This is a genomic window from Bradyrhizobium sp. Y36, from assembly GCF_002531575.1.
Classification (GTDB): Bacteria; Pseudomonadota; Alphaproteobacteria; order Rhizobiales; family Xanthobacteraceae; genus Bradyrhizobium.
In genome coordinates, this window is record NZ_NWTI01000007.1 from 223,069 (window position 1) to 324,571 (window position 101,503).

Annotated in this window: 96 protein-coding genes and 1 tRNA gene (1 of these 97 cut by a window edge); 40 read left to right on the top strand and 57 right to left on the bottom strand. The window is 64.4% G+C overall.

Annotated features, from left to right (window positions below; translation table 11 throughout):
* From leuC to CO669_RS15345, 4 genes are all read right to left on the bottom strand, one after another.
* A protein-coding gene (leuC, locus tag CO669_RS15330) for a 3-isopropylmalate dehydratase large subunit (protein WP_028139250.1) crosses the window boundary here: on the bottom strand, positions 1-176 show its beginning. Its footprint begins 1,231 nt before the window's first position; 176 of the gene's 1,407 nt are visible here — the first part of the coding sequence; its start codon is at positions 174-176; its stop codon lies beyond the left edge, outside the window.
* A gap of 410 nt (positions 177-586) precedes the next feature.
* The gene (gene rplS, locus CO669_RS15335; RefSeq protein ID WP_097660627.1) at positions 587-967 is read right to left on the bottom strand and encodes a 50S ribosomal protein L19; all 381 of its coding nucleotides are present in this window, start codon (positions 965-967) and stop codon (positions 587-589) included.
* Positions 968-1,075: 108 nt separating this feature from the next.
* Positions 1,076-1,831, bottom strand: a complete 756-nt coding sequence (gene trmD, locus CO669_RS15340) for a tRNA (guanosine(37)-N1)-methyltransferase TrmD (protein WP_097660628.1) — start codon at positions 1,829-1,831, stop codon at positions 1,076-1,078.
* Between the two features lie 53 nt (positions 1,832-1,884).
* On the bottom strand, positions 1,885-3,105 hold the full coding sequence (locus CO669_RS15345) for an MFS transporter (protein WP_097660629.1): 1,221 nt from the start codon (positions 3,103-3,105) through the stop codon (positions 1,885-1,887).
* 127 nt (positions 3,106-3,232) lie between these two features.
* Between CO669_RS15345 and gcvA the strand changes: the two genes are divergently transcribed.
* The gene (gcvA, locus tag CO669_RS15350) at positions 3,233-4,153 is read left to right on the top strand and encodes a transcriptional regulator GcvA (RefSeq protein WP_198964030.1); all 921 of its coding nucleotides are present in this window, start codon (positions 3,233-3,235) and stop codon (positions 4,151-4,153) included.
* Here the strand turns inward: gcvA and rimM are convergent.
* The 4 genes from rimM to CO669_RS35965 all read right to left on the bottom strand — a co-directional run bounded on the left by rimM (position 4,150) and on the right by CO669_RS35965 (position 7,096).
* Positions 4,150-4,662: a ribosome maturation factor RimM gene (rimM, locus tag CO669_RS15355; protein ID WP_097660631.1), complete on the bottom strand. Its 513-nt coding sequence runs from the start codon at positions 4,660-4,662 to the stop codon at positions 4,150-4,152. The genes gcvA and rimM overlap by 4 nt on opposite strands.
* Positions 4,663-4,671: 9 nt before the next feature.
* Positions 4,672-5,004 (bottom strand): 30S ribosomal protein S16, encoded by a 333-nt coding sequence (gene rpsP / locus CO669_RS15360; RefSeq protein ID WP_014438992.1) that lies wholly within the window; start codon positions 5,002-5,004, stop codon positions 4,672-4,674.
* 86 nt (positions 5,005-5,090) lie between these two features.
* On the bottom strand, positions 5,091-6,635 hold the full coding sequence (gene ffh / locus CO669_RS15365) for a signal recognition particle protein (RefSeq protein ID WP_097660632.1): 1,545 nt from the start codon (positions 6,633-6,635) through the stop codon (positions 5,091-5,093).
* Positions 6,587-7,096 carry a hypothetical protein gene (locus CO669_RS35965; protein WP_198964045.1) on the bottom strand — a complete coding sequence of 170 codons (510 nt, stop codon included), beginning with the start codon at positions 7,094-7,096 and terminating at the stop codon, positions 6,587-6,589. Before CO669_RS35965 ends, ffh begins: the two co-directional genes overlap by 49 nt.
* Here CO669_RS35965 and CO669_RS15370 point away from each other — a divergent pair.
* Both CO669_RS15370 and CO669_RS15375 read left to right on the top strand, forming a co-directional pair.
* Complete coding sequence (locus CO669_RS15370) at positions 7,011-8,075, top strand: MBL fold metallo-hydrolase (RefSeq protein ID WP_198964031.1); 1,065 nt, start codon at positions 7,011-7,013, stop codon at positions 8,073-8,075. The two genes, CO669_RS35965 and CO669_RS15370, sit on opposite strands and share 86 nt — an antisense overlap.
* Before the next feature lie 173 nt (positions 8,076-8,248).
* The gene (locus CO669_RS15375; protein ID WP_245444317.1) at positions 8,249-8,659 is read left to right on the top strand and encodes a hypothetical protein; all 411 of its coding nucleotides are present in this window, start codon (positions 8,249-8,251) and stop codon (positions 8,657-8,659) included.
* 184 nt (positions 8,660-8,843) lie between these two features.
* Here the strand turns inward: CO669_RS15375 and CO669_RS15380 are convergent, their stop codons facing one another.
* Both CO669_RS15380 and CO669_RS15385 read right to left on the bottom strand, forming a co-directional pair.
* Positions 8,844-9,560, bottom strand: coding sequence for an SIMPL domain-containing protein (locus CO669_RS15380; protein ID WP_198964032.1), 717 nt, complete (start codon positions 9,558-9,560; stop codon positions 8,844-8,846).
* Between the two features lie 5 nt (positions 9,561-9,565).
* A complete protein-coding gene (locus CO669_RS15385; RefSeq protein WP_097660634.1) occupies positions 9,566-10,345 on the bottom strand; it encodes a GyrI-like domain-containing protein in 780 nt (259 codons plus the stop codon).
* 259 nt (positions 10,346-10,604) lie between these two features.
* On the opposite strand from CO669_RS15385, the gene dapF reads away from it, so the two are divergent.
* Both dapF and mtaB read left to right on the top strand, forming a co-directional pair.
* Positions 10,605-11,480 carry a diaminopimelate epimerase gene (gene dapF, locus CO669_RS15390; RefSeq protein WP_097660635.1) on the top strand — a complete coding sequence of 292 codons (876 nt, stop codon included), beginning with the start codon at positions 10,605-10,607 and terminating at the stop codon, positions 11,478-11,480.
* Complete coding sequence (gene mtaB / locus CO669_RS15395; protein WP_097660636.1) at positions 11,480-12,733, top strand: tRNA (N(6)-L-threonylcarbamoyladenosine(37)-C(2))-methylthiotransferase MtaB; 1,254 nt, start codon at positions 11,480-11,482, stop codon at positions 12,731-12,733. The genes dapF and mtaB overlap by 1 nt, the downstream gene beginning before the upstream one ends.
* Positions 12,734-12,880: 147 nt before the next feature.
* Here mtaB and CO669_RS15400 read toward each other — a convergent pair whose 3' ends face one another.
* Complete coding sequence (locus CO669_RS15400) at positions 12,881-13,990, bottom strand: DUF2336 domain-containing protein (RefSeq protein WP_097660637.1); 1,110 nt, start codon at positions 13,988-13,990, stop codon at positions 12,881-12,883.
* Between the two features lie 151 nt (positions 13,991-14,141).
* Positions 14,142-14,843: an RluA family pseudouridine synthase gene (locus CO669_RS15405; RefSeq protein ID WP_198964044.1), complete on the bottom strand. Its 702-nt coding sequence runs from the start codon at positions 14,841-14,843 to the stop codon at positions 14,142-14,144.
* Positions 14,844-14,903: 60 nt separating this feature from the next.
* Here CO669_RS15405 and ftsY point away from each other — a divergent pair, with 60 nt between their 5' ends.
* Together ftsY and CO669_RS15415 are read left to right on the top strand one after the other, a co-directional pair.
* Positions 14,904-15,851: a signal recognition particle-docking protein FtsY gene (ftsY, locus tag CO669_RS15410; RefSeq protein WP_097660638.1), complete on the top strand. Its 948-nt coding sequence runs from the start codon at positions 14,904-14,906 to the stop codon at positions 15,849-15,851.
* A 126-nt stretch (positions 15,852-15,977) separates the two neighbouring features.
* On the top strand, positions 15,978-16,580 hold the full coding sequence (locus CO669_RS15415; protein ID WP_097660639.1) for a septation protein A: 603 nt from the start codon (positions 15,978-15,980) through the stop codon (positions 16,578-16,580).
* 189 nt (positions 16,581-16,769) lie between these two features.
* Here the strand turns inward: CO669_RS15415 and CO669_RS15420 are convergent, their stop codons facing one another.
* The 5 genes from CO669_RS15420 to ccmA all read right to left on the bottom strand — a co-directional run bounded on the left by CO669_RS15420 (position 16,770) and on the right by ccmA (position 19,958).
* Entirely contained in the window at positions 16,770-17,354 is a 585-nt protein-coding gene (locus CO669_RS15420) for a DsbE family thiol:disulfide interchange protein (RefSeq protein WP_097660640.1), read from the bottom strand.
* Complete coding sequence (ccmD, locus tag CO669_RS15425) at positions 17,351-17,536, bottom strand: heme exporter protein CcmD (protein WP_097660641.1); 186 nt, start codon at positions 17,534-17,536, stop codon at positions 17,351-17,353. The genes CO669_RS15420 and ccmD overlap by 4 nt, the downstream gene beginning before the upstream one ends.
* Positions 17,533-18,324 (bottom strand): heme ABC transporter permease, encoded by a 792-nt coding sequence (locus CO669_RS15430; protein WP_097660642.1) that lies wholly within the window; start codon positions 18,322-18,324, stop codon positions 17,533-17,535. Before CO669_RS15430 ends, ccmD begins: the two co-directional genes overlap by 4 nt.
* 91 nt (positions 18,325-18,415) lie before the next feature.
* Positions 18,416-19,084 carry a heme exporter protein CcmB gene (gene ccmB / locus CO669_RS15435; protein ID WP_028150494.1) on the bottom strand — a complete coding sequence of 223 codons (669 nt, stop codon included), beginning with the start codon at positions 19,082-19,084 and terminating at the stop codon, positions 18,416-18,418.
* Positions 19,085-19,355: 271 nt separating this feature from the next.
* Complete coding sequence (gene ccmA / locus CO669_RS15440; protein ID WP_097660643.1) at positions 19,356-19,958, bottom strand: heme ABC exporter ATP-binding protein CcmA; 603 nt, start codon at positions 19,956-19,958, stop codon at positions 19,356-19,358.
* A 240-nt stretch (positions 19,959-20,198) separates the two neighbouring features.
* Here ccmA and acnA point away from each other — a divergent pair, with 240 nt between their 5' ends.
* From acnA to CO669_RS15455, 3 genes are all read left to right on the top strand, one after another.
* Complete coding sequence (gene acnA / locus CO669_RS15445) at positions 20,199-22,919, top strand: aconitate hydratase AcnA (RefSeq protein ID WP_097660644.1); 2,721 nt, start codon at positions 20,199-20,201, stop codon at positions 22,917-22,919.
* A 230-nt stretch (positions 22,920-23,149) separates the two neighbouring features.
* On the top strand, positions 23,150-23,926 hold the full coding sequence (locus CO669_RS15450; RefSeq protein WP_097660645.1) for a DUF1223 domain-containing protein: 777 nt from the start codon (positions 23,150-23,152) through the stop codon (positions 23,924-23,926).
* 596 nt (positions 23,927-24,522) lie between these two features.
* Complete coding sequence (locus CO669_RS15455) at positions 24,523-24,894, top strand: DUF2794 domain-containing protein (protein WP_097660646.1); 372 nt, start codon at positions 24,523-24,525, stop codon at positions 24,892-24,894.
* 154 nt (positions 24,895-25,048) lie between these two features.
* Here CO669_RS15455 and CO669_RS15460 read toward each other — a convergent pair whose 3' ends face one another.
* The 4 genes from CO669_RS15460 to CO669_RS15480 all read right to left on the bottom strand — a co-directional run bounded on the left by CO669_RS15460 (position 25,049) and on the right by CO669_RS15480 (position 30,214).
* Complete coding sequence (locus tag CO669_RS15460; RefSeq protein WP_097660647.1) at positions 25,049-25,579, bottom strand: GNAT family N-acetyltransferase; 531 nt, start codon at positions 25,577-25,579, stop codon at positions 25,049-25,051.
* Positions 25,580-25,854: 275 nt separating this feature from the next.
* The gene (locus tag CO669_RS15470) at positions 25,855-26,646 is read right to left on the bottom strand and encodes a Bax inhibitor-1/YccA family protein (RefSeq protein ID WP_097660648.1); all 792 of its coding nucleotides are present in this window, start codon (positions 26,644-26,646) and stop codon (positions 25,855-25,857) included.
* A gap of 281 nt (positions 26,647-26,927) precedes the next feature.
* The gene (locus tag CO669_RS15475) at positions 26,928-29,498 is read right to left on the bottom strand and encodes an ABC transporter permease (RefSeq protein ID WP_097660649.1); all 2,571 of its coding nucleotides are present in this window, start codon (positions 29,496-29,498) and stop codon (positions 26,928-26,930) included.
* On the bottom strand, positions 29,495-30,214 hold the full coding sequence (locus tag CO669_RS15480) for an ABC transporter ATP-binding protein (protein WP_097660650.1): 720 nt from the start codon (positions 30,212-30,214) through the stop codon (positions 29,495-29,497). The genes CO669_RS15475 and CO669_RS15480 overlap by 4 nt, the downstream gene beginning before the upstream one ends.
* Positions 30,215-30,269: 55 nt before the next feature.
* Between CO669_RS15480 and CO669_RS15485 the strand changes: the two genes are divergently transcribed.
* Complete coding sequence (locus CO669_RS15485; protein WP_198964033.1) at positions 30,270-30,905, top strand: arylesterase; 636 nt, start codon at positions 30,270-30,272, stop codon at positions 30,903-30,905.
* Positions 30,906-31,079: 174 nt separating this feature from the next.
* Positions 31,080-31,616, top strand: a complete 537-nt coding sequence (gene thpR, locus CO669_RS15490) for an RNA 2',3'-cyclic phosphodiesterase (protein ID WP_097660732.1) — start codon at positions 31,080-31,082, stop codon at positions 31,614-31,616.
* A gap of 17 nt (positions 31,617-31,633) precedes the next feature.
* Here thpR and CO669_RS15495 read toward each other — a convergent pair whose 3' ends face one another.
* Both CO669_RS15495 and CO669_RS15500 read right to left on the bottom strand, forming a co-directional pair.
* Complete coding sequence (locus CO669_RS15495; protein WP_097660651.1) at positions 31,634-32,038, bottom strand: type II toxin-antitoxin system VapC family toxin; 405 nt, start codon at positions 32,036-32,038, stop codon at positions 31,634-31,636.
* Positions 32,038-32,292 carry a type II toxin-antitoxin system VapB family antitoxin gene (locus tag CO669_RS15500; RefSeq protein ID WP_097660652.1) on the bottom strand — a complete coding sequence of 85 codons (255 nt, stop codon included), beginning with the start codon at positions 32,290-32,292 and terminating at the stop codon, positions 32,038-32,040. The genes CO669_RS15495 and CO669_RS15500 overlap by 1 nt, the downstream gene beginning before the upstream one ends.
* A 182-nt stretch (positions 32,293-32,474) precedes the next feature.
* Here CO669_RS15500 and zapE point away from each other — a divergent pair, with 182 nt between their 5' ends.
* From zapE to CO669_RS15555, 11 genes are all read left to right on the top strand, one after another.
* Positions 32,475-33,662 carry a cell division protein ZapE gene (gene zapE / locus CO669_RS15505; protein WP_097660653.1) on the top strand — a complete coding sequence of 396 codons (1,188 nt, stop codon included), beginning with the start codon at positions 32,475-32,477 and terminating at the stop codon, positions 33,660-33,662.
* Between the two features lie 261 nt (positions 33,663-33,923).
* Complete coding sequence (gene mdh, locus CO669_RS15510) at positions 33,924-34,892, top strand: malate dehydrogenase (RefSeq protein WP_008145224.1); 969 nt, start codon at positions 33,924-33,926, stop codon at positions 34,890-34,892.
* 204 nt (positions 34,893-35,096) lie between these two features.
* Positions 35,097-36,293, top strand: coding sequence for an ADP-forming succinate--CoA ligase subunit beta (gene sucC, locus CO669_RS15515; RefSeq protein ID WP_097660654.1), 1,197 nt, complete (start codon positions 35,097-35,099; stop codon positions 36,291-36,293).
* Between the two features lie 4 nt (positions 36,294-36,297).
* Complete coding sequence (locus CO669_RS15520; protein WP_097660655.1) at positions 36,298-36,777, top strand: DUF1579 family protein; 480 nt, start codon at positions 36,298-36,300, stop codon at positions 36,775-36,777.
* A 10-nt stretch (positions 36,778-36,787) separates the two neighbouring features.
* Positions 36,788-37,249, top strand: a complete 462-nt coding sequence (locus CO669_RS15525; protein ID WP_097660656.1) for a hypothetical protein — start codon at positions 36,788-36,790, stop codon at positions 37,247-37,249.
* Between the two features lie 64 nt (positions 37,250-37,313).
* On the top strand, positions 37,314-38,198 hold the full coding sequence (sucD, locus tag CO669_RS15530; RefSeq protein ID WP_097660657.1) for a succinate--CoA ligase subunit alpha: 885 nt from the start codon (positions 37,314-37,316) through the stop codon (positions 38,196-38,198).
* A gap of 137 nt (positions 38,199-38,335) precedes the next feature.
* Positions 38,336-41,293 carry a 2-oxoglutarate dehydrogenase E1 component gene (locus tag CO669_RS15535; protein WP_097660658.1) on the top strand — a complete coding sequence of 986 codons (2,958 nt, stop codon included), beginning with the start codon at positions 38,336-38,338 and terminating at the stop codon, positions 41,291-41,293.
* Positions 41,294-41,471: 178 nt separating this feature from the next.
* A complete protein-coding gene (gene odhB, locus CO669_RS15540) occupies positions 41,472-42,707 on the top strand; it encodes a 2-oxoglutarate dehydrogenase complex dihydrolipoyllysine-residue succinyltransferase (RefSeq protein ID WP_097660659.1) in 1,236 nt (411 codons plus the stop codon).
* 55 nt (positions 42,708-42,762) lie between these two features.
* On the top strand, positions 42,763-43,524 hold the full coding sequence (locus tag CO669_RS15545) for an SDR family oxidoreductase (RefSeq protein WP_097660660.1): 762 nt from the start codon (positions 42,763-42,765) through the stop codon (positions 43,522-43,524).
* A 56-nt stretch (positions 43,525-43,580) separates the two neighbouring features.
* The gene (gene lpdA, locus CO669_RS15550) at positions 43,581-44,981 is read left to right on the top strand and encodes a dihydrolipoyl dehydrogenase (RefSeq protein WP_097660661.1); all 1,401 of its coding nucleotides are present in this window, start codon (positions 43,581-43,583) and stop codon (positions 44,979-44,981) included.
* A 34-nt stretch (positions 44,982-45,015) separates the two neighbouring features.
* Entirely contained in the window at positions 45,016-45,546 is a 531-nt protein-coding gene (locus CO669_RS15555) for a hypothetical protein (RefSeq protein WP_097660662.1), read from the top strand.
* A gap of 164 nt (positions 45,547-45,710) precedes the next feature.
* On the opposite strand, the gene CO669_RS15560 is transcribed toward CO669_RS15555, so the two are convergent.
* The gene (locus CO669_RS15560) at positions 45,711-46,298 is read right to left on the bottom strand and encodes a DUF4337 domain-containing protein (protein ID WP_097660663.1); all 588 of its coding nucleotides are present in this window, start codon (positions 46,296-46,298) and stop codon (positions 45,711-45,713) included.
* Between the two features lie 100 nt (positions 46,299-46,398).
* Entirely contained in the window at positions 46,399-47,364 is a 966-nt protein-coding gene (locus CO669_RS15565) for a tyrosine recombinase XerC (protein ID WP_097660664.1), read from the bottom strand.
* Between the two features lie 113 nt (positions 47,365-47,477).
* Here CO669_RS15565 and CO669_RS15570 point away from each other — a divergent pair, with 113 nt between their 5' ends.
* On the top strand, positions 47,478-49,688 hold the full coding sequence (locus tag CO669_RS15570; protein WP_097660665.1) for a primosomal protein N': 2,211 nt from the start codon (positions 47,478-47,480) through the stop codon (positions 49,686-49,688).
* Between the two features lie 165 nt (positions 49,689-49,853).
* Here the strand turns inward: CO669_RS15570 and CO669_RS15575 are convergent, their stop codons facing one another.
* Positions 49,854-50,348 carry a septal ring lytic transglycosylase RlpA family protein gene (locus CO669_RS15575; RefSeq protein WP_097660666.1) on the bottom strand — a complete coding sequence of 165 codons (495 nt, stop codon included), beginning with the start codon at positions 50,346-50,348 and terminating at the stop codon, positions 49,854-49,856.
* Between the two features lie 651 nt (positions 50,349-50,999).
* Here CO669_RS15575 and CO669_RS15580 point away from each other — a divergent pair.
* From CO669_RS15580 to CO669_RS15605, 6 genes are all read left to right on the top strand, one after another.
* The gene (locus CO669_RS15580) at positions 51,000-51,560 is read left to right on the top strand and encodes a F0F1 ATP synthase subunit delta (protein ID WP_097660667.1); all 561 of its coding nucleotides are present in this window, start codon (positions 51,000-51,002) and stop codon (positions 51,558-51,560) included.
* Entirely contained in the window at positions 51,560-53,089 is a 1,530-nt protein-coding gene (gene atpA / locus CO669_RS15585; protein WP_097660668.1) for a F0F1 ATP synthase subunit alpha, read from the top strand. Before CO669_RS15580 ends, atpA begins: the two co-directional genes overlap by 1 nt.
* A 178-nt stretch (positions 53,090-53,267) precedes the next feature.
* On the top strand, positions 53,268-54,140 hold the full coding sequence (locus CO669_RS15590) for a F0F1 ATP synthase subunit gamma (protein ID WP_097660669.1): 873 nt from the start codon (positions 53,268-53,270) through the stop codon (positions 54,138-54,140).
* A 78-nt stretch (positions 54,141-54,218) separates the two neighbouring features.
* On the top strand, positions 54,219-55,652 hold the full coding sequence (gene atpD / locus CO669_RS15595; protein ID WP_097660670.1) for a F0F1 ATP synthase subunit beta: 1,434 nt from the start codon (positions 54,219-54,221) through the stop codon (positions 55,650-55,652).
* A 110-nt stretch (positions 55,653-55,762) separates the two neighbouring features.
* Positions 55,763-56,170 carry a F0F1 ATP synthase subunit epsilon gene (locus CO669_RS15600; protein WP_097660671.1) on the top strand — a complete coding sequence of 136 codons (408 nt, stop codon included), beginning with the start codon at positions 55,763-55,765 and terminating at the stop codon, positions 56,168-56,170.
* Positions 56,171-56,320: 150 nt separating this feature from the next.
* On the top strand, positions 56,321-57,976 hold the full coding sequence (locus CO669_RS15605) for an adenylate/guanylate cyclase domain-containing protein (protein WP_097660672.1): 1,656 nt from the start codon (positions 56,321-56,323) through the stop codon (positions 57,974-57,976).
* Positions 57,977-58,040: 64 nt separating this feature from the next.
* Here the strand turns inward: CO669_RS15605 and CO669_RS15610 are convergent, their stop codons facing one another.
* From CO669_RS15610 to proB, 10 genes are all read right to left on the bottom strand, one after another.
* Positions 58,041-58,541: an RNA pyrophosphohydrolase gene (locus CO669_RS15610; RefSeq protein WP_097660673.1), complete on the bottom strand. Its 501-nt coding sequence runs from the start codon at positions 58,539-58,541 to the stop codon at positions 58,041-58,043.
* A 63-nt stretch (positions 58,542-58,604) separates the two neighbouring features.
* Positions 58,605-59,111, bottom strand: coding sequence for an RNA pyrophosphohydrolase (locus tag CO669_RS15615; RefSeq protein ID WP_097660674.1), 507 nt, complete (start codon positions 59,109-59,111; stop codon positions 58,605-58,607).
* Positions 59,112-59,188: 77 nt separating this feature from the next.
* Entirely contained in the window at positions 59,189-60,406 is a 1,218-nt protein-coding gene (locus CO669_RS15620; RefSeq protein WP_097660675.1) for a divergent polysaccharide deacetylase family protein, read from the bottom strand.
* Between the two features lie 156 nt (positions 60,407-60,562).
* A complete protein-coding gene (locus tag CO669_RS15625; protein ID WP_097660676.1) occupies positions 60,563-61,921 on the bottom strand; it encodes a S41 family peptidase in 1,359 nt (452 codons plus the stop codon).
* Entirely contained in the window at positions 61,918-63,276 is a 1,359-nt protein-coding gene (locus CO669_RS15630) for a murein hydrolase activator EnvC family protein (protein ID WP_097660733.1), read from the bottom strand. Before CO669_RS15630 ends, CO669_RS15625 begins: the two co-directional genes overlap by 4 nt.
* Positions 63,277-63,308: 32 nt before the next feature.
* Complete coding sequence (rlmH, locus tag CO669_RS15635; protein ID WP_097660677.1) at positions 63,309-63,791, bottom strand: 23S rRNA (pseudouridine(1915)-N(3))-methyltransferase RlmH; 483 nt, start codon at positions 63,789-63,791, stop codon at positions 63,309-63,311.
* A 95-nt stretch (positions 63,792-63,886) separates the two neighbouring features.
* Positions 63,887-64,243 carry a ribosome silencing factor gene (gene rsfS, locus CO669_RS15640; RefSeq protein ID WP_097660678.1) on the bottom strand — a complete coding sequence of 119 codons (357 nt, stop codon included), beginning with the start codon at positions 64,241-64,243 and terminating at the stop codon, positions 63,887-63,889.
* A 218-nt stretch (positions 64,244-64,461) separates the two neighbouring features.
* Positions 64,462-65,106 (bottom strand): nicotinate-nucleotide adenylyltransferase, encoded by a 645-nt coding sequence (locus CO669_RS15645; RefSeq protein WP_198964034.1) that lies wholly within the window; start codon positions 65,104-65,106, stop codon positions 64,462-64,464.
* A 19-nt stretch (positions 65,107-65,125) separates the two neighbouring features.
* Positions 65,126-66,421, bottom strand: coding sequence for a glutamate-5-semialdehyde dehydrogenase (locus CO669_RS15650; RefSeq protein WP_097660679.1), 1,296 nt, complete (start codon positions 66,419-66,421; stop codon positions 65,126-65,128).
* 137 nt (positions 66,422-66,558) lie between these two features.
* Positions 66,559-67,680, bottom strand: a complete 1,122-nt coding sequence (proB, locus tag CO669_RS15655) for a glutamate 5-kinase (RefSeq protein WP_097660680.1) — start codon at positions 67,678-67,680, stop codon at positions 66,559-66,561.
* 191 nt (positions 67,681-67,871) lie between these two features.
* On the opposite strand from proB, the gene CO669_RS15660 reads away from it, so the two are divergent.
* The gene (locus tag CO669_RS15660; protein WP_198964035.1) at positions 67,872-68,837 is read left to right on the top strand and encodes a Bug family tripartite tricarboxylate transporter substrate binding protein; all 966 of its coding nucleotides are present in this window, start codon (positions 67,872-67,874) and stop codon (positions 68,835-68,837) included.
* Positions 68,838-68,975: 138 nt separating this feature from the next.
* Here CO669_RS15660 and CO669_RS15665 read toward each other — a convergent pair whose 3' ends face one another.
* Together CO669_RS15665 and obgE are read right to left on the bottom strand one after the other, a co-directional pair.
* Complete coding sequence (locus tag CO669_RS15665) at positions 68,976-70,610, bottom strand: alkaline phosphatase family protein (protein WP_097660682.1); 1,635 nt, start codon at positions 70,608-70,610, stop codon at positions 68,976-68,978.
* Positions 70,611-70,854: 244 nt separating this feature from the next.
* Positions 70,855-71,895 carry a GTPase ObgE gene (gene obgE, locus CO669_RS15670; protein ID WP_097660683.1) on the bottom strand — a complete coding sequence of 347 codons (1,041 nt, stop codon included), beginning with the start codon at positions 71,893-71,895 and terminating at the stop codon, positions 70,855-70,857.
* 156 nt (positions 71,896-72,051) lie between these two features.
* Between obgE and CO669_RS15675 the strand changes: the two genes are divergently transcribed.
* Positions 72,052-73,026 carry an ABC transporter substrate-binding protein gene (locus tag CO669_RS15675; protein WP_158228770.1) on the top strand — a complete coding sequence of 325 codons (975 nt, stop codon included), beginning with the start codon at positions 72,052-72,054 and terminating at the stop codon, positions 73,024-73,026.
* 18 nt (positions 73,027-73,044) lie between these two features.
* On the opposite strand, the gene CO669_RS15680 is transcribed toward CO669_RS15675, so the two are convergent.
* A complete protein-coding gene (locus CO669_RS15680) occupies positions 73,045-73,737 on the bottom strand; it encodes an ATP-dependent Clp protease adaptor ClpS (RefSeq protein ID WP_097660685.1) in 693 nt (230 codons plus the stop codon).
* Positions 73,738-73,840: 103 nt separating this feature from the next.
* The gene (locus tag CO669_RS15685; protein ID WP_097660686.1) at positions 73,841-74,320 is read right to left on the bottom strand and encodes a MaoC family dehydratase; all 480 of its coding nucleotides are present in this window, start codon (positions 74,318-74,320) and stop codon (positions 73,841-73,843) included.
* Between the two features lie 273 nt (positions 74,321-74,593).
* Between CO669_RS15685 and CO669_RS15690 the strand changes: the two genes are divergently transcribed.
* Positions 74,594-75,508: a DMT family transporter gene (locus CO669_RS15690; RefSeq protein WP_097660688.1), complete on the top strand. Its 915-nt coding sequence runs from the start codon at positions 74,594-74,596 to the stop codon at positions 75,506-75,508.
* Between the two features lie 178 nt (positions 75,509-75,686).
* Here CO669_RS15690 and CO669_RS15695 read toward each other — a convergent pair whose 3' ends face one another.
* The 3 genes from CO669_RS15695 to rplU all read right to left on the bottom strand — a co-directional run bounded on the left by CO669_RS15695 (position 75,687) and on the right by rplU (position 77,192).
* Entirely contained in the window at positions 75,687-76,280 is a 594-nt protein-coding gene (locus tag CO669_RS15695) for a GNAT family N-acetyltransferase (protein WP_198964036.1), read from the bottom strand.
* Between the two features lie 152 nt (positions 76,281-76,432).
* The gene (gene rpmA, locus CO669_RS15700) at positions 76,433-76,702 is read right to left on the bottom strand and encodes a 50S ribosomal protein L27 (protein WP_011083253.1); all 270 of its coding nucleotides are present in this window, start codon (positions 76,700-76,702) and stop codon (positions 76,433-76,435) included.
* Positions 76,703-76,805: 103 nt separating this feature from the next.
* Positions 76,806-77,192 (bottom strand): 50S ribosomal protein L21, encoded by a 387-nt coding sequence (gene rplU, locus CO669_RS15705; RefSeq protein ID WP_097660690.1) that lies wholly within the window; start codon positions 77,190-77,192, stop codon positions 76,806-76,808.
* Between the two features lie 332 nt (positions 77,193-77,524).
* Here rplU and CO669_RS15710 point away from each other — a divergent pair, with 332 nt between their 5' ends.
* A complete protein-coding gene (locus CO669_RS15710; protein ID WP_097660691.1) occupies positions 77,525-78,664 on the top strand; it encodes an ROK family protein in 1,140 nt (379 codons plus the stop codon).
* A 577-nt stretch (positions 78,665-79,241) separates the two neighbouring features.
* Positions 79,242-79,331: transfer RNA gene (locus CO669_RS15715), tRNA-Ser, on the top strand.
* A 296-nt stretch (positions 79,332-79,627) separates the two neighbouring features.
* On the opposite strand, the gene CO669_RS35035 is transcribed toward CO669_RS15715, so the two are convergent.
* The 5 genes from CO669_RS35035 to dcm all read right to left on the bottom strand — a co-directional run bounded on the left by CO669_RS35035 (position 79,628) and on the right by dcm (position 86,408).
* Positions 79,628-80,701 carry a DNA-binding transcriptional response regulator gene (locus tag CO669_RS35035; RefSeq protein ID WP_143278675.1) on the bottom strand — a complete coding sequence of 358 codons (1,074 nt, stop codon included), beginning with the start codon at positions 80,699-80,701 and terminating at the stop codon, positions 79,628-79,630.
* Between the two features lie 3 nt (positions 80,702-80,704).
* A complete protein-coding gene (locus CO669_RS36525; protein ID WP_097660692.1) occupies positions 80,705-82,906 on the bottom strand; it encodes an ATP-binding protein in 2,202 nt (733 codons plus the stop codon).
* 342 nt (positions 82,907-83,248) lie between these two features.
* Entirely contained in the window at positions 83,249-84,655 is a 1,407-nt protein-coding gene (locus tag CO669_RS15725; RefSeq protein ID WP_198964037.1) for an MvaI/BcnI family restriction endonuclease, read from the bottom strand.
* Positions 84,656-84,694: 39 nt separating this feature from the next.
* Positions 84,695-85,156 (bottom strand): very short patch repair endonuclease, encoded by a 462-nt coding sequence (locus tag CO669_RS15730; RefSeq protein ID WP_097660694.1) that lies wholly within the window; start codon positions 85,154-85,156, stop codon positions 84,695-84,697.
* Positions 85,149-86,408, bottom strand: coding sequence for a DNA (cytosine-5-)-methyltransferase (dcm, locus tag CO669_RS15735; RefSeq protein WP_097660695.1), 1,260 nt, complete (start codon positions 86,406-86,408; stop codon positions 85,149-85,151). Before dcm ends, CO669_RS15730 begins: the two co-directional genes overlap by 8 nt.
* 288 nt (positions 86,409-86,696) lie before the next feature.
* Between dcm and CO669_RS15740 the strand changes: the two genes are divergently transcribed.
* The gene (locus CO669_RS15740) at positions 86,697-87,968 is read left to right on the top strand and encodes a DUF2157 domain-containing protein (RefSeq protein WP_097660696.1); all 1,272 of its coding nucleotides are present in this window, start codon (positions 86,697-86,699) and stop codon (positions 87,966-87,968) included.
* Entirely contained in the window at positions 87,965-88,570 is a 606-nt protein-coding gene (locus CO669_RS15745; protein ID WP_097660697.1) for a GDYXXLXY domain-containing protein, read from the top strand. The genes CO669_RS15740 and CO669_RS15745 overlap by 4 nt, the downstream gene beginning before the upstream one ends.
* Positions 88,571-88,602: 32 nt before the next feature.
* Here CO669_RS15745 and CO669_RS15750 read toward each other — a convergent pair whose 3' ends face one another.
* The 3 genes from CO669_RS15750 to CO669_RS15760 all read right to left on the bottom strand — a co-directional run bounded on the left by CO669_RS15750 (position 88,603) and on the right by CO669_RS15760 (position 92,397).
* Positions 88,603-90,201: an SEC-C metal-binding domain-containing protein gene (locus tag CO669_RS15750; RefSeq protein WP_097660698.1), complete on the bottom strand. Its 1,599-nt coding sequence runs from the start codon at positions 90,199-90,201 to the stop codon at positions 88,603-88,605.
* 36 nt (positions 90,202-90,237) lie between these two features.
* Positions 90,238-90,900, bottom strand: a complete 663-nt coding sequence (locus CO669_RS15755) for a hypothetical protein (RefSeq protein ID WP_097660699.1) — start codon at positions 90,898-90,900, stop codon at positions 90,238-90,240.
* A 132-nt stretch (positions 90,901-91,032) separates the two neighbouring features.
* A complete protein-coding gene (locus CO669_RS15760) occupies positions 91,033-92,397 on the bottom strand; it encodes an aminotransferase-like domain-containing protein (protein WP_198964038.1) in 1,365 nt (454 codons plus the stop codon).
* Positions 92,398-92,561: 164 nt separating this feature from the next.
* Between CO669_RS15760 and CO669_RS15765 the strand changes: the two genes are divergently transcribed.
* Positions 92,562-93,422 carry a DMT family transporter gene (locus CO669_RS15765; RefSeq protein WP_097660701.1) on the top strand — a complete coding sequence of 287 codons (861 nt, stop codon included), beginning with the start codon at positions 92,562-92,564 and terminating at the stop codon, positions 93,420-93,422.
* 16 nt (positions 93,423-93,438) lie between these two features.
* Here the strand turns inward: CO669_RS15765 and CO669_RS15770 are convergent, their stop codons facing one another.
* Both CO669_RS15770 and CO669_RS15775 read right to left on the bottom strand, forming a co-directional pair.
* Positions 93,439-94,647 carry an EAL domain-containing response regulator gene (locus CO669_RS15770; protein WP_097660702.1) on the bottom strand — a complete coding sequence of 403 codons (1,209 nt, stop codon included), beginning with the start codon at positions 94,645-94,647 and terminating at the stop codon, positions 93,439-93,441.
* Positions 94,648-95,347: 700 nt separating this feature from the next.
* A complete protein-coding gene (locus CO669_RS15775; RefSeq protein ID WP_097660703.1) occupies positions 95,348-96,511 on the bottom strand; it encodes a hypothetical protein in 1,164 nt (387 codons plus the stop codon).
* Between the two features lie 325 nt (positions 96,512-96,836).
* On the opposite strand from CO669_RS15775, the gene CO669_RS15780 reads away from it, so the two are divergent.
* Positions 96,837-97,460 carry a helix-turn-helix domain-containing protein gene (locus tag CO669_RS15780; RefSeq protein WP_097660704.1) on the top strand — a complete coding sequence of 208 codons (624 nt, stop codon included), beginning with the start codon at positions 96,837-96,839 and terminating at the stop codon, positions 97,458-97,460.
* A 50-nt stretch (positions 97,461-97,510) separates the two neighbouring features.
* Here the strand turns inward: CO669_RS15780 and CO669_RS15785 are convergent, their stop codons facing one another.
* The 4 genes from CO669_RS15785 to CO669_RS15800 all read right to left on the bottom strand — a co-directional run bounded on the left by CO669_RS15785 (position 97,511) and on the right by CO669_RS15800 (position 100,087).
* Positions 97,511-97,759: a hypothetical protein gene (locus CO669_RS15785; RefSeq protein ID WP_097660705.1), complete on the bottom strand. Its 249-nt coding sequence runs from the start codon at positions 97,757-97,759 to the stop codon at positions 97,511-97,513.
* A gap of 191 nt (positions 97,760-97,950) precedes the next feature.
* A complete protein-coding gene (locus CO669_RS15790) occupies positions 97,951-98,328 on the bottom strand; it encodes an Hpt domain-containing protein (RefSeq protein WP_097660706.1) in 378 nt (125 codons plus the stop codon).
* Between the two features lie 157 nt (positions 98,329-98,485).
* Positions 98,486-99,184 (bottom strand): Crp/Fnr family transcriptional regulator, encoded by a 699-nt coding sequence (locus tag CO669_RS15795; RefSeq protein WP_198964039.1) that lies wholly within the window; start codon positions 99,182-99,184, stop codon positions 98,486-98,488.
* A gap of 192 nt (positions 99,185-99,376) precedes the next feature.
* A complete protein-coding gene (locus CO669_RS15800) occupies positions 99,377-100,087 on the bottom strand; it encodes a Crp/Fnr family transcriptional regulator (protein ID WP_097660708.1) in 711 nt (236 codons plus the stop codon).
* A gap of 438 nt (positions 100,088-100,525) precedes the next feature.
* Here CO669_RS15800 and CO669_RS15805 point away from each other — a divergent pair, with 438 nt between their 5' ends.
* Complete coding sequence (locus CO669_RS15805) at positions 100,526-101,008, top strand: response regulator (RefSeq protein ID WP_097660735.1); 483 nt, start codon at positions 100,526-100,528, stop codon at positions 101,006-101,008.
* Positions 101,009-101,503 lie beyond the last annotated feature (495 nt).

Consider the following 101,503-nt stretch of genomic DNA (forward strand, 5'->3'; position numbering starts at 1 on the left):
GTCTTCTCGGGCGCGTGGACCTTGCGCCCGGTGGCGCGCAGGCCTTCGAACGCCTGCGGCGAGGTCACCTCGTGCACCAGATGGCGATCGATGTAGAGCAGGCAGGTGCCGTCCTCGGCTTCGTGCACCAGATGGTCGTTCCAGATCTTGTCGTACAGGGTGGTGGGCTTGGACATGAGCGTCAGCTCCGAAGAATGTGAGAAAGCGATAAGCGCGACTGGCGCGCGGGCAACAAAATCGTCAGCGCAGCTTTTAGGCTGCGCGAATAAGCTCTGACGTTGCCGAGGTCGCGAAGCGTCCGAAGAACCGGCCAGGCAACCGCGAGCGATCGTCGATGACGATGCGCTGGGGGGATACGAAGCTGGTCAGATCTGGAAACATTCCAAGAATATATAGCAGGCCGATTTGGAAGCGCGAGGGGTTTCAAGTGCCCGCTACGCGCACCATTCATGACCCTCGTTCTGAGGAGCGCGCTTTTGCGCGCTCCTCAGGGTGAGGAACTGGCACTGTACGCAGGGCACGAAGGCAAACAAAAAAGCGCGGAGCCGAGCCCCGCGCTTCTCGAAAACTCGCCTGATGGCGGAGCTTACTCGTTGACGGCCTTGGCGTGCTCAGTCTTCTCGACGATGCGGGCCGACTTGCCGCGGAGGCTGCGGAGGTAATAGAGCTTGGCGCGACGCACCTTGCCGCGGCGCACCACCTTGATCGAGTCGATCATCGGCGACATCACCGGGAACACGCGCTCCACGCCTTCGCCGTAGGAGATCTTGCGGACGGTGAAGCTCTCGTTGAGGCCACCGCCGGAACGGCCGATGCAAACGCCTTCGTAGGCCTGCACGCGGGTGCGGTCGCCTTCGACGACCTTCACGTTGACGATCACGGTGTCGCCGGGACCGAATTCGGGAATGTCCTTGCCGGCCGAGAGCTTGTCGAACTGCTCTTGCTCGAGCTGCTTGATCAGGTTCATGGGTAAATCTCCATCGGCGCGCCCAGCCGCAGATCGGGGGCTGCGCGAAATTCGTCTATCCAGCTATTGCGGATTTGGCCGCTCCTATACGGCAAGCCGGAGCGTTTGTCACCCGTCTGTCTTGTTTTTTGGCGTTTTTTGGCGTCCGGCCCGATTCGCCGGCTTGGGCGGGATTTGCGCCCATAAATCGGGCCGCCGGGCCTCCGTGAGGGCCTCGGACTGCGCCCGCCGCCAGGCGGCGACCTTGGCGTGATCGCCGGAGGTCAGGATCTCCGGGATCGGAACGCCTTCGAACAGCTGCGGGCGGGTGTATTGGGGGTACTCCAGAAGGCCATCGGAGAAGCTTTCCTCGGTTCCCGAGGCTTCCTTGCCCATCACCCCCGGCAGCAGCCGCACACAGGCGTCAATCAGGGCCAAAGCCGCGATTTCGCCCCCGGAGAGCACGTAATCGCCGATCGAGACCTCCTCCAGCCCTCGTCCGTCGATGACGCGCTGGTCGATGCCCTCGAAGCGCCCGCACACGATCAGGGGGCCGGGGCCCTGGGCCAGCTCCGTCACCCGCGCCTGGGTCAATGGCCGACCCCGGGGGCTCATCAGCAGGCGCGGCCGGTCGGATGCGGTCTCCGCCGCGTCGATGGCTGCCGCCAGCACGTCCGCCCGCAGCACCATGCCCGGGCCGCCGCCGGCCGGGGTGTCGTCGACGCTGCGATGGCGGTCGGTGGCGGAGGCCCGGATGTCCCGCGCCTCGATCTGCCAGAGCCCCGATGCCAGCGCCCGCCCGGCGAGGCTCACGCCGAGCGGCCCCGGAAACATCTCCGGAAACAGCGTCAGCACAGTCGCGCGCCAGGGTGAGGGATTGGTCATGGCCGCTGGTTAGGGCATTGCGGCCGAGAGGTCGAGGCCCCGCGCGAGACGGATCAGGTCCGCTGCGCGCCCGACAGATGCGAGGACAGCGCCAGCGCCAGCGGACAGATCGCGAGCGCCGTTGCGGCGGTTGCCGCCGTGGCCAATGCCGGGCCGAGCGCGTCGCCGAGAAAGCCGTAGAGCACCGGCGCGATCGCGCCCGAGCCGATCGTGCCGGTGTAGAACAGCGCGAAGGCGCGTTCGGTCCGGTGCGACGAGGTGAGCTCGGGCACCGTCCCATAGAGCACCGAGGACGTGCCGTTGAGCATGACCCCGAGCAGCGGCAGCACGATGATGGCCGGCGTGAGCGGCAGCATCAGGACGGCTGCGATCAGCAGCGCGGTGCCGCCTTCGGTGAGAAGCACGGTGCGGATCGTGCCGACGCGCTCGCCGAGCCAACCGCAGGTGAACTTGCCGGCGGCGCCGCCGATGAACAGCATCGCGAGCGCAACGCCGCTGGTCGGCAGCGAGGCACCCTTGTCGCGCAGCAGGAACGGCAGGAAGGTGAGAAAACCCATTCGCACCGCGCTGTCGAGAATCCCGATCGCGAGCAGCCAGGAGAAACCGCCACGGCCTGTGTGTTCGACTTGTGAGGGCGTCGCTTTACGCGTGGTGCCGGTGCCGACGGCGGGCATCAGCAGCGCGATTGCGACGGCGACGAGCAGGCCCGCGATCGCGAGCAGCAGCAAGGCGTGCCGCCACGACATCGCCACCAGCAGCATCGCAGTCAGCGCGGGGAGCATTGCCTTGCCGAGATCGCCGCTGAAATTGTAGATGCCGAGCGGTCCGCGCGCCGCCTTGCCATAGGCGCGCGCCACCGCGGCCGAGGCGAGCGGATGCTGCGTGCTCGAACCCGCACCGGACAGCAGCAGCGAAAGCCCAAGTCCCACGACGCCGCCGGACAGTCCGGCGCAGACATAGCCGAGCGCCGCCAGCGCCGTGCCGAGGGCAAGAAGGATCTTCCCGTCGATCCGCTCGGCGAGACGACCGACCGGGATTTGCAGGCCGGCCATCGCGCCGGAATACAGCCCCCGCATCACCGCCAGCAGCCCATAGCTGAGCGCGAACTCGGCCTGCCAGACCGGCAGCAGCACGTAGATCAGGTCGGTATAGCCGTCGTGCAGGGCGTGGTTGACGCCAGTTGCCGCGAGCGTGCGGCGGGGCTTGCTCAGTGTGCTTCCATCGGGTGCTGTTGTTTGCGATTGCGATAGAAAATTTGAAGGAAGGATTGCCAAGGCGCGAACCGGGATTCGTCGAAAGATAAGGTTGTGTAAGTGCTTCGCGGCTCACTATGCGGCCTTCAAGGAACTGTCACAAACCAGTAATAATCGCACCATGTGCTAGAAATTCTATCGTGTGCCCATGTTCGTTCCTCGCCGCAGCCTGCCGCCGCTGAATGCCGTCCGTGCCTTCGAGGCGGCCGCCCGGCTCGGTAGCTTCAAGGAAGCCGCCGTCGAGCTCGGCGTGACCCATGGGGCGATCAGTCAGCAGATCCGCTTGCTCGAGAGCTGGCTCGGGCCGCCCGCGCTGTTCCGCCGATCGGTGCGGCGTGTGGTGCTGACGCCAGCCGGCGCTGCGCTGCTCCAGGAGTTCGCTCCCGCGCTCGATCGCGTCTCGGCCGCTGTGCAGCAGCATCGCAAGCGCCGCGGCGAGGCGCCGGCCGCGGTGCTGCGCGTCAACGCGCTCGCGACCTTCAGCCTGCGCTGGCTGCTGCCGCGCATGACGAAGTTTCGCACGGAGCATCCCGATATCGAGGTGCGGCTGTCGACGTCGAACGATCAGGTGGACGCGTTGCCCGAGCTGTTCGACGTGGTGATCCGCGGCGGGCCCGACACCTTTCACGGCTTTGCGTCGCGCTTCCTGCTGTCGGAGCAGCGGCTGCCGGTGTGCAGTCCCGCGCTACTTGAAAAGATGCCGCTGAAAGACGTCGCGGATCTCAGCCGGCATACGCTGCTGCACGTCACCTCGATGCCGCGGCTGTGGCGCGACTGGTTGACCGATGCCGGCGAGTCGGCGCTGGAGGGCGCGGCATCGCTGACCTTCGATCATTTCTACCTGACGCTTCAGGCGGCGCTCGATGGTCTCGGCGTCGCGATGGGGCCGACGGCGCTGATCGCGGACGATCTCGCGGCGGGGCGCCTGGTGACGCCGTTTCCGGACATCAGCCTGCCGGCGCGCAGTTACTTTGCGTATTTTCCCGAAGGCCGCGACGACGATCCGCATCGCGCGGTGTTTTGCGATTGGCTGGAGCAGCAGGGACGAAAGACGGCGGGGCGGAGTTAGCGCTCCTCGCCTTCAATTTCCTGCGGCAGCGCGATCACGACGCGGCCACCTTTGAGGTCGACCTCGGGCACCACCGCATTCGAGAACGGCAGCAGCATCGTCGGTCCCTTCAGGGGGGCGATCTCGATGATGTCGCCGGCGCCGAAATTATGGATCGCGAGCACGCGGCCGAGCGCACCGCCGTCAGTGGTGACGGCGTCCAGCCCGATCAGGTCGGTGTGGTAATATTCGTCCTCGTCCGTCGCGGGCAGTTTTTCGCGCGCGACGTAGAGCTCGATGCCGTTGAGGCGTTCGGCCTCATCGCGGGTCGTGACGCCCTTGAATGTCGCGACCAGATGGTCCTTGGCCTCGCGGGCCTGGGCGACCTCGAACTGGCGCTTGCCGTCCTTGGACAGCAGCGCACCGTAGCGGCGCACGGCAAGCGGATCTTCCGTGAAAGTCCACAGCTTGACTGCACCGCGCACACCATGCGCGGCGCCGATCCGCGCGACGCAGACCAGCGCCGACATGATCTGGCCTTAGCCCTTCGCAGCGGCTTCGGCCTGCGCCTTGCGCTCCTTGCGCGGCACGGCCTTCTCGGGGTTGTTGCGCGCTTCGCGCTTCTTGACGCCGGCGGCATCGAGGAAGCGCGACACGCGATCCGACGGCTGCGCGCCCTTGGCGAGCCAGGCCTTCACCTTGTCCATGTCGAGCTTCAGGCGGGTCTCGTTATCCTTCGGCAGCAGCGGATTGAAATAGCCGAGACGCTCGATGAAGCGGCCATCGCGGGGGAAACGCGAGTCGGCGACGACGACGTGATAGACGGGACGCTTCTTGGTGCCTGCGCGGGCGAGGCGGATGACGACGGACATCTAGTTCTCCTTCAAAGTACGTTTTGTTCGGTTGATTGGTATTCCGCGTCACGCGAGACCGGTGCGATCCCGTCGCGACGAATTCCTCATTTCTTCTTGCCCGGGAAACCGCCGAGACCCGGCAGTGTCGGCTTGCCGCTCATCCCGGTCAGTCCGGGAAGGTTCGGCAGGCCGGTGCGAAGACCGGGCGGCAGATCCTTTGGCAGGTTCGGAAGGCCACCGCCGCCGCTCTGCATCTTCTCCTGCATCGCCTTCATCTCTTCCGGCGAGGGCATCTTCATGCCGCCGCCAAAGCCCATGGCTTGCGCAATGCCGGCGAGCGGGCCGCGCTTGCCCGAGCCCATGGCCTTCATCACGTCGGCCATGTTCCGGTGCATCTTGAGCAGCTTGTTGACGTGCTCGACGCTCTGGCCGCTGCCTGCCGCGATACGCTTCTTGCGGCTTGCCTTCAGCACATCAGGATGACGGCGCTCGTCGCGCGTCATGGAATCGATGATGGCGACCTGGCGCTTCAGGATCTTGTCGTCGATGCCGGCCGCCGCGATCTGGTTCTTCATCTTGGAGATGCCGGGCATCATGCCCATCAGGCCGCTGATGCCGCCCATGTTGGCCATCTGCAGCAGCTGCTCGCGCATGTCGTTGAGGTCGAACTGACCCTTGCGCATGCGCTCGGCGGTGCGGGCGGCCTTCTCGGCGTCGATATTGGCGGCAGCGCGCTCGACCAGCGAAACCACGTCGCCCATGCCGAGGATGCGGCCGGCGATACGGTCGGGATGGAAATCTTCCAGCGCGTCGGTCTTCTCACCGGTGCCGATCAGCTTGATCGGCTTGCCGGTGACCGCGCGCATCGACAGTGCGGCACCGCCGCGGCCGTCGCCGTCCACGCGGGTCAGCACGATGCCGGTGAGGCCGACGCGCTGATCGAACGCGCGCGCGAGGTTCACGGCGTCCTGGCCGGTGAGGCTGTCGGCGACCAGCAGCACTTCATGCGGGTTCGCTGCGGCTTTGATTGCCGCTGCTTCCGCCATCATCTCTTCGTCGAGCGTGGTGCGGCCGGCGGTGTCGAGCAGCACGATGTCGTAGCCGCCGAGCTTGCCGGCTTCCAGCGCGCGTTTTGCGATTTGCGGCGGCTGCTGGCCGGCGACGATCGGAAGCGTGGGAATGTCGAGGTCGCGGCCGAGCACGGCAAGCTGCTCCATCGCCGCCGGGCGATAGACGTCGAGCGAGGCCATCAGCACCTTGCGCTTGTCGCGCTGGACCAGGCGGCGGGCGAGCTTTGCGGTGGTGGTCGTCTTGCCCGAGCCCTGCAGACCGACCATCATGATCGGCACCGGCGGCACGGAATTGACGTCGATGCTCTGGCTTTCGGCGCCGAGCGTGTTGATCAGCTCGTCATGGACGATCTTGACGACCATCTGGCCGGGGGTGACCGACTTGACGACGGTGGCGCCGATCGCCTGCTCGCGGACGCGCTCGGTGAAGCTGCGGACCACCTCGAGGGCGACGTCGGCCTCCAGCAGCGCGCGGCGTACCTCGCGCATTGCGGCATCGACGTCCTTTTCGGTCAGCGCACCGCGCCCCGTCAGACGATCGAGAATTCCGCCAAGCCGTTCCGACAGATTGTCGAACAATGCCGTTGTCCCTTGTCCTGCTCGCGCAGGGTTGCCGCGTTCACCACTGTCATGACCCGGCCTTCGCGGGGGATGACCACTTCCTCGGCAAACGATCTTCCAAACACCTTTACGCCCGAGGGCGCACAGCGCTGTCGGGCGTTGACCTCCGGTCTCAAGGGCCGGTCGGCGGGTCGAAAAGAAAGCCTTTCCGAGAAAGTGGCGGGGTTAAACGCCGCTCCCACCCAAAAGTCAAGGAAAGTTAGGGCGCCGGGGTTCCTCCACCAGGGCAACACCTTGAAAATGCGAACTTTCCGGCGACGGGTTCCTTTTTGGGCGGCCCCGCCCATATAGCGGTGATGCCTTACCGCCCCGACCGTTCCTAGAAGCCCGCCCGTGCCGATCACCCGCCGCCGCGTTTTCGGACTGCTTGCCGGTGCCGGCGCGCTGGTCGGTGTTCCCTCCCTCTGGATGTCCAGCATGAAAACCTATGATGGCCCGGTCTCCGACCATTTCGACGGCCTGACCTTCTTCGATCCGGACGGCACGCCGCCAAAGTCGCTGCGCGAGGTGCTGCGCTGGCAGTTCGGCGGCAAGCGGCAGCGGGCGCAATGGCCGGATTGGGCCCCCAGCCCCCACGCGGACACCCCGCCGGAGCGGGTCGACGGCGACAAGGTGCGGCTCTCCTTCGTCGGCCACGCCAGCTGGCTGATCCAGGCCGGCGGACTCAACATCCTCGTCGATCCCGTCTGGTCGGAGCGGGTCTCGCCGGTCAGCTTTGCCGGCCCGAAGCGGCACAACGATCCCGGCATCGCGTTTGACAAGCTGCCTGACATCGACGTCGTGCTGGTCTCGCACGGCCATTACGACCATCTCGACATCGCGACCTTGTCGCGGCTTACGAAGAATTTCGCACCGCGCGTGGTCACCCCGCTCGGCAACGACGTGACGATGCGCAGCTCCGATCCCACCATCAAGGTCGAAGCCTTCGATTGGCACGACCGCGTCGAGCTCGGCGGCGGCATCGTCGCGCATCTGGTGCCGACCCGGCACTGGACCGCGCGCGGCGTGTTCGATCGCAACAAGGCGCTGTGGGCGAGTTTCGTTCTGGAGACGCCGGCGGGGAAAATCTACGTCGTCTGCGATTCCGGCTATGGCGATGGCCGGCATTTCCGCCGCGTCGCCGAGAGGCACGGCAAGCTGCGCCTCGCCATCCTGCCCATCGGCGCCTACGAGCCGCGCTGGTTCATGCGCGACCAGCACATGAACCCGGAAGACGCGGTGAAGGCGCTCGGCGATTGCGGCGCAGAACAAGCGCTCGGGCATCATCACGGCACGTTCCAGCTGACGGATGAGGCGATCGATGCGCCGGCAAAAGCGCTGGTCGAAGCGCTCGATGCGGCAAAGATTCCGCAGGAGAAGTTTGTGGCGATGAAGCCGGGGCAGGTGGTGGAGATCTAAGATCGTGTACCCATAAACCCGGCGTGATGCGACGAAAGCGATGTCCGCTTTGCTCTCATGGCGACAAGTGCGTGCGGCGCTGCGCCGTTGAACCAGAAAGCCCGTGACGCAACAAACCACCATGGATTTCTTTGGTCGGAAGACCTTGATTGATCGATGGATGGAGCCGGCCTGTGGGATTTTTGCTGAGAATTGTGCTTGCGACCGCTCTCGTGAACCTTGCTCCGGCCGTCGCCCAGGCGAATGACGCCGTCGCTTCTCCTGTCCTGCAGAAGGAATTCGATGGCTTCATCGAGAAGTTTCGCGCGGCGCTGAAGGCAAACGATTCCGCCGCCGTCGCCGGTATGACGCAATTGCCGTTCATGAACGACAAGGAAATTCGCGACGCCGCGCAATTTGGCGCCAAGACCTATCGGACCTCGTTCACGCCGAAGAACCGCGCGTGCATCCAGCGCGGCAAGGCCCGCTACGAGCGGGAGGAAGGCAATACTGACACTTACTCCATCTTCTGCTATGAGGACATCTTCGTCTTTACCAAGACGAAGGCGGGCTTCCTTTTTACGGATATCAGCGTGAATGATTGATCGGGAGCTGATGGAGATTTAGGTCTCGCGGTGCATCTAGCCCGTGCTCCGGACGCAGCGCAGCGCTACTTCAGCGGTGCGCTGCAGAGCCGGGGCCCATGCAGCCGCGATGTGCCGTGTAGGATTCTGGGTCCCGGCTCTGCGCAGCAGCGTTTCACGCTGCAGCGCGTCCGGGACACGAGACTTACTGTTCCTTCGCCTTGATCGCCCAGCTCACATTGACCGTCACCGACAGCGTCTCCTCGCCCGGCGCAACCGCGGCCTGCGGTGCGACGGCCATCGGTGCGGCCATGCGGCCCTTGAACAGCGGCACAGGCGCGCCGCCCTCGGAGACGCTGAGCGGGGCGCCAAGCGTAACGCCGGTGGCCTTGGCGTAGATCTCGGCCTTGCGGCGCGCATCGGCCACCGCCTGCTCGCGCGCATCGTCGAGCAGTTTCGAGGCCTGCGTTACCTCGAAGGAGATGTTGCCGATGTCGTTGGCGCCGGCGCTGACCAGCGTGTCGATGATGCCGGCGACCTTGGTCACGTCGCGGATCTTCACGGTGACGCGGTTGCTGGCGCGGAAGCCGACCACCGGGGACGCGCCGGTGGATTTGTTCTGGCCGTATTGCGGCTGCAACGACAGGCGCGAGGTCTGGTAATCCTTTTCGGCGATGCCGGCGCCCTTCAGCGCCAGCAGCACCTTGCCCATCGCGGCGTTGTTGGCATCGGAGGCTTCCTTCGCCGACTTGGCGTCGTTGGCGACGCCGGCGTCGATCTGCGCCAGATCAGGCGCCGCGGAGATCGTGGCTTCGCCGCTCACCGAAATGGCGGAGACGACATCGTCGGCAAACGCGGTTGCCGGCAGCGTGGCGGCAAGAACGGCGGCAAGGGAGGCAACAAGTACGGCAGGCTTTTTCATCAGTCTCACTTCAGCGGTACGAAAACGTTGATCACGAGCTTGTCCTCGGCGGTCTTCAGAGGATCGGTGAGGTATTCCTCGATGAAGGTGTCCTTGGCCTCCAGCCTCTTGTCGTCGAGGTGATTGGTGATGGCCTCATAGGTGTTGTCCATGTTGTCGTAGGAGCCGCGATGGACGAATTTCAGCACCTTGCCCTCTGGCGACTTGCCGATGCTCATGTCCTTGGACAAGTTCTTGGGATCCTGCTCGACCGGGATCTCGGCAAGGAAGGTGAAGCCGGTGTCGTCCGTCGAGGTGTAGACGATCATGGCATTGCCGGCATGCTTGATGCCCTGCTTGTCCAGGAGCGTGTTCAGCGCCTTGAAGGCGTCGATCAGCGTGTCGAAGGCCGAGTCCCAGTTCGCGGTGCCCTTGACCATCACGACCTTCTTGGCCTCGAGCGTGGTCTCGAGGCCAAACGGATCGGCGGTCTGCACCGGGGCAGGGGTTGCGGCGGCGGCCGGTGGCGGCGCTGTCGGGCTCGGCGAGGCGCTGGCGGCGGGCGCAGGTGAATTTGTCGGGGCCGGCGACGCGCTGGCCGCGGGCGACGGAGCGGGTGAGGGTGTGGCTGCAGGTGCGGGCGAGGCACTCGCCGCCGGGGAGGGGGAGGCCGACGGGGCCGGCGAGGGACTTGCCGAGGCGGCCGGTGCGGGGCTCGGGGTCTGCGCCAGAACCTTGGGCAGGCTGAGCGACAAGGCCGCTGCGGGAATCAGCGCAGCCAGAGCGAGACGACGAAACCTGAACATTTTGTTTTATTCTCCCCAAGGCCTTGGTCGCCAAGGCCTTAACCACCAAGGCCTTAACCACCACGGCCAATCCGCGTTGCGCCCGGCCGCACATCCCGCTTCGCGCCAACTTTCGCCGTTCTAACACGCGAGCGCCAAATTCGTCCCATGACAGATGCGTCATGGCAGGCCTCTTGGCGGCTTGCCGGCGCCCGGCGGCAAAACACTGGCCAAGCCGGCAAGGATCGCCATATAAGACAGGCGAAATTCGGGAATTTTCATGAGCGCGCTGGCCAATCACGCATTTGCCAAGATGAACGGCATCGGCAACGAGATCGTCGTTGTCGACATGCGCGACTCCACGGCAAAGGTGACGCCGGACGACGCCCGCGCGGTGGCGTCCGCGAACGGCGGCGTGGCTTACGACCAGCTGATGGTGCTGCAGAAGCCACGGCTCGACGGCACCGAGGCCTTCATCCGGATCTACAACAATGACGGCTCGGAGGCCGGCGCCTGCGGCAACGGAATGCGCTGCGTCGTGCGGCGCATCTTCGAGAAGAACGGGCAGACCAATGCGACGTTCGAGACCGCTGCCGGCCTGCTCAATGCCTGGCAGGGCCCGGCGCCCGATCTCTACACGGTCGACATGGGCATGCCGAAGTTCGGCTGGCAGGACATTCCGCTGGCGGAGGAGTTCCGCGACACCCGCTACATCGAATTGCAGATCGGGCCGATCGACAATCCGATCCTGCATTCGCCCTCCGTGGTCAGCATGGGCAATCCGCATGCGATCTTCTGGGTCGATGACGTCAACGCCTATGATCTCGAGCGTTTCGGTCCCTTGCTCGAAAACCATCCGATCTTCCCGGAGCGCGCCAACATCACGCTCGCCCATATCGTCGATGACAAGCACATCACCATCCGCACCTGGGAGCGCGGTGCCGGCCTGACCAAGGCCTGCGGCTCGGCCGCCTGCGCCACGGCGGTCGCCGCGGCGCGGCTGAAGCGGGCCGAGCGCAGCGTGGAGATCACGCTGCCCGGCGGCAAGCTCGGCATCGAATGGCGCGAGCGCGACGACCACGTGCTGATGACGGGCACGGCGACCTTCGAATATGAGGGCAAGTTCGATCCGGCGCTGTTCGCGCCGGCCGCCTGATGGCCGTCGACATCGTCACCTTCGGCTGCCGCCTCAACGCTTTCGAGGCCGAGGTGATCCGCCGCGAGGCGGAAGCTGCGGGGCTCGAAGACACCATCGTCATCAACAGCTGTGCCGTCACCAACGAGGCGGTGGCGCAGGCGCGGCAATCGATCCGCAAATTGAAGCGCGAGCGCCCCGAGGCGCGCATCATCGTCACCGGCTGCGCGGCGCAGACGCAGAGCGGCATGTTCGCTGACATGGCCGAGGTCGACCGCGTCGTCGGCAATGACGACAAGATGCGCAGCCAGGCCTGGCGCGAGACGCGCGATGCGTTCGATCTCGGCGTCAGCGAGAAGATCGCCGTCAGCGACATCATGGCCGTGACGGAGATGGCGCCCCATCTCGTCGACGGCTATGCGCGCGGCCTGCCGCGCGTGTTCGTGCAGGTGCAGAACGGCTGCGACCATCGCTGCACCTTCTGCATCATTCCGTTCGGCCGCGGCAATTCGCGCTCGGTGCCGATGGGCGCGGTGGTCGAGCAGGTGCGGATGCTGGCCGAGCGCGGCCATGCCGAGATCGTGCTGACCGGCGTCGACCTCACCAGCTACGGCGCTGACCTGCCGGGCGCGCCAAAACTCGGCATGCTGACGAAGCAGATTTTGCGGCACGTGCCGGAGCTGAAGCGCCTGCGCATCTCTTCGATCGATTCGATCGAGGCGGATGACGATCTGCTCGATGCCGTCGCGGCTGATGCGCGGCTGATGCCGCATCTGCACCTGTCGCTGCAATCCGGCGACGACTTGATCCTGAAGCGCATGAAACGCCGGCATTCGCGGCAGGATGCGATCGCCTTCTGCGACCAGGTCCGCCGGCTGCGTCCCGACGTCGTCTTCGGTGCCGACATCATCGCGGGCTTCCCGACCGAGACGGACGAGATGTTCTCGCGCTCGCTCGATCTTGTCGCGGAATGCGGCCTGACATTCCTGCACGTCTTCCCTTATTCGCCGCGCCCCGGCACGCCGGCGGCAAAGATGCCGCAAGTCGCTGGCGGTGCGATCAAGGAGCGCGCGAAGCGGCTGCGCGCGGCAGGTGAAGCGGCCTTGCGCCAGCGGCTGCAAGCCGAGATCGGCGCCACGCGCGAGGTATTGATCGAGAGCGAAGGCCAGGGGCGGACCGAGCACTATCTGCCGGTAGCGATTGCGGGCGAGCGCGTGGGCAGCGTGGTGCGGCGGGTGATTGCCGGCAGCGATGGTGAGCGGCTCACAACGTAGGCAGTGTCGTCGCCCGGCTTGACCGGGCGACCCAGTACGCCGCGGCTTCTCGATTCAATCTCTGGCGACTCTGGAATACTGGATCACCCGCTTTCGCGGGTGATGACAGCGTCAATCGTGGCAATCGCCAACGCCTCAATCGCCCCGCTACAACGCCCTGACCTGCCAGAACCGCAGCGTGCGCTTGGCATTCTCCGCCGTCATGCGTGCGTAATGTCCTTGCGCTCTTTCAAGGTCTGCCGGCTTCATCGCGCCGGTCGCAAAGCGGCATTCGAGCACGGCGGCTGTCGTTTCCCAGCTGAGCTGCGCCGCCTTGCAGGGCACCAGGAGGCCGTCCTCGCGCAGGCTCTGCATCAGCGGCCGAATCACCTCGACGGTGGAGCCGGACAAGGCCGCGAGGGCCGCGGCAGTCTCTTCATAGCGCCGCTGCTTGGCAAAGCCTGACAGCGTCGCTTCGCTGAGCTGGCCGGTGGCCTTGAGACCGGCGATGGCGCGCTTGGCGCCCTCGAAATCGCGGACACCCGACATCTCGCGGTCGACACCGGCGGTGACGGCGGCGATCGCGCTCTGAATTTCCTCGAACAGATGCGGCGGCGCGCGCGACAACAGGCGGGTGCGCACGGCATCGCTCGCCGAGCGCAGCAACCGGCGGCGCAGCTCCGCGGGCAGGTCGACACGGACGCCGACGCTCACGGCCAGCTCGGGATCCGCCTCGGCCTGGGCGACCATGACGGAAAATCCGTTTCCGGAGACGCGCGCGCCGGGATTGGCGGCGAGCCTGCGGCTGACGCTGGGATAGCGGCGCGCCAGCAAAGCGTCGGTGACGATCTCCTTCAGCCACCAGCGGCCGGCGATCGCAAGCAGATGCGGCTCGCCCTTGGCTGAGGCGATTTTCACCAGTTCGCCGTCGTCGAGGCGGGCCGATTCCTGCAGCACGGGGCCGGCAATGCGGATCTCGTCATTGCTGGCAAGGCGGCGGATCACGGAGGGCGGCGCCTGCGCGACCGGCGCCAGTTGCGCGCTGATCTCGGCGAGCGCGATGCGTGCGCCCATGTCGGCCAGCGCACGCAGCTCGATGGTCCCGATCAGGCGATCGAGCACCTCGTCGAACAGCGCGATCTGCTCGTCGTCGAAACTGCCGGCGGAGGAGAGGAACAGATTGGTGACGCGCCGGGCCGTTGCCAGGCCCTTTTCCGGCGAGCCGGTGCGAATCGCGGATTCGACCTCGTCGATGATCGATAGCCCGGCCGTGGACATGACGCGTGCTCGTCCTGAGCGGTTACAGAAGCTTGTTCTAAGCAACCGCAATCATTACGGACGAGCACTGAACGTTTCGTAAACCATGGGACGGGGCGCGGTCGCTTCGGCGAGGTGCCGCTGCACCCGAGCTGCGCTTGCCCCGCAGCGGCTATTCACCATTCCACCCACAAGCCCTGAGCTTCTCGTGCATATGCGGTGGGGCGGGCGCCACGACGCGGACCGGCTCCTTGTTCCGGGAGATCGGCACCACGATCTCGCGGGAATGCAGATGCAGCTTCGGCTCGCCGAAGCGCGGGCCGTTGCCGTAAATGTTATCGCCGTAGATCGGCCAGCCCGTGGCCGACGAATGCACCCGCAATTGATGGGTCCGGCCGGTCACCGGTTCCATGGCAAGCCAGGTGAAGCCGTCGCCCCGGCCCATCACTTTCCAGTTGGTGATCGCCGTCTGGCCTTCCGGGTCCGGCTTCTGCCACCAGCCGCGCTCGGCATTGAGTCGTCCCAGCGGCATGTCGATGGTGCCTTCGTCCTCGGCGGGGCCGCCCTCGACCACGGTCCAGTAGGTCTTTCCGATCTTGCCATGCTTGAACAGCAGGCCGAGCGAGGCGGTCGCCTTGCGATGGCGGCCGAGCACGAGGCAACCGGAGGTGTCCTTGTCCAGCCGGTGGGCCAGCACCGGCGGCCGCGGCAGGCCGAAGCACAGCGCCTGGAAGGAATCTTCCAGATTGGGACCGCCTTTGGGACCGCGATGCACCGGCAGGCCGGCCGGCTTGTCGATGATCAGCATCAGGCCGTCGCGGTGGAGCACGCGTGCCTGGATCTCCTCGGCGGTCAATTGGGGAACATCGAGCAATTGCAAGACTTTCGGTCAAGACTTTCGTTTGGGGGCGGGAACGGCTAACACACCCCCGCCATGAACGATACCACGTCAGATCCCCCCAAGCTGAGCTGGTGGCGCCGCCTGTCCAACGGGCTGAAGCGCACCTCGTCCTCGCTCGGGACCGCGGTCGCCGACCTCGTCACCAAGCGCAAGCTCGACCGCGCCATGCTCGACGACATCGAGGATGTGCTGCTGCGCGCCGACCTCGGCACGTCAGTTGCGGTGCGGATCGCGGATGCGGTCGGCACCGGGCGCTATGACAAGGCGATCTCTGCGGACGAGGTCAAGGACGTCGTCGCCACCGAGGTCGAGAAGGTGCTGGCGCCGGTGGCCAAGCCGCTCGTGATCGACGCGGCGAAAAAGCCGTTCGTCATTCTCGTCGTCGGCGTCAACGGCTCCGGCAAGACCACCACCATCGGCAAGCTCTCGCAGAAATTCGCATCGGAAGGCCGCAAGGTGATGCTGGCCGCCGGCGACACGTTTCGCGCAGCAGCGATCGAGCAATTGAAGGTCTGGGGCGAGCGGACGAAGACGCCGGTGATCGCGGGCGCGCAGGGCTCGGATTCGGCGAGCCTCGCCTTCAACGCGCTGACCGCGGCGAAGGAGCAGAATGTCGACGTGCTGCTGATCGACACCGCCGGCAGGTTGCAGAACAAGGCCGAGCTGATGAACGAGCTCGAAAAGGTGGTGCGCGTCATCCGCAAGGTGGACGACACGGCGCCGCATGCCGTGCTGCTGGTGCTGGATGCGACCGTCGGCCAGAACGCCCTGTCGCAGGTCGAGGCTTTCCATCGCACGGCGGGGGTCACCGGCCTCGTGATGACCAAGCTCGACGGCACCGCGCGCGGCGGCATCCTGGTGGCGCTCGCTGAAAAATTCAAACTGCCGGTGCACTTCATCGGCGTCGGCGAAGGCGTCGACGATCTCGCGCCATTCACCGCGCGCGACTTCGCCCGCGCCATCGCCGGAATCGAATCGTAGGTTTCTTTTGTCATGCCCCGCGTAGGCGGGGCATCCAGTACGCCGCGCCGCCAGCTATCGATCGAGACGCCTCGGAATACTGGATCACCCGCCTTCGCGGGTGATGACAGCAACAAAGGTCAGGTAATGGACAAGACCCAGCCGCATCCGCTGTTCAAGCTCGCGACCGAACTCGGTCCGCTGCTCGTGTTCTTCTTCGTCAACGCGAAGTTCAATCTGTTCGCGGCGACCGGCGCCTTCATGGTCGCGATCGTCGTGGCGATGGTCGCTTCCTACGCGGTGACGCGCCACATCCCGATCATGGCGATCGTGACGGGCGTGATCGTGCTGGTGTTCGGCACGCTGACCCTGGTGCTGCACGACGAGACCTTCATCAAGGTCAAGCCCACCATCATCTACGGCCTCTTCGCCGCGATCCTCGGCGGCGGCCTCCTGTTCGGCCGCTCCTTCATCGCCGTGATGTTCGACCAGGTGTTCAATCTGACGCCGCAGGGCTGGCGCATTCTCACGCTGCGCTGGGCACTGTTCTTCGCCGGCATGGCGGTGCTGAACGAGATCATCTGGCGCACGCAAAGCACGGACTTCTGGGTGAATTTCAAGGTGTTCGGCGTGACCCCGCTGACCATGATCTTCGCCATTGCGCAGATGCCCCTGACCAAGCGATACCACATCGAGCCGGTCTCGCTGGAGACCAGCGAGGCCGAGGCGGGGGATGTGAGCAAGGGGTGAGGGCCTCTCCGCGCGATGTGGGCGGAGGCGGCACCACACATTCAACTGTCATCGCCCGGCTTGGCCGGGCGATCCAGTATTCCAGAGACAGTTGAGATGCAGAGAGGCCGCGGCGTACTGGATGCCCCGGTCAAGCCGGGGCATGACAGCGGTGCTTGTGGCTGGCTTGCTCACCCCCAATGACGGCGGCTACTTCAGCGCCTTCTCCATCTGCGGCAACAAGATCTTCTGCAGATTGTCCGGCGTGATCGGGCCGACCAGCTTGTAGACGATGGTGCCCTCGCGGCCGACGATGAAGGTTTCCGGCACGCCGTAGACGCCCCATTCGATCGAGGCGCGGCCGTTGGCATCCACGCCGACGCGGCCGAACGGATTGCCGTAACGGCCGAGGAAGCGCCGCGCATTGTCCGCGGCGTCCTTGTAATTGATGCCGACCAGCTGGAAGCGCGTGTCCTTGGCGAGCTCGGTCAGGAGCGGCGCCTCGTCGTGGCAGGGCACGCACCAGGAGGCCCAGACATTGACCAGGCTGACCTTGCCCTTGAACGCGGCGGGGTCGAGGCCCGGCACCTGCGCATTGTCTGCCTGCAATCCCTCCAGCGGCGGCAGCGCGGTCGGCGGCGCGGGACGACCGATCAGCGCGGAGGGAATCCGCGAGATATCGCCGCTGCCGAGCCGGAACCAGAACAGGAGCGCCAGTCCGATGAAGGCGATCAGCGGCAGCACCATCAGGAAGGTGCGGCGCTGCGGCGGTGCGGAGGTCGATTGATCGCTCATGACGCGTCCATGGCGCTGCGGCCGGAGCGGCGGGTGATGCCGCGCTCCTCCAGCTCGCGCAGGCGCTGCGTCTGGTTGCGATAGTCCAGCGCAATCCAGCCGATCAGGATCGCCACCACGAGGGCGGCTGCGGCATAGGACGTCACGATGAAGGATGCATAAGGACCGAGCGACATGATCATGCGGCCCCAACTTCCTTCGACGCGTTCTGTCCGCGCGAGGTGGCGCCCATCTCGCTCGAGAACGCCACGCGGCTCGCCTGCATCATCTGCAAGGAGCGGACACGGCGGCGCAGAATCTCGTTGCGCATCGCGGCCAGATGCAGCGTGACGAACAGCAGCGTGAAGGCGATCGCCATCACCAGCAGCGGAATCAGGAATGATTTGTCGAGCGCCGATCCGCCCATGCGCATCACCGAAGCCGGCTGGTGCAGCGTGTTCCACCAGTCGACCGAGAACTTGATGATCGGCAAATTGAGCGCACCGACCAGGGTCAGCACGGCGGCAGCGCGGGCGGCGCGCGAGGGATCGTCGACCGCGCGCCACAGCGCCATCAGGCCGAGATACATCAAGAACAGGATCAGCACCGAGGTCAGGCGGGCGTCCCATTCCCAATAGGTGCCCCACATCGGCCGGCCCCACAGCGAACCCGTGAGCAGTGCGAGGAAAGTGAAGGCGGCGCCGATCGGAGCTGCGGCCTTGGCGGCGACGTCGGCGAGCGGATGCCGCCACACCAGCGTGCCCAGCGAAGCGATGCTCATCACGCCCCAGACGAACATCGACAGCCAGGCATTGGGCACGTGGATGAACATGATCTTCACGGTCGCGCCCTGCTGGTAGTCGTCGGGCGCCAGCGCGGTTTGATAGAGACCGATCGCAAGCAGCAGGACGGTCGCGGCCGCAAGCCACGGCAGGACCCGCGCTGTCAGCGCGAGGAACCGCGTGGGGTTGGCGAGGTCGATCAGTGTCATGGTACCCTGATAATCATCGATGGCCGCTCAGGCAATCAGCACGAAAGCGAGGGACGAAAGTTGATCGGGGTCAACATCAATCGAGCCCAGTTCAGTCGAGACCATGCCGCAGGCTCGCTGCGGCTGCGAAGGGCCCGATCACGAGGCTGACCAGGGACAGCGCGCACAGGATCGAGAACGGCGCGCCGAACGTCATCGGGCCGACGATCACGGCCTGCGAGGCTGCAACCCCGAAAATCAGCACGGGAATCGACAGCGGCAGCACCAGCACTGCCATCAAAAGTCCGCCGCGGTGCAGCGTCACCGCCAGCGCCGCGCCGATCATGCCGGTGAAGGTCAGCGCCGGGGTGCCCGCCAGCAGCGTCAGCGCCACCGCCCCGGTCGCGACCATGTCGAGGTTGAGCAAGAGGCCAAGCACGGGGGTTGCGACAATCAGCGGCAGGCCGGCCGCCAGCCAATGCGCCAGCGCCTTGGCGGCGCAGGCGAGTTCCAGCGGCGTCCGGCTCATGGTGATCAGGTCGAGCGAGCCGTCCTCATGGTCGGCCATGAACAGCCGGTCGAGGGTGAGCAGGCTCGCCAGCAGCGCGCCGAGCCAGAGAATGGCCGGCCCCAGCCGCGACAGCAGGGCCAGATCCGGGCCGACCGCGAACGGCATCAGGACCACCACGGTCAGGAAGAACAGCACCCCGATCAGCGCCCCGCCGCCGACGCGGAGTGCGATCCGGATGTCCCGGCGGATCAGGGCGGAGAGGGCGGTCATGGGGGGCTTCCAGTGGTGATTGGAGCGTCGGCTATCAGCCCCGCACATACTGCGCTCCCTCCCCCCTTGTGGGGGAGGGTTGGGGAGGCGGGCAGCCCCGGGCGAGATGCTTTTGAGAGACGAGCTGCCAGCAGCCGAGTGCCTGCTTTCCGAACGCTAGGACCGATAAAGCGCGCCGTGTGGCACCCCCCTCCCTGTCCCTCCCCCACAAGGGGGGAGGGACCGGAAAGGCCGAGGGCCAGCCGCTCGGAAAGCTGAGGGTCGATGCGAATCATGCCACGCCCCCGATCCGCAGCTCTCGCGAATCGATCCCGAGCGGGGCGTGGGTCGCCGCGATGATCATGCCGCCGCGCGACAGGTGCTCGCACATCAGGCCGGCGAACATGTCCTGGCCGGCCACGTCAAGCGCATTGGTCGGCTCGTCCAGCAGCCAGACCGGGCGGCGGACGGTCAGCAGGCGCGCCAGCGACAGCCGGCGGCGCTGGCCGGCCGACAGGAAGCCCGCGGGCAGGTGGGTGGCGTGCTCCAGCCCCACCGTGGCGAGGCTCTCGGTGAAGTCCAAACGCTCGCCGCCGAGAAAATCGGCCCAGAATGTCAGGTTTTCGGCCACGCTGAGGGCCGGCTTCAGGGCATCGCGATGGCCGAGATAGTGGCACTGCTCGGGCAGCGTCAGCTCGGCATCGCCGCCTTCCAGCGCAATCTTGCCTCCCGCCGGCACCAGCAGGCCCGCGATCAGCCGCAGCAGCGAGGTTTTGCCCGATCCGTTGCGGCCGACGACCGCCACGGCCTCGCCGGAGACGGCCGCGAAATCGAGCCCGGCAAACACCTGGCGGCCGCCGCGCACGCAGATGAGGTCGTGTCCGGACAGCTGCATCTCGCCTCGTTTCAAGTCACTCAAAACCAGGCCTCAGGAAAACTTGGGGTAGCGCATGGGAATTTTTGGCTCGCGGTTGCTGCGGCACGATTGTGGCTGTGGCGGCGCGGTTAGAAAGCTTCTATAAGCCCGGAACTACTTGATGCAGCAACTCAACCTGCCCCTGCAAGCAGCCCAGCCTGATACGCTGACGGTGTTAAGATACCCCGCCGGGTATAACTAACAATTGGGATTTCCTACATGACCTCGCTCGACAGCTTCAAATGCAAAAAGACCCTCAAGGTCGGCGCCAAGACCTATGTCTATTACAGCCTGCCCACGGCCGAGAAGAATGGTCTGAAGGGAATTTCCAAACTTCCCTATTCGATGAAGGTCCTGCTCGAGAACCTGCTGCGCAACGAGGACGGCCGTTCGGTCAAGAAAGAGGACATCGTCGCCGTCTCCAAATGGCTGCGCAAGAAGTCGCTGGAGCATGAGATCGCCTTCCGCCCGGCGCGCGTGCTGATGCAGGACTTCACCGGCGTGCCCGCGGTGGTCGACCTCGCCGCGATGCGCAACGCGATGCAGAAGCTCGGCGGCGATGCCGAGAAGATCAATCCGCTGGTGCCGGTCGACCTCGTCATCGACCACTCCGTGATCGTGAACTTCTTCGGCGACAACAAGGCCTTCGGCAAGAACGTCGCCGAGGAGTACAAGCAGAACCAGGAGCGCTACGAGTTCCTGAAGTGGGGCCAGAAGGCGTTCTCGAACTTCTCCGTCGTGCCGCCCGGCACCGGCATCTGCCACCAGGTCAATCTCGAATATCTCTCCCAGACGGTCTGGACCAAGAAGGAGAAGATGACGGTCGGCAAGAAGACCGGCACCTTCGAGGTCGCCTATCCTGACTCGCTCGTCGGCACCGATTCCCACACCACCATGGTCAATGGTCTCGCCGTGCTCGGCTGGGGCGTCGGCGGCATCGAGGCGGAAGCCTGCATGCTCGGCCAGCCGCTGTCGATGCTGCTGCCCAACGTCGTCGGCTTCAAGCTGAAGGGCGCGATGAAGGAAGGCGTCACCGCGACCGACCTCGTGCTGACCGTGACGCAGATGCTGCGCAAGCTCGGCGTGGTCGGCAAGTTCGTCGAGTTCTTCGGCCCCGGCCTCGACCATCTCTCGGTCGCCGACAAGGCGACCATCGCCAACATGGCGCCGGAATATGGCGCGACCTGCGGCTTCTTCCCGGTCGACGCCGCCGCGATCGACTATCTCAAGACCTCCGGCCGTGCGGCGCCGCGCGTTGCGCTGGTGCAGGCCTATGCGAAGGCGCAGGGCCTGTTCCGCACCGCCAAGTCGGCCGATCCGGTGTTCACGGAAACGCTGACGCTCGACCTCGCCGACGTCGTGCCCTCGATGGCCGGTCCGAAGCGTCCCGAGGGCCGCATCGCGCTGCCGTCGGTCGCCGAAGGCTTCTCGCTCGCGCTCAGCAGCGAGTACAAGAAGTCCGAGGAGCCCAACAAGCGCTTCGCCGTCGAAGGCAAGAACTTCGAGATCGGCCATGGCGACGTCGTGATCGCCGCCATCACGTCCTGCACCAACACCTCGAATCCCAGCGTGCTGATCGGCGCCGGCCTCTTGGCCCGCAACGCCGCGGCGAAGGGCCTGAAGGCGAAGCCGTGGGTGAAGACCTCGCTCGCCCCGGGCAGCCAGGTCGTCGCCGGCTATCTCGCCGATTCCGGCCTGCAGAAGGATCTCGACAAGGTCGGCTTCAACCTGGTCGGCTTCGGCTGCACCACCTGCATCGGCAATTCCGGTCCGCTGCCGGAGGAGATCTCGAAGTCGATCAACGAGAACGGCATCGTCGCCGCCGCCGTGCTCTCGGGTAACCGCAACTTCGAAGGCCGCGTCTCGCCGGACGTGCAGGCGAACTATCTCGCCTCGCCGCCGCTGGTCGTCGCCCACGCGCTCGCCGGCAGCGTCACCAAGAACCTCGCCGTCGAGCCGATCGGCGAAGGCAAGGACGGCAAGCCGGTGTACCTGAAGGACATCTGGCCGACGACGAAGGAAATCAACGCCTTCATGAAGAAGTTCGTGACCTCGGCGATCTTCAAGAAGAAGTATGCCGACGTGTTCAAGGGCGACACCAACTGGCGCAAGATCAAGACGGTCGAGAGCGAGACCTATCGCTGGAACATGTCTTCGACCTACGTGCAGAACCCGCCTTATTTCGACGGCATGAAGAAGGAGCCGGAGCCGGTCACCGACATCGTCGAGGCGCGCATCCTCGCCATGTTCGGCGACAAGATCACCACCGACCACATCTCGCCGGCCGGTTCGATCAAGCTCACCTCGCCCGCGGGCAAGTATCTCAGCGAGCACCAGGTGCGTCCCGCCGACTTCAACCAGTACGGCACGCGCCGCGGCAACCATGAAGTGATGATGCGCGGCACCTTCGCCAACATCCGCATCAAGAACTTCATGCTCAAGGGCGCCGACGGCAACATCCCCGAGGGCGGTCTCACCAAGCACTGGCCCGACGGCGAGCAGATGTCGATCTACGACGCCGCGATGAAGTACCAGCAGGAGCAGGTGCCGCTGGTGGTGTTCGCCGGCGCCGAATACGGCAACGGCTCCTCGCGCGACTGGGCGGCCAAGGGCACCCGTCTGCTCGGCGTGCGCGCCGTGATCTGCCAGAGCTTCGAGCGCATCCATCGCTCCAACCTGGTCGGTATGGGCGTGCTGCCGCTGACCTTCGAGGACGGCACGTCCTGGTCGTCGCTCGGCCTGAAGGGAGACGAGAAGGTCACGCTGCGCGGCCTCCAAGGCGACCTCAAGCCCCGCCAGAAGCTGACCGCGGAAATCGTCTCGGGCGACGGTTCGTTGCAGCGCGTTTCGCTGCTCTGCCGCATCGATACGCTGGACGAGCTCGACTACTACCGCAACGGCGGTATCCTGCACTACGTGCTGCGCAAGCTCGCGGCCTAAGCGCGAATTTGTGAACGGTGGCTCACCGCGACGTGAGTAGAAGGTTAAACGAAGGCGGCCTATCACAAGGTCGCCTTCGTGCGTATGTGGCATGTTCTAGATGGGCCCGCCCGGCGGAAAACGTCCCTTTGGATGGCCTGGACGGTTGAGCATGCTGCGCCCCGTAAGACTACGGTGACCATCCGGCGATAAGATCCCCTTCCCACGAGCAATGGTGTGCGGCGTTCGACATGACAACAATGACGGCTTCCCATCCGGTTTCACGTTGGTCCAGTGCCCTCTGGTCGGGCGCTCTCGGCATCTGTGCGATCGTCGCTGTCATTCGTCCTGCCGAGGCTGATCCCCGCGCCGTGGTCGAACTGTTCACCTCGCAAGGCTGCTCCTCCTGCCCGCCCGCCGACAAGATCATCGGCGATCTCTCCAAGGATCCCTCGGTCATCGCCCTGAGCATGCCGATCGATTATTGGGACTATCTCGGCTGGAAGGACACGCTGGCGGATTCGCGTTTCTCTGCACGGCAGCGCGCCTATTCGCGCATGCGCGGCGACCGTGAGGTCTACACGCCGCAGGTCGTGGTCAACGGCTCCACCCATGTCATCGGCAGCGATCGCGCCGGCATCGAGAGCGCGATCGGCAAGACCGACCAGGGCGGGGGCGTGATGAGCGTGCCGGTGACGATGTCGCTCGCCGGCAAGCAGATCAACGTGTCGGTCGCCGCAAGCAAGGAGCCGGCCGTCTCGCATGGCGAGGTCTGGATCTGCTCGATCGCCAAGTCGGTCCCGATCGCAATCACCCGCGGCGAGAATCGCGGACAGCAGGTCACCTATCATAACGTGGTGCGCAATCTGCTGAAGGTCGGTGACTGGACGGGCCGTTCGGAAAGCTGGACGGTGCCGATCGAGAATCTCACGCGCGACGGCGTCGACGGCGCGGTGGTCTATGTCCAGGACGGCAGCCGCGAGCGACCGGGCCCGATGCTCGGTGCCGCCTACACGTCGCTGCACTGATTCGAATTGCTCCTGAGCGTCGCACGCTGCTCTCAAGCCTCAGGGTGAGGAGCGCGCTCTTGCGCGCGTCTCGAACCGTGAGGCCTCGCATCCTTCGAGACGCCGCGCGGAGAGCGCGGCCCTCAGGATGAGGGGAGAGAGCTTTCGCGGTGATGCTTTGAGAGAAGGCCGGCCGCGCCGGAAACATCTCGACACAAACAAAAAAGGACCAACTTGCGTTGGCCCTCCTTGTCGCGCGTACAGACCCGATCCTGTTCGACCCCGGGGGGCTGGGGGCTGAGGAATCCGGAACCGAAAGGACCGGGTCAACGCACACAAGTCTTTTCGCAATGCAGGGCGGCAGTCGCTAGGCGGAAAAGCGGCGATACTATGATTCCTTCTAACGATCCCGTGACGGTTTGCCGCGACAGAGTTCCACCTTTGCGTGTGGCGGGAGTCGCGCCTGATTCAATCGGTTGAGAACAGGTTGCATCGCCAAGTTCCATCAAGAGCCTTGCGGTGAGGAACGGTTGGCGCAATCATGCCATTGTCATGATCCCCTGGTTCCGGGGACGGTTCGCGGGCCGGGGTCATGCCATGCGATGAGGAGGCTCTCCATGAGTCTGATGTCGGAGGATGCCGATCCGAGCGAGCAGCGCGCGGCGGCGCGCACCGCCGCCGCGAATGCGCAACAGAGCAGGGTGACGTTCAACCGGCTCGAGCTGCATCGTATTCTCAATCTCTACGGCCGCATGGTCGCGGACGGCGAATGGCGCGACTACGCCATCGACTTCCTGAAGGACCGCGCCGTGTTCTCGGTCTATCGCCGCGCTTCGGAAGTGCCGATCTACCGCATCGAGAAGGACCCGCGCCTGGCGCGCAAGCAGGGCATGTACAGCGTGATCTCGGCGACGGGCCTGATCCTGCGCCGCGGCCACGAGCTCGAGCGCGTACTGCTGGTGATCGATCGCAAGCTGGCGGTGGTGTAGCGACGCGAACGGTGTCGTAAACCGGTAACCGGCATTGGTCTGACCGCACGAGCGGTGCTGTAGGGTGGGCAAAGGCGCATGGCGCCGTGCCCACGTCTTTATCTTCATAACGACAAGTGCGTGGGCACGCTACGCTTTGCCCACCCTACGAGACCTACTTTGTCGGTACGCTTCTCCCGCCCTCGCCGAGGTCGCGCTGCATCATCACCGTGTCCAGCCAGCGGCCGAATTTCAGCCCGACATTGGGATGCGTGCCGATCATCTTGAAGCCGCCCCTGGTGTGCACGCCGATCGAGCCGGCATTGGCGGAATCGCCGATCACCGCGATCATCTGGCGGAAGCCGCGCGCCTCGCATTCGGCGACCAGCCGCTCCAGCAGCCTTGAGCCGACGCCGCGGCGGTGGAACGCGGGATCGAGATAGATCGAGTTCTCGACCGTGAAGCGGTAGGCCGGCCGGGGCCGGTAGGCGCCGGCATAGGCATAGCCGGCCACGCGGCCGTCGAGGATGGCGACGAAATAGGGATAGCCACCGTCGATCAGCACGCGATAGCGGCGCGTCATCTCGGTGAGATCGGGCGGCTCCAGCTCGAACGTCGCAGTGCCCTCGCGGACGGCCTGCTGATAGATGGCGGTGATGGCGGGAAGGTCGGCCTCGGTGGTGGGCCTGATGTCTGGCGCGGTCATGGGAGGAAGGATAGAGCGTCCCGGCGGTGGCCGGAAGGGGCTAACGCTGCTTCCACATCGTCATCGCGATCGCAGCAGCCATCTTCTCCGCTGTCATGCCCCGCGAAGGCGGGGCATCCAGTACTCCGAGACAGCACGGCTAGAACCGAGCCGCTGCGGCGTACTGGATCGCCCGCCTTCGCGGGCGATGACAGCGGTGGGCGTCGCCATCCCGCCGCAAAACAAAAACCCCGGCCTCTCGGCCGGGGTTCGTGTCCGTCTCTCGTACCTGGCGCTTACTCGCGCTGGCCGAGGAGCTGCAGCAGCAGCGTGAACAGGTTGATGAAGTTCAGGTACAGCGACAGTGCGCCGGTGATGGCCGCACGCTCTGCGATGTCACCGCCGGCCGAAGCGTAGCCGTAGATGTAGTCGTTCTTCAGCCGCTGCGTATCCCAGGCGGTGAGGCCCGAGAACACCAGCACGCCGACCACCGACACGATGAACTGCAGCATCGAAGAGGCCAGGAACAGGTTCACCAGGCTGGCGAGGACGATGCCGATCAGGCCCATGAACAGGAACGAGCCCATACCGGTCAGGTCACGCTTGGTGGTGTAGCCGTACAGGCTGAGCGCACCGAAGGTCGCCGCGGTAATGAAGAACACCCGCACGATCGAGGTGTGCGTGAACACCAGGAAGATCGACGAGAGCGAGATGCCCATCAGCGCCGAGAACACCCAGAACAGGATCTGGGCGGTCGAGGGAGCCAGACGGTTGATGCCCGCCGAGATCACGAACACCATGGCGAGCGGCGCGAGCATGAACAGCCACTTCAGGGGGCTGACGAACATCGCGTAGCCGAACGGCGTCAGGAACATCTTGCCGACGCGGACGGCGTCCGCGGTCGGGACGTCAGTCACGGCAGCCATGTAGACGCCGAGCGCGGCAAGGCCGGTGATGGCCAGGCCAATGCTCATGTAGTTGTAGATGCGCAGCATGTAGGCGCGCAGGCCGGCATCGACCGTCGCGGCGTCAACACGCCCGGCGGCCCTGCCGAAAGGAGAAGCGTAGTTACGGTCTAGGTCCGACATGGTCGAATTCCCGTTGGTTGGTCCGGTCCGGCATGAGGGTCGCCATGCCGCCGGTTCGTCAAATTCTATCTCGGATACCAATGCCAGCCGACTAAATTTTGGCTAACAATCGGGGCTCCGAACCCATTCGATATGTGGGAAACTAACACATTCACTGCAACCTTCCACGCGCGGCTGAATGTCGCCCTTGGCGGCAATCCTGACGCGAACCTGACGAGCAGTCGTGGTTAATCGCGGGAATCGTGCGATTCCGCATCTGTGCGGCCATCCGCTACATTTTGTCACAAATTCCGCAACACCATGGCGGGCTTTTTGTTCAATGCCAGCAGCGTGCCCGCGAGCCCGAGTCCGACGGTGACGACGAGCGCGGCCGCGACCACTCCGGCCGCGCTGCCGGCCTGCCAGACGAAGCTCAGCGTCATCAGCCGCGTCACGATCATCCAGGCAGCCAGGCTGCCGGCGATCACGCCGAACACCGCGGTGGCGAGCCCGATCAGCAGATATTCGAGCGCATAGGCGCCGAGCAGCCGCAGCCGCGTCGCGCCCAGCGTCTTCAGGATCACCGCATCGTAGACCCGGTGGCGATGGCCGGCGGCAAGCGCCCCGCCGAGCACCAGGATCGCCGAGATCAGGGTCACGGCACTGGCGCCGCGAATCGCCAGCGCCAGATTGGTCACGACAGAGCCGACCGTCTCCATCACCTCGCGCACGCGCACGCTCGTCACCATCGGATAGGCATCGGCGACCTGCTTGATGATCTTGCCGTCGCCGGTCGCGGTTCCCCCGGTTTCCGTCAGGGTCGCGATGTGGGTGTGGGGGGCGCCCTTGAAGGCGTTGGGCGAGAACACGAGGACGAAGTTGATGCCGAGCCCCTGCCAGTCGATGGTGCGCAGATTGCCGATTCTGGCCGGAATGTCGCGGCCGAGCACGTTGACCACGATCTCGTCACCGAGCTTGAGGCCGAGCCCGTCGGCGATCTTCTTTTCCATCGAGACCAGGATCGGGCCGGAATAATCGGCGCTCCACCATTCGCCTTCGATCACCTTGGAGCCCTTCGGCAGCTCGCCGGTGTAGGTCAGGCCGCGGTCGCTCTGCAGCACCCATTCGGAATCGGTGGTGGGCTTGAGCTCCTCGGCGCGCACCCCGCGCGCCGCGACGATGCGTCCGCGCAGCATCGGCACGTCCTCGATCGTCGCGCCGGGCGCGATCTTGCGGAGATACTCGTCGAACGGTGCGGCCTGCGCGCTCGGAATGTCGATGAAGAAGAACGACGGCGCGCGATCCGGCAGCGCCGCCAGGAACTGCCGGCGGAGATTGCCGTCGATCTGGGTGATGGTGACGAGCACGGCGAGCCCGAGCCCTAGCGACAGCACGACGGAAGGCGTCAGCGCGCCGGGCCGGTGGATGTTGGCGATCGCAAGCCGCAGCATCGGCAGCTGTGTCCGCGGCAATCGCCGCGCGATGGCCATCAGCAGCGCGGCGATGCCGCGCAGCAGGGCGAACACGACGACGGACGAGGCCACGAACACGGCGGCGATGCGCTTGTCGAAGGAGAGCCCGATCACGACCGCGATCAGCAGCGCGATCACCACGCCCATGAACACGAGATAGCCCGCGCGGGGCCGGTGCCATTCCGAGCTGATGGTGTCGCGGAACAGCGCGGCCACCGGCACGTCGTGCACGCGGCCGAGCGGCCACAGGCCGAAGGCGAGCGCGGTCAGGAGGCCGTAGCCGAAGGACAGCGCGAGCTCGTCGGCGTGCACGGCCGGCACCACCGGCAGCGGCAGCAGCTTGCCGAACAGGCCGACGATCGCGAACGGCATGGCGGCGCCGAGCGCAAGGCCGATGATCGAGCCGATGCCCGCGAGCAGCAGAACCTGCGCGAGGTAGATGCCGAACACGTCGCGCCTGGTGGCGCCGACGGCCTTGAGGGCCGCGATCACTTCGAGCCGGCGGTCGATATGGCTCTTCACGGCGTTGGCGACGCCGACACCGCCGACCAGCAGCGCGGCGAGGCCGACCAGCGTCAGAAACTGCGTGAAGCGGTTGATGTTGCGTTCGAGCTGCGGCGAGGCATTGGAGCGGCTGCGGATCTCCCAGCCGGCCTGCGGCGCGGCGTTGCGCGCATCGGCGATGAAGGCTTCGGTGGCGCGCTCGCTGTTGGCGGTGTCGGGCAGCTTCACTCGATAGACCCAGCGCACCAGGCTGCCGGGCTGGATCAGGCCGGTGGCGCGCAGGCCCGCCTCGCTGATCAGGAAACGCGGGCCGAAGCCGATGCCGCCGGCGAGCTTGTCGGGCTCGGCCTCGACGGTGCTGCGGATCTGGAAGGTCGCGGAGCCGATGGTAACGCGGTCGCCGGTCTTGAGCGACAATCGCGCCAGCAGCGTCGGATCGGCCGCGGCGCCGAATGCGCCGTCGCGCTCCGCGAGCAGATCGGACATCGGAAGCTGCGGCGCCAGCGTGAGCTGGCCCAGCATCGGATAGGTGTCGTCGACCGCCTTCATCTCGACCAGCGCGAGCTGGCCGTCGGCCGCGCGCGCCATGCCGCGCAAGGTCGCGGCGGTCGAGACCGTGCCGCGCGAGCGCAGAAAGGCGACCTCCTCAGGTTTTGCTTCGCGCTGGAACAGCACGAAAGAGGCGTCGCCGCCGAGCAGCGTGCGGCCCTCGCGGGCAAGGCCGTCGGACAGGCTCGCCGACACCGAGCCGACGCCGGCAATCGCCATCACGCCGAGCGCGATGCAGGCGATGAAGACGTAGAAGCCGCGCAGGCCGCCGCGCAACTCGCGCAGCGCGTAGCGCAACGACAGCGCGATTCCGTTCGGCTTCGCGAACGATTCGACAGCGGTGCTCATGCCGGCGCGGTCTGCGTGTCGATGCGGCCCGAACGCAGGCGGATCACCCGATCGCAGCGATGCGCGAGCGAGGAATCGTGCGTGACCAGCACCAGGGTCATGCCGCGCTCGGCATGCTTGCTGAACAGGAGGTCGACGATCTGATGTCCGGTGGCCTCGTCCAGATTGCCGGTCGGCTCGTCCGCGACGAGGATGGCGGGATCGGGCGCCAGCGCGCGCGCCAGCGCCACGCGCTGCTGCTCGCCGCCGGAGAGCTGCGTCGGATAGTGGTGCAGGCGATCGCCGAGCCCGACCGATTGCAGCTCCTGCGCCGCGCGCCTGGCGGCATCGGGATAGCCCGCGAGCTCGAGCGGCACCGCGACGTTCTCCAGCGCCGTCATGGTCGGGATCAGATGGAAGGACTGGAAGACGATGCCGACCTGGCGGCCGCGGAAGCGCGCCAGCGCGTCCTCGTCGAGGGCATTGAAAGGCGTGCCTGATACCACCACCTCTCCGCTATCAGGACGCTCCAGCCCCGCCATCACCATCAGCAGCGTGGATTTGCCCGAGCCTGACGGGCCGATCAGGCCGATCGTCTCGCCCGAGGCGACGCGCAGGCTGATATCCTTGAGGATGTGTACGCGTGCCGCGCCCGTGCCCAAAGAGAGATTGACGTTGGAGATGGCGATGGTGTCCGCGGTAGCGGCGAGCGAAGAGGGTTCGATGCGAGTATCCATGGTCCGGTCATATGGCAACTCCGATAGCGCGGTCGAGAGGCGTTACGGATTGTTCATGCACATAGCCGTGTTGATGCTCGTCTTCATGACAATAGCGAACCCGGCTTGGGCGGAGGCGACAAAACCGGTCAAGCTCGTCGTTCTCGGCGATTCCTTGAGCGCAGGTCTTGGCCTTCCGGCCCAGGAGGCGTTTCCCCAGAAGCTCCAAAAATCCTTGCAGGCCAAAGGCATAGCGATCGACATGATCAATGCCGGCGTGTCCGGCGACACCACCTCCGGCGGGCGCGATCGGCTCGACTGGTCGGTGCCCGAAGGAACCGAGGGCGTCATTGTCGAGCTCGGCGCCAACGATGCGCTCCGCGGCATCGATCCCGATTTGACGCGCGCCGCGCTCACCGACATCATCCAGCGGCTCAAGGCGCGCAAGGTCGCCGTGATGCTGTGCGGCATGCTGGCGCCGCCGAATTACGGCGCCGACTATGCCGCGCGCTTCAATTCGATTTATCCGGAGCTGGCGAAGAAATTCGACGTGCCGCTCTATCCGTTCTTCCTCGAGGGCGTTGCCGCCGACGCCAAGCTCAATCAGGCCGACGGCATTCATCCGACCGCGGCGGGCGTCGACATCATCGTCGGCAACATCATGCCCAGCGTGGAGGCATTCCTGCGCAACATAAGCGAGCAGCGGCGATGAAAAGCAGGCAACGCTAACCCTAATTCCCAGGGTTTTCACGGGGTGGCCCGCGCGATGCTTCGCAGAGTCACACAACTGCGATAGGAATCAGGGTACCGGTGATTCGTCACCGGCTCTAAAATTTGGATGTGGTCTTTCCCTGGGACCATGCCCAAGCATCGGGAGTGCGAAACGATGCCGCGTTTGTTCACTGGTCTGGAAATTCCGGCCGAGATCGGCCAGTCGCTTTCCAATCTCAGAGGCGGCCTTCCCGGCGCCCGGTGGATCGATCCCGAAAATTATCACGTCACCCTCCGCTTCATCGGCAACATCGACGGCATCTCCGCCAACGAGATCGCCTCGATGCTGTTTCGTGTCGACCGCAAGCCGTTCGAGGTGAAAGTGCAGGGGCTCATGAGCTTCGGCGGCCGCAAGCCGAGGGCCGTCGTTGCGACGATCGCGCCGAGCAAGCCGCTGATGGAATTGCAGGCCGAGCTCGAACGGATGATGCAGCGGATCGGCCTCAACCCCGAGGGACGCAAATACATCCCGCATGTCACGCTCGCCCGGCTGCACGATGCCAGTGACCGCGACGTCGCCGATTATCTGTCGTTGCGCGGCTACTTCCCGAGCAAGGCGTTCATGGCCGAGCGCTTCGTGCTGTTCTCGTCGCGGGCATCGACCGGCGGCGGTCCCTATGTGGTCGAGGACGCCTACGAGCTGTGTGAGTAGCTCTGCACCTCGCCACGTTATCGCGGTTGCGATGCGCCCGATCGGCTGACGTCGGTCTTCGCAAAGTCCACCCCCTTGAAGAGGAGGGGTTCGCCGCGGCTCATCGCCAGCGCATAAGAAAAGCAATCACCGTAGTTGAGCGATGCGGCGTGTCGCCCCTTTCCGAAGCGCCGCCAGGCGCGCCGAGCTGCGTCGGCTTGCACGGCATCGACCGCGACGATCTCGGCGCCGATCTTGACGAGCCAGAGATCAAACTCGCGCCCGCCTGCATCGCCCAACCGGGTCTCGATCACCATCGTTGCTTCAAGCACTGTGGCTGCAGAGATCAGGCGGATCGGATCATCCACAATCAGTCGCTCGATATCGGCTGCATCGTCTTCGTTGAGCGCGATCGCCACGATCGCCGATGTGTCGATCACCATTAGCGTGGCAATCCATGCTCGTCGTATCCGAGAATTTCCTCCGGCGTGCGGTCGTCCACGACGCGCATTTCGCTCCAACGACGCCTGATCTCGGCCATGTCTTCAAGTAGTGCGTCTTTGCTGGTTTGATCGCCGAGCCGGAGCAAGCGCTCCTCGATGGCGCGCTTGGTTGCGGTTGTGATGCTTTCCCCGGTCAGGCGCGCCAGCTTCCGCGCCAATTGCTCCGTTTCAGGGTCCTTGATGCTCAGGGCCATTTCGAGGTTCCTTGGTTCCTAAATAGGTATATTCTACCCTAAGGCGCCGCAAGCCGGATTCTGATGGCCAGCCCGCTGCCATGCCTCGCGGGATCCGGCCGCTTCGCGCGAAACAGGTCGCGCATAAGCCGTTGCGCCAATACGCGGTTGCAATTTCCGTCCGTCTCTGGCGGTAAAGGGCGATGCTCTCGACCCCCAACTCCCCCTTCAGCGAAGCGTATCAGGCCCAGATCGCCGCCGGTGCGATCGAGCCGGATGCCGCGCAGGCCGAAGTTGCCGAAGCCTATGCGGCGCTGGACCTGCGGCTTGCGACCTACAAGCCCTCGCGCAAGCAGGGGCTGCTCGCCCGCCTGTTCAGCAGCAGCGACAAGGACGAGGCGCCGCGCGGGCTCTACATCCATGGCGAGGTCGGCCGCGGCAAGACCATGCTGATGGACCTGTTCTTCCAGCACTCCTCGGTCGAGCACAAGCGGCGCGCGCATTTCCACGAGTTCATGGCCGACGTGCATGAGCGCATCTACGACTACCGCCAGAGCATCGCGCGCGGCGAGATCGCCGACGGCGACGTCATCGCGCTGACCGCGAATGCGATCTTCGAGGAGAGCTGGCTGCTCTGCTTCGACGAATTCCACGTCACCGACATCGCGGATGCGATGATCCTCGGGCGCCTGTTCGCAAAACTGTTCGAGCTCGGCACCGTCGTGGTCGCGACCTCGAACGTCGCGCCCGACGATCTCTACAAGGGCGGGCTGAACCGCTCGCTGTTCCTGCCCTTCATCAAGCAGATCACCGACCACATGGACGTCGCGCGGCTCGACGCGCGTACCGACTTCCGCCTGGAGAAGCTCCAGGGGGTGCCGATGTGGCTGACGCCGGCAGACGCCGATGCGGATGCCGCGCTCGACCGCGCCTGGAAACGGATGTCGGGCGGCGCCAAGTGCCGCTCGCGCGACATTTCGATCAAGGGCCGCATCCTGCACGTGCCGTGCTCGGCCCACGGCGTGGCGCGGTTCTCCTTTGCCGATCTCTGCGAGAAGCCGCTGGGGGCATCGGACTACCTCAGGCTGGCGCACGACTATCACACCATTCTGGTCGACCATATTCCAGTGATGGACCTGTCCCAGCGCAACGCCGCCAAGCGCTTCATCACGCTGATCGATACGCTCTATGACAATGCGGTGAAGCTGATGGCCTCGGCCGACGCCAACCCGATCTCGCTGTACCTCGCCCATGAGGGCAATGAGGCCATGGAGTTCAAGCGGACGTCCTCGCGCCTGATCGAGATGAGCTCGGAATCCTATCTGGCGCTGGCTCACGGCCGCAAGGATTCCACCGCCAGCGGCTCCACCAAGGGCCTGGTGGAGACTTAAGTCCTATTCCTGTCGAAGGTACCGCTGTCATTCCGGGGCGCGACGAACGTCGCGAGCCCGGAATCCATCGCGCCACAAAGCTCTGCCGCCCGATGGATTCCGGGCCTGCGCCTGTCGGCGCATCCCGGAATGACGGGCCTGGATGGCTGCTATCGCGCCAAGCCCGACAATTGGGCATTGGGCGACTTGAACGGGGGAGGCGAAAGGGATAACCACCCGTCTCAGTTTTCCCCTCCTTACGTGTCTAAAGGACAGGTTCACATGGCGCGCGACAAGATTGCTTTGATTGGCTCCGGTCAGATCGGCGGAACGCTGGCTCACCTCATCGGCTTGAAGGAGCTGGGCGACGTCGTGATGTTCGACATCGCCGAGGGCGTGCCGCAGGGCAAGGCGCTCGACATCGCGCAGTCCTCGCCGGTCGACGGCTTCGACGCGCATTACACCGGCGCCAATTCCTACGAGGCGCTCGACAACGCCAAGGTCTGCATCGTCACCGCCGGCGTGCCGCGCAAGCCCGGCATGAGCCGCGACGACCTCCTCTCCATCAACCTCAAGGTCATGGAGCAGGTCGGTGCGGGCATCAAGAAGTACGCACCCGACGCTTTCGTCATCTGCATCACCAACCCGCTCGACGCCATGGTCTGGGCGCTGCAGAAGGCTTCCGGCCTGCCGCACAAGAAGGTCGTCGGCATGGCTGGCGTGCTGGATTCGGCGCGCTTCCGCTACTTCCTGGCCGACGAGTTCAACGTCTCCGTGGAAGACGTCACCGCCTTCGTGCTCGGCGGCCATGGCGACACCATGGTGCCGCTGGTGAAGTACTCCACCGTCGCCGGCATCCCGCTGCCCGACCTCGTCAAGATGGGCTGGACCTCGCAGGCGCGCCTCGACGAGATCGTCGACCGCACCCGCAACGGCGGCGCCGAGATCGTCAACCTGCTCAAGACCGGCTCGGCCTTCTATGCGCCGGCCGCGTCCGCGATCGCGATGGCCGAGAGCTATCTGCGTGACAAGAAGCGCGTGCTGCCGTCGGCCGCCTACCTGAACGGCGAATACGGCGTGAAGGACATGTATGTCGGCGTGCCCGTCGTGATCGGCTCCAAGGGCGTCGAGCGCGTCGTCGAGATCGAGCTCGCCGGCAAGGACCGCGAGGCCTTCGACAAGTCGGTCGGCGCCGTCCAGGGCCTGGTCGACGCCTGCAAGAAGATCGCCCCCGATCTTCTCGGCCGCTAAGCGTCAGGCACGTCCCGCCGAAGCCCGAAAACCGGTCTTCGGCGGTTTCATTTCCGGGGCCCGGTTGTCGGGACAGGCCCCGGGTCGGCAGTCCAGATCGATGTCAAAGAATCCGGGTTGCAGTTCCTGTGGTATATGGTATGCCAGCCACAAGACTGAGGTGGGCCCAAGAGGTCACCGCCCGCGGGTTCAGGGAGCGACCATATGAATATCCATGAATATCAGGCCAAGGCGCTGCTGGGTGAGTTCGGCGTGCCGATCTCCAAGGGCGTGCCGGTCCTCAAAGCCTCCGACGCGGAAGCCGCCGCCAAGGCGCTGCCGGGTCCGATCTACGTGGTGAAGAGCCAGATCCACGCCGGCGGCAGGGGCAAGGGCAAGTTCAAGGAAGCCTCGGCCGGCGACAAGGGCGGCGTCCGCATCGCCAAATCGGCCGCGGAGGTCACCGAATTCGCCAAGCAGATGCTGGGCGCGACGCTGGTGACCGTGCAGACCGGCCCCGCCGGCAAGCAGGTCAACCGCCTCTACATCGAGGACGGCTCGGACATCGACAAGGAATTCTACCTCTCGATCCTGGTCGACCGCGAGACCTCGCGCGTCTCCTTCGTCGTCTCGACCGAGGGCGGCGTCAACATCGAGGACGTCGCGCACAACACGCCCGAGAAGATCGTGACCTTCTCGGTCGATCCCGCCACCGGCATCATGGGCCATCACGGCCGCACCGTTGCGAACGCGCTAAAACTCTCCGGTGATCTCGCCAAGCAGGCCGAGAAGCTCACCGCGCAGCTCTACGCCGCGTTCGTCGCCAAGGACATGTCGATGCTGGAGATCAACCCGCTGGTCGTGACCAAGCAGGGCCAGCTCCGCGTGCTCGACGCCAAGGTGTCGTTCGACGACAACGCGCTGTTCCGTCATCCCGAGGTGCTCGCGCTGCGCGACGAGACCGAGGAAGACGCCAAGGAGATCGAGGCGTCCAAGTACGACCTCAACTACGTCACGCTCGACGGCAACATCGGCTGCATGGTCAACGGCGCCGGCCTCGCCATGGCGACGATGGACATCATCAAGCTCTACGGCATGGCACCGGCCAACTTCCTCGACGTCGGCGGCAGCGCCAGCAAGGAAAAGGTCGCGGCCGCGTTCAAGATCATCACCGCCGATCCCAACGTGAAGGGCATCCTGGTCAACATCTTCGGCGGCATCATGAAGTGCGACGTGATCGCCGAGGGCGTCACGGCTGCGGTTCGCGAAGTCGGCCTCAGCGTGCCGCTGGTGGTTCGCCTCGAAGGCACCAATGTCGAGCTCGGCAAGAAGATCATCCGTGAATCCGGACTGAACGTGGTGCCCGCCGACAATCTCGACGACGCCGCGCAGAAGATCGTGAAGGCCGTCAAGGGAGGCTAAGGCCATGGCCCAGGACCATCTCGCCGCATCATCTCCGCTGCCCGAGCACGCGCGCCTTGCCGCGTTCGCCGGCGAATGGGATGGCGAAGAGATGGTCTTCCCGTCGCGCTGGACGGCGGGCGGGCCGGCGACATCGCGCACCGTCGCGCGCATGGATCTCAATGGATTCTATCTGATCCAGGACAGTGTCCAGATGCGCGACGGCAAGCAGGTCTTCGCCACCCACGGCATCTTCACCTACGACCGCGACGACCGGACCTACAAGCTGTTCTGGTACGACTCGCTCGGCTACACGCCGCCCTCGCCCGCTTCCGGCGGGTGGGTCGGCAAGACCCTGACGCTGGTGCGCGGCTCGCTCCGCGGCAATGCGCGCCACGTCTACGAGATCATCGACGACAATTCCTACTCGTTGAAGATTCAGTTCTCGCCGGATGCGGAAGGCTGGGCCGACGTGCTCACCGGCGTCTACCGGCGTGTGCATTAGGGCGAGATCCATGGGTGCTCATCCATATTGGTATTTCGTTCCGTATGAGAACGATTTCGAGGCGGCGCTGCAGAAGTTGCGGCTGCGCGAGTTTCAAGCCGGGCGTTACAACCCCGTGACGCCGCGTCAGACCTTCCCGATCGATTTGTCCGCACCCACGCCGGGTGCCAAGCACGCCTCGATCGAGCAGGTCATGGAGCAGTGTGACGAAACCGGTACCCGATCCATCCTCGATATCGCGCAGGTCTCGCCCGCGCCTTTCGATGGGAGCGGAATGCCATTCATGACCGCCTTCCCATTGGCTCCGCCCGACGTGGAAGGTTTGTTCGGAACGTCGAAGCCGACACGCGAGCAGGTCGCGACCAACCAGCGAATGTGGGATCGCATCGAGCGCGGATCGGCGGTCTACACAGTCATTTTCGACAAGGGTGAGCCGCACGAAATCTTTTTCGGCGGTTACTCTTTCGATTGAACAGCCACGTTGAACAGCCCTCATCCGGCCAGGTAACAGTTATCCACGAAAGCAGGCTCGTCTCATGTCCATCCTGATCGACAAGAACACCAAGGTCATCTGCCAGGGCTTCACCGGCAAGAACGGCACCTTCCACTCGGAGGCCGCGATCGCCTACGGCACCAAGATGGTCGGCGGCACCTCGCCGGGCAAAGGCGGCTCGACGCATCTGGGCCTGCCGGTGTTCGACACCGTGCGCGATGCGCGTGAGAAGACCGGCGCCGATGCGTCGGTGATCTACGTGCCGCCGCCGGGCGCCGCGGACGCGATCTGCGAAGCCATCGACGCCGAGGTCCCGCTGATCGTCTGCATCACCGAGGGTATTCCGGTCGTCGACATGGTGCGCGTGAAGCGCTCGCTGATCGGCTCCAAGTCGCGCCTGATCGGGCCGAACTGCCCGGGCGTCATGACCGCCGGCGAGTGCAAGATCGGCATCATGCCCGCCAACATCTTCAAGACCGGCTCGGTCGGCATCGTCTCCCGCTCGGGCACGCTGACTTACGAAGCCGTGTTCCAGACCTCCCAGGAGGGCCTCGGCCAGACCACCGCGGTCGGCATCGGCGGCGACCCGGTCAAGGGAACCGAATTCATCGACGTGCTCGAAATGCTGCTGGCCGACCCCAAGACCGAGTCGATCATCATGATCGGCGAGATCGGCGGTTCCGCCGAGGAAGACGCCGCCCAGTTCCTCAAGGACGAAGCCAAGCGTGGTCGCAAGAAGCCGATGGTCGGCTTCATCGCGGGCGTCACCGCCCCTCCGGGCCGCCGCATGGGCCATGCCGGCGCGATCATTTCGGGCGGCAAGGGCGACGCCGGTTCCAAGACCGAGGCGATGAAATCGGCAGGGATTACAGTGTCCCCGTCTCCCGCCCGCCTCGGCCACACGCTTGCCGAAAAGTTGAAAGGCTAATTCACTTCTTCGTGCTTTTCCGGGCGAAGTTTCGCAGCAAATAGGGTAAAGGGTGCCTGTCGCGCCGAGCCTCTGCCGGGGAGCTCGGTGCCAGCGCCGTTTGTTATGCGCGAACCGAAATCGCCAGGAACTCAAGTATGTCTCGCCAGGACGCGAACGCAGCCTTTGCCCTGTCATCCTTTTTGCAGGGCACCAACGCCACCTACATCGACGAAATCTACGCCCGCTACCAGAAGGACCCGTCCTCGGTTGACGCCGAGTGGCAGGAGTTCTTCAAGAGCCTGAACGACGCGCCCGCCGACATCAGCAAGAACGCGGAAGGGCCGTCCTGGGAGCGCGACAACTGGCCGCTGACCCCGCAGGACGACCTCACCTCCGCCCTCGACGGCAATTGGGCCGAGGTCGAGAAGGCGGTCGGCAGCAAGATCGCCGCCAAGGCGCAGGCCAAGGGCGCCGACATCTCTTCCGCCGATCTGCTCCAGGCCACGCGCGACTCGGTCCGCGCCTTGATGCTGATCCGCTCCTACCGCATGCGCGGCCATTTCCACGCCAAGCTCGATCCGCTCGGCATCGAAGCCCAGCGCAACCGCGAAGAGCTCGACCCGCGCACCTACGGCTTCAGCGAAGCCGATTTCGACCGCAAGATCTTCCTCGATCACGTGCTCGGTCTCGAATACGGCAGCTTGCGCGAGATCACCGCGATCTGCGAGCGCACCTATTGCCAGACGCTCGGCGTCGAGTTCATGCACATCAGCAACGCCGCGCAGAAGGCGTGGATCCAGGAGCGCATCGAGGGACCCGACAAGGAGATCTCGTTCACCCGCGAGGGCCGCAGGGCCATCCTGATGAAGCTGGTCGAAGCCGAGGGCTTCGAGAAGTTCTGCGACACCAAGTTCACCGGCACCAAGCGCTTCGGCCTCGACGGCGGCGAATCCCTGATTCCCGCGCTCGAGCAGATCATCAAGCGTGGCGGCAATCTCGGCGTGAAGGAAATCGTGCTGGGCATGCCGCATCGCGGCCGCCTCAACGTCCTCACGCAGGTGATGGGCAAGGCGCACCGCGCCCTGTTCCACGAGTTCAAGGGCGGCTCGGCCAATCCCGACGCGGTCGAAGGCTCGGGCGACGTCAAGTATCACCTCGGCGCCTCCTCGGACCGCGAGTTCGACGGCAACCGCATCCATCTGTCGCTGACCGCCAACCCCTCCCATCTCGAGATCGTCGATCCCGTCGTGCTCGGCAAGGTGCGCGCCAAGCAGGACCAGCACGGCGATCCCCCGGACATGCGCATCTCCGTGATGCCGCTCCTGATGCACGGCGACGCTGCGTTCGCGGGTCAAGGCGTGGTCGCGGAGTGCTTCGGCCTGTCCGACCTGAAGGGCTACCGCACCGGCGGCTCCGTGCACTTCATCGTCAACAACCAGATCGGCTTCACCACCTATCCGCGTTACTCGCGCTCGTCGCCCTATCCGTCCGATGTGGCGAAGATGATCGACGCGCCGATCTTCCACGTGAACGGCGACGATCCGGAAGCCGTCGTGTTCGCGGCCAAGGTCGCGACCGAATTCCGGCAGAAGTTCCACAAGCCCGTCGTCATCGACATGTGGTGCTATCGCCGCTACGGCCACAATGAGGGCGACGAGCCGGCCTTCACCCAGCCGGTGATGTACAAGCGGATCGCGGCCCATCCCTCGACCCTGACGCTCTACTCCAAGCGCCTGATCGCCGAAGGCGTGGTCACCGAGGGCGAGGTCGACAAGCTGAAGGCCGACTGGCGCGCCCGGCTCGATGCCGAGTTCGAGGCCGGCACCTCCTACAAGCCGAACAAGGCCGACTGGCTCGACGGCAAGTGGGCGGGCTTCAAGATCGCCGACCAGGAAGAGGATGCGCGGCGCGGCGTCACCGGCGTCGATCTGCCCGTTCTCAAGGACCTCGGCCGCAAGATCACCAAGGTGCCGGACGGCTTCCGCGTCCACCGCACCATTCAGCGCTTCCTGGAGAACCGCTCCAAGGCGATCGAGAGCGGCAACGGCATCGACTGGGCGACCGGCGAGGCGCTGGCGTTCTGCACGCTGCTGAACGAGAATCACCATGTCCGCCTGTCCGGCCAGGACTGCGAGCGCGGCACCTTCTCGCAGCGCCATTCGGTCCTGATCGACCAGGAGGACGAGAGCCGCTACACGCCGTTCAACCATCTCGGCAACGAGCAGGGCCATTACGAGGTCATCAACTCGCTGCTGTCGGAAGAGGCCGTGCTCGGCTTCGAATACGGCTATTCGCTCGCCGAGCCGAACACGCTGACGCTGTGGGAAGCCCAGTTCGGCGACTTCGCCAACGGTGCGCAGGTCCTGTTCGACCAGTTCATCTCCTCGGGCGAGCGCAAATGGCTGCGCATGTCCGGTCTCGTCTGCCTCCTGCCGCACGGCTACGAGGGCCAGGGACCGGAGCACTCCTCGGCGCGCCTCGAGCGCTTCCTGCAGATGTGCGCGGAAGACAACATGCAGGTGGTCTATCCGACCACGCCGGCGAACTACTTCCATGCGCTGCGCCGGCAGCTGCATCGCGAGATCCGCAAGCCGCTGATCATGATGACGCCGAAGTCGCTGCTGCGTCACAAGCGGGCGGTGTCGCGACTCGAAGAGCTGGCGAAGGGAACCACCTTCCACCGCATCCTCTATGATGACGCCCAGATGCTGCCGAACGAAGCCATCAAGCTCGTTCCGGACGAGAAGGTCCGCCGCATCGTGCTGTGCTCGGGCAAGGTCTATTACGACCTCTACGAGGAGCGCGAGAAGCGCGGCATCGACGATATCTATCTAATGCGCGTCGAGCAGCTCTATCCGGTGCCGCTGAAGGCGCTGGTGGCCGAGCTGTCGCGCTTCAAGAAGGCCGAAGTGGTGTGGTGCCAGGAAGAGCCCCGCAACATGGGTGCCTGGCACTTCATCGAGCCCTATCTGGAATGGGTGCTGAACCAGGTGAACGGCGTGAGCCGGCGTCCGCGTTATGTCGGCCGCGCCGCTTCCGCCGCGACCGCCACGGGTCTGATGTCCAAGCATCAGGCTCAGTTGAAGGCGTTCCTGGACGAAGCACTGAGCTGAGACGTTTTTAAACTCTGTCATTGCCCGCCCAGTGCGCAATTGCGCACAAGGGCGGGCAATCCAGTACGCCGTGACCTTCGTGACCTGAACGAACGCCGCGGAGTACTGGATGCCCCGCCTTCGCGGGGCATGACCTATGAATTCATGACCGCATTGGCGATCCCTTAAGGAAAAGACCATGACTGAAATTCGTGTGCCGACGCTCGGCGAATCCGTCACCGAGGCCACCATCGGCCGCTGGTTCAAGAAGGCCGGCGATCCCGTCGCCGTCGACGAGCCCTTGGTGGAGCTCGAGACGGACAAGGTCACCATCGAAGTCCCGGCGCCCTCCGCCGGCACGCTGAGCGAGATCATCGCCGCCGATGGCGCGACGGTCGCGGTCGGCGCGCTGCTCGGCCAGATCACCGATGGCGTCGGCGCTGCGAAGCCCGCTGCCGCACCCGCCAAGCCTGCCGCGGCTCCGGCGCCTGCCGCTGCCGCGCCCGCTCCGGCCGCGAAGGCGGCCCCGGCCGATGCGCCGCTCGCTCCCTCCGTGCGCAAGCTCTCCGCGGAGACCGGCATCGACGCCTCGACCGTTCCGGGCTCCGGCAAGGACGGCCGCGTCACCAAGGGCGACATGCTCGCTGCGATCGAGCGCGCGGCCTCTGCGCCGACCCCGGTCAACCAGCCCGCCGCCGCCGTGCAGGTGCGCGCACCGTCGCCGGCCGATGACGCCGCCCGCGAAGAGCGCGTCAAGATGACCCGCCTGCGCCAGACCATCGCGCGCCGCCTCAAGGACGTGCAGAACACCGCGGCCATGCTGACGACCTTCAACGAGGTCGACATGACCAACGTGATGGCGCTGCGTGCCCACTACAAGGATGCGTTCGAGAAGAAGCACGGCGCCAAGCTCGGCTTCATGGGCTTCTTCACCAAGGCCGTCGTGCAGGCGCTGAAGGACATCCCGGCCGTCAACGCCGAGATCGACGGCACCGACCTGATCTACAAGAACTACTACCACATCGGCGTCGCCGTCGGCACCGACAAGGGTCTCGTCGTGCCCGTGGTGCGCGACTGCGACCACAAGTCGATCTCCGACATCGAGAAGGGCATCGCCGATTTCGGCCGCCGCGCCCGTGACGGCCAGCTCAAGATCGACGAGATGCAGGGCGGCACCTTCACCATCACCAATGGCGGCATCTACGGCTCGCTGATGTCGACCCCGATCCTGAACGCGCCGCAGTCCGGCATCCTCGGCATGCACAAGATCCAGGATCGCCCGATGGTCGTCGGCGGCAAGATCGAGGTCCGTCCGATGATGTATCTGGCGCTGTCCTACGATCACCGCGTGATCGACGGCAAGGAAGCCGTCACCTTCCTGGTTCGCGTCAAGGAGAGCCTGGAAGATCCGGCGCGTCTGGTGCTCGATCTCTGATCCCTGATGCTTTGCGAGCGCCGTCGCACAATTGCGCGACGGCGCGTGTCGAATCATGGAGGCGCGCGTGACGGATAAAGTCGTTGTCATCACCGGCGGCAGCCGCGGCATTGGCCGCGCCACCGCGCTCGCGGCGGCTGCGCGCGGCTACCGGGTCGTGGTCGGATACGCCAGCAACAAGAAGGCCGCCGACGAGGTGGTCAGCCAGATCGAGGCCAGCAACGGCAAGGCGATCGCGGTCAAATGCGATGTCGCCGAGGAACGCGACATCGTCGACCTGTTCAAGGAGGCCGACAAGTTCGGCACGCTCGGGGCGCTCGTCAACAATGGCGGCATCGTCGGCACCAGCGGCGTGCGCGTCGACGAGATGTCGGCCGAGCGCATCCAGCGCGTGCTGGCGATCAACGTCACCGGCTCGATCCTCTGCGCGCGTGAGGCCGTCAAGCGGATGTCGACCAGGCACGGCGGCAAGGGCGGCGTCATCGTCAATCTCTCGTCGGTCGCGGCCAAGCTCGGCGCGCCCAACACCTATGTCGACTACGCCGCGTCCAAGGGCGCGATCGATTCCTTCACCACCGGCCTCGGCTACGAGGTCGCGGGCGAGGGCATTCGCGTCGCGGGCATCCGCCCGGGCCTGATCGACACCGAAATCCACGCCTCGGGCGGCGAGCCCGATCGGCATCATCGTCTGGCCCATATGGTGCCGATGAAGCGCGTCGGCACCGCCGACGAGATCGGCAACGCCATCATCTGGCTGATGTCGGACGAGGCGTCCTACATCACCGCAGCCACGCTCGATGTGTCCGGCGGACGCTGAGGCGCCGCGCGGACGCTGACACATCTCATCACGCTAAACTTACGGGACTTTCTCTCATGGCTACCTACGATCTCGTCGTCATCGGCACCGGACCTGGCGGTTATGTCTGCGCGGTGCGCGCGGCCCAGCTCGGCATGAAGGTCGCGGTGGTCGAAAAGAACGCAACCCTCGGCGGCACCTGCCTCAATGTCGGTTGCATGCCGTCGAAGGCGCTGCTGCACGCTTCCGAGATGTTCGAGGAAGCCGGGCATTCCTTCGCCAAGATGGGCGTGAGCGTTTCCGCGCCGAAGCTCGATCTGCCCGCGATGATGAACTTCAAGCAGCAGGGCATCGACGGCAACGTCAAGGGCGTCGAGTTCCTGATGAAGAAGAACAAGATCGACGTGCTCAAGGGCACCGGCAAGATCCTCGGGACCGGCAAGGTCGAGGTCTCCGCAGACGGCAAGTCGCAAGTGGTCGAGACCAAGAACATCGTGATCGCCACCGGCTCGGACATCGCGCGCCTCAAGGGCATCGAGATCGACGAGAAGCGCATCGTCTCGTCCACCGGTGCGCTGTCGCTCGACAAGGTCCCCGGCAAGCTCCTGATCGTCGGCGCCGGCGTGATCGGCCTCGAGCTCGGCTCGGTCTGGCATCGTCTCGGCGCCGAAGTCGTCGTCGTCGAATTCCTCGACCGCATCCTGCCCGGCATGGACGGCGAGATCGCCAAGCAATTCCAGCGTATCCTCGAGAAGCAGGGCTTTGCGTTCAAGCTCGGCGCCAAGGTCACGGGCGTCGATACCTCGGGCAAGACGCTGAAGGCGACGGTCGAGCCGGCCGCCGGCGGCGCGGCGGAGACGCTGGAAGCCGATGTCGTTCTGGTCTGCATCGGCCGCGTGCCCTACACCGAGGCGCTCGGCCTGAAGGACGCCGGCGTTGCGCTCGATGCCCGCGGCCGCGTGCAGATCGACCCGCATTTCGCCACCAGCCTGAAGGGCGTCTATGCCATCGGCGACGTCGTCGCCGGGCCGATGCTCGCGCACAAGGCCGAGGATGAAGGCGTTGCCGTCGCCGAGATCATCGCCGGCCAGGCCGGCCACGTGAATTACGACGTGATCCCCGGCGTCGTGTATACCACGCCGGAAGTCTCCTCCGTCGGCAAGACCGAGGAGGAGCTGAAGCAGGCGGGCATCGCCTATACCGTCGGAAAGTTTCCCTTCACCGCCAACGGCCGCTCCAAGGTCAACCAGACCACCGACGGCTTTGTGAAGATTCTCGCAGATGCGAAGACCGATCGCGTGCTCGGCGTGCACATTATCGGCCGCGAAGCCGGCGAAATGATCCATGAAGCCTGCGTTCTCATGGAGTTTGGCGGCAGTGCGGAAGATCTCGCGCGCACCTGCCACGCCCATCCGACCCGCTCGGAGGCCGTCAAGGAGGCCGCGCTTGCAGTCGGCAAGCGGGCCATCCATATGTAGCAACGCGCCCAGCACCGAATCGGGCGGGAAACACATGTTGCGCCGCCTTCTTCAACCGGTCTGGGTCCTGCTTGCGATCGTCTTCCTGATCGAAGCCTGGCTGTGGGACCATCTCGAGCCGATCGTTGCTAAGGTTGTCGCAGCGATCCCGCTGGCGCGCTTCAAGCAATGGCTGACGGAGCGTGTCGATGCGCTCCCGCCGGCCATGACGCTGATCGTGTTCGCGGTGCCGATCCTTCCGCTGTTTCCGCTCAAGCTGGCCGGCCTGTATCTGCTCACGCATGAATACTGGCTCACCGGCATGTCCACGTTCCTGTTCGCCAAGATGCTCGGCGTCGGCGTCACCGCCTTCGTGTTCGACGTCACGCGCGACAAGCTGTTGGAGATGCGCTGGTTCGAGCGGATCTACGATCTGGTGCTGAAGATCCGCGCCAAGGCCACTGCGCTCGTCGATCCGATCAAGCGCCGCATCCGCGAGCTGATCGCCGGCAACGGCGAGGGCTGGTCGTCACGCACACTGCGTCTGATCCAGCGCTTCAGGAAGAGCGTGCACCAGGCGCGGTAGTTGCCAGCCACACGCTCGGTTGTCATCGCCCGGCTTGACCGGGCGATCCAGTATCCCAGAGACGTCAATGATTGAACCGAGAAGCCGCGGCGTACTGGATGCCCCGGTCAAGCCGGGGCATGACACTGTCTGTGTGGCGTCAAACGGCGCGCCACACGCACCGACTAATGCAAATGCAGCAGATGCGGCCACCACAGGCCGAGGCCGGTCATGAACAGGCCGGCGAGGGTCAGGATGCCGCTGACATAGGCCAGTGCGAACATGCCGGTGATGATGGTGGCCGAGGCCAGCACAATGCCGATCTGGAAGGCGGCCGAGGCCAGCTCGAAGTGGTGGTATTTCGCGGTCGCCTCGTCGCGATCGTGCTCGGCATGCTTGGCCTTCTCGGCGAGCTGCTCGGTGCCTTCGCCGGTCTCCGGCTCGGAGCGGTAGCGGGCCGCGGTCTTGGTCCAGTCGTCGACCTGCTTCTGCACGGCGGGCTTCTGCGCTTCGTCCGCGGCGGCGAGCGCGAGCTTGCCCTGCTCGGCCGCGGTCACCACCACGGTGCGGCGGATGCTCTTGGCCTGGAAGAACGCCCAGAGATTGGCGGCCTCGACGTTCTTGCTTATCGATTCGGTCTGCGCGCCCTTGCCGAGCGTCTCCGAGACCGCCAGGAACAGCGCCAGCACCGCGATCAGGAGCGCGATCTTCTTGTTCGAGCCGGACGCGTGTTCGGCGTGCTCGGCATGCTCCATACTTTCATGTGCGCTCATGATTCCCCTCCGCTTCGGTTCCGCAACGATTGACCGAACCGCGCGGCCTGCGCAAGAGGCACGCGCGCTGTGACAGCTTCATGTCAGGAATTGGCGGCGTTCACCGCCGCGGATGCGCGCTGGCATAGACTTCCAGCAGGCGCTCGGAATCGATGCCGGTATAGACCTGCGTGGTCGAGAGCGAGGAATGGCCGAGCAATTCCTGGATGGCGCGCAAGTCACCGCCGCGCGACAGCAGATGCGTGGCGAAAGAGTGGCGAAGCGCGTGCGGCGTCGCGCTATCGGGCAGGCCGAGCGCGCCGCGCAGCCGCTCCATCGCGAGCTGGATGATGCGCGGGCTCAACGGGCCGCCGCGCGCGCCGACGAAGATCGGGCCCTCCGCCGGCAGCGGATACGGGCACATCGCGACGTACTCCTGCACCAGCTCCAGCACGTTCTGCAGCACCGGCACCATGCGGGTCTTGTTGCCCTTGCCGGTGACGACCAGCACGTCGCCTTCGCCCGGCTTCGGCACCTCGCGGCGCTTCAGGCCGAGCGCTTCGGAGATGCGCAGGCCCGAGCCGTACAGCAGCGCCATCACCGCGGCGTCGCGCGCCAGGATCCAGGTTTCGCGGTCTTCGCCGGCGCGCTCGTCGGCGTCGGCAAGGCGCTTTGCCGATGCCATCGGCAGCGGCTTCGGCAGGCTCTTGGCGACCTTCGGCGCACGGATCGCGGAGAGCGCGCCGACCTTGCCCTTGCCCTCGCGCTCGAGGAAGCGGCCGAACGAGCGGAGCCCCGCGAGTGCGCGCATCAGGCTGCGGCCGGCAATGTCGTCGGCCCTGCGCATCGCCATGAAGGCGCGCACGTCGGTCGCCTCCAGCGCGGCGAAGCGCTTGAGCGTGACGCGCTCGCCCCAATGGGCACAGAGAAAATCCAGGCACTGCCGCAAGTCGCGGCCATAGGCCTCCAGCGTCTTCGGCGACAGCCGCCGCTCGGCGCCGAGATGCGACAGCCAGCGCGTCATCTCCTGCGCGATCGAAGGATCGGCGCTGGCGAGCTCGATTTGGGGTGCGGCGGCTTTGCTCATGCGCTCTGGACGGATTGATTCCGCAGAGTATATCGCATCAGACCCGTTAACGTTCGCTAAGGCAGCCCCAAGCGGCTAGCCTCGAGGCCCCTCAAGGTTCCGATTCTCCCTTCATGGATCATTCGTCGCGCAGCTCGACCGCCCCCACCAACGCGACCGGCATGGTCGACGTGCTGGTGCCGGTCGCGCTCGACCAGACCTATTCCTACAAGGTGCCGCGCGGGATGGAGCTGAAGGCGGGCGATCTCGTCGGGGTGCCGCTCGGCCCGCGCGAGGTGATGGCCGTGGTCTGGGGCGAAAACGCCAATCCCGATCCGCGCCTGCACAACCGTCTCAAGGAGGTCAGCGAGAAGCTCGACATCCCGCCGCTGAAGCCCGAGCTGCGCCAGGTCGTCGACTGGGTCGCCAATTACACGCTGAGCCCGCGCGGCATGGTGCTGCGCATGTGCCTGCGGATGGGCGAGAATCTCGGCCCCGAACGGTTGCGGCCCGGCGTGCGCCTGGTCGGCGATCCGCCGAAGCGGCTGACGCCGGCGCGGGCGCGCGTGATCGAGGTGCTGTCGGACCGGCTACTGCACGGCAAGTCGGAGGCGGCGAAGGAGGCGGGCGTCTCGGCCGGTGTGATCGACGGCCTGGTCGACGAAGGCACGCTGACGGTCGAGCCGATGCCGCCGCCTGCGCCGCCGCCGGTGCCAGATCCGGATTTCGGCCGGCCGGATTTCTCGCCGCTGCAGCGGGCCGGAGTGGATGCGATGCGCGCGCTCGCGGCCAACGGCACCTTTCATGTCGCGCTGCTCGACGGCGTCACCGGCTCGGGCAAGACCGAGGTTTATTTCGAGGCTGTCGCGGAAACCATCCGCCGCGGAAAACAGTCGCTGATCCTGATGCCGGAGATCGCGCTCACCGGCCAGTTCCTCGACCGCTTCGCACAGCGTTTTGGCGTGCGGCCGATCGAATGGCATTCGGAGCTGACGCCGCGCACCCGCGCCCGCAATTGGGCGGCAATCTCGGGCGGCACCGCGCCGGTCGTGGTCGGCGCGCGCTCGGCGCTGTTTCTGCCTTACGCCGATCTCGGCCTGATCGTGGTCGATGAAGAGCACGACCAGGCCTACAAGCAGGACGAGGGCGTGCATTATCATGCGCGCGACATGGCGGTGGTGCGCGGGCATATCGCAAAAATCCCGGTCGTGCTGGCCTCCGCAACGCCGTCGGTCGAGTCCGAGGTCAACGCGCGCAAGAATCGTTATCAGCGCGTCGCGCTGCCCTCGCGCTTCGGCGGCCAGCACATGCCGCATATCGAGGCGATCGACATGCGGCGCGAGCCCCCTGCGCGCGGCCGCTTCATCTCGCCGCGCCTTGCCGGCGAGATCAGAGGCGCGATCGAGAAGCGCGAGCAGGCGCTGCTGTTCCTCAACCGCCGCGGCTACGCGCCGCTGACGCTCTGCCGCGGCTGCGGCCACCGCTTCGCCTGCACCATCTGCGATGCCTGGCTGGTCGATCACCGTTTCCGCCAGCGTCTGGTCTGTCACCATTGCGGCTTCTCGATGCCGCGCCCGCAGACCTGCCCGCACTGCGCGGCCGAGGAATCGCTGGTCGCCGTCGGGCCCGGTGTCGAGCGCCTGCAGGAGGAGGCCGCAGCGCTCTTCCCCGACGCACGCACCATGGTGCTGTCGAGCGATCTCATCACCTCGATCGAGACGATGCGCATCGAGCTTGCCGAGATCGCGGAAGGGCGCGTCGACATCATCATCGGCACGCAGCTCGTCGCCAAGGGCCATAATTTTCCGCGGCTCAATCTGGTCGGCGTCGTCGATGCGGATCTTGGCCTGTCCAACGGCGATCCGCGCGCGGCGGAACGCACCTGGCAATTGCTCAACCAGGTGATCGGCCGCGCCGGCCGCGAGCAGGGCCGCGGTGTCGGCTATCTGCAGACCCACCAGCCCGACCATCCCGTGATGAAGGCGCTGATCGCCTGCGACCGCGAGGCGTTCTACGACAGCGAGATCGATCTGCGGGAAAGGACGCTGTATCCGCCGTTCGGCCGGCTCGCGAGCCTGATCATCTCCGCCGGCGACCGCCCGAGCGCCGAAGGCCTTGGCCGTCGCCTCGTCGCGCTCGCGCCGCGCGACGAGCGCGTCGTGGTGCTCGGCCCGGCGGAGGCGCCGCTCGCCGTGATCAAGGGCCGCTACCGCTTTCGCATCCTGGTGAAATCGGCGCGCGGCTTCGATCTGTCGGATTATTTGCGCAACTGGCTCGCGGTGTGCCCGAAGGCGACCGGCAATCAGAAGCTGGAAGTGGACGTCGATCCGCAGAGCTTCTTGTAAGAGTCCGTCGCGGCCACATCCTCAGTCGTCATTCCGGGGCGCGCGAAGCGCGAGCCCAGAACGACGCATCATGCAAAAAGCCCGCGGTCCCCCAAGACCACGGGCTTGTTTCATTCGCGCAGCAAACTGATGAAACTGCGCGATGGCTGAGGCGCTTGAAGCGCCTTAGGAGACGACTTCCGCGGTGACGCGGCCGACACCGGCGCCGGTGAGGCCGATGGCGCGGGCAGCACCCGTGGAGAGGTCGAGAACCCGGCCGCGAATGAAGGGGCCGCGGTCGTTGATGGTGACGACCACACTCTGGCCGCGATGGGTGACGCGCAGCTTCGTGCCGAACGGCAGCGAGCGGTGCGCCGCAGTCAGGGCGTTCTGGTTGAAGCGCTGGCCCGAGGCGGTGCGGCTGCCGGACTCGTTGCCGTAATAGGAGGCCATGCCGGAGAAGCTGTGGCCGCCGCCCGAGCTCGGCGTCATCGCAGCATTGGCGTTGCGCCAATCGGACGTCGTGTTGGTATCGGCCTGGGCGTGGTGGCGGTGATGCCGGTGGTGGCGGGATTTGGCGGAAGCTTCGGTGGCAGTTCCACCGATCAGGAGAGTTGCGGCAACGAAAGCGATCGCCGTACGCGGCCGGGTCACAAAGCCCAGCGTCTTCAAAGACAGCATTTAGTGGTCCCTAAGCTAGTATTGCCACATATGTGGCTAGTGGAGCCCCCATCAGTTTGTGAGCGGATTGGCGTTTCGATTCCCAATGCGGCATGAATTGGGCAGTAGTTCCGTTCCGTGTCGTCCTGAAATATCTTGTGACTGGCATCGATATTGCAGCCGATGTTTCGTAATCTTCCGATTTAACGATTCTTTAACCTATTTATTACATCCGAATACTGTAAAACGAAGTCATCCCGCCCGGCATTTAGAATTCGGTAAGTATTCGGGACCCGCTGGCAGTCGGCCCGTGGGTCACGCCTCAGCGATCCGTGTTCATGGCGGCTATGCGCTGAGGGCAGGAACGAAATGGCGGGCTGCCGCGACCGGGCTCGCGGCAATTCCGTGGCGCGGGTCATCCGGCTCTCGGATCAGGAAAGAAGTGTCGCAACGTGCGACGAACTGGCGACAGAACCTCGTGCCTTTAATTTGGCGTCATGTTGCACCTGCGCGCCTGCTATGTTAGCAAAGCCGCGATTTTAACGGACCCGGCACCTCCCGTGCCGGCCGAAAATCGAAGTCCCGCTTGAATTCCAAGGGCTTGGATCGCTAGGCGCCGCTTTGTGGCGACGGTTTTTCCCTTGCGAGTTTGACAGCAAAAAGAGCGCGTCTGTGGCTGCAGAAGATACGTCCGTTTCTGGTGTGTCCGGCCGTTATGCAACGGCCTTGTTTGAACTGGCCCGCGACCAGAAGGCGGTCGACGAGGTCAAAGCCGATCTCGAGAGATTCGAGGCCTTGCTGGACGAGAGCGCCGACCTGAAGCGCCTCGTCCGCAGCCCGGTGTTCGCGGCTGATGCCCAGTCCAGGGCCCTGTCGGCCGTGCTGGCCAAGGCGGGCATCGCCGGCATCTCCGCCAATTTCCTGAAAGTGCTGACGGCCAATCGCCGCCTGTTTGCGGTGACCGACGTCATCCGCGCCTATCGCGTCCTCGTCGCCAAGTTCAAGGGCGAGACGACGGCCGAGGTCACGGTGGCGGAAGCGCTCTCGGACAAGAATCTCGACGCCCTCAAGGTTGCCCTGAAGTCGGTGACCGGCAAGGACGTCGCGCTGAACGTGAAAGTCGATCCCTCGATCATCGGTGGCCTTGTCGTCAAGCTGGGCAGCCGCATGGTGGATGGCTCGCTTCGCACCAAACTCAATTCGATCAAGCACGCGATGAAAGAGGCAGGCTGATGGACATCCGCGCCGCGGAAATTTCCGCGATCCTCAAGGACCAGATCAAGAATTTCGGCCAGGAAGCTGAAGTCTCCGAAGTCGGACAGGTGCTGTCCGTCGGCGACGGTATCGCCCGCGTCTATGGTCTGGACAACGTCCAGGCCGGTGAAATGGTCGAGTTCGAGAACGGCACCCGCGGCATGGCGCTGAACCTCGAAACCGACAACGTCGGTGTCGTTATTTTCGGTGCCGACCGCGAGATCAAGGAAGGCCAGACCGTCAAGCGCACCCGCGCCATCGTGGACGCGCCGGTCGGCAAGGGTCTGCTCGGCCGCGTCGTCGACGCGCTCGGCAACCCGATCGACGGCAAGGGTCCGATCCAGGCCGACAAGCGTATGCGCGTCGACGTCAAGGCGCCCGGCATCATTCCGCGCAAGTCGGTGAACGAGCCGATGGCGACCGGCCTCAAGGCGATCGACGCCCTGATCCCGATCGGCCGCGGCCAGCGCGAGCTGATCATCGGCGACCGCCAGACCGGCAAGACCGCAATCGCGCTCGACACCATTTTGAACCAGAAGCCGCTCAACGCGCAGCCCGACGAGAACATCAAGCTGTACTGCGTCTACGTCGCGGTCGGCCAGAAGCGTTCGACCGTCGCCCAGTTCGTGAAGGTGCTGGAAGAGCAGGGCGCGCTCGAGTACTCGATCGTCGTCGCCGCCACCGCGTCGGACCCGGCGCCGATGCAGTACATCGCGCCGTTCACCGGCTGCACCATGGGCGAGTACTTCCGCGACAACGGCATGCACGCCGTCATCATCTATGACGATCTGTCCAAGCAGGCCGTCGCCTACCGCCAGATGTCGCTGCTGCTGCGCCGCCCGCCGGGCCGCGAAGCCTATCCGGGCGACGTGTTCTATCTGCACTCCCGCCTGCTCGAGCGCGCGGCGAAGCTGAACAAGGACCAGGGCTCGGGCTCGCTGACGGCGCTGCCGGTCATCGAAACCCAGGCCAACGACGTGTCGGCCTACATCCCGACCAACGTCATCTCGATCACCGACGGTCAGATCTTCCTGGAAACCGACCTGTTCTTCCAGGGCATCCGTCCCGCGGTGAACGTCGGTCTGTCGGTGTCGCGCGTGGGTTCGTCCGCGCAGACCAAGGCCACCAAGAAGGTCGCCGGCAAGATCAAGGGCGAGCTGGCGCAGTACCGCGAAATGGCGGCGTTCGCACAGTTCGGCTCCGACCTCGACGCTTCGACCCAGCGCCTGCTCAACCGGGGCTCGCGCCTCACCGAGCTCTTGAAGCAGCCGCAGTTCTCGCCGCTGAAGATGGAAGAGCAGGTCTGCGTGATCTGGGCCGGCACCAACGGCTATCTCGATCCGCTGCCGCTCAACAAGGTGCGCGCGTTCGAGGACGGCCTGCTGTCGCTGCTGCGCGGCAAGCACGTCGACATCCTCAATTCGATCCGCGACAGCCGCGATCTCTCCGACGACACAGCTGCCAAGCTGAAGTCGGTGGTCGAAGGCTTCGCCAAGAGCTTCGCGTAACTAACAACCGTCATGGCCGGGCTAAAGCGCGAAGCGCGTCTTCGCAAATGATGTCCCGGCCATCCACGTCTAACGGCGTGTGAGGCGGCACGTGGATGCCCGGGACGAGCCCGGGCATGACGACTGGGATAGGCTAGCGGCTTGATCGCAAGGATCGAACCGCCGGGGTGAACGAAGAATGGCGTCACTTAAAGACATGCGCGTCCGCATCGCCTCCACCAAGGCGACGCAGAAGATCACCAAGGCCATGCAGATGGTCGCAGCTTCCAAGCTGCGCCGCGCGCAGACCGCCGCGGAAGCGGCGCGTCCCTATGCCGACAAGATGAGCGCGGTGATCTCCAACATCGCCAGCGCTGCGGCGGGCTCGCCCGGCGCACCGGTGCTGCTGGCCGGCACCGGCAAGGACCAGGTTCATCTGCTGCTGGTCTGCACCGGCGAGCGCGGCCTGTCCGGCGCCTTCAACTCCTCGATCGTGCGTCTCGCCCGCGAGCGCGCCCTGGCGCTGATGGCGCAGGGCAAGGACGTGAAGTTCTTCTGCGTCGGCCGCAAGGGTTACGAGCAGCTCCGCCGCCAGTTCGACAAGCAGATCGTCGAGCACATGGACCTGCGGAGCGTCCGCCAGCTCGGCTTCGTCAATGCCGAGGACATCGCCAAGAAGGTGCTGGCGCGGTTCGACAACGGCGAGTTCGACGTCTGCACGCTGTTCTATTCGCGCTTCAAGTCGGTGATCGCGCAGATCCCGACCGCCCAGCAGGTCATTCCGCTGGTGGTCGAGGAGGGCGCTGCCGCCAACACCACGTCTTACGAATACGAGCCGGAAGAGGACGAGATTCTCACCCGTCTCCTGCCGCGCAACCTCGCGGTCCAGATCTTCCGCGCGCTGCTCGAGAACAACGCCTCGTTCTACGGCGCGCAGATGAGCGCGATGGACAACGCGACGCGCAACGCCGGCGAAATGATCCGCAAGCAGACGCTGGTCTACAACCGCACGCGTCAGGCGCAGATCACCAAGGAACTGATCGAAATCATCTCGGGCGCCGAAGCCGTCTAAGGACGCATCGGTACCCATCAACGCAACATCCCGGTCTACGGACCGTGGTTTAGAAGTTCGGATCGAAGGAGACATTCAATGGCAGCCCAGCTCGGTCGCGTCACCCAGGTCATCGGCGCCGTCGTCGACGTGCAGTTCGAAGGCCACCTGCCGGCCATTCTCAATTCGCTCGAGACCAAGAACGGCGGCAACCGCCTGGTGCTCGAAGTCGCCCAGCATCTCGGCGAGTCGACCGTCCGCACCATCGCGATGGACACCACCGAAGGTCTGGTCCGCGGCCAGGAAGTGACCGACACCGGCGCTCCGATCCGCGTTCCCGTCGGTGAAGGCACGCTCGGCCGCATCATCAACGTCATCGGCGAGCCGATCGACGAAGCGGGTCCCGTCAAGACCGAAGGCCTGCGCGCGATCCACCAGGAAGCGCCGACCTACACCGACCAGTCGACCGAAGCTGAAATTCTCGTCACCGGCATCAAGGTCGTCGACCTGCTGGCTCCCTACGCCAAGGGCGGCAAGATCGGCCTGTTCGGCGGCGCCGGCGTCGGCAAGACCGTGCTGATCCAGGAGCTGATCAACAACGTCGCGAAGGCGCACGGCGGTTATTCCGTGTTCGCCGGCGTCGGCGAGCGGACCCGCGAGGGCAACGACCTCTATCACGAGTTCATCGAGTCCAAGGTCAACGCCGACCCGAAGAACCCGGATCCGAGCGTGAAGTCGAAGTGCGCGCTGGTGTTCGGCCAGATGAACGAGCCGCCCGGCGCCCGCGCCCGCGTCGCGCTCACGGGTCTCACCATCGCGGAAGATTTCCGCGACAAGGGCCAGGACGTGCTGTTCTTCGTCGACAACATCTTCCGCTTCACCCAGGCCGGCTCGGAAGTGTCGGCGCTCTTGGGCCGTATTCCTTCGGCGGTGGGTTATCAGCCGACGCTCGCGACCGACATGGGCGCGCTGCAGGAGCGCATCACCACGACGCAGAAGGGTTCGATCACCTCGGTGCAGGCGATCTACGTTCCGGCCGACGACTTGACCGACCCGGCGCCGGCGACCTCGTTCGCGCATCTTGACGCGACCACCACGCTGTCGCGCTCGATCGCCGAAAAGGGCATCTATCCGGCGGTGGACCCGCTCGACTCGACCTCGCGCATGCTCTCCCCGCTGGTCGTCGGCGAGGAGCATTACGCGGTCGCCCGTCAGGTCCAGCAGGTGCTGCAGCGCTACAAGGCGCTCCAGGACATCATCGCCATTCTCGGCATGGACGAGCTTTCGGAAGAGGACAAGCTGACCGTGGCCCGCGCCCGCAAGGTCGAGCGCTTCATGTCGCAGCCGTTCCACGTCGCCGAAATCTTCACGGGCTCGCCGGGCAAGTTCGTCGACCTCGCCGACACCATCAAGGGCTTCAAGGGCCTGGTGGAAGGCAAGTACGACCACCTGCCGGAAGCCGCCTTCTACATGGTCGGCACCATCGAAGAAGCGGTCGAGAAGGGCAAGAAGCTGGCTGCGGAAGCCGCCTAAATTCAAGGTGTCATCGCCGGACTTGATCCGGCGATCCATCAAGTAGGATCTCGATGGATGGTCCCGCGGGTCAGGCCCGCGGGGGACAAGCGGAAAACAACGGATAGCCCATGGCCACCTTCCACTTCGATCTCGTCTCTCCGGAAAAGCTCGCCTTCTCGGGCGAGGTCGATCAGGTCGACGTTCCCGGCGTCGAAGGAGACTTCGGCGTGCTGGCGGGGCATGCGCCGGTCGTGGCGGCGATCCGCCCCGGCATTCTCACCATCACCACCGGCGGCAAGCACGAGAAGATCATCGTGCTCGGCGGCCTCGCCGAAGTCTCCGAAAAGGGCCTGACCGTGCTCGCCGACGTCGCGACGTCGCTGGCCGAGCTCGACCGGGCCCAGTTCGCCGAGACCATCTCGGAGATGGAAGAGAGCCTGAAGGAGCACGAAGGCGGCGAGCTCGACCAGGCCATCGCGCGGCTCGACCACTTCAAGAGCATCCAGCATCAGCTCAACTCCACGGCTATGCACTAAGCCCCGGGGCACCGCTCCGGGGCTCGAGTCTGCAATTTTCGAACAAGTTCAGCGCTCGTCACTGATCGTGGCGGGCGCTGAAACTTTGTTGCACCGTGCTGGGGAAGGCGGCATTCTGCCCGCGTATTTTGTTCCCGGGGCAGGGTGCAGATGAAACGCAAGATCGCAGCGATTTTCGCAGCCGATATTGCCGGTTACTCGAGGCTGGTCGCGGAAGACGAGGAGGAGACGCTGCGGCGTCTGGCCTCCTATCGCGAGGTCGTCGACGATTTCATCGCCAGGGCCAGCGGCCGCATCTTCAATACCGCAGGCGACGCCGTGCTTGCGGAATTCCCGAGCGCGGTCGATGCGGTGCGCTGCGCGATCGACATCCAGGAATCCCTGCGTACCCGCAACATGGCCTATCCGCCAAGCCGGCAGATGTCGTTCCGCATCGGCATCACCATCGGTGACGTGGTCGAGCGCGACGGCGATCTCTTGGGCGACGGCGTCAACATCGCAGCAAGGCTCGAAGGCCTCGCCGAGGTCGGCGGCATCTGCGTCTCCCGCGCGGTGCATGAGCAGGTCGCCAACAAGCTCTCGGTGCAGTTCGCCGATATCGGCGCGCAGGAGGTGAAGAACATCCCGACGCCGGTGCATGCCTACATGGTCGCGATGCGGCGCGAGGACGGCAGCTATTCCAAGCCGCAGGTGAAGAAGGTCGCGGGCAAGGTGGCCGCAGCGCCGGTGTGGATGTGGCCGCTGGTGGTGGCCGTGGTCTCGATCGTCGGCATTGTGGTCACCGGCTTTCTCTACAATACCAAGCTCAAGCAGACCGCGACCGTCGCGGCTCCGGCCGTGACGCCCAGCGCTGCGCCGAGCGCCGCGCCGACGGCAATGGCCGCGTCGCCGACGCCGACCCAAATGGCAAAGGCGCCGATGGCGCCGTCGAATGCCGGCGCCGCGATGGCGCCGATGCCGTCGTCGTCGCCGTCACCGACATCAGGCCAGCTTTCGGCCGATGCCGTCCCCTTCATCAACGAGCGCGTGCGCGCCTTCCTCGCCGGCGATTATGCGAGCTCCGGCGATTACAAGGCCTTCGCACTCAATGTCGGCGGCTTCACCGGCTCGGCGATGAACCAGCCGACCGAGGAAGCCGCGCGCAACATGGCGATCGAGCAGTGCCAGAAGCGCGCCGACGCCGCGCAGTCGCCGCGGCGATGCGAGCTCTATGCGCTCGGCAACACTGTCGTGTACGCGCATGGCAAGCCGCCGATGCCGCCGTCACCCTACTTCCGGCATGATGCGATGATCGAGCGGGCCTTCGCATCGAAGGATTTTCCGATCGTGCGGGAGCCGCAGAAAGTCCGGCTCGAGAACATCTTCGTGCCCGCGGCGAAATCCCGCTCGGTCGCGCTCGGTCCGGGCGGACAATATTTCATGGTGCTCGGCGCCTCGTCCGCAGAGGATGCAGCGCGGCGGTCGCTGGAATCGTGCGGCGCGATCGCCGGCGTGGCGTGCCTCGTGGTTGCGATCGACGACAATTTCGTCGTGCCGATCCCGACCCTGTTCAGGATCACCGGCTTCTTCAATGCGGCGAGCAACTCCTCGATCGTGGCGGATGCGCGCGGCGAGGTGGTGCGCAAGCTCGGCGACGCCATGGGCTGGAATGCGGTTGCCGTCGGCACCGCCGGCCGGGCAGGTCTTGGCCTCAAGGCCGCCGACGAGCAGGCCGCCGTCAAGTCCGCGCTGGCCGATTGCGCCAAGCGCGACGGCGATTGCCACGTCATCGCAATCGGTCCGTTCACGGTGGGGCCGATCAATTAGCCGTTGAAAATTCTCTCATGATTTCAGACCCCATTCTACTGTGCATGGGGTTGTTTTCGCAGTTTTAGTTTGCGAAGGCCGCAAACTCGCTTGCCACCGCGCGATAGACCTCCCGCCGGAACGGCACCACGAGATCGGCGACGCGGTCGAGGCGCTCCCAGCGCCAGGCATCGAACTCCGCGGGCTGGCCGTTCTGCGGCGTCAGCGGATCGATTTCGTCATCCTTGCCGGTGAAGCGCAGCGCGAACCATTTCTGGCGCTGGCCGCGGAATTTGGCGAGGCGATGGGTCTGCGGGCCGTCGTAGGGTGGGAACTCGTAGGTGAACCAGTCGGTCTCGCCGAGGAAATTTGCGCTGACGACGTTGGTCTCCTCCCAGAGCTCGCGCATCGCCGCATCGCGCAGGTTCTCGCCTTCGTCGACGCCGCCCTGCGGCATCTGCCAGTCGAGGCCGGGCAGGATGATCTCGGGCCCGTCGCCCTTGAAACGGTGGCCGATCAGCACGCGGCCGTCGGCATTGAACAGGGCGATGCCCACGTTAGGGCGGTAGGGCTTTTCATTCGTCACGCGTGGATCTTTCGTCGTCAGTCCGGGTGATGCATTAGCATCGAACCCGGCATGGCGACTGATTTATTCCTCTGCCAGTGCGGAGAATTCCTGCACCACGCGCTCATAGACCGGGCGCTTGAAGGGAATGATGAGCCCGGTCAGATTCTTCATCGGCTCCCAGCGCCAGCTGACGAACTCGGCCTTGTGGCCGCCGCCGCCGGGCTTTTCGACGTTGATCTCGCTGTCCTTGCCGGTGAAGCGCACCGCATACCATTTCTGGCGCTGGCCGCGGTAGCGGCCCTTCCAGGCGCGTCCGGCCACCGTGCGCGGGATGTCGTAAGTGAGCCAGTCGGGGACCTCGCCGAGCCGCTCGACCGAGCGCACGCTGGTCTCCTCGTAGAGTTCGCGCTTGGCGGCTTCCCAGGTGTCCTCGCCGGGATCGACGCCGCCCTGCGGCATCTGCCAGACATGGGTGTCGTCGACATGCTCGATGCCGCCGGCACGGCGGCCGATAAACACCAGTCCCTTTGGGTTGATCAGCATCACGCCGACGCAGGTCCGGTAGGGCAGATCCTCGTAACGCGCCATTCCGCCAGACCTCTCGCATGCTGCCGGTACGGCTCAACCGGCCCCCTGCGGGGCCGGTGGCGTACCAATTCGTTGATTTAGCTGGATTTTGATTTCAGCATCGCGGTTGTCAATGGCACCAAGAGAATACCCCGGTCGCCCAATGTCTTGGTCCAGGCGCTGATGCGGTCGATCGAGACGGGAAGGGCGGAGGCCGTGCCGACGGCCGCGCCGCGCTCGCGTGCCGCCGATTCGAGCTTGTTCAGGGCGCGGTCGATCTCGGTCGGGGTCGGTACCGCGTCGATCGCGATGTCGCCCTTGCCGAACGGCATCGCCGCGCTGCTTGCTGCCTGGGACGCGATGCTGCGGGGCGAGGAGCCGTCGTCGAAGAAGCCGAGGCCGCGCTTGGCCGCCTCGCGGATGATCGGCTGCATCGCCGGCTCCGTCGCGACGAAGCGCGCGCCCATGAAATTGGCGATGCCGGCATAGCCCTGCATCCGGCTCAGATGCCAGTACAGGCGGTCCATGTTCTGGTCGGGGCTGAGCGAGGTCAGCAGCGTCTGCGGGCCCGGGTCGTTGTCCGGAAAATCGTAGGGCTCCATCGGGATCTGCAGGAAGATCTCGTGGCGCTGCGCGCGGGCGCGCTCGGCGAGCTTGCCGGGATCGGCGCCATAGGGCGTGAAAGCCAGCGTCACCGCCGGCGGCAGCTTCATGATCGCGTCGGTGGTCTTGGCGGCGCCGACGCCGAGGCCGCCGATCACGATGGCGACCACCGGCATCTTGGCGGCCTTGGCGCGGTCCGCATCCGCGGCGTAGACGTTGAACGGCTTCAGGTCGCCGGAGACGACCGGGATCATGCCGTAGCGCGACTTCTCCAGCAGCTTCGAATCGATTCCGGCCATGACCGGCGGCGGAGCCGAAGCGGCCGCCGCCTCGCTTTTGTTCGTTGCATCGCCAGCGCCGATCACCACGTCGTGGCGCGCACCGGTCGAGCCGTCGATCATGGTGACGGTCTTCTGCTCACCGGGGGCAGCCTGCTTCGGCGCTTCCTTGGTTTCGTGCTTGCTGTCCGCAGGAGCGGCCGGCTTCTCAGCGGGAGCCTTGTCTGCGCCGTTCTCGCGGATCGCGAGCCGCGTCATCGGCTCGCCGCCGAGCGGATCCTTGTTGAAGATGGCGAAGCCGGCAAAGGTGAGCAGGAACAGGCCGAGCAGCACGGCGAGCAGCTGCATGGCCGAGAACGGCAGCCGCAGCCGGCGTTTCCGGCGCGGCTTATCCTGTCCGAGCGGGGCGCTCAGATCGTCGGCCGTTTCAGTCATGCGCGATCCCGAATCACTGCAAAAGACGATACCACGCCGAGGTCAAGCGGCGGCAGGCCGGGATAGGCCGGGGATGCCAGGAGTTCCAAACGAAAAGGGCGGCTCCTGGAGCCGCCCTTTGTGGGATCGCGTGAGCCGCGGGCTTAGTTGGCCGCCTTAGTTCGCCGCCTTGGGCTTGTCGGTCGTGGCCTTGGTGTCGCCGCCGGGAGCGGGCGCGGCCGAGGCGCTGTTCTTGATGCCGTGGAGCAGGTCGCCGGCGAGCTTGAGCGCCTTGTCGTCCTTGGCGTCCGGCGGGACGTAGGACTGCGAGCCGGTCTTCTCGTCGCCGTCGTTCTTGAGATGGCCGCGCAGCGAAGCCTCGCCCTTGGTGTCGGTGCGCGCCTTCAGCTCGTCCGGCACGTCCTGCAGCACTTCGATGTCGGGCACGATGCCCTTGGCCTGGATCGACTTGCCCGACGGCGTGTAGTAGCGCGCCGTGGTCAGGCGCAGTGCGCCGTTGCCGCTTCCGAGCGGGATGATGGTCTGCACCGAGCCCTTGCCGAACGAGCGCGTGCCGACGATGGTCGCGCGCTTGTGGTCCTGCAGCGCGCCCGCGACGATTTCCGACGCCGAGGCCGAGCCGCCATTGACCAGCACGATGACCGGCTTGCCCTTGGTGAGGTCGCCCGCATGCGCGGTGCGGCGCTGAGTCTCCTCGGCATTGCGGCCGCGGGTCGAGACGATCTCGCCCTTCTCCAGGAACGAGTCGGAGACGGTGACCGCTTCCTCGAGCAGGCCGCCCGGGTTGTTGCGGAGGTCGATGATGTAGCCCTTGAGCTTGTCGCCGATCTGATTCGAGAGGTTGGCGACCTCGCGCTTCAGGCCCTCGGTGGTCTGCTCGTTGAAGGTGGTGATGCGGATATAGGCGATGTCGTCCTGCTCGACGCGCGCGCGCACCGAACGGACGCGGATGTTGTCGCGCACCAGCGTGACGTCGAGCGGATTGTCCTGGCCCTTGCGGATGATCTTCAGCTTGATCTTGGTGTTGACCGGGCCGCGCATCTTCTCGACCGCCTGGTTCAGGGTCAGGCCCTGCACCGCCTCGTCGTCGAGATTGGTGATGATGTCGTTGGCCATGATGCCGGCGCGCGAGGCCGGCGTGTCGTCGATCGGCGAGACCACCTTGATCAGGCCGTCTTCCATCGTGACCTCGATGCCGAGACCGCCGAACTCACCGCGGGTCTGCACCTGCATGTCGCGGAAGCTCTTGGCGTCCATGTAGCTCGAATGCGGATCGAGGCCCGTGAGCATGCCGCTGATGGCGGATTCGATCAGCTTGGTGTCGTCGGGCTTCTCGACATAGTCCGAGCGCACGCGCTCGAAGACATCGCCGAACAGATTGAGCTGGCGATAGGTGTCCGCGGTGGCGGCTCGCGCGCTGGAGCCCATGAACACCGCGCGCGGCTGCGTCACGAACAGCGTCAGCGCCGCACCGGTGGCTGCGCTGAGGAGAATTACTGAAGTCTTGCGCATCATCCGCGAACCTTCTCGCCTTCATTTGCGGCCCACCATGGGCCTGGATCGATTGGAGTGCCGTCCTTACGGAACTCGACATACAGCACAGGTTGACTCGCGTTCGTCGCGAGAATGGAGGCGACTTGAGATGTCGACCCCATGGTCGCGACCGGCTCCCCCGTGAGCACAAACTGTCCGATGTTGACCGAAATGCGCTCCATCCCGGCGATCAGGACATGATACCCGCCCCCGGCGTTGAGGATCAAGAGTTGTCCATAGCTGCGGAACGGGCCGGAATAGACCACCCAGCCGTCACACGGCGTCGTGACCTGGGAGCCGGGCTTGGTCGCCAGCGAAATGCCCTTCTGGACCCCGCCGACCCCGTCGGAACCGCCAAACTCCCTGATCTTGTTACCGTTAACCGGAAGCGGGAGCAGACCCTTGGCTGAGGCGAACGCGATCGCCGGGGTGGTGCGGGAACGGTCCTTGAAAGCGCCGGGGCCGGCCTTGGCGCTGGCGGCTGCCAGCTTGGCTTCCTTGGCCTCGGCCTGCCTGGCAGCCTCGGCGGCCTTCTCGGCGGCCTTGGCGGCGCTTTGCAGGTCCTGCTCCATCTTGGTGATCAGGCCCTGGAGATCGCCGACCTGCTTCGACAGCATGATCGCGCGCGAGTTCTCGGCGTCGAGATCCTTTTCGCGCGCCGCCTGCTGGCGCTGCCGCTCGTCGACGAGGGCGGTGAGGCGGGTCTGGTCGCTCCTGACCTTGTCGCGGTCGGAGGCGAGCTGGTCGCGCTCGGTGGCGATGGTTTTGCGCAAGGCGACGAGCTCGCCGAGCTCGCTTGCGATCTTTTCGGCGCGGCCGCGCAATTCGGGGACGACGGCGCCGAGCAGCATCGCGGTGCGCAGCGATTGCAGTGCATCCTCGGGACGCACCAGCAGCGCCGGCGGTGTGCGCCGTCCGGCCCGCTGCAACGCCGCCAGCACCTCGACGATGTCGGCGCGGCGCGAATCCAGCGAAGCGCGCATCTCCTGCTCGCGGCCGTTCAGGTTTCTCAGCCGCGCTTCGGTGTCGTCGATCTTGGTCTCGACCCCGCGCACATTGGCCGCGGTGTCGATCAGCTGTTGATTGAGCTGCGTGCGGTCCTTGCCGAGCGAGGTGATCTCGGCCTTGAGCTTGGCCTGTGCTTCCTCCGCGCTCTTCTGCCGGGCGCGGGCGGCTTCCAGCTCCTGCTCGCGCTGCTTGATGGCGTCGGGCGAGACGGCTGCGGTCTGTGGCGCCGGCGTTACCGTCTGAGCTTGCGCGAGGCTTGTGTTCGCTTGCGCGAGGCTTGCGCCGGCAACGCCCGTGATCAGCAGCAGGTTGAGGAGCGGCGCTCGCATCGTGTCGGCAAAGGTGCTCGTTGTGGCGCGCATCACGCGCGGTGATAGGGGTGGCCGGCCAGGATGGTGGCGGCCCGGTAAAGCTGTTCCAGAAGCATGACGCGGACCATTTGATGCGGCCAGGTCGCAGAGCCGAACGCGATCGCGAGCTTGGCCTTACGGCGCAATTCGGGCGAAAGTCCGTCCGCCCCTCCGATCACGAAGATTGTATGTCCGGCCCCCTCGTCGCGCCAGCGGCCGAGATTCCGTGCGAATACGGTGGAATCGAGATTCTGGCCGCGCTCGTCCATCGCCACCAGGATCGCCTTGTCCGGAATATGCGCCGAGATCGCCGCGGCCTCTTCAGCCATCCGCGTGGCGGTGTCGCGCGCGCGGCTTTCGGGGATTTCGTGGATCAGGAGCTCGCGGAATCCGAGCTTGCGGCCGGCCTCGTCGAACCGCTCCAAATAGCGGTCGGCAAGCTCCCGTTCGGGGCCCTGCTTCAGCCGGCCCACCGCAATGACAGCAACACGCATGGTATGTTCAGGGTCGCGTTTTCAGCACCGCGCGCAGGTTGCGCGCGCACGACGCTAGCATGCGCGTCAGCCGATTCGAAATCGGCTCGTCGAGCCTAGATCGCCTTCGCGGCTCCCGGGCCCTGCGTGTACAACCGCTCGAGGTTGTAGAACTCGCGGACTTCGGGGCGGAACACGTGCACGATCACGTCGCCGGAATCGATCAGCACCCAGTCGCAATTGGGCAAGCCCTCGACATGGATGTTCCTGATGCCGTTTTCCTTGAGGCCCTTGGCGACGTTTTCCGCGATCGCGCCGACGTGCCGGTTGGCCCGGCCGGTGGTGACGATCATGTAGTCGGAGTACGCCGATTTGCCGCGAAGGTCGATGGTGACCGTCTCTTCCGCCTTCATGTCCTCGAGGCGGGAGAGGATCAGGCTCAGCGTCTTGTCGGCGTCGGGTTGCGCCTTCAAGGCCGCAGCTTTGGTCGTTGTTTTACGCGCCGGTCTTGCCTTGGGTAAAACAGACTTCGTTGAAGTCTTGGACAATACAGATGTGGTCAGGGACCATTCCTTTCACTGTATCGCGAACGCCGAATCCCGCGCTCACTGGTTACACTACATCATGTGGGGTTAAGGGTTTCAATATGCCAGAGAGCCCCAAAATCCACGCGAAATCCGCACGCGCCGTCTCACGTCGTACCTTTCCAGCTCCCGTCCGGGTTCCGCAGGCCCGTCGAGGACAAATTCAGCTTCAATCCGGTCAGAAACACCCAGGCCGGGGCCGGTCGATCCGCGAGCAGCGCTGCCTTGTTCTCGGGCAGGCGGTAGCGCGATAACGCCCGGGCTGCGGGAGAGGAGAGGGCGCGGAAGCTTTGCGGCGGGCGATCGATCACGGCCATCGGCACCTGGGCGGCGATGCGCTGCCAGTCCTGCCACCGGTGGAATTGAGCGAGATTGTCAGCGCCCATGATCCAGACAAAGCGCAAGCCGCGAAAGCGGCGGCGCAAAATGTTGATCGTGTCGATAGTGTAGCGGGTGCGGATGACGGATTCGAGACAGCTGACCTCGATGCGCGGATCGTCGGCGATCTCGCGCGCGGCCTGCATGCGCGCGCCGAGCTCATGCAGATTGCCGTTCTCCTTCAGCGGATTGCCGGGCGTCACCAGCCACCAGACGCGATCGAGCTGCAATCGCTTCAGCGCGAACTGGCTGATGGCGCGATGCGCCTGATGCGGCGGATTGAACGAGCCGCCGAGCAGGCCGATGCGCATGCCCTCCGTGTAGGGCGGGACCGCTTGTGCCAGGGAACGCGGCACCACGAAATTGTTGCTCAATGCCCGCGCCTCGCGACGTTTACGGTCGGGTCTGTCCGGTGCCGTGGACGCGATATTTGAAGCTCGTCAATTGCTCGGCGCCGACGGGGCCGCGGGCGTGGAAGCGGCCGGTGGCGATGCCGATCTCGGCGCCGAAGCCGAACTCGCCGCCATCGGCGAATTGGGTCGAGGCGTTGTGCAGCACGATCGCGGAATCGACCTCGCTGAGGAATTTCTGCGCCGCAGTCTCGTCCGCGCTCACGATCGCATCGGTGTGATGCGAACCGTGCGTCTGGATGTGCGCGATCGCACCATTGACGCCGTCCACCACCTTCGCCGCGATGATCGCGTCGAGATATTCGGTGTCCCAATCGTCATCGCTCGCAGGCTTCACCCGCGCGTCCGCCTTCTGCACGGCGTCGTCGCCGCGCACTTCGCAGCCGGCATCGAGCAGCATCTCGACCAGCGGCTTCAAATTCTTGGCCGCCGCCGCGCGATCGACCAGCAGCGTCTCGGCGGCGCCGCAGACGCCGGTGCGGCGCATTTTGGCGTTGAGCACGATCGACTTCGCCATCGCGAGGTCGGCGCTGGCATCGACATAGACGTGATTGACGCCTTCCAGATGCGCAAACACAGGCACGCGCGCCTCCTGCTCGACGCGCGCGACGAGGCTCTTTCCCCCGCGGGGTACGATCACGTCGACGGCGCCGTTCAGTCCCGACAGCATCATGCCGACCGCCGCGCGGTCGCGCGTCGGCACCAGCGTGATCGCAGCCTCGGGCAAGCCGGCTTCGCGCAGGCCCTGCACCAGGCAGTCATGGATGGCGCGGCAGGAGCGGAAACTGTCGGAGCCGCCGCGCAGGATCACGGCATTGCCCGACTTCAGGCACAACACGCCTGCGTCGGCAGCGACATTGGGCCGGCTCTCGAAAATCACGCCGACGACGCCAAGCGGCACGCGCACGCGCTCGATGGTCATGCCGTTCGGCCGCTGCCAGCTCTCGGTGACGATGCCGACGGGATCGGCGATGCCGCGCACGATGCCGATGCCCTCGGCCATGCCTTCGACCCGCGCCGGCGTCAGCGTCAGGCGGTCGATGAAGGAGGAGGTGGCATTGCCGGCGGCGCGAGCCTCCGCGACGTCCTCGGCATTGGCGGCGAGAATGGCGGCGGCGTTGGCGCGGATCGCCCGCTCCATGGCTTCGAGCGCCCGGTTCTTCTGCTCCGGCGGCGCCAGCGCCAGCACGCGCGCAGCAGCGCGGGCCCGGGTCCCGAGATCGGACATCAGCGCCTGAAGATCGGCATTGCCGTCGACAGCTTTGAGGGGGGCGGCCATGGGGGTCAAAACCTTCTGCTAAGGCGGTGTCCTAGCACGGAAATCCCGCGTCTGCGAAGGGCGGGGAGGGTATGGCAGGTCTCCCAGGCGGCGGGTCGGCTGGGTCATTGGCCCAGCAAAAAGGGCCGCGGCGGCCCTTACCCGCCCACCACGAGATCGTCGCGGTGGATCATCTCGGCGCGGCCGCTGATGCCGAGGATGGCCATCACATCGGGGGAGGAGCGGCCCTTGATCCGCTCGGCCTCGTCGGCGTCGTAGGCGATCAGGCCGCGGCCGATCTCGCTGGTGTCGGGGCCGCGCACGATCACGGCATCGCCGCGGGCGAACTGGCCCTCGACCTTGATCACGCCGGCCGGCAGCAGGCTGGCGCCGGCGCGCAGCGCCGTCACGGCGCCGGCATCGATCGTCAGCGTGCCCTTCGGCTCCAGCGTGCCCGCGATCCAGCGTTTGCGCGAGGTGATGGGGTTGGCAGGCGTCAGGAACCAGGTGCAGCGGCCGCCATCGGCGATCGCCTGCAGCGGATGCTCGATCTTGCCCGAGGCGATCAGCATATGCGTGCCGCCGGTCGTTGCGATCTTGGCCGCCTCGACCTTGGTGCGCATGCCGCCGCGCGACAGCTCGGACTCGGCGTCGCCCGCCACGGCCTCGATCTCCGAGGAGATGCTCTCGACCACCGGAATCAGTTTTGCATTCGGGTTGTTCTTGGGCGGAGCGTCGTAGAGCCCGTCGATGTCGGACAGCAGCACGAGCAGGTCGGCGCTCGCCATGGTGGCGACGCGGGCGGCGAGGCGGTCGTTGTCGCCGTAGCGGATCTCGTTGGTCGCCACCGTGTCGTTCTCGTTGATGACCGGGATCGCGCGCCACTCCAGCAGCTTGCCGATGGTGGAGCGCGCATTGAGATAGCGGCGGCGCTCCTCGGTGTCCTGCAGCGTGACCAGGATCTGGCCGGCGTCGATGCCGTGCGCGCCCAGCACCTCGGACCAGATCCGCGCCAGCGCGATCTGGCCGACGGCGGCGGCGGCCTGGCTCTCCTCCAGCTTCAGCGGACCGCGCGGCAGCTTGAGGCGGCTGCGGCCGAGCGCGATCGAGCCGGAGGAGACGACGAGGACGTCGCGCCCTTCCTTGTGCAGCTTGGCCATGTCGTCGGCGAGCGCGGCGAGCCAGGACGCCCGCACCTCGCCCTTGTCGGAATCGACCAGCAGCGCGGAGCCGACCTTGACGACGATGCGGCGGAATTGACTGAGTTCGGGGCTGGCCATAGGACGCTTGGGCGATCTGCTCTGCATTGGAAACGGCGGAGCGAGAAGGCGGCGCCGATGGGCCCGCTTTTGCAGCAGGACGATGGCCGGCGCAAGGCGGCCAGGATGGTAAACCGCAAATGTCGGCCTTGTCCGGGACGCGTCTCTGGTCCTAACTGGTATCAACCAAAATGGGGTCGAAGGGGAAACGCATGGATCGCCGCACGTTCATGGCCGGATGTCTCGGGCTGCCGCTGCTGGCGCAGGCAGGCGAGGCGCAAGCACAGGCCGGGCTGACCAAGATCGTCTTCCCGTTTGCGGCGGGCGCCGGCGGTGACACGCTGTGCCGGCTGATCGCGCAGGAGATGGCCCCGGTGCTGCAGCGGACCATCGTGGTCGAGAACCGCACCGGCGGCGACGGCCTGATCGGCATCAAGGCGGTGAAGGGCGCGAGCCCCGACGGCAGCATGGTGCTGGTGACGACGGGCCCCACCATGTACCTGCTGCCGATGGTGGAGACGACGCCCAGCTTCGACACGGCGAAGGATTTCGTACCGGTGTCGCTGCTGGCGCGGTTCGAATTCGCGCTGGTGATCAACCCGGCGGTCGAGGCCTCCGATTTCAAGAGCTTCGTGGCGTGGCTGAAGGCGCATCCGGACAAGACCTCGTTCGGCGTGCCGAGCAACGGCACCATTCCGCACTTCATGGGCTCCAAGCTCGAGAAGGATCTCGGCATTGCCCTGACGCGGGTGCCCTATCGCGGCAGCGCGCCGATCCTCAACGACCTCGTCGGCGGACACATCGCTTTCGGGATCACCACGCTGGCCGATGCGTTGCCGCAGCATCGCGCCAAGGGCGTGCGGATCATCGCGGTGTCGAGCGCGGAACGCTCGCCTTTCGCGCCCGAGGTTCCCACGCTGAAGGAGAGCGGCATCGATCTCGTCGCCGACGCCTGGTACGGCATGTGGCTTCCCGCCGGCAGCCCGCCGGAGTTTGCCAGCAAGCTCGGCGCCGCCTCGAGCGCCGCGCTCGCCAGGCCCGAGGTGAAAGAGAAGCTCACGGCGATCGGGTTGATCCCGGTCGGCAGCAACGCGGACGGGCTGGCGAAGGAGCTCGCCGCGAACATCGCGTTGTGGCAGCCGATCGTGAAGGCGACGGGATACAAGATCGAGAATTAAACTCCCTCGGCGCCCCACACTCCGCCGTCATGGCCGGGCTTGACCCGGCCATCCACGTGCGTCCGCGATTGCCGTAAGACGTGGATGCCCCGGGTCAGGCCCGGGCATGACGAGTTGAGAGAGTTTCTCTCTGCTCACTCACATCTTCGCGCGCTGCGCGATGCCGTCCTTGATCGCCGTGAGCTCTTTCTCGTCCCAGATGCCGATCAAGACGCCGCCCTTCACTTGCAGCTGGTTGTCCGCATAGGCCGCGATCTTCTCGCGCGGCGTGGTGATGTGGCCGCTCGGATGCAGCGCCCAGTCGAACAGCTCGGCCTGCAGCCGCGCGATGATGCCGGCGCAATCAGGGTCGTCGCCGCGATCCAGATATTCTTCCGGATCGGTTTCGAGATCGTACAGCATCGGGCGGAAGCCGGAGGCGTGGATGTATTTCCAGCGGCCGTCGAACACCATGAACAGGCGGCAGCGCTCGATCGGCTGGTTCAGCTTCAGTCGCACGTCCTGCATGGCATAGTCGTATTCGGAGAACGCGACCTTGCGCCAATCCGCAGGCGTCGGCCCGCGCAGCAGCGGCAGCAGCGAACGCCCTTCGAGAATGTGCCCGGGCACCTTGCCGTCGAAATAATCGACGAAGGTCGGCGCCAGATCGATGCCTTCGACCAGCGCATCGCTGCGGGTGCCGCGGGTGGCGTCGGCTTCCTTTGACGGATCGATGACGATCAGCGGGATCTTCGCCGATTGTTCGTGGAACAGGTCCTTCTCGCCCATCCAGTGATCGCCGAGATAATCGCCATGATCGGAGGTGAACACGATCATGGTGGTGTCCAAGAGGCCGCGCTCACCCAAGAATTTCATCAGCACGCCCATCTGGTCGTCGATCTGGGTGATCAGGCCCATATAGGTCGGGATCACCTTCTCGCGGGCCTCATCGCGTGCCATGTTGCGGGAGTAGCGCATGTCCATATAGGCGCCGAACACCGGATGCGGATTTTGCCGCTCGCGTTCGGAGCGGATCACCGGGATCATGTCGTCGGTCGAATACATGCTCGCATAGGGCTCGGGCGCGATGTAGGGCCAGTGCGGCTTGATGTAGGACAGATGCAGGCACCACGGCCGGCCGTCGGTCTCGGCCTCGCTGATGAAATCCATCGCACGGCGCGTCATGTAGGGCGTCTCGGAATGCTCGTCCGGCACGCGCGCGGCCTTGTCGGCGTGCACCAGCAGCCAGCCGTTCTGCAGGGAGCCGTCTTCCGCGGCACCGGAGTTGGCCCAGTGCTCCCACGGGTTGGTCGCTTCAAAACCTTGGCTGCGCAGGTACTCGTCGTATTTCGGCCGCGGCCGCCCCGTGGGATGCAGGCCGTCGTCGCGCTCATACGGCTCGAAGCCGCATTCGGCGACGTGCACGCCGATGACAGATTCCGGGGGAATGCCGAGCGCCTTCATGCCTTCGAGATCGGGCGCCATGTGGGTCTTGCCGACCAGCACGTTGCGCACCCCGATCTTCCTGAGGTGATCGCCGAGCGTGGGCTCGCCGACACGCAGCGGCCAGCCGTTCCAGTGCGAGCCGTGCGAGCGCATGTAGCGGCCGGTGTAGAACGACATCCGCGAGGGGCCGCAGATCGGCGATTGCACGTAAGCTTTCGAGAACAACACGCCGCGCTTCGCCATGGCGTCGATGTTCGGCGTCTTCAGCGTGGGATGGCCGGTGCAGCCGAGATAATCGTAGCGAAGCTGGTCGCACATGATCCAGAGAACGTTCTTCGCGCGCGCCATGCGTCATCCCTGCATTTTCTTGATGGTTTGATGCTGCGCTATCGGAGGCGCGAAGACAAGCCGGTGATGCGCATGGCCGTGGCCATCCACTCCGCTGTCGTCCCTGCGAACGCGGGGACCAATAACCCCAGGGAGAGGTTTGGCGAAGACTGGAGGTGATCCTGCTTCGGTACGAAGACCGCGGATAACCGATGGATCACGCGGTATGGGTCCCTGCGTTCGCAGGGACGACGGTGGAGAGAGTCTAGGCCGACCACGGCTCCGCTTCGGCCGCGCTCTTCGCCTTGGCGGAGACCGGGGCCTCGCCGATCACCTCGACGAGCGCGCGCAATGCTTCCTTCACGCCCTGACCGGTCACGCCGGACAGCAGCAACGGCGTCTTCTTGGAGGCGCGCTTCAGCCGCTCCTTCTGCTTCTTCAGCTCGTCCGGCTCGACCGCGTCGATCTTGTTCAGCGCGACAATCTCGATCTTGTCGGTCAAGAGCCCGCCATAGGCGTCGAGCTCCTTGCGCACCGTCTTGTAGGCCTTGCCGGCATGCTCGCAGGTCGCGTCGATCAGGTGCAGCAACACGCGGCAGCGCTCGACATGGCCGAGGAAGCGGTCGCCGAGGCCGGTGCCTTCATGCGCGCCTTCGATCAGGCCGGGGATGTCCGCCAGCACGAACTCTCGTCCGTCGGCGTTCACGACGCCGAGCTGCGGATGCAGCGTGGTGAAGGGATAGTCGGCGATCTTCGGCTTGGCCGCGCTGACCTTGGACAGGAAGGTCGACTTGCCGGCATTGGGCATGCCGACGAGGCCGGCATCCGCGATCAGCTTCAGTCGCAGCCAGATCCAGCGCTCTTCGCCCACCTGGCCGGGATTGGCGTTGCGCGGCGCGCGGTTGGTCGAGGATTTGAAATGCGCGTTGCCGAAGCCGCCATTGCCGCCCTCGGCCAGCACGAATTTCTCGCCGACCTTGGTGAAGTCGTGGATCAGCGTCTCGCGGTCCTCGTCGAAGATCTGCGTGCCCATCGGCACCTTCAGCACGATGTTCTTGCCGTTGGCCCCGTGGCGGTCCGAGCCCGAGCCGTTCTCGCCCTTCTGGGCCTTGAAGTGCTGCTGGTAGCGGTAGTCGATCAGCGTGTTCAGCCCGTCGGCGACCTCGATGATGACATTGCCGCCGCGGCCGCCATTGCCGCCGGAGGGACCGCCGAATTCGATGAACTTCTCGCGGCGGAACGCCACGCAGCCGTTCCCGCCGTCACCGGAACGGATATAGACCTTTGCTTCGTCGAGGAATTTCATGGGCCATAGGTAGGCCAGCCGGCCCCCTCCGGCAACCCGGATAGACCCGCAAATTGGCCGAATTTCTCGCGATTTCGCCCCTTGCTTAACCTTCGGGACGGCTCCCGCATCGCCGGGATGTGGTATAGCGGCCCGGAACGGGGCGGAGCGTTGCGGATGCGGCGGCGGGAGTTCATCGGGGGCGCGATCGCGGTTGCCGCGCTGTCGCGGGCGCATGCGCAAGCGGCAATGCCGGTCATCGGCTTTCTGCACGCCGGCTCCGCGGAGGAGAACGTCAAGCGGCTCGCGGCGTTTCGCAAGGGACTGGCGAGCGGCGGCTTCACCGAAGGGCAGAACGTTGCGATCGAATATCGCTGGGCCTCGGGCCGGAACGAGGAGCTGCCGGCGCTCGCCGCCGATCTGGTCCGCCGCAATGTCGCGCTGATCGCGACGCCCGGAACCACGGCGGCCGCCGTGGCGGCCCGGAAAGCCACTGCGACGATCCCGATCGTGTTCTCTTCCGGCACTGATCCGGTCGCGCTCGGTCTCGTCGAGAGCCTCAACCGTCCCGGCGGCAATGCCACCGGCATCACGTCGCTCAATGCGGAGCTGTCTGCCAAGCGGCTCGGCATCTTTCGCGAGCTCGTGCCCGGGGTGTCGCGCTATTTCGCCCTGGTGAAGCCGGGCTCGGCATTGGCCGCGCCCTTTGTTTCCGATCTGGCGCGGGCCGCGGCGCCGCTCGGCATTCGCGTCGAGGTGCTCAATGCAGCTACCGAGGGGGAGATCGACAGCGCCTTCGCGCAGCTGCCGCCGACGCCGGGCGCGGGCCTGGTGTTCGGCCCGGAAGCCTTTTTCTACGTCTATCGCGCGCACATTGCCGAACTGGCGCTGCGTCGCCAGGTGCCGACCATCTTCGACGTCCGCGACTACGTCGAGGCCGGCGGGCTTGCGAGCTATGGCTCGGACTATTTCAACGTGATGGAGCTTGCCGGCCAATACACGGCAAGGGTGCTCAAAGGCGCGCGGCCCGCCGAGCTGCCGGTGCAGCAGGCCTCCAAGTTCGAGCTCGTGCTCAACCGCAAGACCGCCGCGACCCTCGGCCTTGCAATCTCGCCGACATTGCTGGCGACCGCCGATGACGTGATCGAATAGAAGCGAACCGGGCCACGCTCAGGCCGGCGGCGCATCGCCGGCCGGCAGCAGGACGCAGCGCAGGGGATGCTGACGGGCCGCCGCAAGGCTTTGGATCTTGTCGCGGAGGGCCGCGGCCTCGGCGCGGGGAAAGACCCCGCAGGAGCCGCGCTTGCGCGCATGCGTCGAAAACATGATCGCGGTCGCGCGCTCGCGGCCCACCCCGAGGACGTTTTCAAGAACGAAGGTCACGAATTCCGATGGTGTATAGGGGTCGTTCAACAGCACGACCTCCAGATAAGGCGCCTCGCCGTTCTCCGCTTCGACTTCCGCGCCCTTGACGGTGTCATGGCTCAGATAGACCAGGGCATCGGTGCGGGTTGCGCCCTGTGCCAAGAGAAAGCGCCCAACCGGCTCGGCGAACAGCTCGACCAGCATGTCGGCGCCCGTCACCATCGTCCGTTCGGACAGCTGCGCCTCGTTGAAGGCAAGCTGAAGCAGATGACCGAGGCCCGTCGTCGGCTCCGTCGCGCCCGCGGCCTCGACATCCCGCCGCAAGCGCATCAGGTCGATGCCGCAGGCCTGCATCACCGGCGAAGCGTCTTCATCCTCGGTCAAGGCGATCAGCAAATCCTGCGGGCCGGGACGCGTGCGGCCTTGCGCCCGGGCGGCCAAAGTCGCGCGCTGGAGCGAACGCTTCAATGTCTCGGAGCAGGGCGGCAGGAGTGCCATCGCGGGCCATCATTGTACGGGCGGTGTGTGCACGGGGTTTGTCGGCACATGCTCCGCCGTGGTTCACGCTGTGCGGCCCGCTCCGCCGGCGCGAGACGGCCGGTTAGTCCGGCCGCCGCCGGATCAGGAATTTCTGCGTGCCCTCCAGCACCAACTCCTTGCGCTGGTTGAACACGGTGCTGCGCAGCGTGACTGCGCCGGTCGTTCGCCCCGGCACGAGCTCGGTGACCTCCAGTGCGGGGTAGATGGTGTCGTCGGCGTAGACCGGCTTGAGGAACCGGCTCGATTGCTCGAGGAAGCCGACCAGGGATTCCTCGACCATGAAGGGAAACAGGCCGGCGCCGGGCGCGGTGTGGATCAAGGTCTGGAAGCCGTGCGCGAGCAGATGCGGCATGCCGCGGCTGCGGCAATATTCCACGTCGTAATGCACGGGATGGGTATCGCCGCTCGCGGTCTGGAACGCGGCGAAGATCGCCGAGGTCTGCGTCCGGCTCGGCAGCACGAAGCGTTCGCCGACGACGAAATCCTCAAACCAGCGTTGCGCCGGGATCATGCGATGCTGGGTCGGATCGAAGTCGGTCATGGCGATGCTCTCCGCGCGTGTCTGAGCTATCGCTACCGCGCCGCGAAGAGTGCGACAATCCGTTCAATTCGGCGTAGCAGGCTTGCCCGCCGCGGCCACGTCATTAAAACGACCGCAAGCGACCCTACCAGCCGATTCCCGACACGCTCTCCGTTCGTCATTGCGAGGAGCGCAGCGACGAAGCAATCCAGACTCTTTCCGCGGAGACAGTCTGGATTGCTTGGTCGCAAGAGCCCCTCGCAATGACGAGCCCCGAACCCGCAACCCGTCTCGATGCCCCTGTTCAAGAACCTCTCTGCCTATGACGATCGCTCCGCGCGCCTCGCCGGCATCGGGCTGATGGTGCTGTCGATCTTCATGTTCTCGTTCGGCGACGCCATGGGCAAGTTTCTGGTCGGCACCTATTCGGTGGGGCAGCTCCTGTTCCTGCGCGCCTGCGCGGCGCTGCTGCTGCTCGCGCCGATGATCTGGAAGCAGCGTCACCAGTTCCTGCATCTGGAGCGTCCTCGCCTGCAGCTGTTCCGCGTCGTGCTCTCGACGCTGGAGGTCGCCGCCTTCTTCCTCGCGACCGTCTATTTGCCGCTCGCCGACGTCATCACCTATTATCTCGCCGGGCCCATCTTCGTCACGGCGATGTCGGCGATCTTTCTGGGCGAGAAGGTCGGCTGGCGGCGCTGGACCGCGATCCTGATCGGCTTCTGCGGCGTCCTGATCGCATTGCGGCCGTCGGCGCAGACCGTCAGCCTGCCGGCGCTGATCGCGCTCGGCGGCAGCCTGTCCTTCGCGACCTTGATGCTGATCACGCGCAGCCTGCGCAAGACGCCCGACATCGTGATGGCGTCCTCGCAATTCGTCGGCACGTTCTCGCTGGGCGCGGTGCTGTCGGCGTTCAACTGGGTGCCGCCGACGGCGGGCAGCCTCGTGATCTTCGCCACCGCCGGGCTGATCTCGGTGACGGCGCTGTTCTGCGTCAACCGCTCGCTCAAGCTGGCGCCGGCCAGCGTCGTGGTGCCCTATCAATATTCGATGATCGTCTGGGCCGTGATCTTCGGCTTCGTCGTGTTTGGCGACGTGCCGTCGGTCGCGACGATCGTCGGCGCGGCGATCATCATCGGCGCCGGGTTCTACATCTACTTGCGCGAGCGGGATTTGGGGCGGCCGAGTGAGGAAGTGAATCCGCCAGCGTAGCGCTTACCCTCCCCTGGAGGGGGAGGGTCGATCGCGCGAAGCGCGAGCGGGGTGGGGTGATCTCTCCACGCGGGCACTGTTGGACGGGTAGAGACCGTCACCCCACCCCGTCTCACATCTTCGCTGCGCTCGATGTGAGCCGACCCTCCCCCTCCAGGGGAGGGTAAGCGCCTTCGGCCTACCTCAGCCGTCGCGCACTGCTCCAACTCTTCAGCGAGGCCCACACGCCGCGCGACAGGCGGAAGCAGTCGACCGGCGTCGACGATCCCAGCGCGAGGAAGCGGTGCAGCTGCACGCCGCTCCACTGGAAGCCGCACTTCTCCAGCACCTTGCGCGAGGCCGGGTTGGTGACGCGCGCGCCGGCATAGAGGTGCTCGTCCTCGAACTCCTCGAAGAAGAAGTCGATCGCGCCGCGTGCGGCCTCGGTGGCAAAGCCCCGGCCCCAATGCTCGACACCGAGCCAGTAGCCGAGCTCGGCATTGCCAGGCGTGGAGCAGTCGATGCCGACCATGCCGACAGGCCCGCTGTCGTGCTCGATCAGGAACACGGTTTCGCTGCCGAGCGCCGCGGTGGCGCGGATGAATTCGACGGCGTCGTCCTGCGAATAGGGATGGGGGAGACGGCGGGTGTTCTCCGCGACGCGGCGGTCGTTGGCGAGCCGGGCGATGGTCCTGACGTCGGCCAGGGTCGGCCGCCGCAACGTCAGCCGTTCGGTGGCGACGACGCTGGGTCTCGCCTCCGCCAAGGTCACGCTCGTGAAATCCTGCAACATGTCCGGCTCCGTGAAAGTCACTAAGTCAAAGTGAGCAAGTCAAAAGAAAAGGGGAGGCCGGTTTCCCGCCTCCCCTTGGAGCCTTCGATCTCGATGATCTCCAGGACTCCGCCGGTTCAGTGGGACCGGCGGACTCCAATTTGATCCACCGTCTATTCAGCAGCCTCTGCGATCGGGAGTACCGATACGAAAGTGCGGCCGTTGGCTTTGGCCTGGAACGTGACGCGACCCTCGATCTTGGCGAACAGAGTGTGGTCCGTGCCCATGCCGACATTAAGGCCGGGATGCCAGGTGGTGCCGCGCTGACGCGCAATGATGTTGCCGGGAATCACAACTTCCCCGCCGAACGCCTTGATGCCGAGGCGCTTACCCTTGGAATCGCGACCGTTGCGCGATGAACCGCCTGCTTTTTTGTGAGCCATGGCCCGTCTCCGAAAACTTACGTCGTTCTAGATCAATTCCTTGACGGAATCATTTCAAAATTTCTCACGCATCAATTCGTGAATTGGCGTGATCGATTTTGCGTTACTCGGCAGCTTCCGCTGCCGGCTCCTTCGCAACCTTTTCCTTCTTCGGACGCGGGCCCTTGGTGGGCTTGGCGCCGTCAGCCAGGATCTCGGAGATGCGCAGGACCGTGATCTCGTCGCGATAGCCGCGCTTGCGGCGCGAATTCTTGCGGCGGCGCTTCTTGAACGCGATGACCTTGGGGCCACGCTTGTGGTCGAGCACCTCGACCGCAACCGAGGCGCCGGCCACCGTGGGAACGCCGAGCACCGGCGTGTCGCCGCCGAGCACCAGAACTTCATTCAACTGCACGATCGAGCCGACTTCGCCTTCGATCTTGCCAACTTCGAGAACATCATCCGGCACGACGCGGTATTGCTTGCCGCCGGTTTTGATGACTGCGAACATCGTTTTTTTCTCCGTGTTCAATCCCGGCCTCGCGACGAATTGTCCGGGCCGGCTTTTTGTCAGTCGCTATGGGTTTATGTGGTTTTGTGCGGGTAGGGATTTATCCCATTGAAAACCCACGCAAAAACAAGCGGCGCGAGAAACGCCCCGCGCCGGCTGTGGGACTTATAGCCGCCAACCAAGCCAAGTCAAGGAAAACCGCCCAAAACAGCCCGGATTTGAAGGATTTGGCCTGGTTCGAGGCCTTCGGCGGAATCTCGGGCTGCTTTGCAACAAACCGGTTCCCTCGCCGTTGTCCCGGCCGGAACACGTAAAGCGGGCAGGGCTCTTCAATGGCAACAGACGAACTGGTCAAGACGACGACGGGCATCGCCCATCACGGCGCGGAGCGGCTGCCGTCGGTGGACGTCGACAGCTTCAACATCGAGATCAAGGACGAGGACGGCTTTCTCGGCGACCGCGCCAGCAAGGGCGCGTTCCGCGAGATTCTCGACCGCTGGCGCAAGCCGCTGCGCAAGACCGGGGAAGACCCGTTCGGCAAGGAGCCGTCGGACGAGATCAGCAAGAAGACGCTGGACGCCATCCTGGTCGGCGACGACACCGAGGCCTCCGCGCTGGTGCACAGCGCGATCGAGGATTTCGCCCAGGAGCTCGCTTACGTCACGCGCCGCTTCCTCAAGACAAAGGCCTGGGCCAAGACCGAGCGCATCGTGGTCGGCGGCGGTTTTCGCGATTCCCGGCTCGGCGAGCTCGCGATCGCGCGAACCGAGATCATCCTGAAGTCCGAGGACTTCAAGATCGACATGGTGCCGATCCGCCATCACCCGGATGAAGCCGGCCTGATCGGCGCGCTGCATCTGGCGCCGTCCTGGATCTTCGAGGCCCATGACAGCATCCTCGCCGTCGACATCGGCGGCACCAATATCCGCTGCGGTCTCGTCGAGACGGCCTGGAAGAAGGCAAAAGACCTGTCGAAGGCCAAGGTCGTGAAGTCCGAGCTGTGGCGCCATGCCGACGACGAGCCGACCCGCGAAGGCGCGGTGAAGCGGCTCACCAAGATGCTGAAGGGGCTGATCACAGAAGCCGAGAAGGAAGGCTTCAAGCTCGCCCCCTTCATCGGCATCGCCTGTCCCGGCGTGATCAACGCCGACGGCTCGATCGAGAAGGGCGCGCAGAACCTGCCGGGCAATTGGGAGAGCAGCAAGTTCAACCTGCCGGCGAGCCTGCTCGAAGGCATTCCTGAGATCGGCGAGCACGACACCGCGATCCTGATGCACAATGACGGCGTGGTGCAGGGGCTCTCCGAGGTGCCGTTCATGCAGGACGTCGATCGCTGGGGCGTGCTCACCATCGGCACCGGGCTCGGCAATGCCCGCTTCACCAACCGCCGCAAGGACCGGGACACTACGGACAACGGCAAGAAAAAGGGCAAGGAAAACAACAAGGACAGCGCCAAAAGCGACAAGGAGTAACCTTGACTGGTTAGGTTAAGGACCGGATTGCGTTGCGGCGCCGGGGCTGCACGCTAGGGTCGAATTGTCGCCTCACTGGCCGGCGAAGCCGCCCTTCCCAGCCAGTATTTCAATGAGCGGCACCGGGACCGCCAGTGTTTACCGCGTCTGGCGGTCCCACCCCGTTTTTTCCGTGCGCTCGCGCGGGCTCCTCGACGAGCCCCCATCGCTTCAGCAAGACATCGCGCCACGACCCGAGACCCTCATCCTGAGGGCCCGCCGCAGGCGGGCGTCTCGAAGGATGGCCGCAAGACGAATGCCCCCGCTCCATGAGCCGCAGGCGTCACGCCCCTTCACCTGACGGAGGCCAGGGATGATTCGGCTCGGAATCGCACCACCTCACCCGGCACGTGCCAGTCGCCCTGTTGCCCGGCACAAATCTCGCGAAATGCCGCCGAAACCTGCCGCTCCAGCCGCTGAGGCTATGGGCCCGGCTGAAAACGGAGCTGATTTTCCTCTTCCGCGCCTTGTCTGGCCCGCCATCCTCGCCTATTAACGCCCCCAACCACAGGGGCCCTGCCTCTATATGGCGCCTTCAGGAGAGGTGGCAGAGTGGTTGAATGCACCGCACTCGAAATGCGGCATAGGTGCAAGCCTATCGGGGGTTCGAATCCCTCCCTCTCCGCCATCCGCGAATCGCTCGAGTACGGCATTCCCGGAATAATAGGACCACGCCAGCCAAGCGGTTTAGATCCCTCTTGCTCGATTAACACGGACGGGCTTCCCGGTGACTGCTATTCGGATTGCGCAATCAATTCCTCCCGCTTCGACGAGCAGTCGGGACGTCGCGGCAGGCCAACGGTGAATCCAATGTCCGGTTTGTCCGATGGTATGCACATCGGAATTGTTTCTCGACAATAAGAATCGAACCTTCCTCGCTGGCTCCAACTCCTTAAGCTATAGAACGCTTTAGGTTGAGCAGAGTTAGCTCAAATGGGTTGCGCTAATATTCGGCTGACCCACCCTACTAACATACGAGCCAAACCGTTGCGTTAGATTTGCAAGAAAAGCTGGTGCAATAGACGCAATTCGAGAAGGTAGCCGCACTTCCAGCTCCGCCCAACTGAGAGCTTTGAGGTTCTTGAAATCAACCATCAATGGTTGGCCGTTTTCTAGCGGGGGCAGAAAATGAAAAGCGGGCTGGGCCTGATTTAACAACTTACCTAAAAACTCTTCCGCCGCTTTCCGTTGTTTTCCCGATTCGGACGAGAGGGCGGCGATGCTCTCTTTCCAGTTCTGGATCGGTGGCTTCGAAGAGCAATGTGCAAGCAGAACAGTCATGGCTTTCTTAGTCGCCATATCGCACTGCGGCGTCAAAACAACCCAAAGCTCTTCTTCTATTCTAAAAATATCACCAGTGTGCGGTCGCGCCTGTTGCAAAGCCGGACGAATGTAATTCTCGAAGGGATGCCATTTTACAGCGTTCTCAGCATCAAGTCCGAGAATCTCTGTGATGTGGCTGGCGTATTGGCGACTTACAATCCGCACTAACTCGTCATCCTGAATCCCTGCTAATGCCTCATAGCTGGCCCAACGAGGCCAAACCTGTCTCCAAAAGACCGTCGCACCCTGCTCCTGAATTCGTTTCCTAGTATTCCCGAGAATATGCATCATATGGCTAAGGCTACCAAACCAAGCTACTGCGGCCTTGTAGGCGCCCGTGTCGCCCTTATTGAATACTTCTACCATCCCATTCCATCGGCTTTGATCGAAGTCACCTGGATGGCCGCTTATGATAGCCGCAGGAATTCCGTACTGGCTCACACAAAGATCAGCCAACAATTGGCCAGGAACGCCCTTTTCTCCAGGTAATCTTAAATCCAATAATGCTGCATCAAATCTCCTGTCCGCCAAATCCTGGCGCGCGCCTTCATAGCTTCCGGACACGTGAAGCGCGAATGACTTTTCCGGATGTGCGGCATTCCAATCGGTCAGTTCGTCTTGCAATAAACTGAGTTGGGACTTGTCGTCTTCAACAAAAAGTAGCCGGTATGACACTGTCTACCTCACACTGGGAAAGCGAATCTCAAAGCGTGTACCGCCCGAAAAGTCGAGGTGTAAAGAAAGGGTCGCATTTGATCTTGCAAGGGCTTCCCTCGCGATGTTCAAACCGAGCCCCGTTCCGTTGTTGCGAAGCGTGAAGCCGACGTCAAAGATGTTCTCGGCGAACTCTTCAGGAATTCCGGGTCCATTGTCGTCGACCAAAATTATAGCTTCGCGTTGATGCCAGCGAAAACTAATGTCGATGCGGGCATCAGGCGCCTGCGATTGTTCCAACCAGTACACGGAATTGCCGACAAGATTCACTAGGGCAGTACTCAGATCGTCAGGATAGCCAACCAAGCGAATTTCTTGACCATCCACTTTGACTGTCGTGGGTATTTGATGACTAGCAAAAATCTCCAGCGCCGAATAAGCGACATCAACTCCATGGAACTCGATCGATGGACCTCGGCGCGCTCCGGACAACGGTCGAAGAATTTTGAACAAGTTCTGAAGTTTTTCGCCGTTCTCTTGGATCAGAGCAAGCTTGTCCGGGAATTCTGCCTTCGTCGCTTCCGTCAATGCGCTGTTGTTGAACAGGTGCTGATATCTTGTTCTGAGTCGCTGTCCGGTGGCGGCAACGAACGTGGCGCTAGGAGCGCCTTCGTGCAATATTTCACCGATGATCTGTCCGAGCGAAGATTGTGCTTCAAGAATTCGTTGGCGTTCTTCTAAGGCCTCAATCTTTCCGACGAGGAGAGCAGATTGTCGCGCGATCAATGTTTGCGCATCTTGTCGCTTCTCCGGAGATATTGCGGGTATTAGTCGTTCAAGGCTCTCAAGCTCCGAAAGCTTTTTCATTTCGTCGAAAGACGTGGGATTTTTGCGTGATATGTCGGCGTCTTCACGAAACTTCAGCCGCTGTGGTTCGATGACCTGCGCTAACAGCTCTGTCAGTAGTTCGCGGAGACGCCGGAACGAGCCGTTTTCCTCGAAGCCTTCCCGACTACTTTTCTCGATAAGGCCCGATTGCTCCTCGTCTTCGACTGAGACGTATCCGGCTATCTGATTGTGCCCAATTCGCAAAGAGGGGTTCTGTACTCGTCGCTTGTCAAGCGTAAGCCAATCGTTATCTGAATCACCATAAGGGCGAATACGGAAGCCCTTCCGATAAATTGCGACCCCCGCAATCTCGTCCAATATTTGTCGAGCTTCTCTGACGCTTACGGCGCCATATCCGGCTTTTCTAAGTGTTTCTCGAATAGCGCCTGATTCTCTATCGAAAATAGAAAGGCGCACCGAGACGCGGCCACAGTCGTTTTCTTCGTCGCCAAGCGGAACTGAAAGCTTAACTTCGCGAGGCGCTTGGCCGCCGCGCTTTATCTCAATCGTTCCTTGGAAGCGGCCAAAAGAGTCGAAACTTCCGGTCACCTCATAGTCGCTAGTTTCTAGAAGCGGAAATGGATGTATCTCGAACGCTGGATTTATAGGACGGGTTGAGCCCGCTTCGGACACTCGCTGGAATCCAAGAAGTTCGACCCCATCGAATCCGGCAGTTTCGCGTGTGCATTCGGAGAGGTCCAAATAGATGTGAAATTGATCGACTGGGTTCGCTTGGTCTAGCGGTGAAACGAGCCTACGAAGTTCACGATGAAGTCTCTTAAATTTCTCGTCGGTCCAAGTCTCATTCAGCCGAGTTATCTCGATGGTGGTTCCAGGAGGGCTTGTCGTGTCCTGTATTAAATAGTCAATGGAGATATCTGCTAGATATTTTTCTCCGGTAAAGAGATCCCAATCAAGTTCTGGGATTAGAACCTCGATCGGCTGGCCCTCCCGAGCACTGATGGAGTTCAATGCCATTTTCGAGCCGAGCTTTGCTGCGGCGAACCTTCCGATGCCTTTCGAACCCATCATCGCCCGTTGGCGAACTGTCGATCGACGCACTTCAGTTTTTGACGGAGTTGCGGGCTCCATCCACTTGTTTTCAATGTCCGAGAGTGTCATCCCGGCGCCGTCATCAACGAACGTAATACGACCCTCACCGACAACCAAGGGGGGGTGAAACTTGATCGTCACATAAGATGCGTCGGCATCGTAAGAATTTTTCACAAGCTCAATTACAGCTGCTTCGGGCCCGCTTATAAGCTGGTCTCCGATGGTTCGAATGATCCGTGCTCTTGGCCTGAACCGAAGCTTTTGATCTTCACCAGCCGTCGCCATGTATCCCTTGCTGTTATTCCCTCAGGCTCGCTCGAAGGACGATAGATCCCGAAGTTCTCGAATCTACGAATACTTTAGTCTAGCTCCGGTACGGTGGGACTTCAACCGAGGCGGGCATCCTTGGACGAGGGCCCACTTTGGCGTCGGCCAGCATTGCAGAGAGAGGCGGGCTATCCCGCGATAGCGACTCAACAACAAGCGATTCCGCCCAGTTTGCAGCGGACTATACCGTTCCAGACGGAGCCCTTTGTTAGCCCGGTCCGCAACCTGAGATGTTTGGATCTTGTGGACAACGATAACCGAGCGACGGGCAATTGTCGCATCGTTGGCGAGATACGGTTGTCATAGCAGGGCGTGCGGGATCAGAGTTGAAATCTCGACGACTTCGCTTCTGTAGTAGAGTTCCGTGATCTGTTTGTGCTTTACACGAAATTGGCTGCGCCGTTTTTTGTCTGGCTGAGATCCTCCGATGAGCTTGATCGCCGGGTCGTAATAGACGGTCCCCTCGGCAATCGCTTTCAGAAAAAGAATGAAGTCTGTCTGTTCGCAAAGCAGAATGCGCGGGCCGTAAGAATATTCTGGAGGAGGCTCTCGGAAAAGCGATGGGACGTAAGCAGCCTGAGCGTGCTTCCTGTTCCAGTGCTGCATTATGCTTTTGAATGACCAATTGGCGGCGACTTTTGCCTTACGGTCAATCAGCGCTATCTCGCCATCGAGATCTGTGATCTTCCCGCTGTTCTCATCAAACCCTTCGATGATCAGACGCAGACCTGTATCTGCGTGGAAGTCTTTGCCGATGGTATAGATGCCACCAAAGTTTATGCGGTTAGTCTTGCCAGACTTATCCGGGTAGCCGTAGCGGCGCATAAACTCGGGAATACCAAAGTTCCTGTAAAAGCCACCGGTTGGCTCAGGCGTCATAAGCGTCACAGGAAACTTCGGCAGGAACTTCGTGAAGTTATTCACGCCGTACTGTTTGACTTCCCAGCCCATAAAGTCTGGCTCGGAATATCCATTTGGCGTGATGTCGAGCTCGGCTTCAAGTGTATAGCCGCCGCCATTGCGAGCCTTGTATGGTACTTTCATGCCGTCTTTACGCAGCTTCTGCGACATGATCCAGCCCAAGTCGAAGATTCGCTTCAGTTCAGCGAGTAGCATCGATTTGGGATCAGCTTTGAGATCCGGCCCCGAAGGCAGCTCCAAGAACACACCGAGCTGCTCCCACTTCGCGGCAATAACTTCGCGAGCGACGGCGCTGGTCGAAGCAGCCGCGTAGCCGAGTACTTCCCCACTAGGCGCTATGCCGATAACCAGAACGCGGTCAGCATCACGTACCGTCATCACATCAGACGGCGCATCCTCGCACCCCTTGAGGAAACCGGACATCCGGACTTCCGGATATTTCGGGTAAAGAATCAGGTTCGTATCGGGCGCGACGTATTTGGCGTTGCCAGTTATCCAGAAAAAATTGACGCGTGCTTTTGCGCGTTCGCGCTTGCTTCCGGCCTTGTCTTCGCTGTCAGAATAGATTTCGCCATGGGGTATGATGTTGAGAACCGAAAAATCGCCGCCCAGATAGACTTGGTTCTTGGAATTATCGTTCGGTGCCAGTTTCTTGGCATAGATGCGTTTTGCACCGAGATCGCGCATCCGGCGAAGTAACTGAGAGAGCGATCCGAACAATTCTAGCGGCCCTTGATTGTTATCGTTTTTCCGGTCAGTTTGTATCCATTCAGCGAGCACTCGCATAGAGTGCTGTGGTTCGAGCCGGTTTTTCCTCTGACCGCGTCACCTTCCTAGGACTCCCCGTAGCTCATACGTGCGTCGGTTTGAACGAAGCCAGCTTGAACATCGATCAAGGAGCAGGTCGAGCGGAATGGCCCCGCGTCCCTTGAGGCCGCATTCCCAAATAACACAGCAGCGCCAGCCGGCGTCCTTGATGCCGACAATTGCGTTATGATCTACTTGTTGATTGCGGTTGATCTTCTTCCGCCAGAATTCGCGTCGCGTAGTTGGCAATTTGAACAAATGACAACAATGACCGTGCCAGAAGCAACCGTGTACGAATATCACCGCGCGATGCTTGGGAAATACAAGGTCCGGCCTTCCTGGCAGACGATTGTCGTGCAGAACATAACGAAAGCCCCTTGCATGAAGGCCCCGCCGGATAACTAATTCGGGCTTCGTATTCTTGCCTCGAATGCCGGCCATCATCCGGCTTCGTACCTCGGGCGATACGACGTCAACCATAGACAAACGCTCGATCAGGTTCCCTCACAAAGGGCAATTCCGATTGCATCGCCTTACGGTGTGACCGATTTTCGACCGCAGCCAGAATGTGAGGTTTCATCAACTGAGCAATTGCGGCGACGACAGGCACTACTACGGCGTTCCCGAATTGCCTGTACGCCTGGGTGTCTGAAACAGGGATCTGATAGTCCGATCCGTCCACGTGACGGAAGCCCATGAGCCTTGCGCACTCGCGTGGTGTCAAGCGGCGCGGCCGGTTGCCTTGTTGAGCAATCAAGACTTCTGAACCGTCCTTGAAGTATCTGGCTGAAAGAGTGCGGGCGACATCATTCGGGCCGAACAGACTGTAGCCGAATCCGTTGCCCTTCGACTCGTGCTTTTCCTTATATTTTTTCAGATAATTCCAGAGATGCGCAGTCAGCGTATATTTCGGGTCGACCGCCTCGTTGGAGTCTAGAATCGAACCAAGCTTTGGCCCTTCTTCAGGAATGACAAGTCGATCGAAGTCGAACTTGCTTTCTTTCTTGAAGCCAACAATGAAAATGCGTTCGCGTTTCTGGGGAACCCATGGAGCAGAGCTGACGACACGATGATGAATTTCGTAGCCCAGCTCGTTTCTAAGGACGTTCACAATAGTCGCAAAGGTGCGCCCCTTGTCGTGCCGCTGGAGGTTCTTCACGTTTTCCAGCAAGAAGACCGAAGGCTTGTGGTGCGCGATGATCTGCGCGAGATCAAAGAACAGTGTGCCTTGGGTGTCGCAGAGAAATCCGTGCGGCCGCCCCAGTGCATTTTTCTTGGACACGCCGGCAATCGAAAACGGTTGACAGGGGAAGCCCGCGAGCAGCACATCATGCGCAGGAATCTGTGCCGGATCCTTTGAATAATCCCTGATGTCTCCGGCGATCGGATGGTCCTTGCCAAAGTTTTCGCGGTAAGTGATCTGGCTATACTTGTCCCACTCGGACGTGAATACGCATTGCCCGCCGATCGCATCGAAGCCGATTCTCATGCCGCCGATGCCTGCGAACAGATCGATGAACCTGAACGTGGCCGGTCGGTGGCGTTTTTCAGGTATCCTTGCCAGATACTCTTGAAGCCATTTTAGGGCGATGGGAGAAGGACGAGAATCGCCACTCTCATATCGAATGACGGTCCGCTCAGTGACACCGAGGAGATTTGCTGCCTCGGCCCGTGACAGTCCCGTCTTCAGTCGAAGAGCTTCAAATTCGACCGAGTGATGCGAGCGGGGCATGGCTTTTTCATCCTGGGACAATCAACTGACAACTTGTCATCGATTCGTCCCAGAATGTATAGTTGTTCATGGTATGTTCCATCAACGGGGGTTGGCACCAATTTACCAGCCCTTCCTTCGCCGCCAGCTCCCTTTCCCCTGCCCGCGCCCTGTGAAGAGTCTTGGCGTCCTCGTACGGACCAACATCGTCGAACGAAGCCCGCGGCGAGCCGTCGCTTGAACTCACGTCCCACTCGTCCCGACCCAGCTATGCCGGCCCTCCAGCTGGCACCGAGGTAACCTACCTCCATGTTCGAAAAGACCTACCGCGACCGCCTCGAAGCTGATCTTGCGCAATGGGAAGCCGACGGCGTGATCGCGCCGGCGGCGGCCGCGTCCATCCGTCATGCGCTGCCGCCGCTGCCGGCCGGCATCAACATCGCCGTGGTCGTCGGCATTGTCGGCGGTCTGTTGATCGCCGCCGCCTTCCTCGCCTTCGTGGCGGCGCACTGGACGGAGATTGCGCGGCTGGTGCGGTTCGCAATCCTGCTCGCCGGCATGATCGTCGCAGGCGGCCTTGGCGCCTGGTTCGCGGCGACGGGCCGCCATGTCCTCGCCGATCTCTGCGCCAGCATCGGGGCGATCATCTTCGGTGCGGGCATCGCGCTGGTCGGCCAGATGTATCACCTCGGCGAGGATTTTGCCGGCGGCATGCTGCTGTGGGCGATCGGCGCGTTCGTCGCGGCCCTGCTGACCGGCTCGCGCGGCGCGCTCGCGGTCGGCCTCGTCGCCGCCTGCATCTGGACCTGCATGCGGACCTACGATGCACCCGACGTTCTGCATCTTCCGTTCGTGGTGGTCTGGCTGATTGCCGCTGGCCTCGCCTTCGCCTGGAATTCCCGTGTCGCCGCCCACCTCGCCGCGATCGCGGTGCTGCCGTGGTGGATCGCGACGTCGTTTCGCTTCGAATTCGACGGTGCCCAGCCGGCTTTCGTGCTCGCCAACGGCGCGGCCCTGCTGTTCGGCGCCGGGCTTGCGATCGCAGCTTCGCCCTCGCCGCGGGCGGCCCGGCTCGGCAGCGTGCTGTCGATCTACGGCGCATTTGCGCTGGCCGCTGTCGCTGCCCTGGAGGTGACGACGGTCGACGACAATTTCCTGTTCCGGGCCCGCACGGCGTCCGGCCAGCCGCTCTGGTCGGTCCTGTGCGGAGCCGCGGGCGTGATCCTCACCTTCGTCTCCGCCACGTTCACGAAGCGCGCCGGTGAAATCCTTGCCGCCTGCGCCATCGGGCTCGTGCTGCTCGCCGCGCCGGCCTGGCCGGTCTCCACGGCCGGCGAGCCCTGGCTCGCTTATGCCGCGCTGCTCTGCGCCATGCTCTGCCTCGTCGTCTCAGGCGTGCTCGACGAGGTGCGTCCGCGGATCGTCGCTGGCTGGCTCGGGATCGCCGGAATCATCGCCGGCATCACCTGGGCGGTGAAGGGCTCGCTGCTCCGCCGCTCCGCGTTCCTTGCGGCGGCCGGTCTCGTTGCTGTCGCCTTTGCCACCGCGCTCAATCGCTTGCTGCCGAGGAGTGCGCGATGATGAAGATGGCCGCCTCCGTCGCCGCGCTCTGGCAGCGCATCCCGAAAGCCGTGCTGTTCGGCGTCGCCGTGCTGGTGCAATGCGCGCTGCTGGTGCTGATGGTCGCCGACCGCGTGCAGATCCTGCGTGAAGGCACCGAGGTCACGCTGCAGACGCAGCCGGTCGACCCGCGCGATCTGCTGCGCGGCGACTATGTCGTGCTGCGCTACGACATCTCGCAATTGCCGGCAGGTCGCCTCGCCGGCAAGCCGGCCGACGCGCGCAACCCGATCGTGTTCGTCAAGCTCGCGCCCAATGCCGACGGGCTCTACGCCGCCGTGTCGGTGCATGCCGAGCCTGTGCCGGTCACGGCGCCCGAGGTGCTGATCCGCGGCCGCGTCAGTCATTCCTGCGGATCGAACGTCCGCACCTTCTGCGACAGGCTGACGGTCAAATACGGCCTCGAAAGCTATTTCGTGCCCGAAGGCGAGGGCGGCAAGCTGGAGCAGGCTCGCAACCAGCAGAAGCTGCGGATCGTCGCCGCCGTCCTGCCATCAGGCCGCGCCGCCATCAAGCGGCTGCTGCTCGACGGCCAGCCGGTGTATGAAGAGCCGCTGTATTAGCCGGATGTCGTTCTTGCTCTCAGTTCTTGCGCTCAATCGGAATCCGACGCCGTCTCATGAGCGCCGTGACAATGCTTGAAGCGCTTTCCTGAATTGCACGGGCAGGGATCGTTGCGGCGCAGGCCTGCAAACTCCGACGCCTTTGCTTCTTCGGGAATGTTTGAGAGTGGAGCTGATGATCCACCCGGCCCTGTGGCCGCAACCGCTGCGGCCGGTGCGTTTCGGCGGTTCAACAGCCAGCCGATCAACATGGCGCTCACCACGAACCCGCCCAGCATCGCGAGGCCAATCTTGGTGTCTTGCGCCTGCTTGCGATCCCTCTCCTCGGACTCCCTTTCCGCTTGTCGACGCTTCTCTTCCCGGTCCACAAACCAGTTTGCAGCGGCTTGAAGCGCGGTCGCCGGAACGGTCCAGCTCACCGATGTCTTCTCGGGCCTCGAGAGAACGATCGCCCGCGACAGCAATGCCATTTGCGACGGCGAATTGCCTGCAGAACTGACCCGGGTCCCCGTCACGCGTTTCGCGAGTCCGAGCGAAACTCCGCCGCACACCGATGACACCAGCGTCATGCGACGGTTGCCCTTCGTTTCTTCGAGGGTTTCCCAACGCCCCAGGCCCGGAAGTGAATCCGGCAATTCGACGTGGTCGATCTGATGGGCGTCGATCAGCGGCGTGATATGATAGCTGAGAAGGTTCTCTTCCTTCAGGATGTGTGCGATCGCGAAATGCCGGTAGATATTGTACATGTCGCGCCAGATCGGCTCGGCACGAAATGTCTCCTCCATGCGCGCGGTCCAGTCGCAGGCGAACTCTCTCGCGATGGGGTCTTCGTTCCCGTTCTTGGCACCTGCATCCGCGTTGGCGTCGGCGTCGCTGAGGATCACCTGGGCCGACTGCAGGGACGCGATTTGATAGTCGTGCGCATATTCGAACTTGCCGGGCTCGAACCAGAACCGGCGCCGGCTGCTCCAATCGCCCGTGGAGGTGCCGGCCCGGAGCATCTGCCGCGACTGGTTGAGCCGGCGCGTGAACGTCCCGGGCAGGGGCGGATCGACAGGCAATTGCAGCGTGCCCTGCGAAACCTGCTTCATGCGATAATCGGCTTCGACGAGAACTTTCGTGACGCGGGAATGCCTGGGAAGAGAATCGACGCGAACCATTTGCGGCTGCTGGGAGCACATGCGCAGATATTGTTGCTTGGCGGCCGCGTCGCGCCCGGCAATCTGGTCGAGGCCGGGCGTCTGGCTTCTGTCCGGGTCCAGCGAAATGCCTGGCTCGATATTCCCGTACTTCCTGTTGGCCGACCTGATCGCGACGATGAGATCGTCGAGGTAAAGATCCGGCTGGCCTCTCTCGGCGACGCCGCAGAGCAGGATATCGTAGTCGTCATCCTGGCAGACGGTATCGATCCGGGTCAAACCCGTAAGCCGCTTTGAGCCGCCCGATTTGGCTTGCTTCAACGCTTCGCGCAGCGAAACGGCGACTTCAGCCCGCATGTTCGTGGTCACCGTCGCGGGCGGAGCCTTGCACGCGCTGTCAGCCGCCAACGCAGCCAGGGGCTGTTGCGCGAGGAGCGCGCTCGCGCCCGACGCCAGAAAGCCGCGCCGATTGACAAGCACTCTGTGCATCATGGAGGTCTATGTCCCCGCTTCGATAAAATTCTTCGGTTAAGTATCCGGCTTCTTCAAATTGAGAACCTTGCGCCGGAGCTCGCTGAGGTCGCTTTCCTGACCGGTCGGAACGGCTCCGATGTGCACGCCGCCGACGGGCGCCGAAGGCGACGAATGGGTTGGGCCGCCGCCGTTTGACGCGGATGGCTTGGCGCCAATTGCGGGTGAGTTCGAGCCCGATCCGCCCGGCTCGCGGGAACCGCTGACGCCCGACTCTCTGGTTGGGCCGGGCTCTCCTCGAGGCAGGGCATTCGGCTTCCGGGCCGCGGGAGCCACGCGCCCGCCGCCGTCACCTGAAACGTCCGATTCCAGCGGCGTGCGTTGATTGCGCCAGCGCTGGAATTCCTGCAGCTCGCGAGCGGCGGCCGCCGCGCTGTTCAGCCGCATTCGCTCCTCCTGGGGACTTTCGTAGTCCGGCCGGGTCGTGAGATTCTCTCTCAACGATGCTTTGTCGATGCATTCTCCGGAATCATAGCCGGTTCGAACGACGTGCTGCTTGGCAGCGTCGCACTCCATGCATTTGTTATACAGGCCCTGCAGTTCCACCGAGATGTAACTGCAATTCCAACTGGGTCCGAATTTCTTCTGCAGGGTCTCGGCCCGGGCCGCACAATTGCATAGGCCCAGCGCGGCAATCGCAGCGAGAATGAAAATGCGCATGAACGTCGTTCGGCTGAATGATGTGATCGGAATCGGCAGGCGATAAAAATTTACAGCTGCGCAGCTTAATCCAGCGGCACCGTACGGCAACCTCTTTCTCTTCTCGTCCCTTGCCGGGAGCCGCCGTCCTGGCTATTTCGGCGCCGCCTTCAACGCCCGGCGCAGCACCTCCCACGCCCGGGGATCGTGCATCTGCGCGACGTTGAAACGCATGAAGTGGGTGGCCGTCTGCGACACGCTGAACACGTTGCCCGGCGCCAGCACCACGTTATCCTCGAGCGCGGCGCGCGCGACCTGGGTGGCATCTTGTTCGCCTGGGAGGCGGCACCAGAGGAAGAATCCGCCGCGCGGCATCAGCCAGGGCTCGATGCCGAGCACCCCAAGCTTTCGCGCGACGTCGCGGCGAGCCCGCGTGAGCTTCTGCCGGAGCTCGTCCATGTGCTTGCGATAACCGCCGCCGGCCAGAACCTTTGCGATGATCTCCGTCGCGACCGGGCTGGGGCCGCCAAAGCTGGTTGCGACCTGGAGGTCGACGAGATGCTCGATCCAGTCGGCGCGTGCGGCGATGTAGCCAGAGCGGACCGAGGCCGACAGCGCCTTGGAGAAGCTGCCGATGCGGATCACGCGGGAAAGTCCGTCGAGCGCGGCAAGTCGCGGCGAGCGCTCCGGCTCGAAGTCGCCAAAGATGTCGTCCTCGATGATGGTGAGGTCGTGCGCGGCAGCCACGGTCAGCAGCCGGTGCGCGGTCGCAAGCGACATCGTCGCGCCGGTCGGATTGTGCAGGGCCGAATTGGTGATGTAGAGCCGCGGCCGCTCGCTGGAGAGGATCTGCTCGAAGCGCGCGAGGTCGGGGCCCGTTGCGGTATAGGGCACGCTGACGATCCTGGCCTGATGCGCCCGCAGCAGCGCACGGAAATTGAAGTAGCAGGGATCGTCGACCAGCACGGTGTCGCCGGGCCGGAGCAGGAAGCGGCAGACGAGGTCGGTGGCCTGCGTGCCCGAGCCCGTCAGCATGAGCTGATCGACGGAGGCGTGAATCGAGTCCTCAGCGAGGCGCGCGAGCAGCAGCCGGCGCAGCGAAACTGCGCCGCGCGTGCTGCCGTAGTCGGTCAACAGATCCGCGTCCGTCCGCGCCAGCGCGCGGATGGCGCGGCGCAAGCCCGCCTCCGGCATCCAGCTCGCCGGCAGCCAGCCGCAGCCGGGCTTTGGCACGGCGTCGTCGGCATCGAGCGATTGCCTGGAGACCCAGAACGGATCGACTTCGCGGTCGCGCCGCGGCTCGGCTTCGGCAAGCGCAAGCGGCGGCATGATGGTCTGCGAGACATAGAAGCCCGAGCCGCGGCGGGCGCGGATCAGCCCTTCGGCGGCCAGGCGATCATAGGCCTCCACCACCGTGGAAGGCGAGACGTCCATCGCTGAGGCGAGGCTGCGGATCGAGGGCAGGCGGTCGCCGGCGCCGAGCGCACGGCCGGCAACCTTGGCGCGGATCGCGCTCATCACCTCGACGGTCCGCGGGCCGCCGCGACCGCCGGTTTGCACCTCGTCTGGCAAAGTGTATGCCCTTCCATACCCATACAGTTCGGCCAGATTGTACTGGATTGTCGCTGGTTTCGCCACCGCGGAAGGCCGAGTGTCGCGGCTCGACAGGACATGGGACGGACATGCAATCTGCGAGCGGCGGCTGGGGCAACGGCCTCCTCGGCGTCATCATCTTCAGCGGCTCCCTGCCGGCGACGCGCGTCGCGGTCGGCGGCTTCTCCGCGCTGTTCCTGACCTCGGCGCGCGCGGTCATCGCGGCGCTGATCGGCCTCGCCGTGCTCGGCCTGCTCCGACAAGCGCGGCCGCGCAGAGGCGATCTCGCCTCGCTCGCCATCGTCGCCATCGGCGTCGTGGTCGGCTTTCCCCTGCTGACCGCGCTCGCGCTCCAGCACATCACCTCCGCGCATTCGATCGTCTTCATCGGCCTGCTGCCCTTGTCGACCGCGATCTTCGCCGTGCTGCGCGGCGGCGAGCGGCCGCAGCCGCTGTTCTGGCTGTTCGCTTGTCTCGGCAGCGCCACGGTGGCCGGCTTTGCCTTGTCGGGCGACGGCTCGGCCTCGCTCGCCGGCGATCTCTTGATGGTCGCCGCGATCGTCCTGTGCGGCCTCGGCTATGCCGAAGGGGCCGCGCTGTCGCGCCGGCTCGGCGGCTGGCAGGTGATCTCCTGGGCGCTCCTGCTTGCACTGCCGCTGATGGTGCCGGTGGCGATCTTCACCTGGCCGGCCTCCTGGAGCGGCGTCAGCGTGCCCGCCTGGATCGGGCTCGCTTACGTCTCGATCTTCAGCATGTTCGTCGGCTTCATCTTCTGGTACCGCGGGCTCGCGCTCGGCGGCATCGCGCGAATCGGCCAATTGCAGCAGCTGCAACCGTTCTTCGGCCTCGCGCTTGCAGGGCTTCTGCTGCACGAGCCCGTCGCCTGGAGCATGATCGCCGCGACCATGGTCGTGGTCGCCTGCGTCTTCTTCGCGCGCCGGTTTGCGTGAGGCCCGCGCCTCACGCTCACTCCATCACCGTCTTCGTCAGCGCGCTCCTCGCGAACTTCTTCAGCGGCATCGGCTTGCCGAACAGGAAGCCCTGCACGAGGTCGAAGCCGAGCTCGTTGGCAGCGACGAGGTCGGCGCGGCTCTCGACTCCCTGCGCCACCGAACGCGCGCCATAACCCTGCGCAAGCTCGACGATGTGGCGGCACACCGTGCGTTTCAACCGGTCATTGCCGCTGCCGGTGACGAATTGCCGGTCGGCCTTCAGCTTCACGAAGGGAATTTTGTCCAGCTCCATCAGCGACGGCCAGTTGGCTCCGAGATTGTCGATCGACAGGCCGATATTGTGCAGGCCGACCTCGCGCGCGACCTCGGTCAGCAGATCGAGGTCACCGATCGCCTCCTCGCTGTCGATCTCGACCGTCAGCCCGCCGAAGGCCGGATGCGTCGGCACGCGGCGGCAGAGATCGCGCACCGCCTGCGGCTCCTTCAGATAGGATGCGGGCAGGTTGATCGAGAGATTGACCGGGGTCTGCTGCTCCAGCAGAAAATGCCAGTCCCGCATGGCGCGCTCGATCACGAACTCGGAGAGGTCGCGCAGATGCGGATCGTGCTCCTCGGGAATGAAGTAGGCCGGCGGCACCACGCCCCAGGTCGGATGCCGCATCCGCACCAGTGCCTCGGCGCCGCTGCGGACCAGCGAGCGCGAGTCGATCGTGGGCTGGTACCAGAGCTCGAGCCAGCCGGCGTGCAGGGCCTCGCCGACATGCACGGCCGGGCTCGGCGCCGGCTCCTCCGGCAGCAGCATGGCGACGCGGTCGCGCAGCGTTTCGGCGGCAAAAGGCGTGGTGAGCGGCGGCAGCATGGCAAGGCCGTATTCCTCACCGACCTGGCGCACGGCCCTGACGATGATCGACTCGCGGGCGCCGACGGCGAGAACCTTGCCGGCAAACGCCTCGCGCACCAGTATTTCGAGAAATCGTCCGGGCTCGATGCCGTCGGCGGCGACGCCGAGCAGGATCAAGTCCGGCAATTCGGTGGCGAGCACGGTTCTCAGCTCGTCCGCACTGGCGCATTCGCTGGTGACGAAGCCGAGATCCTCCAGCACCTCGCTGAGGAAGGCGCGCAGATGCCGCTTGCTGTCTGCCACGCAGGCGCGCGGCGTCACCTTTCGTCGTCCGAAGGTCACAGGCCTTCGTCCGACGAGTTCAACCATCCCATCGTTCATCAACACCACTCCCGTTCCGTGACGGTTTCTTAAACGCCGAGCGTGGGTTCAAATAAGGAGAGCTTCACATCGTTCTTGAATTATTTGAGTAACGTTAAACCCTGCAACTCGAGCTAATCTTTCGACAGATTCTTCGAAAAGAATTTGCATACCCGAGCACCGCACGCGCAACGATTGCCAGCGCATGCGAAATTTCTCTCGCGCGACATTGCAGCGGTTCTGCTCGCGGACGGACGAAGGCGAGCGATGACATGGTGTGCACTTTCGAGGCACCGGCGAGCGCATCGGAGGGTTAATCGCGAGCGCCTTTTCGGAATGCGCGGCCGGTCGTGCCCGACGAAGACGGTGAACAGGATCGGGCCGTCAGCGGAAGATTCGCCTTCGCGCGGTGCGGGCATGTTTGGCTCGCGCGCGCCAAGGTTCTGCGACAACGCGTCCGGGCCTGCCGCCGCGAATGTGAAACGCATCACACGCGTCTTGCTGCAGCTGCGCTATTGCTCCGCACAGCCGGTGGTGGGCTGTCGAGGATTACGACAATGACGACGCGGCGGTTGATGTACTGGTGGTTCAGGGTCGTGATGTCAGGGCGATTTCTCGATCGCTTCCTGTGCCTGCCGCGCGCGCATTAGAGCATGATCCGGAAAAGTGTGCTGCGGTCTTCCGAAAAGATCATGCTCGAACAATAAATTGCCGCGAGATCTCAGGTCTGCCCGATCAATTTGCGAAACGCCGCCGCGCCGTCCTGCACCGCGTCGCGTCCCTTCCAGGCCAGGTAGGTCAGCTTGCCGCCGATCGTGTCGTGGCTGCGCAGCCGGCGCGATCCCAGGATGTGACCGACATTGGCGGGGAAGCGGCTCACCTCGGCGGAGACCAGCGCAGCGATCGCATCCATCAATTGCTGCAGGCGGACGCCCCACTCGCATTGCTCGATGCCGTCGATGCGCACCTTGAGCGCATATTCGATGTCGTAGATCTCGGTGAGCAGGTCGCGGGCGACCAGCACCCGGTTGTGCCGGAGCGCGACACGGAGCGCGAGCCGCCTGTCGTCGAGCCGGTCCAGCACCATGGGAATGACGCAGGCATAGGGCGTTGCGGCGACATCGGTAACGCTCTTGCTCGCGGCGGCCTTGGTGGCAAGACGCGCCAATTGCCAGGGCGTCGTGAGGCGCCTCGCCACCAGCGCCAGCGCGAAGGGCACGGCTTCGGGATGCGCCTTCTTGAAGGCGTCGAGTTGTGCGGTGATCTGGGCCACCTGGCCGTCGTCGAACTTTGCGATCTTCTCGGGCAGTTTTTCGTTGAACTTCGGCAGCGCATTGCCGGCACGCAGCACCAGCTGCATCTTCCTGACGTCGTCGAAGGCGCTACGCGAGGCCGTGTATTGCGCGAGCTTGCCGCGCGCGAACTCGGCGCTCTCCTCCGATGCCAGGGTGTTCTCGAGGACCTTGATGACCTTGGTCTGGAAGGTCGAGGCGACCTTCAAGACTTCCTTCGGATTGTTGGCGGCGACCTGGTCGTTGATCGCCTTGATGTAGTCGCGCGCCATGGTCGGCAGCAGGTCGCGGCAGATCCATTCCCAGATCGGGGTGAGGGTGTTGCGCGAGATTCGCCCCATGTTGGCGTGCTCGGGCGCGCCGTCGATCAGGAGCAGCTCGAGCGGCGCGAAGAAGTAGCGCGAAGGGCTGGTGGCGCGGGCCTGGGTCGACCCGTCCTTGCGAAACTCGGCGCGCAGGCGCGACTGAATGTCGGCCGAACCGGGCATATCGATGCCGCACAGTTCGAGCCGCTCCAGTTCGCTGAGCAGACAGCTGCGCGACAGCGGCGTCAGCCTCTGCAAGAATTCCGACAGCCGATCGATCTCGTTCATGGCACGCAATCTTTCGCAGCGTGTCCCGCGGACGTGCGGGCCCAATGCGTGGAGGCATTTGCGCGCTCTCAACCTCCCCCTAGAGAAGCAAGTCGCCGTTAATTATTCCGTAAAAACCGGGGGCCGGGCGCGGCTCCCGGGCGATATGGGCCCATTTGCCCATGATTTCGGTAGAAAACGCAACCTGTGCGTGGCCGATGGCGACGCCCTTCAAGCACAAATTGTGCTGCGGACGCCAATTTATCGCAAAACTGCCAAAATAACCGTAGTCTTACGGAGCAAAAAGTTAACCACAGATCGCCCCCGGTTCCGCTAAATGAGTGACATGGGGTCACAGAATGATACGGCCACCGATTCGCGGCCGTCGGAATGGTACGAAAGCAGCGCCGCTCCGGCTGAAGAGCTCGATTTCGTCCGCCTGAGCGCCGCCCGGGCCAAGGCCGCCGACGAAATGGCCGCTGCCATCGCCCGTGAGCTCAACGGCCCCCTCACTGCGCTGCTGCTCTACATGGGCGAGATCAAGCATCACAGCGATCAGCTCGCGCCCGTGACCGGCGATCGTGCCTATCTGCAGCGGGTCGTCGAGAATGCGCTGGCTCAAACCGAGCGCGTCTGTGGCCTGGTCAAGCAGCTTGCCGGTCCTCACAAGGTCGGCTTGCCGATGCCCGCCAGCGCCGAGGATGCGGATGCGAAGGCTGCCCGCGCCCAGCAGGTCCAGCGCGTGCCGACCGCCGAGCTCGTCGGCCTGTCCGGCCAGAAGCGCCTGACCAAGCGCGAGCGCGAGGTGCTGAGGCTGATCAGCGAAGGTTACTCGAACAAGCAGGGCGCGCTTCGGATGCAGATCAGTCCGCGCACCTTCGAGAGCCATCGTGCCGAGGCGATGCGCAAGCTCGGGGCGCGCAACACCGCGGACCTCGTCCGTGCGGCGCTGCTGCATTCAATCGATTGAGGACTTGGCGCCGCCGGTGGCGGCGCGGGCTTGCCGAAAACCGATCGGGCTCAGAAATAATCTTCGGCGAAGGGGCGCGCGCGCGAGGCGGGACGCAGCGGCTTGATGTCTTCCTTCGGCCCGTTCGGAATGATCGTGATGGTCCAGCGGGGCGGCATGGTCGATTCCTGCTCCAGCACCGAGCGGACGAAGCCGGTCACCGTCGATTCCCCAGCCTTCACCGTCGCCATCCGGCCGTTGAACTGGGCGATGCGGAAGCGGCGAACCTCCTTCTGGTCCGCGGTCTCGTAGGTGAACATGGGAAACCCTCCTGGTTTCCCGCGACTATCGCCACCTATGATTAGCCATCTCTAAAAATCCCAAGCCGTAGAAGTACGGCGGGTTTCGCGCGGCCCGGGCCGGTGCGCCTTGCACGGCGATCTTCCGAAAAACGCTATGCCTGAAAGGGTATCCGAACCGTGACGACGTTTCGTCTCGAATGGATCGCGCTTCAGGCCTGCGGCTCCTGCGCACGCGCGGCGGCATAGGCCGCGTCCATCCGATCCAGGAGATCGTGGAATTCGACCTCGCGGAGCATCTCCGCGGTCTTCTCCAGCAGCAGCGCCAGCGTCGCGAGCCTGACATAGCCGAACGTCCCGGCCGCGCTCTTCAGCGAATGCGCCTCGCGTGCGATCTTGCCGGCGTGCTGCCCGAGCGAGAGCGTGCGGAACAGTTGCAGGCGCGCGCAGGTCTCGCTCCAGAACACGTCGCGCACTTCGCGGGCGCCATCCTCGCCGATCTCGCGCACCAATGCGTCATAGGCGCGCGGCTCGCGGGTGGGCTCGGCATCGAGCGCCTTCTGCACGGGTGCGACGGGGGCGTCAAACATGGTCCTGCTGCCTTGATCACGGTTCTTCGGTCGCGCGGAACGTCCCGGCGCGAGAGCATGCTCCGTGTCTACGGCATTCGAATTTCAGTTCCGGTAGCGGGACGTGAGGAGTTTGCGGGCCGGCATTAGCCGGCGGTTTACCAAGCCGGCGCCGCGGTCAGCGTGCGCCGAGCAGCCGGTCGTACTGGGCCTTCACGGTGGAATAGCATTCGCACGCCGTCCGGCGCAGGCCCTCGATGTTGACGATCTGGATGTGTCCGCGGCTGTAATGGATGAAATTGGCCTGTTGCAGCGTGTTGGCGACCAGCGACACGCTGTTGCGCCGCGCCCCGATCATCTGCGCCATGGCCTCCTGGGTCAGCAGCAGTCGGTAGTCGCCGGACAGGTCATGCGTGTGCAACAGGCAGCGCGACAGCCGTGACTCCACCGGATGGGCGGCGTTGCAGCCCGCGGTCTGCTGGACCTGGGCGTAGACCGCCAGCCCATGGCGCGTCAGCGAGGTGCGCAGCGTGCTGCTCTGGTCGGCGGCGATCCGCAGCCGGTCGAGATCCATCACGGACGCAAGGCCTGGAATCAGCACGATGGCGGTGTTCAGCGCGTCCGCATCGCCCATGGTCGAGAGCGTCCCGAGCAGGCTGTCGCGGCCGATCATGGCGACCTGCACATGCTCGCCCTTGGCGAGTTTCACCACCAGCGAGATGACGCCGCGGTGGGGAAAATAGGCGCGCTTCAGCGTCTCGCCGGTCTCGACCAGCACCGCATCATGGGGCAGATCGACCGTTCGCAGGTGCGGGCGGAGCAATTCATAATCGTCTGCCGGCAGTGCGGACAGGAAGCCGTTCGATGAGCGCACCATCGTTTCCAAAGCTGCCTCCCGTCTCCTGCACGATCAAAAATCGCGATGCGCGAAATCACGTCCGGCGCAAGTCAGGTTCCATCATGTTCACGTCGGGATATATTGGCAATTGGGACAAGATGTCCGCCCCGACGGCCGTTCCCGGGAAGGCTGCATTCACGCCGGCACACAGTCGATGGGCTCGCACTGTCGTCACGGTGCCGTTCCTGCCAGGCGGAGATAGCGGGCTTTCAGCGCGGCATAGCACTCGCAAGCCGTCGTCTGCAGCGCCTGCAGATCGAGGATTTCGATGTGGCCCCGGCTGTAGTGGATGATGCCGGCGCGCTGAAGTTCATGCGCGACCAGCGAGACGGCGTTGCGCCGGACCCCGATCATCTGCGCCAGCGCCTCCTGAGTCAGCGGCAGGGTTCCACTGTCGGACAGGTCGCGGGCGCGCAAGAGCCAGCGCGCGAGCCGCGCCTCCACGGGGTGGATCGTATTGCAGAGCAGCGACTGCTGCGCATGCGCCAGCAAGATCTGCTCATGGCGGATCATCAGCTTGCGAAACGGCGCGCTTGCGGCAGCGACGGCACGGAAAGCCGCAACTTCAAGCACGGAAGCGGCGCCGGGGAATAGCACGACCACGTCTGACGGCGCGATGCCGTCGGCCAGCGCCGCGCCGCTGCCTACGGCGCTATCGCGGCCCAGCATCGCAACCTCGATCAACTGTCCTTCGGTCAAGCCCACCGTGATCGAAACCGATCCGCCATGCGGGAAGTGGACATATCTCAGCGCGGAGCCCGCCTCGCCCAAGACAGACTTCCTGACCATTTCGACCGTCGCGAGATGTGGACGCAGCAGATCGAAATCCGCAGTATCGAGCAATTGCAGCAGTTGATTGGGCGGACGGGCGCACGCGGTCATGCAGGTCAATCCGGCGGGTTCGATGGGACAATCAGCGCAGGGCCCGTTCGTCGTTCAGTTGCACGGCGAACAAATTTTATTGTAGAGGTTGTAGTGTTGTCCATATACCCGTTGGAGGGCAGACAGGCTGTCTCATTTGCGGCGGAAATAAGAACGACGCGTTGATTCGCTTTTGAGCGGCGCGTGTCCTGCAAGGGCATGCAGGAAAAAGCGGCAAGGGGGCCTTCATGAGCCGGAAGCATTGCATCCGCGCTGCCATCGGACGCCGGTTGACCCGCGCCGCCTCGTCGGTTGGGCGAGTGCTTACAGCCATCCAATATTGCTCTGAAATCTGGCGTCTGACGACCGCGGATCTCGTTTCCGTCGTCTCCGTTTTTCTCGTCCCGCCAATGACGTTTGCGACCATCCCTCTCTTGATTGAAAGCAAAGGAGAACGGCGTGCCCCACGGTTCAATTATTGAATCGCCGAAACGGGAAGCTCTTACGGGGACCGAAAGTCTACGCCATGTACTCGTTGTCGACGACGACCCGATGGTGTGCATGGCCATCGAGGTCTATCTTCAACGCAACAATTTTCGAGTGACGATTGCCGAGGGTGGTGAAGCCGGATTGCGCGCCCTCGAACACGGCCAATTCGATTTGATGATCATCGATATCTTCATGCCGCACATGCGCGGATTCGAATCGATCCGGATCTTCCATGAGCGGGCGCCCGTCGTTCCCCTGATCGCGATGTCCGGCTACGCCTTTGCGAATCTGAACTCGCCGGCGCCGGATTTCCTCCGGATGGCGCTGGAGCTCGGTGCCGCGCGCTGTCTGCGCAAGCCGTTCACGCCGCACGCACTGCTCGCCGCCATCACCGATTGTCTGGCGGAGCATCGTCCCGATGGTGACATGAGCTCAGCCGCACGAATGGGTTAGCGCGCCGCGCGCCGCTCTGGCGACGGGGTAACCGTTCGTTTACCGAATGCGCAGACCCTGAAGGTCGTCGCGACCATGTGAAACGAGGAACGCGAGTGCGCCTCCGGTTGCGGGCGGCTCGGTTCGATGCCGCGCAGGCCGCGTCTATCGTCCTTCACGAGCAGGACTTTCCCGCGCGTCTCATCCCGTCGTTATCGGCCCGTTCACCTCACACCTCCCAGCCGCTGCGGCGCAGAACCGGTCTTGCCGAAAAGCGCTGCTGCACGTCGTCAAACTGCAAACTTCTCTTCAATATCCGTATTAGCACGGAGGATGAAATTAACGGGACTGTGAAAGGGGATGTCTAACGATCCAGAACAGGGACTTCCGTCCGTGCCAAGGCTGGCTCAGGCGTCGAAGTCCAGGTTCAGGTCAGTAAGGCGTAGCTCATGGATGATCTGTTGCGGGAGTTTTTGACGGAGACCAGCGAGAGCCTGGACACCGTCGACAATCAAT

Bases quoted from the DNA above. Each gene is read 5' to 3' on its own strand.
- rplS (WP_097660627.1), bottom strand. From the start codon at position 967: ATGAACCTGATCAAGCAGCTCGAGCAAGAGCAGTTCGACAAGCTCTCG.
- trmD (WP_097660628.1), bottom strand. From the start codon at position 1,831: ATGACCAATCCCTCACCCTGGCGCGCGACTGTGCTGACGCTGTTTCCG.
- gcvA (WP_198964030.1), top strand. From the start codon at position 3,233: ATGTTCGTTCCTCGCCGCAGCCTGCCGCCGCTGAATGCCGTCCGTGCC.
- rimM (WP_097660631.1), bottom strand. From the start codon at position 4,662: ATGTCGGCGCTGGTCTGCGTCGCGCGGATCGGCGCCGCGCATGGTGTG.
- rpsP (WP_014438992.1), bottom strand. From the start codon at position 5,004: ATGTCCGTCGTCATCCGCCTCGCCCGCGCAGGCACCAAGAAGCGTCCC.
- CO669_RS35965 (WP_198964045.1), bottom strand. From the start codon at position 7,096: ATGCTGGACATCCAGAGGGAGGGAACACCGACCAGCGCGCCGGCACCG.
- CO669_RS15380 (WP_198964032.1), bottom strand. From the start codon at position 9,560: ATGAAAAAGCCTGCCGTACTTGTTGCCTCCCTTGCCGCCGTTCTTGCC.
- CO669_RS15385 (WP_097660634.1), bottom strand. From the start codon at position 10,345: ATGTTCAGGTTTCGTCGTCTCGCTCTGGCTGCGCTGATTCCCGCAGCG.
- dapF (WP_097660635.1), top strand. From the start codon at position 10,605: ATGAGCGCGCTGGCCAATCACGCATTTGCCAAGATGAACGGCATCGGC.
- mtaB (WP_097660636.1), top strand. From the start codon at position 11,480: ATGGCCGTCGACATCGTCACCTTCGGCTGCCGCCTCAACGCTTTCGAG.
- CO669_RS15400 (WP_097660637.1), bottom strand. From the start codon at position 13,990: ATGTCCACGGCCGGGCTATCGATCATCGACGAGGTCGAATCCGCGATT.
- ftsY (WP_097660638.1), top strand. From the start codon at position 14,904: ATGAACGATACCACGTCAGATCCCCCCAAGCTGAGCTGGTGGCGCCGC.
- CO669_RS15415 (WP_097660639.1), top strand. From the start codon at position 15,978: ATGGACAAGACCCAGCCGCATCCGCTGTTCAAGCTCGCGACCGAACTC.
- CO669_RS15420 (WP_097660640.1), bottom strand. From the start codon at position 17,354: ATGAGCGATCAATCGACCTCCGCACCGCCGCAGCGCCGCACCTTCCTG.
- ccmD (WP_097660641.1), bottom strand. From the start codon at position 17,536: ATGATCATGTCGCTCGGTCCTTATGCATCCTTCATCGTGACGTCCTAT.
- CO669_RS15430 (WP_097660642.1), bottom strand. From the start codon at position 18,324: ATGACACTGATCGACCTCGCCAACCCCACGCGGTTCCTCGCGCTGACA.
- ccmB (WP_028150494.1), bottom strand. From the start codon at position 19,084: ATGACCGCCCTCTCCGCCCTGATCCGCCGGGACATCCGGATCGCACTC.
- ccmA (WP_097660643.1), bottom strand. From the start codon at position 19,958: ATGCAGCTGTCCGGACACGACCTCATCTGCGTGCGCGGCGGCCGCCAG.
- acnA (WP_097660644.1), top strand. From the start codon at position 20,199: ATGACCTCGCTCGACAGCTTCAAATGCAAAAAGACCCTCAAGGTCGGC.
- CO669_RS15450 (WP_097660645.1), top strand. From the start codon at position 23,150: ATGACAACAATGACGGCTTCCCATCCGGTTTCACGTTGGTCCAGTGCC.
- CO669_RS15455 (WP_097660646.1), top strand. From the start codon at position 24,523: ATGAGTCTGATGTCGGAGGATGCCGATCCGAGCGAGCAGCGCGCGGCG.
- CO669_RS15460 (WP_097660647.1), bottom strand. From the start codon at position 25,579: ATGACCGCGCCAGACATCAGGCCCACCACCGAGGCCGACCTTCCCGCC.
- CO669_RS15470 (WP_097660648.1), bottom strand. From the start codon at position 26,646: ATGTCGGACCTAGACCGTAACTACGCTTCTCCTTTCGGCAGGGCCGCC.
- CO669_RS15475 (WP_097660649.1), bottom strand. From the start codon at position 29,498: ATGAGCACCGCTGTCGAATCGTTCGCGAAGCCGAACGGAATCGCGCTG.
- CO669_RS15480 (WP_097660650.1), bottom strand. From the start codon at position 30,214: ATGGATACTCGCATCGAACCCTCTTCGCTCGCCGCTACCGCGGACACC.
- CO669_RS15485 (WP_198964033.1), top strand. From the start codon at position 30,270: ATGCACATAGCCGTGTTGATGCTCGTCTTCATGACAATAGCGAACCCG.
- thpR (WP_097660732.1), top strand. From the start codon at position 31,080: ATGCCGCGTTTGTTCACTGGTCTGGAAATTCCGGCCGAGATCGGCCAG.
- CO669_RS15495 (WP_097660651.1), bottom strand. From the start codon at position 32,038: ATGGTGATCGACACATCGGCGATCGTGGCGATCGCGCTCAACGAAGAC.
- CO669_RS15500 (WP_097660652.1), bottom strand. From the start codon at position 32,292: ATGGCCCTGAGCATCAAGGACCCTGAAACGGAGCAATTGGCGCGGAAG.
- zapE (WP_097660653.1), top strand. From the start codon at position 32,475: ATGCTCTCGACCCCCAACTCCCCCTTCAGCGAAGCGTATCAGGCCCAG.
- mdh (WP_008145224.1), top strand. From the start codon at position 33,924: ATGGCGCGCGACAAGATTGCTTTGATTGGCTCCGGTCAGATCGGCGGA.
- sucC (WP_097660654.1), top strand. From the start codon at position 35,097: ATGAATATCCATGAATATCAGGCCAAGGCGCTGCTGGGTGAGTTCGGC.
- CO669_RS15520 (WP_097660655.1), top strand. From the start codon at position 36,298: ATGGCCCAGGACCATCTCGCCGCATCATCTCCGCTGCCCGAGCACGCG.
- CO669_RS15525 (WP_097660656.1), top strand. From the start codon at position 36,788: ATGGGTGCTCATCCATATTGGTATTTCGTTCCGTATGAGAACGATTTC.
- sucD (WP_097660657.1), top strand. From the start codon at position 37,314: ATGTCCATCCTGATCGACAAGAACACCAAGGTCATCTGCCAGGGCTTC.
- CO669_RS15535 (WP_097660658.1), top strand. From the start codon at position 38,336: ATGTCTCGCCAGGACGCGAACGCAGCCTTTGCCCTGTCATCCTTTTTG.
- odhB (WP_097660659.1), top strand. From the start codon at position 41,472: ATGACTGAAATTCGTGTGCCGACGCTCGGCGAATCCGTCACCGAGGCC.
- CO669_RS15545 (WP_097660660.1), top strand. From the start codon at position 42,763: ATGGAGGCGCGCGTGACGGATAAAGTCGTTGTCATCACCGGCGGCAGC.
- lpdA (WP_097660661.1), top strand. From the start codon at position 43,581: ATGGCTACCTACGATCTCGTCGTCATCGGCACCGGACCTGGCGGTTAT.
- CO669_RS15555 (WP_097660662.1), top strand. From the start codon at position 45,016: ATGTTGCGCCGCCTTCTTCAACCGGTCTGGGTCCTGCTTGCGATCGTC.
- CO669_RS15560 (WP_097660663.1), bottom strand. From the start codon at position 46,298: ATGAGCGCACATGAAAGTATGGAGCATGCCGAGCACGCCGAACACGCG.
- CO669_RS15565 (WP_097660664.1), bottom strand. From the start codon at position 47,364: ATGAGCAAAGCCGCCGCACCCCAAATCGAGCTCGCCAGCGCCGATCCT.
- CO669_RS15570 (WP_097660665.1), top strand. From the start codon at position 47,478: ATGGATCATTCGTCGCGCAGCTCGACCGCCCCCACCAACGCGACCGGC.
- CO669_RS15575 (WP_097660666.1), bottom strand. From the start codon at position 50,348: ATGCTGTCTTTGAAGACGCTGGGCTTTGTGACCCGGCCGCGTACGGCG.
- atpA (WP_097660668.1), top strand. From the start codon at position 51,560: ATGGACATCCGCGCCGCGGAAATTTCCGCGATCCTCAAGGACCAGATC.
- CO669_RS15590 (WP_097660669.1), top strand. From the start codon at position 53,268: ATGGCGTCACTTAAAGACATGCGCGTCCGCATCGCCTCCACCAAGGCG.
- atpD (WP_097660670.1), top strand. From the start codon at position 54,219: ATGGCAGCCCAGCTCGGTCGCGTCACCCAGGTCATCGGCGCCGTCGTC.
- CO669_RS15600 (WP_097660671.1), top strand. From the start codon at position 55,763: ATGGCCACCTTCCACTTCGATCTCGTCTCTCCGGAAAAGCTCGCCTTC.
- CO669_RS15605 (WP_097660672.1), top strand. From the start codon at position 56,321: ATGAAACGCAAGATCGCAGCGATTTTCGCAGCCGATATTGCCGGTTAC.
- CO669_RS15615 (WP_097660674.1), bottom strand. From the start codon at position 59,111: ATGGCGCGTTACGAGGATCTGCCCTACCGGACCTGCGTCGGCGTGATG.
- CO669_RS15620 (WP_097660675.1), bottom strand. From the start codon at position 60,406: ATGACTGAAACGGCCGACGATCTGAGCGCCCCGCTCGGACAGGATAAG.
- CO669_RS15625 (WP_097660676.1), bottom strand. From the start codon at position 61,921: ATGATGCGCAAGACTTCAGTAATTCTCCTCAGCGCAGCCACCGGTGCG.
- CO669_RS15630 (WP_097660733.1), bottom strand. From the start codon at position 63,276: ATGCGAGCGCCGCTCCTCAACCTGCTGCTGATCACGGGCGTTGCCGGC.
- rlmH (WP_097660677.1), bottom strand. From the start codon at position 63,791: ATGCGTGTTGCTGTCATTGCGGTGGGCCGGCTGAAGCAGGGCCCCGAA.
- CO669_RS15650 (WP_097660679.1), bottom strand. From the start codon at position 66,421: ATGGCCGCCCCCCTCAAAGCTGTCGACGGCAATGCCGATCTTCAGGCG.
- proB (WP_097660680.1), bottom strand. From the start codon at position 67,680: ATGGCCAGCCCCGAACTCAGTCAATTCCGCCGCATCGTCGTCAAGGTC.
- CO669_RS15660 (WP_198964035.1), top strand. From the start codon at position 67,872: ATGGATCGCCGCACGTTCATGGCCGGATGTCTCGGGCTGCCGCTGCTG.
- CO669_RS15665 (WP_097660682.1), bottom strand. From the start codon at position 70,610: ATGGCGCGCGCGAAGAACGTTCTCTGGATCATGTGCGACCAGCTTCGC.
- obgE (WP_097660683.1), bottom strand. From the start codon at position 71,895: ATGAAATTCCTCGACGAAGCAAAGGTCTATATCCGTTCCGGTGACGGC.
- CO669_RS15675 (WP_158228770.1), top strand. From the start codon at position 72,052: ATGCGGCGGCGGGAGTTCATCGGGGGCGCGATCGCGGTTGCCGCGCTG.
- CO669_RS15680 (WP_097660685.1), bottom strand. From the start codon at position 73,737: ATGGCACTCCTGCCGCCCTGCTCCGAGACATTGAAGCGTTCGCTCCAG.
- CO669_RS15685 (WP_097660686.1), bottom strand. From the start codon at position 74,320: ATGACCGACTTCGATCCGACCCAGCATCGCATGATCCCGGCGCAACGC.
- CO669_RS15690 (WP_097660688.1), top strand. From the start codon at position 74,594: ATGCCCCTGTTCAAGAACCTCTCTGCCTATGACGATCGCTCCGCGCGC.
- CO669_RS15695 (WP_198964036.1), bottom strand. From the start codon at position 76,280: ATGTTGCAGGATTTCACGAGCGTGACCTTGGCGGAGGCGAGACCCAGC.
- rpmA (WP_011083253.1), bottom strand. From the start codon at position 76,702: ATGGCTCACAAAAAAGCAGGCGGTTCATCGCGCAACGGTCGCGATTCC.
- rplU (WP_097660690.1), bottom strand. From the start codon at position 77,192: ATGTTCGCAGTCATCAAAACCGGCGGCAAGCAATACCGCGTCGTGCCG.
- CO669_RS15710 (WP_097660691.1), top strand. From the start codon at position 77,525: ATGGCAACAGACGAACTGGTCAAGACGACGACGGGCATCGCCCATCAC.
- CO669_RS36525 (WP_097660692.1), bottom strand. From the start codon at position 82,906: ATGGCGACGGCTGGTGAAGATCAAAAGCTTCGGTTCAGGCCAAGAGCA.
- CO669_RS15725 (WP_198964037.1), bottom strand. From the start codon at position 84,655: ATGCGAGTGCTCGCTGAATGGATACAAACTGACCGGAAAAACGATAAC.
- CO669_RS15730 (WP_097660694.1), bottom strand. From the start codon at position 85,156: ATGGTTGACGTCGTATCGCCCGAGGTACGAAGCCGGATGATGGCCGGC.
- dcm (WP_097660695.1), bottom strand. From the start codon at position 86,408: ATGCCCCGCTCGCATCACTCGGTCGAATTTGAAGCTCTTCGACTGAAG.
- CO669_RS15740 (WP_097660696.1), top strand. From the start codon at position 86,697: ATGTTCGAAAAGACCTACCGCGACCGCCTCGAAGCTGATCTTGCGCAA.
- CO669_RS15745 (WP_097660697.1), top strand. From the start codon at position 87,965: ATGATGAAGATGGCCGCCTCCGTCGCCGCGCTCTGGCAGCGCATCCCG.
- CO669_RS15750 (WP_097660698.1), bottom strand. From the start codon at position 90,201: ATGATGCACAGAGTGCTTGTCAATCGGCGCGGCTTTCTGGCGTCGGGC.
- CO669_RS15755 (WP_097660699.1), bottom strand. From the start codon at position 90,900: ATGCGCATTTTCATTCTCGCTGCGATTGCCGCGCTGGGCCTATGCAAT.
- CO669_RS15760 (WP_198964038.1), bottom strand. From the start codon at position 92,397: ATGAGCGCGATCCGCGCCAAGGTTGCCGGCCGTGCGCTCGGCGCCGGC.
- CO669_RS15765 (WP_097660701.1), top strand. From the start codon at position 92,562: ATGCAATCTGCGAGCGGCGGCTGGGGCAACGGCCTCCTCGGCGTCATC.
- CO669_RS15770 (WP_097660702.1), bottom strand. From the start codon at position 94,647: ATGAACGATGGGATGGTTGAACTCGTCGGACGAAGGCCTGTGACCTTC.
- CO669_RS15775 (WP_097660703.1), bottom strand. From the start codon at position 96,511: ATGAACGAGATCGATCGGCTGTCGGAATTCTTGCAGAGGCTGACGCCG.
- CO669_RS15780 (WP_097660704.1), top strand. From the start codon at position 96,837: ATGGGGTCACAGAATGATACGGCCACCGATTCGCGGCCGTCGGAATGG.
- CO669_RS15785 (WP_097660705.1), bottom strand. From the start codon at position 97,759: ATGTTCACCTACGAGACCGCGGACCAGAAGGAGGTTCGCCGCTTCCGC.
- CO669_RS15790 (WP_097660706.1), bottom strand. From the start codon at position 98,328: ATGTTTGACGCCCCCGTCGCACCCGTGCAGAAGGCGCTCGATGCCGAG.
- CO669_RS15795 (WP_198964039.1), bottom strand. From the start codon at position 99,184: ATGGTGCGCTCATCGAACGGCTTCCTGTCCGCACTGCCGGCAGACGAT.
- CO669_RS15800 (WP_097660708.1), bottom strand. From the start codon at position 100,087: ATGACCGCGTGCGCCCGTCCGCCCAATCAACTGCTGCAATTGCTCGAT.